This window comes from Pseudoroseicyclus aestuarii (genome assembly GCF_003217255.1).
GTDB classification, from domain to species: domain Bacteria; phylum Pseudomonadota; class Alphaproteobacteria; order Rhodobacterales; family Rhodobacteraceae; genus Pseudoroseicyclus; species Pseudoroseicyclus aestuarii.
Genome location: NZ_QJTE01000003.1, coordinates 386,545 through 495,606, shown reverse-complemented (window position 1 = coordinate 495,606; position 109,062 = coordinate 386,545). Strand labels below are relative to the sequence as shown.

The window sequence follows — 109,062 nt, the reverse complement described above, 5'->3', positions numbered from 1 at the left end:
TCTCGATCGCCGCGGGCACCAGCCTTGCCACCCTAGAAGAGGCCTTCGGCGCCGATACCCCCATCGTGCGGGTGATGCCGAACACCCCCGCTGCCATCGGCCAGGGCATCAGCGCGATGATCGGCAATGCCGCCGCCGGCGAGGCGCATCTGGACCGGACCGAGGCGCTGATGCGCGTGACCGGCCCCGCCCTGCGGCTGCAGGACGAGGCGCAGATGGATGCCGTCACCGGCGTCTCCGGCTCCGGTCCCGCCTATGTCTTTCACATGATCGAATGCCTCGCCGCCGCCGGCGAGGCCGAGGGGCTGCCGCCCGAGATGGCGATGCAGCTCGCGACGCAGACCGTCGCCGGGGCCGGCGCCCTTGCCGCCCAGGCGCAGGAGGCACCGGACCAGCTGCGCCGCAACGTGACCTCGCCCAATGGCACGACGCAGGCCGGCCTCGAGGTGCTGATGGACGAGGAGGCGGGCCTGCCGCCGCTGGTCCGCCGCACCGTCGCCGCCGCCGCAGGGCGCAGCCGGGAGCTGTCGCGTGGCTGACCCGGCGCCGCAGATCGGCATCGAGGATTTCCTCAGGCTCGACATCCGCGCCGGCCGCGTCACGCGGGCCGAGGCCCTTGCCCAGGCGCGCAAGCCCGCGATCAAGCTCTGGATCGACTTCGGACCGGAGATCGGCGAGCGCCGGTCCTCGGCGCAGATCACCGATCACTACATGCCAGAGGATCTGCCGGGCCGCACGGTCCTGGCCGTGGTCAACCTGCCGCCGCGCCAGATCGGCCCCTTCCTGTCAGAGGTGCTGGTCCTGGGCCTTGCCGATGCGCAGGGCGCCATCGCCCTGATCGGCCCCGACCGCGCCATCGCCCCCGGAGAACGACTGCAATGACCCGCATCCTGCTGACGCGCCATTTCCCGGAGAAGGTCATCGAGGCCGCCCGCGAAAGCTTCGACGTGACCCTGCGCGAGGCCGCGCATTTCCTGCCCGAGGAAGAGGCCGCGCAGGCGCTGCGGGACTATGATGCCGTGCTCTGCACGCTGGGCGACCGCTTCAACGCCGAGGCGCTGGCGCAGGTGGACAGCCCGCGCACCCGCGTGCTGGCGAACTTCGGCGTGGGCTACAACCACATCGACGTCGCCGCCGCGCGGGCCAAGGGCATCGCGGTGTCGAACACGCCGGACGTGGTCACCGAGTCCACCGCCGATATCGGCATGGCGCTGATCCTCGCCACCTGCCGCCGCATCGGCGAGGGGGAGCGGATCGTGCGCGCCGGCAAATGGCCGGGCTGGAACCCGACGCAGATGCTGGGCACCCATGTCAGCGGCAAGACCGTCGGCATCGTCGGCATGGGCCGCATCGGTCAGGCCGTCGCCCAGCGCTGCCACTACGGCTTCGGCATGCCGGTGCTGTTCTACAACCGCTCGCTCAAGGGGACCGCCCTGCCCGCCCTGCAGGTCGACAGCCTGACCGAGCTGATGGCGGAATCGGACATCGTCGTCGTCACCGTACCCGCCACGCCCGAGACGCGCGGCCTGATCGGCGCCGAGGAGCTGGCCGCGATGCGCCCCACGGGCTTCCTGATCAACATCGCCCGCGGCGACATCGTCGACGAGGCGGCGCTGATCGACGCGCTGCAGCGCCGCGCCATCGCCGGCGCCGGCCTCGACGTCTTTGCCCGCGAGCCCGAGGTGCCAGAGGCGCTGATGGCGCTGGAGAACGCGGTGCTGACGCCGCACCTCGGCACCGCCGCGCTCGAGACGCGCGAGGCGATGGGGCTCATGGCGCTCGAGAACATCCGCGCCTGGAGCCGGGGCGAGGCGCTGCCGCAGGCCCTCGAAGGCTGAGGCGCAGGAACAGGACCCCCGCCCGGGCGTTCGATGCAAAACGGGGCCGGGGACATGACGTGACAGATCAGACAGATGCCGGGCGCGGAACGCGCGCCGAAGGCCCGACACAGATCCCGGCGCGGGGCTGGAAGGACATCCTGCTGCGCGTGAAGGATGAGGTGACGCGCGACCACGTCTCCGTCGTCTCGGCCGGCGTCGCCTTCTTCGGCCTGCTCGCGATCTTCCCGGCCGTCACCGCGGTGATCTCCATCGCCGGTTGGGTCCTCGACCCGCAGGAGGTGGCCAGCCAGATCGATTCCATCGCCGCGCTGCTGCCCCAGAACGCCGCCTCGATCATCCAGGACCAGATCGTGCAGGTCACCGGCGGGTCGGACACCGCGACCGGCTTTGCCGCCATCCTCGGCCTCGTGCTGGCGCTCTACGGTGCGATGAAGGGCATGATGACCCTGATGGAAGGCATGAACATCGCCTACGACGAGCAGGAGCAGCGCGGCTTCTTTCGGCTCTACCTGACCGGCTTCGTGCTGACCGTCGTGATGATCCTCGGCGTGCTTCTGGCCTTCGGCGCGATGCTGGTGCTTCCGGCCGTCACCACCTTCCTGCCGCTCCCGGCCGCCACCGAGTCGCTGGTAAGCTGGCTGAAATGGCCGCTCCTGACGGTTCTGACGATGCTGGGCCTGTCGCTGATCTACCGCTTCGGCCCCTGCCGCGAGGATGCGCAGTGGCGCTGGATCACCCCCGGCGCGGTCATCGCCACGATCCTGTGGCTGGTCGGTACCGTCGCCTTCTCGATCTACGCGCAGAACTTCGGCAGCTACAACGAGACCTATGGCACGCTCGGCGGCGTCATCATCCTGCTGACCTGGCTCTGGCTGTCCTCCTTCATCGTGCTCGCGGGCGCCGAGCTGAACTCCGAGATGGAGCATCAGACCCGCCGCGACACCACCACCGGTGCGCCGGTGCCGATGGGCGCGCGCGGCGCGATCAAGGCCGACACCACGCCCGAGGGGCTGTCTGGCCCCGATGCGCCGAAGCGGTCGATGGGGGCAGAGGGCGATGACACCGAGACCGCGCAGGAGGGCCCGCGCCGCCCCCGCGGGCCGCGCCCGACCTTTGCCGAGATGGTCGGCGCCACCGTCGGCCTTGCCGCCGCCGGGGCGCTGGAAAAGGCGGTGCGCCGCAAGGGGCGCCGCCGCTAGACCCGCCCCGCGGCCTCGCGCTCCAGCGCGATCAGCCGCTGCTTGCGCCAGAGGCCGCCGCCATAGCCCGTCAGGCTGCCGTCCGCGCCAATGACACGGTGGCAGGGCACGACGAGGGCGATGGGGTTGGCCCCGTTCGCCCGCGCCACCGCCCGGCTCGCTCCCGGGCGCTGAATCGCCTTGGCCACCTCGCCATAGCTGCGCGTCTCTCCCGCCGGGATCGCCCGCAGGGCGGCCCAGACCTGCCTCTGGAAGGCCGTGCCCAGCGGCGCGAGGGGCGTGGCGAAGCCGCCTTCCTCGCCTTCGAAGTAGCGCGCCAGTTCCGCCGCGATCCTGTCATGCGCGGCGCGGCGGCCCAGCGCCATGCGCCCGCCGGCGCTGGCGGCCAGGTCCCTCAGCTCGGTCGGCAGGGCCTTGCGATCGGTGAACTCCAGCAGGTGCAGCGCATGATCGCTCGCCACCGCGATCATCGGGCCAAGCGGCGTGTCGATCCAGTCCGCCGCCATCAGCGCGCCCTTGTCGAAGCTGCCGGGCGCCCGCCCCAGCAGCCGCGCCATGGCATCCCGAAAAGCGCTGGCGCTGTCGAAGCCGGCGCCCATCTGCGCGTCGATGACCCGCCCGCCGGTGGCCAGCACCCGCATCCCCTGCCCCAGCCGCCGCTGCCGCGCCATCTCGAGGAAGGTCATACCGAACTGCCGCTTGAAGACGCGGCGCGCGGTCGAAGGATCGATCCCCGCCGAAGCCACGTCGCCCTCGGTCCAGCGGTGGTCCGGCGCCTCGTCCAGCGCGGAGAGCAGCCGGGCGATCACCGGGTCCGAGGCCGCCATCGGCGCCAGCGGCCGGCAGCGCTTGCAGGGCCGGAACCCCGCCCCGACGCAATCGCCCGCCGTCTCGAAGAAACGGCAGTTCTCGGGGCGCGGCTTGCGGGCGGGACAGGTCAGGCGGCAGAAGATGCCGGTGGTGGTCACGCCGACATAGGCGCGACCGTCATAGCCCTCGTCCCGCGCGATCAGCGCGGCATAAAGGGTCTCGTCGGGGGGCAATCGGAACAGCATGCCCCCGTCCTAGCGCACGCCGCCCGCCGCTGCGCACGGAAATCGGGCGTCTATTTCGCGCGGCGGGGTCCTCAGGCGAAAAGCCCCACAGGCCCGTCCTCGACCGAGCGGCGCAGCAGCCCTTCGACGTAGTCCGCGACAGAGCGGAAGCAGATCAGCCGCGCGCGCCCCTCTGCCTCGATCCAGAAGGCGGCGGGCACCTGCGCCAGCCGCGTGCGCCGCACCTCGAGCAGGGGCAAAGCCTCGGGGTGCAGATCGGCGGGCGAGAGCTTGGCCAGCACCTCGCGCAGCCAAGGCCCCTCGATCTCGAAGACGGCGCGGGCGTCCGAGAGGTCGAGGGCCAGGTGATGCACCCCCTCCAGCCGCTGCGACAGCGCGCGCGCGGCCTCTGCGGCGCGGCCCTCCGGCAGCAGGATCAGCGCCTCGTCCGGCGACATCCAGAGGATGCCCGTGTCGCCGGAGAGAGAGGCCTGCCGCCGCTCGGGCATCGGCGCGCCCGCCACGGCGCTGGCCGCCTCGCGCAGCGCGTCAGAGGACAGATCGCCGCGCAGCAGGACCATGCCGGGCGTGCGGCGCGTCACCGTGATCTCAGCCATTGAGGCGGTCTCCTTTCGCGTCATAGAGCACCGGGTCCACCAGAACCGCCTTCTGCCGGCCGCCGCCGATGCGCGTGACCTCGACGGTCTCGCCCAGCCGCTCGGGGCCGCGCCGGATCAGCGCCATGGCGATGCCGTGCCCGAAGGTGGGCGAATGGTAGCTCGATGTGACGCGCCCCTCTGTCGCGTTCTGCCCGGTCGGCGTCACGCCCGGCCCCACGACCTGCGCGCCCGCCTCGATCACCGTGCCGTCGAGGCTACGCAGACCCACCAGCCTCGGCCTTTCGGGATCGGCGAGGTGGCTGCGCGTCAGCCCGCGCTTGCCGATGAAATCGGCCTTCTTCTTCGACACCGCCCAGCCAAGGTTCAGATCCTGCGGGGTGATCGTGCCATCGGATTCCTCGCCGATCATCACGTAGCCCTTCTCGGCCCGCAGGATGTGCATCGCCTCGGTGCCGTAGGGGGTGACGCCCAGATCCTCGCCCTCTTCCAGCAGCGCCTGCCAAAGCTCGGCCCCCTCGCTCGCGCGGACCGACACCTCGTAGGAGACCTCGCCCGAGAAGGAGATGCGGAAGACCCGCGCATCGAAGCCGTGCAGGCTGCCCTCGGCCCAGGACATGAAGGGCATCGCCTCGCGGCTGACATCCATGCCGCCCAGCCGGTCCAGAAGCTTGCGCGCCTGCGGGCCGGCCACGACGACCTGCGCGAATTGCTCGGTCAGGTTGGCGGTATAGACCTGCCAGTCCCACCATTCTGTCTGCAGCCATTCCTCCATATGCGCATGGATATGCTCGGCCCCGCCGGTGGTGGTGTGGCACAGCCAGGTATCCTCCGACAGGCGCGCGACCACGCCGTCGTCCATCAGGAACCCGCTGTCGTTGCAGATCAGGCCATAGCGGCAGCGGCCGACGGCGAGGTTGCTCATCATGTTGGTGTAGATCATGTCCATGAAGCGCCCGGCATCGGGGCCCTTCACCACGATCTTGCCCAGCGTGCTTGCGTCCAGCAGCCCCACCGCCTCGCGCACGGCGCGCGTCTCGCGCTGCGCGGCGGCCTCGCGATCCTCGCCCTCGCGCGGGTAGCTGTAGGGGCGGCGCCACTGGCCGACGGGTTCATAGTCCGCGCCGTTCGCGTCATGCCAGTCCTGCATCGGCGTGCGCCGCACCGGCTGGAACTGCGCGCCCGTGGCGCTTCCGGCGATGGAGCCGAGGATGATCGGCGTCCAGGGCGGGCGGAAGGTGGTGGTGCCGACCTGCGGGATCGCCTCGCCCAGCGCATGGCCCAGCGTCGCAAGGCCGCCGATATTGCTGAGCTTGCCCTGGTCGGTCGCCATGCCAAGCGTGGTGTAGCGCTTGGCATGTTCGACGCTGCGATATCCCTCGCGGGCCGCAAGCTCCACGTCGGAAACCTTCACGTCGTTCTGGAAATCGAGCCACATCTTCTCGCGCAGCGCGAGGCCGGCGTCCCGCGGCATGACCCAGACCTGCGGCATCGGCGCGGCCTGCGGCGGCGCGAGATCCGCCGGCACGCCGCCTTCGGCGGCGAGGCGCCCGGCCTCGGCCCCGCTGCGCAACGCGTCTTCGGTCGAGGCCGCGCCGTCGCTGCCGCCCGCGGGCAGGACGAAGCCGCTGCCATCGGCGCCGGTCGGCGGGCGGGCGTGATCGGGCCGGAACATCGCCGCGCCCTCGTCCCAGGTCAGCTTGCCACCCGCCTGGCTCCAGAGGTGGACGGCAGGCGACCAGCCGCCCGACATGGCGACGGCGTCGCAGGCGATCTCCTCGATCACTTCGCCGGGGCCGTCCTGCGCACAGATCGACACACCCGTGACGGACTGGCCGCCGCTGACATGGGCAATGCCGCGCCCCTCTTCGATGCGGATGCCAAGGGCCTGGGCGCGCTCCACCAGCGGGCCGGTCGCGCCGCGCCGGACGTCGAGCAGGGCGGGCACGGCAAGGCCAGCCTCGACGAGCGCGATCGCGGTGCGGTAGCCGTCGTCGCCCGCCGTCACCACGACCACGCGCTCACCCACCGCGACGCCGTAGCCCACAGCATAGTCACGCACCGCCCCGGCCAGCATCACCCCCGGCACGTCGTTGCCGGCAAAGGCCAGCGGACGCTCGATCGCGCCCTGCGCCGTGACGATGCGCCGCGCGCGGATGCGCCAGAGGCGTGCCCGCACCGGCGCGGGGCCGGCGTCGGCGCAGCGCTCTTCGGCCAGGGCGAAGCCGTGATCGAAGACGCCGCTGACCTGCGTGTGCAGCCGCATCGTCACGTTCGGCATGGTCTCGAGCGTATCGACGGCCATCTCGATCCAGTCTGCGGCGGGCTGGCCGTCGATGGTCTCTCCGGTCAGGGGGGCGTCGATCAGGGCGCGGCCGCCCCAGCGGGGCCCCTGCTCCATCAGGATCACCCGGGCACCGTTCCGCCCGGCCTCCATCGCGGCAGCAAGCCCGGCGACCCCGCCCCCGGCGATCAGCACATCGGCGGCGGTGTTCACCTGCTCGTAGCGATCCGCATCGGGCTGCGAGGGCGGCTTGCCCAGGCCCGCGCTGCGGCGGATCGCCGGCTCGTAGACATGCTTCCAGAACGCGCGCGGCCAGAGAAAGGTCTTGTAATAGAAGCCGGCGGGCAGGAATTTCGACAGCTTCGCGTTCACCGCGCCGATATCGAAGGCGAGGCTGGGCCAGCGGTTCTGGCTGATCGCGCGCAGCCCCTCGGTCAGCGGGGTGATGGTGGCGCGGGCATTGGGCTCGAACAGCCCGCCCTCGCCAAGGCCAACAAGGGCATTGGGCTCTTCGGCCCCGCAGCTGACGGGGCCGCGCTGGCGGTGATACTTGAACGACCGGCCCATCACGAGCTGCCCGCAGGCCAGAAGGGCCGAGGCCAGCGTGTCGCCGCCAAAGCCGCCGCGGTCCTTGCCGTCGAAGGTGAAGCCCATCGGCGCGTTGCGGTCGATGAACAGACCCCCGGTTTCGAGACGGCGGCTCATTGCGGGCGCTCCCAGCCGGGACGGCGCTGCGCGATGGCTTCGAGGATGTTCTGGGGCGTCTCGGTGACCTGCGCGGGATAGGTGCCGAAGACGTCGTTGGTCGCGGTGTCGCGCGCGGAGTGGAACCACTTTCCGCAGCCATAGGCATGCCGCCAACGCTCGAAGTGGACGCCCTTGGGGTTGCTGCGATGGTAAAGATAGGCCTCGACCGAGGCATCCTCCGAGCCGGGGCCGGCGCGGTGAAGATGCGCCTCGCCGCCGGGGGAGAGTTCCGTCTCGTCCGCGGCCACGCCGCAGTAGGGACAGGTCAGTATCAGCATGATGCGCCCCCCCGCGCGAGCGGGAGAGCGCGCGCAAGCCAGTTACGGATTGGTTTCGGTGTCGGTCTCTTCGTCGACTTCCCGAACGGCGCCTTCGACGGCGTTCTCGGTCGCGTCGCCGGCTTCTTCCAGCTCGTCGCCGGCTTCGTCGATGGCATCGCCGGTGGTGTCGACGGCGCTTTCAGCGGCGTTCTCGGTCGCGTCGCCAGCGTCTTCCAGGGCGTTGCCCGTGGCGGCGGCGGCGTCCTCGGCAGCGTTCTCGGTCGCGTCGCCAGCATTCTCCAGCGCATCGCCAGTCTCGTCGAGCGCTTCGCCGGTCTCGACAGCAGCCTCGTCGGCGGCGTCATCGACGGAGTCGGCGGCAGCATCGACGTTGTTCTCGATCGTGACACCCGTCTCGTCGACGGCCACGGGCTCTTCGACCTCGTTGGTGCCGGCGAAGATGAAGTACAGGACGATGACCACCACCACGACGATGGCAGCGACGATGGCCGTCGTGGCGCCGCCGCTGCGGCGGGGCGGAGTGGTGTTGGGATCGGACATATGCAGAGCTTCCTATTTGTGGTTCGCTCTACAACGGAATTTGATGTGCCCAAGTTCCGGGCGGTAGGCGGAAGCATGCTCAATGCGCCACCCCCGCCGCCACGCTTTCGTCGATCATCCGCCCTTCGCGGAACCGCTCCAGCCCGAATGGGCCGGCGATCGGGCCCGGCGCGCCGCGCGCCAGCAGGTCGGCCATCGCCCAGCCAGAGCCCGGAATTGCCTTGAAACCGCCGGTTCCCCAGCCGCAATTCACGAAAATCCCGCCCACCGGCGTGGTCGAGAGGATGGGCGAGCGGTCGCCCGTCATGTCGACGATGCCGCCCCATTGGCGCAGCATCTTCAGGCGGCTGATGATCGGAAAGGTCTCGACGAGGGCGCGCACCGTCTCCTCGATATGGTGAAACGATCCGCGCTGGGTATAGGCATTGTATCCGTCCGTGCCGCCGCCGATCACCATCTCGCCCTTGTCGGACTGGCTCATGTAGCCGTGCACCGTGTTGGCCATGACGACGACATCCATGCAGGGCTTGATCGGCTCGCTCACCAGCGCCTGCAGCGGCAGGCTCTCGATCGGCAGGCGGAAGCCGGCCATCTCGGCCAGGACCGAGGAATGGCCCGCCGTCACCAGCGCCAGCTTGCGCGTGGCGATGGAGCCGCGCGTCGTCTCGACGCCGGTGACATGGCCGTTCTCGCTGCTGATGCCGGTCACCTCGCAGCGCTGGATGATGTCCATGCCCATGTCGGAACAGGCGCGGGCATAGCCCCAGGCGACGGCGTCGTGCCGCGCAGTGCCGCCGCGCGGCTGCCACAGCGCGCCCAGCACCGGGTAGCGCGGGCCCTTGGTCTCGATGATCGGGCAGAGCTGCTTCACCCGCTCGGGGCCGATGAATTCGGTCGCGACGCCCTGCAGGCTGTTGGCATGGGCGGTGCGGCGGTAGCCGCGCACCTCTCCTTCGGTCTGCGCCAGCATCATCACGCCGCGCGGCGAATACATGACGTTGTAGTTCAGCTCCTGGCTTAGCGTCTCGTAGAGGCTGCGCGATTTTTCATACAGCGCGGCGGACGCGTCCTGCAGGTAGTTGCTGCGGATGATCGTCGTGTTCCGGCCGGTGTTGCCGCCGCCGAGCCAGCCCTTCTCGAGGATCGCGACATTGGTGATGCCGTGATTCTTGCCAAGGTAATAGGCCGTCGCCAACCCGTGTCCGCCGGCACCGACGATCACGACATCGTAGGCGCGTTTCGGCTGGGCGTCGCGCCAGGCGCGCTGCCAGCCCAGGTGATGCCGGCGGGCCTGGCGCGCCAGGGCAAAGACCGAATATCGCTGCAAACCTGGCCCCTTTCCGATCCGGCGCCCGGGCGGGCGCTGTCTCGCACCCTGCACCCGGCCCGCCCCTCCGGGACGCTTGACTGCGGCAGGCCGCGGCGTGATTGCGACACCGGCCGGCTGCGGGCTTTCGCCCTGCCGGGGGCGAGGATAGAAGCGCCCCGCACCGCCCATGCCGCCGTGCGAAAGGATCCCATGCTGTTCTGGATTACCGCCATCCTGCTTGCCCTGCTCGTCGGCGCGGCGCTGGCCGCGGCGCTGCTGCGCCGCCAGGCCGGGCCCGCCGCACCCGAGGCGCCCGGCGCGAGCGATGACGCGGCCTTCTACCGTGCGCAGATGGCCGAGATCGACCGCGACCTCGACCGCGGGCTGATCGCCCCCGAGGAGGCAGAGCAGGCCCGCACCGAGATCGCGCGCCGGCTGCTGGCCGCAAGCCGCGGCGGCGCAGCGGGGCCCGCCCCGGCGGGCCGCCGCGCCAGCCTTGTCGCGGCAGCCGCCATCGGCCTGCTGCTGCTGGTCGGCGTGCCGCTGCTCTATGCCGCGCTCGGCCAGCCCGGCGCCGCCGACCGTCCCCGCGCCGCCCGCCTGGCCGAGGCCGAGGCCCTGCGGGACAGCCGCCCGAGCCAGGCCGAGGCCGAGGCGGCGGCCCCTGCCCGGCCGATGCCCGAGGCCGATCCCGCTTACCTCGAGAGCGTCGCGCGCCTGCGCGAGGTCGTGCCGACCCGCCCCGAGGATCTGACCGGCTGGCAGCTTCTGTCGCAGCACGAGGCCAACCTCGGGCAATATGCCGCCGCCGCCCGCGCGCAGGAGCAGGTGATCGCCCTACTGGGCGAGTCCGCGGGCCCCGAGGATCGCATCGCGCTGGCCGACCGGCTGGTCGCCGCCGCGAACGGCGTCGTCACGCGGCAGACGGAGGCCCTGCTCCAGCAGGTGCTGGAGGTGAGGCCGCAGGATTCGGCGGCGCTGTACTACATGGGGCTGCTTTACGCGCAGACCGGGCGGCCCGACCTCGCCTTCCGCGCCTGGCGCGAGGCGGTCGAGACCGGCGCGCCCGGATCGCCGCATGTCGCCCTCGCACGCGCGCAGGTCGAGGATGCGGCCGATGCCGCCGGGGTGCCCTATACGCCGCCCGCCATGCCGGCGCCAAGCGCACCGCCGGTGCTGACGGATCCCGATCAGCCCGGCCCCACGGCTGAAGATCTTCAGGCGGCGCAGGATCTGACGCCCGAGCAGCAGCAGGAGATGGCGCGCGGCATGGTCGAGCGGCTTGCCGCGCGGCTGGCCGAGCAGGGCGGCCCCGCAACCGACTGGGCGCGGCTGATCCGCACCCTTGGCGTGCTGGGCGAGACGGAGCGCGCCGCGGCGATCTGGGCCGAGGCCGAGACCGTCTTCGCCGGCACCGAGGGGCTGGAGGCGATCCGCGAGGCCGCGCGCGCGGCCGGCATCGACACCGAGGCCGAGATCGACCTCACCCCGGGCGCGGAGGGCGCGGAATGATCCACGAGGATGCCGAAGCCTTCGCCGCCGTACTGCCGCGCGGCGCGCTGGCGGCGCTGGATCTGGGCACCAAGACCATCGGCCTCGCCGTCTCGGACGGGATGCGCCATGTCGCGACGCCGCTGACGACCATCAGGCGCAAGAAGTTCGGGGTGGATGCGCAGGCCCTGCTGGCGGCGCTGGAAAGCCGGGCGCCGGTGGGGCTGGTTCTGGGACTGCCGCGCAACATGGACGGCAGCGAGGGTCCGCGCGCGCAATCGACCCGCGCCTTCGCCCGCAACCTCTCGGCCCTGACGCCGCTGCCGATGATGCTCTGGGACGAGCGGCTCTCCACCGTGGCGGCCGAGCGCGCGCTGATCGAGGCGGATGCCTCGCGCCGGCGGCGCGGTGAGGTTATCGATCACGTCGCGGCGGGCTACATCCTTCAGGGCCTGCTCGACCGGCTGGCCCATATGGAGGGACGCTGATGCCCGATGCCCTGCCCCCAGAGGACGCCCAGGACCCCTGCGTCAAGATCTGCCGGATCGATCCGGCCAGCGGATTGTGCACCGGCTGCCGCCGCACGACGCGTGAGATCGCGACATGGCGCGCGATGAGCACCGAGGAGCGGCGCGAAGTCCTAGCCGAGCTGCCCACCCGCCGGGCCAGCCCGGCGCGCCGCCGCGGCCGCGCCACCCGCAGGAGCGAGGGCTGAGCGCAGCCTTGTCGCCACCCCGAGGGGGAGGCGACCTTCGGGGGCATCGAGCCCCCTCGCCCGCCCGGCCGCCTGCGCGGCCGCCCCCAAGGCCTGAACCGAGACCTACACCATCCCCGCCCCTTCGAGGCGCGAATCGACCAGCGCGGCGAGTTCGGACATCCGCGCCCGCGCGGCCTCGGAGCTGCGCGCCTCGGCGAAGGCGCTGACGGCGGACCAGAGCGGGGCATCCCCGGCGCTGCGCGCGACGCCGCCCAGGAACTGCGTGATGTAATCGAGCTGCGCCCCTTCGGCGTCGCCTTCGTGCAGGATTCGCGAGACCAGCGACAGATCGTCCCGGAAGGCCACGGGATCGGGATAGACGGCCTCATCCTCGACGGCGCGGGGCCCGTTGGGCCGGACCTCGGACGGCAGGTGCGACAGGATCGCGGCCTGGAACTCTGCCAGGCTGGAGAGGGGCTTTTCCAGAAATCCGTCGGCCCCGGCGGACAGCGCGGCGGACTGCGCGCCGGGATCGCCGCTGGTGCCCAAAAGCACGTCGACGCGGGGGGCGGCGACGGCCAGCTCGGCGATCAGCTCGGCGCCGGAGCCGTCGGGCAGGCCCAGATCGACGACCACCACCGTCGGGCGGTAGACGCAGAGATGGCGCCGCGCGCTTTGCAGGCTGTCGGCGCGGCGGATGCGCGCGCCCGAGCGCAGGCAGAGCAGACGCATCGCCTCGGAGGCGAAGCGGCTGTCCTCGACCAGCAGGACGGTCGTGCCCAGCAGGGGCCGGGCAGCGGTGGCGGGACGTGTCTTCAGGAAGTCGTCGAGCGATGGCATGGCAGCGACCCTTGCGAATGGGAGACGCCCCGAGCCTGCCGCGTCTTGGTGAAGGAAGACTTAAGCCGCGCCCGGCCTTGCGCGCTGCGGCGCCCGCGCGATATGGCGGCGGCAGCCGAGATCGAGGAGACGCGAGATGTCCATCACCGCCGCCGCCGTCCTCTTTGCCGTGTGCTGGTTCATGGTCTTCTTCATCGTGCTGCCGCTGAACCTGACGACGCAGGGCGATGCCGGCACGCGGGTGCCGGGCACGCATGTCTCCTCGCCCGAGGATCTGCGGCTGGGGCGCAAGATGATCGTCACCACGCTGATCGCCCTGCTGGTCTGGGCCGGGCTGGCCTTCGTCATCACCTCGGGCTGGATCGAGATCCGCGACTTCGACTGGTTCGGCGTGCTGGACCGCCACCTGGAGACCACCGGGCAGAGCAGCATCGCGCAGTGAGCCGGGGCGGATGCGGGCAGCGCGGCTGCGGTCGGCCAGGGGCCGATTGTGGTTGTAGGCGGGCGCGAGGACCGCGATATGTCTGACATGAGCGAGGACGCCTCCCACGATCTGCGCCGCGCGCTGGACGGCGCGCGCTTCGGCTGCGTCATGGCCGATCCGCCCTGGCGCTTTGCCAACAGGACCGGGAAGGTCGCGCCGGAGCACCGGCGGCTGTCGCGCTATCCCACCATGAACCTGGACGAGATCTGCGCCCTGCCGGTGGCCGAGCACCTTCAGGACAAGGCGCATTGCTACGTCTGGGTGCCCAATGCGCTGCTGCCCGAGGGGCTGGCCGTGCTGTCCGCCTGGGGGTTCGAGTACAAGTCGAACATCGTCTGGCACAAGGTGCGCAAGGACGGCGGCTCAGACGGGCGGGGCGTCGGCTTCTACTTTCGCAACGTGACGGAGCTGCTGCTCTTCGGCACCCGCGGAAAGGGCGCCCGCACGCTGGGGCCGGGCCGCAGCCAGGTCAACATGATGCAGACCCGCAAGCGCGAGCATTCGCGCAAGCCCGACGAGCAGTACGAGCTGATCGAGAGCTGCTCCTGGGGGCCCTACCTCGAGCTTTTCGGGCGCGGCGTCAGGCCGGGCTGGACCGTCTGGGGCAACCAGGCGGACGAGAGCTACAAGCCGGACTGGAAGACCTACGGCTACAACTCCGGCAGCGACCTGGCCGCCGAGTAGCATCGAGTAGCGCCGGGCCGCGCGCGGGCCGAGGCCGGGGCCTCCGGCGGGGATATTTTCAAAGAGAAGACAGGGGGCGCGCGCTCAGAGCGGCAGGCGCGGGGCGTCGCCGGGAAGCGGGTCATCGGTGAAGATCGCCGCCGGCAGGCCGATGAGCAGCAGCGGGCAGGGATTGCCGACGCCGCGGTCGACGCGGGCGCGCAGCTTGTCCCAATGGGTCGAGGCCTGGCCGTACTTGCTGGTGACGAAATTGCGGGTAAAGGCCTCGGCGAAGGGGATGCCGCGGGCGACCATCCGCGCCACGGCGCGGCGCTGGGCCTGCGTGCGCTCGTCGATGCCGTAGCGCGCGAGGCCGGCCTCGTCCGCGACACCGTCGGCCTCGAGCCGGCCCTTGATGCGGCGCGAGAAGGCCTCCTGCATGGAGGCGCCGCGGGTGACGACGATGCCGGCGCTGAGGGCGGACTGCATGTGCAGGCGCTGGAAGTTCTCGAGGTCGCGGTCGTAGAAGGCGTCCTTGTTGTTCCACTCGATCTCGAGGGCCAGCCGCCCGGCGGGCGCGCTGCGGACATGGTCGACCTCGTGGCCGATCGCCTCGCGCTCGATCCCGTCGACGATGGTCTGCACGGTGAAGACATGCTTGGGCCAGCCGCGCCGGGTCAGGTCGCGGCGCAGGCGCTGGGTGAAGGCGGCCTCTCCGCCGCCCGAGGAGATCAGCTCGGCCACGCCGATGCGGAAGTCCAGAAGCACCGCGGCCAGCTCGTCGAGCTGGCCGGGAAAGTCGTGCAGCAGGATGGCCTCGGCATGGTTCTTGGTCAGAACGTCGAAGCCGGCCTCGCGCAGGCGGGAGAGCATCAGCTTTCCGGCGGCAGCACCCGCAGCCGCAGCTCGCGCAGCTGGGCGGGCGTCGGGTCGGACGGCGCGTCCATCATCAGGTCCTCGGCGCGCTGGTTCATCGGGAAGAGGATCACCTCGCGGATGTTCTCTTCCTCGGCCAGCAGCATGACGATGCGGTCGATGCCGGCGGCGCATCCCCCGTGCGGCGGGGCGCCGTACTGGAAGGCATTGACCATGCCGCCGAAGCGCTTGCGCACCTCCTCCTCGCCGTAGCCGGCAAGCTCGAAGGCCTTGAACATGATCTCGGGCTTGTGGTTCCGGATCGCGCCCGAGATCAGCTCGTAGCCGTTGCAGGCGAGGTCGTACTGGAAGCCCAGCACCTTCAGCGGATCGCCATCCAGCGCCGCGCGGCCGCCCTGCGGCATCGAGAAGGGGTTGTGGCTGAAGTCGATGCCGCCCTCGTCGTCCTTCTCGTACATCGGGAAATCGACGATCCAGGCAAAGGCGTAGCGGTCCTGCTCGGTCAGGCCGAGCTCGTCGCCGATCACCGTGCGGGCGCGGCCCGCGACACGCTCGAAGGCCTCGGGCTTGCCGCCGAGGAAGAACGCCGCATCGCCGATGCCGAGGCCCAGCTGCTGGCGGATCGCCTCGGTCCGCTCGGGGCCGATGTTCTTGGCCAGCGGGCCGGCGGCCTCGATGCCCTCTCCCTGGTCGCGCCAGAAGATGTAGCCCATCCCGGGCAGACCTTCCTTCTGGGCAAAGGCGTTCATCCGGTCGCAGAACTTGCGCGAGCCGCCCGTGGGCGCCGGGATCGCGCGGACCTCCGTCCCCTCCTGCTCGAGCAGCTTGGCGAAGATGGCGAAGCCGGAGCCGCGGAAATGCTCCGACGCGTCCTGCATCTTGATGGGGTTCCTGAGGTCGGGCTTGTCGGTGCCGTACCACAGGGCAGAATCGGCGTAGGAGATCTGCTCCCAGGTCGCATCGACGCGCTTGCCGCCGCCGAATTCCTCGAAGACGCCCTGGATCACCGGCTGGATGGTGTCGAAGACGTCCTGCTGCTCGACGAAGGACATCTCCATGTCGAGCTGGTAGAAGTCGGTCGGGCTGCGGTCGGCGCGCGGATCCTCATCGCGGAAGCAGGGCGCGATCTGGAAGTAGCGGTCGAAGCCCGAGACCATGAGCAGCTGCTTAAACTGCTGCGGCGCCTGCGGCAGCGCGTAGAACTTGCCCGGATGCAGGCGCGAGGGCACGAGGAAGTCGCGCGCGCCCTCGGGGCTGCTCGCGGTGATGATCGGCGTCTGGTACTCGCGGAAGCCCTGGTCCCACATCCGCTGCCGGATGGAGCGGACGACGTCCGAACGCAGGGTCATGTTGCGCTGCATCTGCTCGCGCCGCAGGTCGAGGTAGCGATAGCGCAGGCGCGTCTCCTCGGGGTATTCCTGATCGCCGAAGACCTGCAGCGGCAGCTCCTTCGCGGCGCCCAGCACCTCCATGCCGGTGGCGAAGACCTCGATCTCTCCGGTCGGCAGCTTGGGGTTCACGAGGGCCGCGTCGCGCGCCTTCACGGTGCCGTCGATGCGCACGCACCATTCGGCGCGCAGCTTTTCAACGTCCTTGAAGACCGGGCTGTCGGGATCGCAGAGCACCTGCGTGACGCCGTAGTGGTCGCGCAGGTCGATGAAGAGGATGCCGCCGTGGTCACGGATGCGGTGCACCCAGCCGGACAGGCGGACCGTCTCTCCGACGTCCGAGGCGCGCAGATCGGCGCAGGTTTTCGTGCGATAGGCGTGCATGTCGGCTCCCGGTGCTGGCTGCCGCGCCGATACAGCCCCCGAGGGGGCGGATGTCAAGCGAGGCGCGCCGGAATGAGGCCGCGCAGCGCGTTTCCCATCCAGATCCGCCGCGCCGAAGCGAGGTCATCCGGCCGCAGAACCGCCTCGCGCCAGCCCTGCCCCAGCAGCGCCTCGCGCAGCACCCCCGGCAGAAGGCCCGCGCCCAGCGCCGGGGTCAGGAACGCGCCCGCCGCCGTTTCGACAAACAGGGTCGAGATCGCGCCCTCGCACAGCTCGCCGCGGGTATTCAGGAACAGGGCCTCGTCCACCCCCTCGGGCAGCGCCGCCCGCGCCGCGTCGTAAAGCGCGCGCCGCGTCGTCTTGATGCGCAGCCAGGGGTCGCCCGGGTCCAGCCGCTCCTCAGCCAGCCGCAGCCGCCACGCCGCCACCGGCGCCGGCATCGCGAAGCGCTCGAGGCGCAGCCCACCAACCACATCCAGCGTCAGCCGCAGCCGCAGAGGATGCGGGCCCTCGACCTGTGCAAGCAGGCCCTCCGCCACGCCAGAGGCCAGCGGATAGCCCAGCTGCCGGGCAGTGCGCTCCAGCCGCGCCAGATGCAGCGGCGCGTGGCGCACGCCCTCGCCGGGGCGCCAACCCATGGTCTCGAGGATGCGCGGGGCCTGCCCCGCCTCGGCGCCCGTCACAGGACAGGCCCGCCGCCGGCAGGCGGCCCGGCCATGGGGGGCTCAATGCCCCCCTTGGCCGGTCCCCCCGGACCTTCGGCGAAGCGGGTCTTCCACAGCACCTCCTGCCATTCCTCTTCGGCCCGACTGTCCCAGACAATGCCGCCCCCGGCGTTCAGCACCGCCCTCCCCTCCTCGACGAGCAGCGTGCGGATCGCCACGTTGAAGGCGGCGCGCAGCCCGCCGCCGGCCTCTGTCGGCGCGGCCCAGCCGAGGCTGCCGCAATAGGCCTCGCGCGGGCTGCTCTCCAATTCGGCGATGATCTCCATCGCCCGCAGCTTCGGCGCCCCGGTGATCGAGCCGCAGGGGAAGAGCGCCCGCAGCACCGCGCCAAGACCGGTGCCGGGCGCCAGCCGTCCGGTGATCCGGCTGACCATCTGGTGCACGGTCGCAAAGCTCTGCACCTCGAAAAGGCGTGGCACGCGGACCGTGCCGGGCTGGCAGATCCGGCTCAGGTCGTTGCGCAGCAGATCGACGATCATCAGGTTCTCGGCCCGCATCTTGGGATCCTCCGCCAGGTGCCGGCGCAGAAGCGCATCTTCAGCCGCATCCGCGCCGCGCGGCTGGGTGCCCTTCATCGGCCATGTCTCGATCGCGCCGCCGCTGGCCCGGAAGAACAGCTCGGGCGAGCGGCTGAGCACGGCCGGCAGCCCTGCGACATCGAGGCGCGCGCCCTGCGGCGCCGGCTGCCGCGCCTCGAGCCAGGCCCAGAGCTGATCGGGGGTGCCCCGCGCCTCGGCGGTGAAGGGCAGCGTCAGGTTGGCCTGGTAGATGTCGCCCGCCTCGATGTAGCGGCGGATACGCGCCACGGCCTGCGCGTGGCGCGCCGCATCCCAAGCCGGGCGCAGCGGCCTCAGTCCCGTGCCTGCGCGCAGGGCTGGCAGCGGCGGCGCCGGTGCCCAGCCTTCGTAAAGGCCGAAGAGCAGGAGCGGCATGCGCCGGGCGCGCGGCATCAGCCGCGCCAGCCGCGGCTCGAGCGCGTAGCCCAGCTCGTAGCCGGCGAGGCCCGCGGTCCAGAGGCCTTGCCCCAGGCCCTCGTCCAGCGCCTCAAGCGCCAGCGCCACCTCCTCGGGGTGATCGGCGCGGATCAGCCGTAGCGGCCGGTCGAAGACCGCGCGCCCGCCCTCCGGTCCCTCGTTGACCTCGACCCGCACCAGTTCCGTCCTCCTGCCCGCCTGAACGCCCTCGGCGCAGCCATAGCGCGCGGCGCCGGCGCGGCAAAGCGGGCGCGGACCGCAAGGCTTGCGCCCGGCGGCGCCGTCACTATAACGCCGGACGATTTGCCGCCTGCTAGCCGATGATCTGGCCCCTCCGGGCCGAAGGGGATCCCATGCCGAAAAGAACCGACATCCACTCGATCATGATCATCGGGGCGGGTCCGATCATCATCGGCCAGGCCTGCGAGTTCGATTACTCCGGCGCCCAGGCCTGCAAGGCGCTGCGCGAAGAGGGCTACCGGGTGATCCTGGTGAACTCCAACCCCGCGACGATCATGACCGATCCGGGCCTTGCGGACGCCACCTACATCGAGCCGATCACCCCCGAGATGGTCGCCAAGATCATCGAGAAGGAGCGGCCCGACGCGCTTCTGCCCACCATGGGCGGGCAGACCGGCCTGAACACGGCGCTGGCGCTCGCTGACATGGGCGTGCTCGAGAAATTCAACGTCGAGCTAATCGGCGCCAACCGCGAGGCCATCGAGATGGCCGAGGACCGCGCCCTCTTCCGCGAGGCGATGGACCGCATCGGCCTCGAGAACCCCGCTGCCACGATCATCACCGCGCCCAAGCGCGAGAACGGCAAGCGCGACCTTGCCGCCGGGGTGCAGCTGGCGATCGACGCGCTCGAGGTGGTGGGCCTGCCCGCGATCATCCGCCCCGCCTTCACCATGGGCGGCACCGGCGGCGGCGTCGCCTACAACCGCGACGACTACGAGCGGATCTGCCGCTCGGGCATGGATGCCTCGCCGGTGGGGCAGATCCTCGTCGACGAGTCGTTGCTGGGCTGGAAGGAATACGAGATGGAGGTGGTCCGCGACCGCGCGGACAACGCCATCATCGTCTGCTCGATCGAGAACGTCGATCCGATGGGCGTGCATACCGGCGATTCCATCACCGTCGCCCCGGCGCTGACGCTGACGGACAAGGAATACCAGCAGATGCGCGCGGCCAGCATCGCCGTGCTGCGCGAGATCGGCGTCGAAACCGGCGGATCGAACGTGCAATGGGCGGTGAATCCCGAGAACGGCCGCATGGTCGTGATCGAGATGAACCCGCGCGTCTCGCGCTCCTCGGCACTGGCCTCCAAGGCGACGGGCTTTCCCATCGCCAAGATCGCGGCCAAGCTGGCTGTCGGCTACACGCTGGACGAGCTGGACAACGACATCACCAAGGTGACGCCCGCCAGCTTCGAGCCGACGATCGACTACGTCGTGACCAAGATCCCGCGCTTCGCCTTCGAGAAGTTCCCGGGCGCCAAGGACGACCTGACCACCGCGATGAAGTCGGTGGGCGAGGTCATGGCCGTGGGCCGCACCTTCCACGAGAGCATGCAAAAGGCCCTCGCCGGCCTCGAGACCGGGCTGACCGGTTTTGACGAGATCGCCATCCCCGGCGCGGGCGAGGACAAGGACGGCCATGCTGCCATCGTGAAGGCGCTCAGCCAGGCGACGCCGGACCGGCTGCGGCGGATCGCCCAGGCGATGCGGCACGGGTTGTCGGACCTCGACATCCAGGCCGTGACCCATTTCGACCCCTGGTTCCTCGCCCGCATCCGCGAGATCGTCGAGGCCGAGGCCGAGGTCCGCACCTCCGGCCTGCCGAGCGAGGAAGGCGCGCTGCGCCACCTCAAGATGATGGGCTTCACCGATGCCCGCCTCGCCGCGCTGAGCGATCAGGACGAGGCCGCCGTCCGCGCCGCCCGGATCAAGGCCGGCGTGACGGCCGTCTTCAAGCGCATCGACACCTGCGCCGCCGAGTTCGAGGCGCAGACGCCCTACATGTATTCCACCTACGAGACCCCCGTGATGGGCGAGGTCGAGGACGAGGCGCGTCCCTCTGACCGCAAGAAGGTGGTGATCCTCGGCGGCGGCCCGAACCGGATCGGCCAGGGGATCGAGTTCGACTACTGCTGCTGTCATGCCTGTTTCGCCCTGACCGATCAGGGCTACGAGACGATCATGATCAACTGCAACCCCGAGACGGTCTCGACCGACTACGACACCTCGGACCGCCTCTATTTCGAGCCGCTGACCTTCGAACACGTGATGGAGGTCCTGCGCGTCGAGCAGGAGGCCGGCACGCTGCACGGCGTCATCGTCCAGTTCGGCGGGCAGACCCCGCTGAAGCTGGCGCAGGCGCTCGAGGATGCGGGGATCCCGATCCTCGGCACCACGCCCGACGCCATCGACCTCGCCGAGGACCGCGAGCGGTTCCAGCAGATGGTCCAGAAGCTGGGCCTGCGCCAGCCGGTCAACGGCATCGCCCATACCGACGAGCAGGCCTTCGAGATCGCCTCCGACATTGGCTTCCCGCTCGTGATCCGCCCCTCCTACGTGCTGGGCGGCCGCGCGATGGAGATCGTGCGCGACATGGAGGGGCTCAAGCGCTACATCCGCGACGCCGTCGTCGTCTCGCCGGGCAGCCCGGTGCTTCTGGACAGCTACCTCTCGGGCGCGACCGAGGTTGATGTCGACGCGCTGTGCGACGGCAAGGACGTGCATATCGCCGGCATCATGCAGCACATCGAGGAAGCGGGCGTCCATTCGGGCGATTCCGCCTGCTGCCTGCCGCCGCACAGCCTGCCCGCCGACATGATCGCCGAGATCCGGCGCCAGACGGCGGCCCTCGCGCTCGAGCTGGGCGTGGTCGGCCTGATGAACGTGCAGTTCGCGGTCAAGCCGAACGAGGCCGGCGAGAACGAGGTCTACCTGATCGAGGTGAACCCCCGCGCCAGCCGCACCGTGCCCTTCGTCGCCAAGGCCACCGACAGCGCCATCGCCTCCATCGCCGCACGGCTGATGGCGGGCGAGACGCTGGCCTCCTTCCCGCAGCGGCCGCCCTACGAGAACGTCGATTACGACACCACCCTGCCCTACGCCGATCCGATGACGCTGGCCGATCCGGCCATGCCCTGGTTCAGCGTGAAGGAGGCCGTGCTGCCCTTCGCCCGCTTCCCCGGCGTGGACCCGATCCTCGGGCCGGAGATGCGCTCCACCGGCGAGGTCATGGGCTGGGACCGCAGCTTCCCTCTCGCCTTCCTCAAGGCGCAGATGGGCGCCGGCGTTGACCTGCCGCGCGAGGGGCGTGTCTTCGTCTCGATCCGCGACGCCGACAAGGGCGCGGCCATGGCCGAGGCGGTGCGCATCCTGACGGATCTCGGCTTCGACATCTGCGCCACCCGCGGCACCGCCGCCTGGCTGGCGGAACAGGGCCTGAAGGCCGAGGTGGTGAACAAGGTCTACGAGGGCGGGCTGACCATCGTCGATCGCCTCAAGGACGGCCATGTCGCGCTGCTCTTCAACACCACCGAGGGCGCGCAGGCGGTCGAGGACAGCCGCGAGATGCGCGCCGTCGCCCTGATGGACAAGGTGCCCTACTTCACCACCGCCGCGGGGGCCAATGCCGCGGCGCAGGCGATGAAGGCGCGCGTCGAGGGGGATGTGGGGGTGCGGAGCTTGCAGGCCTAGTCAAGCCTAGGCGTCTTTGGAATTTTTAGGCGAATCAACCACGAAAAATTCTTTGGAGATAAGACCAATCGAAGCGCCGAAGATCAGTTCGATTGCTGCGAAATAGCGCTGAGCCATTTCGACTGGAAAACTCAAACCCCTTATTGATGTCGCGGTCACTATAGCGAATGCAGCGGCGACCAGGACAATCTGTAAAAAATACAATGTTCCGGCGGCTTGGGATGATATAGTTGGCCCATCTTTACTACCTGTATCCCTCATAAGCCAGACTAAGGCGGTCGAAGAGTAGGCGGCAGTAAGTGGCGCAGCTATAGTTAGCAGGTCTAGCGTAGAGCTCCGACTGAAAAAGGCAGCCAGCAGACTTATATAGACCAGCAAGACCACATGAGACACCACCACAAGCGCAGCAATGTTCCGCGTAAAGACAATCCGGAGGCTTGCATTCGCCATGATTACTCCAGTCACGATAAACAAAATTGCTGAAATATGGTATTTAATGAAATAAATTGCTTCACACGTTCATCAAGGTCACCCACAAAACAGGTATCGCTAACATTGGTGATGTCACTTTCTTCAAGCCTACGCATAAACTCCCGGCCAATTTGACTTCCTTCTGATTGAAGATATGCAACCGCCTCAGCAGGTTTATCAAGTGATATCCCAGCCTCAGCAAAAGCCATCTGTTGTGCGCATCCTACCATTGCTCGCAACTGTGTTAGAAAGCGCTGTGGATCGTCGGAGATAGCGTCAGTCGTAGTTGCGTTTTCAAAGCTGCTTAGAACGACTTGAGATATAACTAAACATTGACGAATAAGCTCGTACTTACGACTATGATCCGAGTTTTTTGCACGCTCAATTTGCCCAAGGTACGTGTCCAGAATGATGAAGGTCTGATTGAGGGTAGAGCTGTCTATTTCGCTGAGAGTAAGTGATATCTGACCTACAGCACGGTCAAGTATTGATTCATCGTTGCCGAATTGTTCGCCCCCCCTATCAATTGATATTTTTGTTAAGAACTCTACCTGACCCCGACGGATTTCTTCGAGCAGCTCATCCTGCATCCTCGGCGAAGGGTGGTCCAGCGCTTCGACTGCAAAGATTAAGTCTCTTAATTCATCATCATCCGTCATGTATTCGGCGCTCGTTGCTAAGCCCCTTATAATGCCGCGCAGCCGGACTCTGCTACGTTCGTCGAAGTTGAATCCCGACGCGAGTATAGCTTTCAAAACCTGCAATCGCCAGATGAGGCTTTCGTCAGGCAGAATAAAACTCCAATCAGTCCTGAAAAGATCGAATTGCCCCAAGGAGATTTGCCTCTCATCTGAGGGCGCTAGCCCTACAATTATGGCGCCTTCCCCGCAATCTGATCTATCATACTCAACACTCTTTAGGGGGATGCCGCGCGCACCTTCGGTGGTCGACACCGTCCCAAAAACTAGCAATGGTGGATGGCTATCCGCATCGTCCTCGACAACTACAATGACGGGGTTCAAAATTGATCCCGTTCCAACTGTCCTCATCTGAATCAATCCATTGTCCGTCACCAGCATTTTGAGATCAACTGTTTCGCCGACCCGTATCGATGTTGGAACGACAAATCTGATTGCGAGTTCACATGCGCTCGACGGCCAAGCACCGAAGCATCCCAAGAGTACGATAATTGCAAATCGTACGATTCTGCTGCTATAATTAATGAACATAGCAATCTAACCATTCCGCCAATTACAACTTACGATTGTTAGTCAAATATTTTGTTTATACTATAGGTTGTGATTCTGCAACCTTTCCATCTGTCGTGAAGACACTTCTACTACCTGAGTGGGAGAACCACGGCCCTCTCCATGCGTTCTTCTCTTGTCACAAGACGGGAGAACACCCATGGACACCCCCCTCGAGATCGCCTTCCACAACATGGATCGCTCCGAGCAGCTGGAGGATCGCATCCGCGCCCGCGCGGCGAAGATGGAGCGGTACTACAAGCACATCACCTCGGCGCATGTGGTGATCGAGCCGGCGCAGAAGGCGAAGGCGGCGAACAGGCAGTATCACGTCCGGATCGAAGCGCGGGTGCCGGGCACGGAGCTGGTGGTGAATCAGGACCCCGGCCAGCGGGACCATCACAACCCCTACCAGACCGTCAATGATGCCTTCGACGCGATGGACCGGCAGCTCGAACAATTCAGCCAGACCAAGCGCGGCGAGGTGAAGCGGCTGGACGGGCCGCCCACGGGCCGGGTGCGGCAGCTGTTCAGCGAGTACGGCTTCATCGACACCACCGACGGGCAGGACATCTGGTTCCATCGCGCCAGCGTCGAAGGCGGCGGCTTCGACGATCTGAAGGTCGGCGACCCGGTCGAGCTCTCGATCAGTCAGTCCGGGAACGAGGGGATGGGGCCGCAGGCTTCCTCCGTCAGGCCCACCAGCGCGATGCGCGTCGCGGGCTGACTTGCGAAGCCGGGGGGCGGGGGCTACTCCCCCGCCTCATGGCCAAGCTGCACTTTCACTACTCCACCATGAACGCCGGCAAGTCGACGCTGCTGCTGCAGGCGTCCTACAACTACGTCGAGCGGGGGATGCAGACCTACCTGCTGACCGCGCGGGTGGACGACCGCGCCGGGCCGCAGACCATCGGCAGCCGCATCGGCATCACCGCCCCGGCCGAGACCTTCGGGCCGGAGGACGACCTGTCCGCCCGGATCGCCGCGCGGCTGCAGTCGGGCCCCTGCGCCTGCATCTTCATCGACGAGGCGCAGTTCCTGACGCCCGAGCAGGTCTGGCAGCTGGCCCGCGTGGTCGACGACCTCGACGTGCCGGTGATGTGCTACGGGCTGCGGGTGGATTTCCTCGGGCAGCTCTTCCCGGGCTCTGCCGCGCTTCTGGCGCTGGCCGACGAGATGCGCGAGGTGCGCACCATCTGCCACTGCGGCCGCAAGGCAACCATGGTGGTGCGCAAGGACGCCGCGGGCCAGGTGGTGACCAGCGGCGACCAGATCGAGATCGGCGGCAACGACCGTTACGTCAGCCTTTGCCGCCGTCATTACCGCGAGGCGGTGGGCGACCCCGCTCTCTAGCGCTTGCTGCGGATCGCCAGCACGATGGCCAGGACGACGGCGACGAAGACCGCCGCGGCGATCAGCAGCGCGACCAGCCCGGCGCCGATCACCGCCGTGATCCCCAGCAGCGCCAGCACGAAGGGCGCGGCGATGGCGGCGATCGCGCCGATGATCATGTAGGCGGCCTTGTTGCCGCCGGTAACCAGCCCGGCGACCCAGCCCGCCACGAGGCCGACCAGCGCCAGCAGCACCACCGCGATCCAGCCCAGTGTCTGCAGTACCTCTTCCATCCGTTCACTCCTGTTTTTCCGTTCGCCCCAGCCCCTACCGCGCCGCCGGGGCTGCGCCAAGCGCGGCAGCGCGCTCTTTATCAGGGCTGCGTCGCACGCGGGGGCGCGCTAAGCCCGCAGGCATGACCATCGCCCTCATCCTCGGGGCCGCCGTCTGGGCGGATGGCCCCTCGCCCACGCTGCGGCGCCGCACGGCGCAGGGGGCGGCCCTGTGGCACGCGGGGCGCGTGCGGCACATCGTGCCCTGCGGCGGCCTTGGCCGGCACCCCCCGGCCGAGGCCGAGGTGATGCGCCTCCTGCTGATCGAAGCCGGCGTGCCGGAGAGCGCAATCACGCCAGAGGCCGCGTCGCATACAACGCAGGAGAACATCGCCTTCGCCCTGCCGATCCTTGCCCGCCTCGGCGCCAATCGCGTGATCCTCGTGACGGATGCGCCGCATCTGCCGCGCGCGCTTCTGACGGCGCGGCGCCTGGGCCTTGCCGCCAGGGGCAGCGCCCCGCCTTGGCGCGGCGCCAGCCTGCGCGCGCAGAGCCGCCTCGCCCTGCGCGAGGTGCCCGCCTATGCCGCCTACTGGTGGCGCCTGCCGCGCCGCTAGGCCCCGCTTTCCCCTGCGCCAGCCGCCCGCTCTTGCGCTTGACAGGGGCGGGCCTTCCAGACAAATAGGGCGCCACGGGGCCGTAGCTCAGTTGGGAGAGCGCGTCGTTCGCAATGACGAGGTCAGGGGTTCGATCCCCCTCGGCTCCACCAGACATCCCATCAGGTCACATTCGATACTCTGCCCTCGGGCGGAGCGATCAGGCCGACTCCTCCACTCTCGACCGCTGGTCCTGCCGGCCTCTGCTGATGCCTTTCCTTCGGCAACGGCTGTCTCTGTGACCGAGACCCGCGCGCGGCCCTGACTGGGCCCGCAGCTGCGCCCAGATCTCACAACTGCGCGCGTTGCCACTTTTTCGCCATTATTCGACGCGCCGACGTGTCGCGATGCCCTCGGGCGCGCTACACTGTTCCCGGTGACGAGGATAATGGTGGTACGATCATGACATCTTTGACGATACGGACCTTCACCGCGGCCTGCCTCTCCGGGCTCGTGCTGCTGGCCGCACCGGTGGGCGCGCAGACCGGACCCGAGGATGCCTCGGCCCAGGCCCCGGACGATAGCCTGGCCATCTTCTTCCGCACCGGCAGTGCCCGTGTCGATGCAGACCAGCAGCAGACGCTGGACCAGGCCGCGCGGCTGTTCCGCGAGGGCAGCCCGATCGTGATGATCGTCTCGGGCGGCGCCGATACCGTCGGTGATGCGACCCGCAACCTCGACCTGTCGATCCGCCGCGCGCAGCAGGTTGCCGATGGCCTCGTGGCGCGCGGCATCCCGGCGGAACGGCTGCAGGTTCTGGGACGCGGCAACAGCGAGCTGCCGGTCGAGACCGCCGATGGCGTCGATCAGCGCCTGAACCGGCAGGTGGAGATCACCTGGCGCTGACATGGTTGCGGGCCCGATCAGATGCCTGCTTGTCGCGCTCTTGCTGGCGCCGATCCCGGCCGCCTCGACGGCGCAGCGCGCGCAGCCGACCGGGCAAGAGGCCTTCGACCGGCAGGACTATGCTCTGGCCGCCGAACGCTGGCGCCACGAGGCGGCAGAGGGCGCGCCAGAGGCGGCGCTGGGCCTGGGGCTGATCCATGACCTCGGGATGGGGGTGCCGCGCGATTCCGCCACCGCCCTGCGCTGGTACCTCGAGGCGGCGGGCGCCGGGCTGAGCGAGGCGCAGTTCAACGTCGCCGTGATGCTCGACGCGGGCACCGGCGCCCCGCGCGATGCGGCGGCGGCGGCAACCTGGTATGCCCGCGCCGCCGCGAACGGCAATGAGCGCGCCGGCTACAACATGGGCCTGCTCTACGAGGCCGGCAGCGGCGTGCCGCAAAACCCGGCCATGGCGCGCAGCTGGTACGCCGCGGCGGCGCCGGCCATGTCGGCCGCCGCCGAGCGCCTCTCGGCCCTGCCCGCCCCGGAAGTCGCGGCCCCCCTGCCCGCGCCCCGACCGCTCGTCGGCGCCGTGACCCGCGGCAGCGACCCCCCGCGCGCCGACCTCGTCTGGAGCGTGGCGGCGGGCGCCGGCCCCTTCACCCTGCAAATCGCGCGCGCCCCCTCCGGCGGGACAGAGCCGGGCGCCCCGCTGGTGGTCCGGGGCGAGACGGACCTCAGCGCCCTGTCCCTGCCGCTGCCGCCTGAGGCCGCCGGGCGCGCCCTCGCCTGGCGGGTTGGGCGCGGCACCGAGGAGATCCGCTGGAGCGATTGGGTGGCGCTGACGCCAGGCGCCGCCACCTCGCCCGCGGACAGCGTGCTGATCCTCGTGAACCCGGGCGACGATCCGGGCGCGCTTTACGCGCAGGAGCTGGCAGCGGCGATGCGCGGTGCGGGCGTCGAGGCCGAGGTGCGATCGGCCCCCGCACCGGCCTCGGAGACGCGGGTGGACTACACCGCCGCGGAGAACCGGCCGCTGGCCGAGGCCGTCGCAGCCTCGCTTCCCGTCGTCACGGCGCCCGCGCAGGTTCAGGAGGCGCCGGGCGGCATCGTGCTGCACCTCGTCGGCGGCGGCGCGGTCCTGCCGGCGGGCAAGCCGGACGCCGGCCCGCAGGCTCAGCCGCTGCCGGCCAGCCAGATCTCGACCACGCCGCGCTCCGGCGCCGGGCGATAGGACGAAAAATCGCGCGCCACGGCGCCCAGCGCCTGTGCCAGCCCCTCGGCCCGGGCGGCGTCGCCGGAATGGAAATAGCGCACCTCGCTGCGCTGGGGCCCGAAGGGCGCGGCGGCGCCCTCCTGCGGCGGCTCGGTCTGCACCGGCACGCCCGCCTCCGCCAGGATCGCCCGCGCCGCAGCGAGCGTCGCCCCGGGAAGATCGGCGGCCAGCTTCAGCCGCGCGCCCTGCAGCCGCGGCACGGCAGTCTCGCCCGCGCCCGCCGCGAGCGGCGCCTCGGTCGCCTCGGGCGCCACGAGGGCCGCGCCGGTCCCCGCGCGGGGCGAAAGGGCGCTGGCGGCGGGGCTTTGCGGCAGCTCCGCCGCGCCGGGCGCCTCAAGGCGGGCCGCCAGGGCGGAGGGGACCTGCAGCAGCGCCGGGCGCGGCAGGGGGCGGGTGACGGTGGTCAGGCTGTCCGCCGCCCCGGCCTCGATGCCGCCGGCCCGGATCGGCCCCGTGCCGCCATCCGCCTCTGACCGCTCCTGAAGGGCCGGGGCCTGGGGGCTGCCCTCGCCCTCCTGCGGGGGGGCAAGCTGCGGGCCGCGCGCCAGCGCCTCGGGCGCCGGGGCATCGGGCTGTAGGGCCGCCAGGGGCAGGCGCGCCAGCACATCCTGCAGCGGCAGGCGCAGGGCCAGCACCGTCAGCGCGACCCCGGCCAGAAGACCGACCAGCAGGATGAAGAGGCCGCGCGGCCAGGTCCGGCCTCCCTGCCCCTTGGCCCGCCTTTCGCCCCGCCGCTCGGCTACCAGCGCCGCGGGGGCGGCGGGCGCGGCAGCGCTCCGGCCCGCGGGGCGGGCGGGGCGCACCGGCACGACCCGCTCAGGCGGGGGCGCGGCGGCCTCCTGCGTCTCGGTCGGCGCTTTACGAGGCGAACGGCCCGCGGCAGCGGGGGCCCTCTCCTCGGGCGCCACCTGGCCGGGTTCCTCTGGCGGAACTTGCCGCTCCGCCTCCTCGGCCCCCTCCAGGGATGAAGCACGGGCGGCCAGCACCTTCTCGCGGCGCGCCCGCGCCGCCTCGAGGCGGCGCTGCATCTCGGGGCCGTTCATCATGTCCATGACCCGCTCGTGATCCGCCTTGCGGGCGGCCTCGCGTTGCGGGTCCGGCGGCTCGTCGCTCATCGCGGCCTCGTTCGGGGTCTGACTGCGCCCCCAGTATAGAAATTTGGCCGGGATGGGACAGGGCCATCGCGCCGCGCGGTCTTTCGGCAGCGCCCGGAACACAGTATCGTTCCCGCAAACAAACAAATCCCTACGAGGCAGAGCAGATGATCAGATATTTCGGGGCCGCCCTCATCGCGGCCGGCACCGCCACCGGCGCGGCGCAGGCGCAGGGCTTTTCCGGCGGCGAGCTGTCCGCGCAGACGCAGCTGATGCTGGACGATTTCGAGCTGGGGCGCAGCACCTACTCCGGCTCGCTCGAAGGCGAGGCTTACGGCTTCGGCTTCGCGGGCGACCTGTCGCGCTACAGCTTCGGCATCTTCGACGACAACGCCGGCAACGTCACGCTGCACGGCTTCTACCGGCTGGGCTACGTCGGCACCGCGGGACTGTTCTTCGCGCGCGACTGGCTCGATGGCGATGACGCGAGCCTCTACGGCCTCGAGGGCGCGATGGACCTGCGCGCCGTCTCGCTCGAGGGGTACCTCGGCCAGCGCAAGGGCGATGCCGTGGATGGCACGATGGTCGGCGTCTCGGCCGATGTCGCCTTCGGGCTGGCCTATAGCGCGGGCGCCGATTTCGACTACATCGACGGCGACGACGGCGACAGCCTGCGCCGCATCGCGCTGGGCGGCGAATATGCCCTCGCCGGGGGGCCGCGCCTCTGGGCCGAGATCGGCCAGCAGCAGGCCGAGCGGGACGGCGACAGCGACAGCAGCGCCTTCATCGGCCTCGGCGCGCGGATCGAGTTCGGCCCCGCCAGCGGCACCACCTTCGACCCGCGCAGCCTCTTCGCGCTGGGCGGCGAGATCAGCCGCTAGAGGCCGCCAACCTCTTCGAGCAGGCGCACCACCTCCTCAAGGCCGTCACCGGCCTTGAGGCTGGCGAAGACCACCGGCAGGCCGGGCCGCATCCGCGCCGCATCGCGCGCCATGACTTCAAGGTCGGCGCCGACATGCGGCGCGAGATCGGTCTTGTTGATCACGAGGATATCGCTGCGGGTGATCGCCGGTCCGCCCTTGCGCGGGATCTCCTCTCCGGCGGCGACGTCGATGACGTAAAGCGTCACATCCGCCAGCTCCGGGCTGAAGGTGGCGGACAGATTGTCGCCGCCGCTTTCGATCAGCACGAGGTCGAGGTCCGGGTGCCTTTCCCGCATCTCGGCCACGGCGGCGAGGTTGATGCTCGCATCCTCCCGGATGGCGGTATGCGGGCAGCCCCCCGTCTCGACCCCCATGACCCGGTCCGAGGGCAGGATCTGCATCCGCATCAGCGCCTCGGCATCCTCCTGCGTGTAGATGTCGTTGGTGATCACGGCGAGGCTCAGCCGCTCCTTCAGCGCGCGCGCCAGTTGCGCGGTCAGCGTCGTCTTGCCGGCGCCGACGGGGCCACCGATGCCGACCCGCAGCGGGCCGTTGGGGGAGGTCATTGTTGCACCTCGGCTAGTTTGGATGGGTCAAAGTTGACGATGAAATGCTCGTGGTCCCAGGCCGCTCCGAGAAGGCGATAAACGCCGATCCACTGGCCGGTGCCACCGGAGGCGGCTCCGTTCGCGTTGTAGTACCGCAGGGCGACAGTCGGTGCGGTGCGGAGTGTTTGCCGCCACCTCTCCTGCCTACTCTTCATCCACCAAACGCGGTCCTCGTCCTTAAGCGCACTCAAATCAGGCAGACCCTTGAAGACCCCCTCACTCTCATTCAGATCCGGCCCGCCATGCGGCCTAAGGATAGGGATGAGATCGGCCCCGAGAACGTCTCGGGCCTCTTCGGACTTCGGCGCAGCAAGCCACGAAAATGGACTGCTATGGCCGATCAAGATCTTAGGTGTCTTCTGGATCATGAGCGGAAAATCCTCGATCCCAGTGTTTCGTGCCGCATCATGGCGATGTCGGCGGCAAGGGTGCAGCTTCCAAGGTCCTCGGTATCGGCGCCCTCGGCCTCCTGCGCAAGCGCGAGGCAGTCGGGCGCCAGCGCCGCCAGCACACGCGCACCTGCGGTCTGCCCCAGAGGCATCAGCCGCAGCGCCGCCTGCACCTGCGAGGAGGTGCCGGCCTGCAGGTAAAGCTGAAGGACCGGCCCCGTCGGCAGGCCGGCAAGACCGCTCGCGCGGCCCACGGCGACGGGATAGGGCGCGTCCGGCAGGTCCAACTCCCAGACGGCGCGGGTCGTGGCGGCGAAGGCGGCGCCCAGCGCCCGCGCCTCGGCCCGCCGCTCGGCGGCGGGGGTCAGGGCCGTCGCAAGCTCCGAAAGCGCGGCGAGATCGGCCTCGGGCCGGGCGGCGCAGGCCAGCAGGATCGCGTCGTTGCGCAGGCTGCCCATCGCCAGGGAATCGCGCAGCCATGCCTCCAGCGTCGCGGCATCGCAGACCAGCCCGTCCGCGACCGCCCGCTCCAGCCCCTGCGAGAAGACAAAGCTGCCGACGGGATAGGCGGGCGAGAGCCATTGCGACAGCGTCAGGAAATCGGCGCCGCGCATTGCCTAGTCGTGGTCGTGGGAGTGGGAATGATCGTGGCTATGCCCGTGGTCGTGGCTGTGCCCATGACCATGGCTGTGGCTGTGGCCGTTACCATGGCTGTGGTCGTGGCCATGCTCGTGCCCGCCCTCGGGGCCATGCGAATGGCCCATGGTGCGGCCCTGCCCGTAGGCGCCGCCCTCGGGGGTGAAGGGCTCCACCACCTCGCGGGTCTCGGCGCCAAGCTGGGCCAGCATCCGGGCCATGACGGCGTCGCGCTGGATCAGCAGGCGATCCGCCTCGATCCGGCAGGGGGCGTGGCGGTTGCCGATGTGCCAGGCGAGGCGCGGCAGATCGCCCCGCACCTCGAGCAGTGGCTCGGCGGCGGCGGCGATATCGACCTGCCGGCCGTCGTCCAGCACCAGCGCGTCGCCGGCGTCGAGGCTGACGGTCTCGGCGAGGTCGACCAGCACGGCGGTGCCGTCGTCGCAGGTCACGCGCCGCCGCCGCAGCAACCGTTGCCCGTAATCGAGCGTCAGCTGCAGCGCGCCGGTGGACCCGGCGGCGCGCAGCACCTCATGCGCCCGTGGCGATGCGCCGGTCATCGGCGCACCTGCCCGCCGCGCGGCGCGGGCGTCAGTACCAGGAGCCGTTGAGGATGCGGCGCAGTTCCTGCTGCCGGCTCTTGCCTTGGGCGGCAAGATCGGCGTCGCTGCGCTCGCCAAGCTGGCGCAGCTGCCCCATCCGGGGATCGCGTTCCATCAGGGCGTTCAGGCCGCGCATCGCGGCGCCGAAAACGGCGCGCAGGCTGACATGCGGGGCTTGGGTGGTGTTCGTCGCTGTATGAGCCATCTGGACCCTCTCTCGTGATCGAGTTTCGGTCCCTCCCTGCCAGCGAAGATGCCTGTCCGGGCCCGCCCGGACAACAGACGTTACCGAAGCCCCGCCCTGCACCACGCGCAAGTCCCGTCATCATTCCGCCCCTTTCCGGGCCGCCGCCCGCTTTGCTCCGTTCCATGCCCCGCCCCTCAGAACAGGAAGTAGCGCTGCGCCATCGGCAGGCTTTCCGCCGGCTCGCAGGTCAGAAGCTGACCGTCGGCGCGGACTTCGTAGGTCTCGGGGTTCACCTCGATCTTCGGCAGCGCATCGTTCAGCTTCAGGTCGCGCTTGCCGATGCCGCGGGTGCCTTTCACCGGCACCAGCGTCTTGGCCAGGCCCAGATCGGCGCCGAGGCCCGCCTCTGCCGCCGCCTGGCTGACGAAGGTCACGGCGCCAGAGGTGCGCGCGCCGCCGAAGCTGCCGAACATCGGGCGGGTATAGACAGGCTGCGGCGTCGGGATCGAGGCATTGGGATCGCCCATCTGCGCCACGGCAATCGTCCCGCCGACCAGCACCATCTGCGGCTTCACCCCGAAGAAGGCCGGATCCCACAGGACGAGGTCGGCGCGCTTGCCCTCCTCCACGCTACCGGTCTCATGCGCGATGCCATGGGCAATGGCGGGGTTCACGGTGTATTTCGCGACGTAGCGGCGGGCGCGCAGGTTGTCGTTCTGCCCCGTCTCGCCATCGAGGCGCCCGCGCTGGACGCGCATCTTGTGCGCCGTCTGCCAGGTGCGGATGATCACCTCGCCAACGCGGCCCATGGCCTGGCTGTCGCTGGCGATGATCGAAAAGGCGCCCATGTCGTGCAGGATATCCTCCGCCGCGATGGTCTCGCGCCGGATGCGGCTTTCGGCGAAGGCGACATCCTCGGGGATCGACTTGTCGAGGTGGTGGCAGACCATCAGCATGTCGAGATGCTCGTCCACCGTATTGGCGGTAAAGGGCCGCGTCGGGTTGGTCGAGGAGGGGATCACGAACTCCTCGCCGCAGATGCGGATGATGTCGGGCGCATGGCCGCCCCCTGCCCCCTCGGTATGGAAGGCGTGGATCGTCCGGCCCTTCATCGCGGCGACGGTATTCTCGACGAAGCCGCTCTCGTTCAGCGTGTCGGTGTGGATCATCACCTGCACGTCCATCCGGTCCGCGACCGACAGGCAGCAGTCGATGGCCGCAGGCGTGGTGCCCCAGTCCTCGTGCAGCTTCAGCGCGGCGGCGCCGCCGCGCACCTGCTCTTCCAGCGGGGCGGGCAGGCTGGCGTTGCCCTTGCCCGAGAACATCAGGTTCACGGCAAAGGCATCCGCGGCCTGCAGCATCCGCCCCAGGTGCCAGGGCCCCGGCGTGCAGGTGGTGGCCAGCGTGCCATGCGCGGGGCCGGTGCCGCCGCCGATCATCGTGGTGACGCCACTGGCCAGCGCGTCGTCGATCTGCTGCGGCGCGATGAAGTGGATGTGGCTGTCGATGCCCCCCGCCGTGACGATATGCCCCTCGGCGGCGATGGCCTCGGTGCCGGGGCCGACGATGATGTCGACGCCGGGCTGGGTGTCGGGATTGCCGGCCTTGCCGATCTTGTGGATGCGCCCGTCCCGCAGCCCGATGTCCGCCTTGTAGATGCCGGACCAGTCGAGGATCAGCGCATTGGTGATGACGGTATCGACGGCGCCCTCGGCCCGGCTGTGCTGCGACTGGCCCATGCCGTCACGGATCACCTTGCCGCCGCCGAACTTCACCTCTTCGCCGTAGGTGGTCAGATCCCGCTCGACCTCGATCACCAGCTCGGTGTCGGCAAGGCGCACCCGGTCGCCGGTGGTCGGGCCGAACATGGCGGCGTAATCGGCGCGGGTGATCGTGGCGGGCATCGGCAGGCTCCTGGCGGTCGTGCGCCCCGACTGTCGCAAGCGCGGCGCCGCTTGACCAGTGGCGGAGGCCGCCGCCCTCGGGCGCGTCTGCGGCGGCGTTAATACTCTGCGCTGAAAATGTGCAGATCCTCGTTGCGGCTGCGCGTCAGGCGGGCAATACAGGTGTAAAGAACCTGGCTCTGCATGGTCCCGCCGCGCCGCGTGGTGCTTTCGGCGGCGCAGGCGGCATCGCGGAACGCGATCCAGGCGCGCTGCGCCTTCCGCAGCATCTCCTCCGAGGTCACCTCTCCCTCCGCCAGCGCGGCATCGCGTGCCCGCGCGCGGTCCAGGGCCTCGGCATAGGCCGCGTTCAGGGCCGCATCCGCATCCTCGCTGTCGAGAAAGGCGCAATCGGTCATCTCGGCCTGGCTCACCGGATCGCTGCAGTCGCGCTCGCCCTCCTCCTGCCCCGGGTCCTGCGCCAGCGCCAGCGCGGGCCAGCCCAGCAGGACAAGGGTCATCGCAAGGCGCCTCACAGCGCACCCATCACATGACCGTTGAAGCCGAAGACCTTCCGCGCCCCGCCAATCTCGATCAGCACGACCTCGCGCCTCTGCCCCGGCTCGAAGCGCACGGCGGTCCCGGCGGCGATGTCGAGGCGCCGGCCCCGCGCGGCCTCACGGTCGAAATCGAGCGCCGGGTTCGCCTCGGCGAAGTGGTAGTGGCTGCCGATCTGCACCGGGCGGTCGCCGGTATTGGCAACCATCAGCACGGTGACCTCGCGCCCCTCGTTCAGGGTGATCTCGCCCTCGGCGGGCAAAATCTCTCCGGGGATCGCTACGGGCGCGACTTTCGGCGGCAGCAAACGATCGCGGATATCCTGCCGCTCATGCGCGGCTAGCGCCTGCTCTATCTGCTCGATTGCCCCGGCGTAGCTGAACCGTCCACTGGGGTGGTTCACGATTGCGATAATTGCATCTCCGTGCCCATAGGAGATGCCGTTTCCCGGGACCGGAAGCTGCTGCAACTCGGGAATGTCCCTCAGAAACCAGTTCATTTTAGATTTTCCCGTCGCGATCACGAGATCTGGCGACAGTTCTTGGATTTTCTTAAGAAACAGCGGACGCGAGTGCTTGACCAGGTCGTAGCTGGGCCAGTTACGGTGAGCTGGCAAAATCCCGTCAATGAAGTTGAAGAACGAAATCTTGTCGAAGACGTTCTGTTCATCATTTTTGACGAAGGGTGCGAAATGGCTCAGCAGCCCGGCAACCTTCGAAAAGTATGGAATTTTCCATTCCCCCGACAGCCACTTCTCGACTGCGGACACGGTTCCGCCTTCGCCGCCCGGCATCGTGACCCGCTCTCCTTCTGGGCCAATCTCGTCGTAGTGAGACTCTCCCAGTACGAGAACCTTTATTCCGCATTGCCCGTAGGATTTTCCAACCCAAGGGGTCAGGCGGGACGCGTCTTCGATTTCAAGCGCCATAGCGCCGTGCTCCTCGCAGCCAATGTTTCATGGTGCACTCGGGAATCATGTTCGTCCTCCTCTCGCCGGATGCCCTCACCGGATCGGCTCGTGAACCGTCACCAGCTTGGTCCCGTCGGGGAAGGTCGCCTCGACCTGCACGTCGTGGATCATCTCGGCCACGCCCTCCATGCACTGGTCGCGGCGCACGACCTGCGCGCCGGCCTGCATCATGTCCGCGACCGAGCGGCCGTCGCGCGCGCCCTCGACCACCGCCTCGGTGATCAGGGCGATCGCCTCTGGGTGGTTCAGCTTCACGCCGCGCTCCAGCCGCTTGCGGGCGACCTCGGCGGCCATGGCCACGAGGAGCTTGTCCTTCTCGCGCGGGGTCAGCTGCATCGTCAGAGCCTCCAGACTTTGGGCAGCGGTGCGCCTGACAGGCGCTCCAGCAGGGGAATCAATGCCGCGCGCAGGGCGAAGCCGTCAATGGCAAGAAGGCGGATCAGCAGAAGGTCGGGGTCCGGCGCGCTGGCGCCTGCCGCATCCGGCAGCATGGCGCGGATTTCGGCGGCGCGGGCCCCGGCGCCGGGCGCCGCCAGCGCGACCTGCGCCAGCGCCCGCGCCCCGCCGCCCACCGCGGCGCGGTCGAATGTGGCGGCGACATCGCCCGTCAGCCGCAGAACATCGTGGTAAAGCAGCCGCCCCTCGCGCCTGAGGGTCCAGCGATCCGAAAGGGCAGCCTGCCGCACGACCTCGCCCATGGCGGTCCGGCCAAGGATCAGCGGCTCGCACAGCAGCGCGCTCGCGCCCGCCGCCAGATCGACCTCGAGCCGCCGGTCGAGGGACGCGCCGTCGTAAAGCAGCGTCTCCTGCGGCAGCCAGTGCAAGCGGGCGCCCTCACTGGCCGTCAGATGCGCCCGCACCCGCGCCGGGGGTCCGGGGCGGGCACGGTAGGCACGCTCGGCGGCCTGGGTGGTCAGGACAAGCTGCGCCTCCGCCTCGGCCAGGGCCGCGACCTCCATCGCATCGCCGCCCGTCAGCCCGCCGGCGGTATAGAGAAGCACCGCCTCTACCGCCGCGCCGGAGCGGCGCGGCAGCAGCAGCTTGAGCGAGCCCTCCTGCCGCAGATCGGCGAGGCGGCTGATGCCGCCCGCCTGCCGCACCGCGATGCGGGCGGCGCCCACGGCGCGGGGCTGCGCCGGGCCGGGCGCGGGGGTCTGGACCTCGGGGATCGTCATCGCGGGCAGGATGCCGCTCCCTTGCGGGAAAGACCAGCGCCCCGCCTGTCAGTCCGGGCGATCCATCCGCACCCGCGCGCGGATCGTGCCCCTGGCGGCGCTGCCGAAGACCACGCGGAACAGCCTGCCGTCGCCGAACTCGGGGTCGATCCAGGGCGCCTCGTAGATCTCGCCGTTCGCGGCATTGCGGATCGGCCCGATGGGGATCACCGATTCCACCGCCCGCGCCCGCCCGCCGAAGGGCAGCTTGGGCGCCGGGTTGACGACCCAGGCCCGCGTCGCGCTGCCCTGCGCATGGACCACCGTCACCGGATTGGCGATCTCGGCCTCGACGCCGTGAAAGACGTTGCCGGTGATCTCGACATCGAGGCTGCGGGCAAGGTTCAGGCTGGCAAGGCTGGTATCCACCGCCTCGACCCGCTCGATCGTGCCGTTGATGGTGCGGAAGACGTTCCCCGTCATCGTGAAGCCGTTGAGGAAGTGCCCCGGCCCGTAGGGCTTGATCACCACCCAGTTGAAGCCGCGGGAGACGGCGCTGGCGAAGAAGATGTTCCCCTCGATCGTCAGGCCGCCGTAGGAATAGCCGGCAGTGAACTCGGGCGTGGAATCATGCTCGTTGGTCCATTCGATGAAGTTGTTGTCGATGTAGTTGTTGGCCACCAGCATCGTCGGATTGACCTGCGTGATGATGAGGCCCGCCACCCGCACGCCGGTGTCGTCGCCCTGGAACCAGTGGTTGCCGGCGACGATGTTGGTGCTGCCGGCCATGACGGCAAAGTGCCGGAACAGGGCGGCGCGGTTTTCGCGCACCTTCACGTCGTTGGCGTTGGTGTTGAACCCGATGGAGCGGCGCTGCGCGACGGGCAGCTGCGCCTCGGCGGACTGGAAGATGCAGCGGTCGATCAGCATGCCCTGGCAGCCCTCGCCGTGCGAGGTGATGCCCCGGTCCTTCGGCCGGTTGATGAAGCAGTCGCGGACGTGGAAGATCAGCCCGTCGGGCGCCAGCAGGATGCCGCTGGCCCGGCCCCGGCACTGGAAGTCGATGTCGTCCAGCACGAACTGCGCCAGCGAGGTATAGCCCGAGAAATCCAGCATGTAGCGGAAGCGGCGGAAGGTGTAGCTCTGCACCCCCTCGGCATCATGGAGGGGCTGCGACAGGACGACCCGCCCCTGCCCCGGGAAGACGGCGCGGACGTAGACCTCGCGCCCGACCCCGTTGCCGGTGACAAGGCTGCCGACCGCGATCGCGCCGGCATTGGGCACGTTGCTCAGCGTCAGCGGCACCTCCGGATCGTAGCGCGCCTGCGCCGTCACCACCGCATCGTCCCAGGCCGGGCTGTCCAGCGCCTGGAACTGGCCGTTGCGGATCACCCGCCGCGTGGCGAAGCTGGTCCGCCCCGGATCGCAGGCCTGCATGTCGAGCGGGCCGGTCAGGTTGATGCGCCGCCCGCCAAGGTCCAGCGATTCGTGGTCCGAGAAGTTGAGTAGCGCCTGGAAGGCCTTGCGGAAGGCCAGCTCCTCCTCGCGGAAGGCCGCGAGGTAGCTGTCGAAGTCGTAGTTCCGCTGCAGGATCAGCTTGCGCGCGGCGGGCATCGTCACCCGCCCCTCGAAGCGTACCGGGCTTTGAAATGTCACATCGCCATCGAGGAAGAAGACGCCGTCCGGCACCAGCACGAGGCGCCCCGCCGCGGCGGCATCGGCGGCCTCGAAGGCGGCGCTGTCGTCGGTGCTGCCATCGCCCACGGCGCCGTAGTCGCGCACGTCCACGACGCCGAGCGATTCCGACAGGAAGAGCGCGGTGATATCCTCGATCTCGATATCGTCGACGCGGACGACGCCGCCGTTCGAGCCGGTCAGGTCGATGCCGAAATGGCCGTAGGTCGCGCCGGGCCAGGCCAGGTCCACCCCCTCGCGCCGGCCGGGGCCGACGATCGCGCTGATCTCGACCACCTCGCCGTAGCGCGTCAGCTGCGTGGCGGGACCGGTCTCGTCCAGCCCGTCCACATGGGCGCGCGCGGCATTGCCGGCCCAGCCGGCGATGCGCACCGCCGGAAAGGCGCCGGCGACGGCCTTCACCCGCGCGGTCACGCGGAAATAGAGGCCCGGCCGCACCGGCGTGCGCCCCATGAAGCGCAAGCGCGTGACGGACTGCGTCTTGAGGATCTCCAGCGCTCCGCCGAAGTCCTGGTCGGCCGGCACGAAGACCCCCGTGCCGCTTTCGGCATAGGTGTCCGATCCGGGCGTTCCATTCCCGCTGGACCAGACGTCCAGACCGTCTTCGAAGGGTGTCGGCGTCAGGTTGTCGGTGATGGGCATCGCGGCTCTCCTGTCCCTGGGGCAGAAGGCGGCCGCGGCGCCCCCGCCGTCGCCGCAAACCCGCCTTCCGCCCGGCATCGCGCCGCGGACCTGCGTCCGGGCTGGGCCGGATCTACCGGGTCAGGGGTTCAGAAGGTCCGACAGCGCCGCGCGGCCGCGCGGCAGGGCGCGCAACGGCTAGACGGCAAGGTCGGGCGCCGGCAGCAGCGCGACGCCGTCGATGCGCCAGCCCTCGGGCGTCTCGATCATGCGGTATTCCAGCAGGTGGAGCCGGCCCTGCGCATCCTCGACCAGAACCCGCTGATACAGCGCGCCCTCCGCCTCGCGCGTGCCGGCGAAGCGCGCGCCTTCGTTGTTCCAGACCATGGGATAGCCGCGCTGCACCATGGTGCCGAAGTTGCGCTGCGTGCCGAAAAGGCCTCGGATCCCCTCGCTGGCAAAGCCCCAGGCGCGGGCGATATCGCCATCGTTGAAGGCCTGAAGTTGGCCGGAGATCACGCCGCGCGGCCCGTCCTCCTGCGCGCGCGCGGCGCCAAGGGGCAGAAGCAGGATCGTCAGGGCTATGAGGATGCGGCGCATGGCTGGGCTCCTTTCCGCTGCGTCATGGGGTAGCTACGCATCCCGGCCCGATCCGGTTTCGTTTTCGCGCGATCCGGCGGCGGCATTGATCTTTCCGCCGCCGTGGCGCATCCCTTTGCCGATCAGCAAGGAGCGGGCATGACACGGATCGACGATACCTTCGCACGGCTGAAATCCGAAGGCCGAAAGGCTTTCGTTGCCTATGTCATGGCGGGCGATCCCGACCTCGAGACCTCGACCGAGATCGTGAAGGGGCTGCCCGGCGCCGGCGTCGACATCATCGAGCTGGGCCAGCCCTTCACCGATCCCATGGCCGACGGATCGACGATCCAGAAGGCGGGCCAGCGCGCGCTGGCCGGCGGGCAGACGCTGGACAAGACGCTGGGCATCGCCCGCGCCCTGCGCGAGACCGACCAGACGACGCCGATCGTGATGATGGGCTACTACAACCCGATCTTCAGCCGCGGCGTCGACCGCTTCCTCGCAGAGGCGGCGGAGGCCGGGATCGACGGGCTGATCGTCGTCGACTTGCCGCCCGAAGAGGACGCCGAGCTCTGCCTGCCCGCGCAGGCCGCCGGCATCGACTTCATCCGCCTCGCGACGCCGACGACCGACGACCGCCGCCTGCCCCGCGTGCTGCAGAACACCTCCGGCTTCGTGTACTACGTCTCGATCAACGGCATCACCGGCTCGGCCGAGGCGCAGGCCGATACCGTCGGGCCCGAGGTCGCGCGGATCAAGCGCGCGACGGACCTGCCGATCATCGTCGGCTTCGGCATCCGCAGCCCCGGCACCGCCAAGGCCATCGCCGAGGTCGCCGACGGCGCCGTCGTCGGATCGGCCATCGTGAGCCAGATCGCGGACGGCAAGCCGGTCTCCGAGGTGCTCGATTTCGTCAGGACCCTGGCCGAGGGCGCGCATAGCGCCTGAGGCCCGTGCGGAGGGGAGGCCGCAGCGATCATGCCCGTCATCACAACCATCGACGATCTGAAGCGCCTGCACCGCCGCCGGGTGCCGAAGATGTTCTTCGACTACTGCGAAAGCGGATCCTGGAGCGAGCAGACCTTCCGCGACAACGTCTCGGACTTTCAGCGCATTCGCTTTCGCCAGCGCGTCGCGGTGGACATGTCGAACCGCTCCCTTCGGTCGACCATGCTAGGGCAGGAGGTGGCGATGCCCCTCGCCCTCTCGCCCGTCGGATCGACGGGCATGCAAAACGCGGATGGCGAGATCAAGGCCGCCCGCGCCGCCGAACGCTTCGGCGTGCCTTTCACCCTCTCGACCATGTCGGTCTGCTCGATCGAGGACGTGGCGGAGCATACCTCCGCCCCCTTCTGGTTCCAGCTTTACGTGATGCGGGACGAGGATTTCGTCGACCGCATCATCGAGCGGGCGAAGCGGGCCGGATGCTCGGCCCTGGTGCTGACGCTGGACCTGCAGCTGCTGGGCCAGCGGCACAAGGACCTCAAGAACGGCCTCTCGACCCCGCCGAAGCTGACGCCGGCGACCATGCTCGACATGTCGCGGCGCTGGCGCTGGGCCTATGGCATGGCCCGCACGACGCGGCGCAGCTTCGCCAATGTCGTCGGCCATACCAGCGAGGTCGGCAATATCGCCGATCTGTCGAACTGGACCAACCGCCAGTTCGACCCGCAGCTCGACTGGGAGAAGGTCCGCAAGCTGAAGGAAAAATGGGGCGGCAAGTTCATCCTCAAGGGCATTCTCGACCCCGAGGACGCGCGGCGGGCCGCCGAGGTGGGCGCCGATGCGATCATCGTGTCGAACCACGGCGGGCGGCAGCTTGACGGCGCGCTCTCGACGATCCGGGCGCTGCCGGCGATCCGCCGCGCCGTGGGGCCGGACATGCCGCTCTGGCTCGATGGGGGCATCCGCTCGGGGCAGGACATGCTGCGCGCGCTGGCGCTGGGGGCCGATGCGACGATGATCGGCCGCGCCTGGCTCTACGGCCTCGGCGCCATGGGCGAGGCCGGGGTCACACAGGCGCTCGAGATCATCGCCAAGGAGGCCGATTTCACCATGGCCTTCTGCGGCCGCCGCGACATCCGCGACTTCGACGCCAGCAACGTGCTGATCCCCAAGGATTTCGAGGGCGACTGGCTGGGCGATCCCTACGGGGTGCCGGATCAGGCGCCCTCGGGCAGCGGGAAGATGCGGTCGTAGGCCCAGTTGAAGACGAAGGCATAGACCAGGTAAAAAAGCACCAGCGCCAGATCGAGCAGCAGCGCCTGCCATAGCCCGACGCCAAGGGTCAGGGCGATCAGCGGCAGCGTGACAACCAGCAGCCCGCCCTCGAAAAGTACGGCATGCAGCACCCGGATCGGCACCGTCTTCTGGACCGTGCCGCGCCAGCGCCGCATCGCGCGGTCGAACAGCAGGTTGTAAAGGTAGTTCCAGCCCGTCGCGACGAGAGAGGCGGTGATCGCGATCACCCCCAGATCCGCGGCGTGAAACCCAAGGCCAAGGGCCCCGAGCGGCACGACGATCAGAAGGCCGATGATCTCGAAGCTGACGGCATGCCTGATGCGGTCGCGGGCGGTGCGCATGATCGTCCCCATCCGTTGGGCCGGGCCGTCCCGGCATGATGCCCCGATGGGGGGAGGTCGTCCTCGCGGCGCGAAGCATAGGCGGCGCGGGCGCGGCTGTCCAGAAAACCACCGCCCCGAGGCGCCCCTTACCCCTTCACAATCAGCCCCGAACTCGCTACAGGCAGCGCTTCACCGGGCCATACACCCTTGGAGGATGGCCCTCGTTTATAAGGATTGTGAACATGGCCAAAGAGATTCCGGATCTCGTCGCCAGCGCACGCGCGGGGACAGGCAAGGGGGCCGCCCGCCAAGCTCGCCGTGACGGCGCCGTGCCTGGTATCGTTTATGGTGGCGGCGTCGATCCGCTGCCCATCAACATCCCCTTCAACGTCCTGATGAAGCGCCTGAAGGCCGGCCGCTTCATGTCGACGCTGTTCAACCTGAAGGTCGAAGGCCAGGACGACGTGCGCGTCATCTGCCGCGGCATCCAGCGCGACATCGTGAAGGACCTGCCGACCCACCTCGACCTGATGCGCCTGCGCCGCACCAGCCGGATCAACCTCTTCATCCACGTCGAGTTCGAGAACCACGATGCGGCCCCCGGCCTCAAGCGTGGCGGCGTGCTGACCGTGGTCCGCCCCGAGGTCGAGCTGAACGTCGTCGCCGGCGACATCCCCGAGCAGATCGTCGTCGATCTGACCGGCAAGGAAATCGGCGACACGATCCACATCTCGGACGTGACCCTGCCGTCGGGCGCGAAGGCCACGATCGAGCGTGACTTCGTCATCGCCAACATCCAGGCGCCGTCGAGCCTGCAGTCCGCCGAGGCGGAAGCCGAGGACGAGGCCGAGGCCGAGACCCCGGAAGCCGAGACCGAGGGCGACGAGGCCTGATCCCAGGCCCCATCGCCGGTTGACATGAGCGGGGCCTTCGGGCCCCGTTCGCATATCAGGCCCCCTTCCCCATCGCCGGCCCTTCCGCGCCGGCCCCAGTTCAGGGTGACATCATGCGACTGATCGTCGGTCTGGGAAATCCCGGCGCGCAATATGCGCGCAACCGCCACAACATCGGCTTCATGGCCGTCGACCGCATCGCCGCCGACCACGGCTTCTCGCCCTGGCGGGCGAAGTTCCAGGGCGAGATCGCGGAAGGCCGGCTGGGCCCGGAAAAGGTTCTGCTGCTGAAGCCCGGCACCTTCATGAACCTCTCGGGCCAGTCCGTCGGCGCGGCGATGCGGTTTCACAAGATGAACCCGCCGCAGGTCATCGTCCTGCACGACGAGATCGACCTCGCGCCCGGCAAGCTCAAGCTCAAGACCGGCGGCGGGCACGCCGGGCACAACGGCCTGCGCTCCCTGCACCAGCACATCGGCGAAGAGTATCACCGCGTCCGCCTGGGCGTCGGCCATCCGGGCAACAAGGACGCCGTGCCGGGCTACGTGCTGCACGACTTCCCGCGCGCCGATGAGGAGTGGCTGGACGACATGATGCGCGGCATCTCTGACGGCGCCGAGGAGTTGGCCTCTGGCGACGGGCCGGGTTTCCTCAACGCCGTGGCGCGGCGGCTGACGCCGGCCCGCTCCGGCGGCGGCACCCGCGGCGGGAAGGAGGCGCCGGCCGCAGCCCCTGCCCCTGCCCCCGCCGCCGCCAAGGCGCCCTCCGCGGCAGAGCCGGATCGCCGCACCCCGCTGCAGAAGCTGGCCGACCGCTTCAAGTAGGACCGCCCCCAAACGACAAGCGCCCCCGCGGGTCTCTCCCGCGGGGGCGCCTTCGGCCTTATCGCCATGAGGGGCGATGATCCGGTGTCACTCGGCCATGTCGAAGGGCACCATCAGCGGCGCGCCGTCCACGACGACCGGCGTGTCGACATCCGTCGATCCTTCGCCGAAGTCGTAGGTGCCGTTGCCGTTCGTCTCGGCATGCAGCATCACGATGTAACGCGCGCCGGGCACCAGTTCCTCATCCGTGGTGATGGTGACGTCCTCGTTCATCCCGGCGGCCACAGGCTCGCTGCCCAGCGACTGCGGCACGACCGGCGCGCCCTCTGCATCCGTCGCATGCAGGACGATGTAGCCGTCCTGCGCAGCGACCACGGTCGGCACGGTCACCGTCTGGGCCGAGGCGCTCATCCCGGCGAGATCGAGCAGCGGCGTGTCGAGAGCGGCGTCGGTGCTGTCGCCCTCCATGTCGGAGGTGGCGTCGGGGGCGTCCGTCTCCATGCCCTCGTCCATGTCGCCGCCGGCGCTCATGTCCTCATCGGCCATGTCGTCGGCATCCTCTGCCATGGCGGTCTCATCGCCCATTGCCTCACCCGCCATCGGCGCGGTGAAAGGGACGGTGACGGGCGCGCCATTGGCGAGCACCGGCGTATCCACATCGACCGACCCGACGCCAAAGTCGTAGGTGTCGTTGCCGTTGGTCTCCTCGTGGAGCATGGCGATATACTCGGCGCCCGGCGTCAGCGGGACGTCCGTCATCACCGAGACATCGGCATTGGCGCCGGCGCTGACCGGCGCATGGCCGATCGACTGCGGCACGACAAGCTCGCCGTTCTCAGTCTCGTGAATCACGATGTAGCCGCTAGAAGAGGCAGTCACGGAAGGAAAGACCACGGTCGAGCCGGTGGTCATGCTCATCCCTTCGGTTTCCATCGTCTCCGTCTCCTGCGCGGCAGCGGCGCCGGTCAGCAGGGCGGTGGCACAAGCGGTCGTCGTCAGAATCTTGAACATAAGGTATCCTCCTGGGTCCTTTGCTCATACAACGCTCTCCCCCCTCCCCCGCGATCACGCCCCGGAGGACACGTCCGCGTGAGGCGGGGGTGAGGCGCCCGCAGAACCCCGGGGGACAGGCAGCGCTCAGGCGATATCGACGCCCAGGTGCTGCGCAACGGCGAAGATGTCCTTGTCGCCCCGGCCGCACATGTTCATCACCAGCAGATGGTCCTGCGGCAGCGAGGGCGCGATCTTCATGACGTGGGCGAGCGCATGGCTCGGCTCCAGCGCGGGGATGATGCCCTCGGTCGCGCAGGACAGCTGGAACGCCTCCAGCGCCTCGGCATCGGTGATCGAGACGTATTGCGCCCGCCCCGTATCGTGCAGCCAGGCGTGTTCCGGCCCGATGCCGGGATAATCGAGGCCCGCCGAGATGCTGAACCCTTCGAGGATCTGCCCGTCGTCGTCCTGCAGCAGGTAGGTCTTGTTGCCGTGCAGCACGCCCGGCCGCCCCCCGGTAAGCGAGGCGCAATGCTCCATCTTCTCGCTCACGCCCTTGCCGCCGGCCTCGACCCCGATGATCGAGACCTCGGGATCGTCGAGGAAGGGGTGGAACAGGCCCATGGCGTTCGACCCGCCGCCGATCGCCGCGACCAGCGTGTCGGGCAGACGGCCCTCGGCCTCCTGCATCTGCTCGCGCACCTCCTTGCCGATGATCGACTGGAAGTCGCGGACCATGGCCGGGTAGGGGTGCGGGCCGGCGACGGTGCCGATGCAGTAGAAGGTATCGGCGATATTGGTCACCCAGTCCCGCATCGCGTCGTTCATCGCGTCCTTGAGCGTGCCACGCCCGGACGTCACGGCCACGACCTCGGCGCCCAGAAGACGCATGCGGAAGACGTTGGGCTTCTGCCGCTCGACGTCATGGGCGCCCATGTAGACGACGCATTTCAGGCCGAACTTGGCGCAGACCGTCGCGGTGGCGACGCCGTGCTGGCCGGCGCCGGTCTCGGCGATGATGCGGGTCTTGCCCATGCGGCGGGCCAGCAGGATCTGCCCCAGCACGTTGTTGATCTTGTGCGCGCCGGTGTGGTTCAGCTCGTCGCGCTTCATGTAGATCTTCGCGCCACCCAACCGCTCGGTCAGACGCTCGGCGTGATACAGCGGGCTGGGACGGCCGACGTAATGCTTCCAGAGGAAGTCCATCTCGGCCCAGAAATCGGCGTCGGTCTTCGCGCGCTCATATTCCGCCTCGAGCTCGAGGATCAGCGGCATCAGCGTCTCGGAGACGAAGCGGCCACCGTAATCGCCGAAACGCCCGCTCTCGTCGGGGCCGGCGCTGTAGGTATTCGGGCGATCTTCGGGCATGGCGGCCTCCCTCACTGTCTCGGCACAGCCTTAGCCCTCGGGCCGCAAGGCGTAAAGCGATGGCTAGCCGAGCGGCTTCTTGAAACCGTAGTGCGAGCGCTCGTAGCCCAGCCGGTCGTAGAAGCGATGCGCCCGCTCGCGCCGCATGTCGGTCGTCAGCTCGATCAGACCGCAGCCCGCCGCGCGGGCCCGGCCCTCGGCCTCGGCGATCAGCGCCGCGCCGATGCGCTGGCCGCGCAGCGCGGGCAGCACGCGCACCGCCTCGATCCGGGCGCGGCGCATGCCCTGACGCGACAGCCCGTCAAGCACCGAAAGCTGGCAGGTCGCGACGATCCGCCCCCCCTGCTCGCCGACCAGCAGGGTCTCGCGCGGATCGGCGGCCAGCCGGGCGAAGGCGGCGAGGTAGGGCGCCATTTCCGTGCCCTCGCGGCCCGCCGCAACGGAATCCTCGGCCAGCATCGCCACGATCGCGGGAACATCGCCCGCGCGCGCCTCGCGGAAGACCAGGCCCTCGGGCTGCTCCGGCATCAGGCGGTAGCGGCGGCGACGAAGGCGCGGATGAGATCCGCGTCCTTCACCCCGCGCGCGACCTCGACCCCGGAAGAGACGTCGACCTGCCGGGCGCCGGTCAGGCGCACCGCCTCGGCCACCGTCTCGGGCTTCAGGCCGCCAGCCAGCATCCATGGCTTGCGCCACTTGCGCCCGGCCAGCAGCGACCAGTCGAAGGGCATGCCGGTGCCGCCCGGGAGCGGCGCGCCCGGCGGCGCCTTGGTATCCACCAGAAGCTGGTCCGCCACGGCCTCATGCGCGTCGAGCAGTGCCAGGTCCTCGGGGCCGGCAAGGCCGATGGCCTTCATCACCGGCAGCCCGTAGCGCGCCCGCACCTCGGAGACCCGCTCGGGCGATTCGTGGCCGTGCAGCTGGATCATGTCGATGGGCACGACGTCGAGGACGACGTCCAGCGCGGCATCGTCCGGATCGACCAGCAGCGCGACCTTCGCCAGCCCCAACGGCGCATGCGCGGCCAGCACGGCGGCCCGCTCGGGCGCGGCATACCGCGGCGAGGGCGGAAAAAAGTTCAGGCCGATATAGCGTGCGCCGGCCTCGGCAGCGGCATCGATGCCGGCCTCGTCGGTGATGCCGCAGATCTTCACGGCAACCGATCCCGCCGAGACCGGTGGGCGCGTCACTTGCAGACGGGCCGGCATCTAGCGGGTCGCGACGGCGGTCGATCCGCCCGGTGCCAGGGCGACGACCTCGTCCCGCTCCACCCGGTCGGCGCGCAGGCGGTCGATCTCGCGTTCGAGACGCTCGATCTCGCGCTGGCGCATGCGGGCATCGGCGCGGAAGCGGTACTCGCGCAGCCATTCCCAGACAAAGCCGATAAGCAGCCCCAGCGCCACGCCCAGCAGGATCACGAGGTACAGCGGCAGAGAGGTCTCGCCGGTGAAGCCGAAGAGACGGGCCAGCGGCTCGGGCAGGAGGCGCAGGGTGACGAACCCGCGGTTCGCCAGCCCCAGCACGATCAGGCAAAGGGCCACGAGGCCCCAGAAGATGTATCGGATGCTTTTCATTCGCCGGCCTCATTCCCGTTCAGACGTTCGCGCAGCAGCTTGCCGGCCTTGAAGAAGGGGACGTGCTTCTCCTCGACTTCAACGGCCTCTCCAGTGCGCGGGTTGCGCCCGATCCGGCCGTCGCGCTTCTTGACGGAAAACGCGCCGAAGCCGCGAAGTTCCACCCGGTGCCCCTGCGCCATGGCCTCCGTCACCTGATCGAAGATCGTGTTCACGATGCGCTCCACGTCGCGCTGCGACAGGCGCGGATTCTCGTCGGCGATCTTCTGGACCAGCTCAGATCGGATCATCCCGCCCCCCGGCGCCCTGTGGCAGACAGCTATGCCACCCGTCGGGGTGACGATGGACATTATAGCGCGGGGCAGACGGCAGCCCAGTCCCGACGTCAGTCAGTTTGGGTCAAAACCGCCCGGAAGGCCAACGGTTTTCGACACTTGCAGCGGGGCGGCGCGGCGCCAGCCGCCGCCGCGGCACGAAAAAGGGGCGCCCCGCGGCTGCGGGACGCCCCTCTTGCCGGTGCCCCGCGGGGCACCCTTAGCGGATCGATCAGTCGTCGTCGCGCTTGAGCGCGGCGCCGAGGATGTCGCCCAGCGAAGCACCCGAATCGGAGGAGCCGTACTGCTCGACCGCTTCCTTCTCTTCGGCGATCTCGCGCGCCTTGATCGACAGGCCCAGGCGGCGGGTCTTGGGATCGACGTTGGTGACGCGGACGTCCACCTTGTCGCCCGTGCCGAAGCGCTCGGGGCGCTGCTCGGCGCGGTCACGCGACAGGTCGGAGCGGCGGATGAAGGACTTCATGCCCTCGTAGTCCACCTCGATGCCGCCATCCTCGATCTTCGTCACCTCGACGGTGATGATCTGGCCGCGCTTCACGCCGCCAACGGCTTCCTGGAAGGGATCGTTTTCCAGAGCCTTGATCGAGAGCGAGATGCGCTCCTTGTCGGTGTCGACCTCGGTGACCTTCGCCTTGACGATGTCGCCCTTGCGGAAGTCGTTGATGACATCCTCGCCGCGACCTTCCCAGGTCAGGTCGCTGAGGTGGACCATGCCGTCGATGTCGCCGTCGAGACCAACGAACAGACCGAACTCGGTGATGTTCTTGACCTCGCCCTCGACCTCGGTGCCGGCGGGATGCGTCTCGGCGAAGACTTCCCAGGGGTTGCGCTGGGTCTGCTTGAGGCCAAGCGAGACACGGCGCTTCTGGGTGTCGATCTCCAGGACCATCACTTCGACCTCTTGCGAGGTGGAGACGATCTTGCCCGGATGGACGTTCTTCTTGGTCCAGCTCATTTCCGAGACGTGGACCAGACCCTCGACGCCCGGCTCCAGCTCCACGAAGGCGCCGTAGTCGGTGATGTTGGTCACGCGGCCGGTATGCACGCTCTCGATCGGGAACTTGACCTCGACCGAATCCCACGGATCGTCCTGCAGCTGCTTCATGCCGAGGCTGATGCGGTGGGTTTCCTTGTTGATCTTGATGACCTGGACCTTGACGGTCTCGCCGATCGCCAGGATCTCCGAGGGGTGGTTCACGCGGCGCCAGGCCATGTCGGTGACGTGCAGCAGGCCGTCCACACCGCCGAGATCGACGAAGGCGCCGTATTCGGTGATGTTCTTGACCACGCCGTCGACGACCTGACCTTCATGCAGGTTGGCGATGACCTCGGCACGCTGCTCGGCACGGCTTTCCTCGAGGATCGCGCGGCGCGAGACGACGATGTTGCCGCGGCGGCGGTCCATCTTGAGGATCTGGAACGGCTGCTTGAGGCCCATGAGCGGGCCGGCATCGCGCACCGGGCGCACATCCACCTGAGAGCCGGGCAGGAAGGCCACGGCGCCGCCGAGGTCGACCGTGAAGCCGCCCTTGACGCGGCCGAAGATCGCGCCGTCGACGCGCTGCTCGTCGGCGTAGGCCTTCTCCAGGCGATCCCAGGCCTCTTCGCGGCGCGCCATCTCACGGCTGATGACGGCTTCGCCGCGCGCGTTCTCGGCGGAGCGAAGGTAGACTTCGACTTCGTCGCCGGGCTTGAGGTCGGGGGTTTCGCCGGGCGAGGCGAATTCCTTCAGATCGACGCGGCCTTCCATCTTGTAGCCGACATCGATGATGGCCTGGCCTGCCTCGACGGCGAGCACACGGCCCTTGACGACGCTTCCCTCGGTGGGGGTGTCGATCTCGAAGCTCTCGTTCAGGAGGGCTTCGAAGTCCTCCATGGATGCGTTAGCGGGCATGAATGTCCTTTTCAGGGTTTGTATGCGGGCCGGGCGGTTGGGTCCGCCGGTCTTTAGCTGATGAGCGCGAAGCATCGTGACAAGCCGGAAAACGAACGCACAGGGCCGGTAGAATTCCGACCCTGCTCACTCCTCTGGTCCGCGACCGTCACCGCCGCTTCGACAGGCGCCATATAGACGCCGCGTCCCCCTCGATCAAGCATCTTGCGCCGCCGCATCTTCACCCATCGTCAACCAATCGGCTCCTAGCCTGCCCCGGAGGGCAAGCGAAAGGCGCGGCGATGGCGGTGCGGGCAGATCTGCGCAGGGCAGAGCAGGCGATGAAGGACAGCCCGGTGCAGGGCGTCCTCGCCTGCATGGCGATCCTGGGGCGCCATCCCGCCAATGGACCGGCGCGCGCCATGCTGCGCGCCATGGACGGCGCCCAGCGCCGGCAGGTCCTCTCCAGTGCCGCCGCCCTCGGACAGGCGGGGCACTGGCAGCAGGCGCTGGCCCTCCTGCAACCGCTTTCCGCCCACCACCCCGCCGATCCCGCCCTCGCCCTCGCAGAGGCGCAGGCCTTGGGCCACCTCGGCCTCGACGCGCAGGTGCCGGCGCGGCTGGCGGCGCCGCGCCGCGCGCATCCGGACGATCCGGACCTGATGGCGCAGGAGGCGCTGGCCCGCTTCCGCGCCGGCGAGACCGCGCAGGCGGAGGCGCTGCTGGCACGGGCCGCGCCGCTGCGCCCCGGGGACGGGCGCATCGCCAACAACCTCGGGCTGATGCGGCAGGTCCTGGGCGATCTCGCGGGGGCGGAGCAGGCCTTTCGCGCCGCCGTTTCAGGCAAGGACCGCTTCGCCGGTGCTTGGCTGAACCTCGCCGCGCTGACCGATCTCAACCAGGAGCCGGCGCTGCGGGCCGCGCTCGAAGGCGACGGCCGCGATGCGCAGCGCCCCGACATGGACCGCGAGATGCTCGCCTTCGCGCTGGCCGATACCGCCCTTCACCGCGGCGACCTGCCGGAGGCCTTCGCCCGGCTCGAGACCGGGAACGCCCTGCACCGGCAAAGCCACCCGCACGACGAGGCCGCGCTCGCGGCGCGGGTGCGGGCCATGGCGGATCGCCTGCCCCCAGGCTTCGCGACGCAGGCGCAGCCCTGCCGCGTCGTGCTGATCGTCGGGATGCCCCGCTCCGGCACGACCCTGCTCGAACGCATCCTCGACGCCCATCCGATGATCGAGGGCTTGGGCGAACAGGATACCCTCACAGCCCAGGTGCCGGCGCTGGACAGCCGCCTCGCGGCCTGGACGCCGGAGGCCCTGAACCACCTCGGTCGGACCTACATGGCCGCGCTGACCGCCGCCGCCCGTGGCGATGCGCCCGTGCTGGTCGACAAGATGCCCGGCAATGCCCTCGTCGCGGGCTTCGCGCTGGCCGCGCTGCCGGAGGCGCGGGTGATCCACATCCGGCGCGATCCCATCGCCTGCGCCGCCTCGATCTGGCGGATGCGCTTCAGCCAGGGCAATGACTTCGCCTATGCGATGGAGGATATCGCCACCCGCAGCCAGCTGACCGAGGCGATGATGCAGCACTGGAAGGCGGTCTTCCCGGACCGCATCCAGACCACCCTCTACGAGGTGCTGACCGCCCGCCCCGAGGCCGAGACCCGCCGCATCCTGACCGGCCTCGGCCTGCCCGCCGATCCCGCCTGCCTGTCCTACAGCGGCGCGACAGGAGAGGTGCGCACCGCCAGCGCGCACCAGGTGCGCCAGCCGATCTGGCGCAGCGCTCCAGGCAGCTGGCGCAGCCTCGGCCCGCATGTCGCCCCCCTCGCCGACCTCCTGCAAGAGGCCGCCACAGCACACGAGCGGGCCTGCGCCGAGGCTCTCGCCGGTTAAGCGCGCGCCCCTTCTTTTCTTTGAAAATATCCCGGGGGTGCGGGGGCTGGCCCCCGCTGCAACCGCCACCGCAGCGCTGCCGCCAGCGGGAAAGGCGCCCTCAGCCCCGGCCGAGCTTCCCTTCGACCAGCGCCACGGCCCGCGCCACGGCCTCCTCCGCCCCGATGTCCGAGGTATCCAGCGTCACGCCGTCGGCCGCGGGCACCAGCGGCGCCACGTCGCGCGCGCTGTCGCGGGCGTCGCGGGCGCGCACCTCGGCCAGCACCTCCGCCGGATCGCTCTCGAAGCCGCGGCCCAGCAGCTCCGCATGCCGCCGCTCGGCGCGCCGCTCGGCGCTGGCGGTCACGAAAAGCTTCACCTCGGCCTCGGGGCAGATCACCGTGCCGATGTCCCGCCCGTCCAGCACCGCCCCGCCCTCGGAGCGGGCGAAGGCCCGCTGGAACTCGAGCAGCGCCGCGCGCACCTCGGGGATCACGGCGACCTCGCTCGCCGCCTGGCCGACGGCAGAGGTCCGCAGGCTCGGCTTCTCCAGCGCCTCGGGCTTCAACGCCTGCGCCGCGGCGATGGGCTCCGCCCCCTCCAGCACCAGCGCGCCCACGGCGCGGTAGAGAAGACCAGTGTCGAGGTGGCGAAAGCCGAAGCGTTGGGCCACGGCCCGGCCGATCGTGCCCTTGCCCGCCGCCGCGGGCCCGTCGATGGCCACGGTGAAGATCATCTGCGCCTCCCCTCTCGTCCCGGGCCCGTCGGCCCGGGCGTTCTAGAACTGCGGCGGCGTGCCGGCATAGGCCTCGAAGAGGCGCACCGCCGCCAGAAAGCCCAGCACGGTGGCCACGGTGATCTGCCGCCGCCGCTTGCGGCGCTGCTCTGCGGTCACCACGCCGTCAGCCATTGCTGCGCGCGATCGCGGCGCCGAGGCCGGTCATCAGCGGCTCGAAGATCGGGAAGGAGGTCGCGATCGGCTGCCCGTCATCGACCGTCACCGCCCGCTGGCTGGCGAGGCCCAGCACCAGAAAGGCCATGGCGATCCGGTGATCGAGCCGGCTTTCGACCCGCGCCCCGCCCGGCACGCCGCCGGCGCCGAGGCCATGGACGATCCACCAGTCCTCGCCCTCCTCGACCTCGACGCCGCAGGCGCGCAGCCCCTGCGCCATGGCGTCGATCCGGTCGCTTTCCTTGACCCGCAGCTCGCCCACGCCGCGCATCACCGTCGGCCCCTCGGCGCAGGCGGCGACGACCGAAAGCACGGGGTATTCGTCGATCATGCTGGCCGCGCGCTCGGGCGGGACCTCGATCCCGCGCATGGCGCCGGAGAAGCGGGCGCGCAGGTCGGCCACCGGCTCTCCACCCTCGTCGCGGGGGTTCTCGTAGGTCAGGTCGGCGCCCATCTCACGCAGCGTCTCGTAAAGGCCGGCGCGGGTCGGGTTCAGCCCGATCCCCGGCACCAGCACGTCGGAGCCTTCGGCGATCAGCGCCGCGCAGACCGGGAAGGCCGCGGACGAGGGATCGCGCGGCACGGCGATGCTCTGCGGGCGCAGCTCCGGCTGGCCGGTCAGGGTGATGACGCGCCCCTCGGGCCCCTCTTCGACCGTGATCTCGGCGCCGAAGCCGGCCAGCATCCGCTCCGTGTGATCGCGCGTCGCCTCGCGCTCGATCACCTGCGTCTGCCCCGGCGCGCCGAGGCCGGCGAGGAGGACGGCGGATTTCACCTGCGCGCTCGGCACCGGGACGGTGTAGCGCACCGGCTGCGGATCGCGCGCGCCGATTAGCGTCAGCGGCAGCCGCCCGCCCTCGCGCCCCACAGCCGCGGCGCCAAACAGCGCCAGCGGATCGGTCACACGCCCCATCGGGCGCGAGCGCAGCGAGGCATCGCCGGTGAAGGTCGCGGTGATGGGCGAGGTCGCGGCGGCGCCCATGATCAGCCGCACCCCGGTGCCGGAATTGCCGCAGTCGATGACGTCCTCGGGCTCGGCGAAGCCGCCGGTGCCGACGCCGTGGATCGACCAGGCGCCCTCGCCCGTCCGCTCCACCTGCGCGCCGAAGGCCCGCATCGCGGCGGCGGTGTCCAGCACGTCCTGCCCTTCGAGCAGGCCGGTCACGCGGGTCTCGCCCACGGCGAGCGCGCCAAGGATCAGCGCGCGATGCGAGACCGACTTGTCGCCCGGAACCTCGGCCCGGCCCTTCAGCCCCGTGCCGCGGCGCGACACCATCGGCATCGGCTCACCATGTGCTGCCATCGATCGTCCCCTGTTCCTGCCACGCTTGTAACGCGGCGCCCGCGCCGGTGAAAGTCCCCCGCCCCTTAGCGCAGGAAGCTCATGTAATGCGGGCGCCGCCCCTCGCGCAGGGCCTTCTGCTCGTAGCGGGTCGAGGGCCAGTCCTCCCAGGCCGTGCCGATATCGTGCTCCACCCGGGTGAAGCCGGCCTGCGGCACCTCTTCCAACGTCTGGCGCACGTAATCCTCGATATCCGTCGCCACCCGCAGCATGGCGCCCGGCGCCATCGCGCGGCGCAGGGGCAGGAGATGCTCTTCGGTGACGAAGCGGCGACGGTGGTGCCGCGCCTTGGGCCAGGGATCGGGGTAGTTCAGAAAGGCGCGCTCGATGCTGCCCTCGGGCAGCACGTCGAAGAGGTTGCGCGCATCGCCCGGATGCAGCCGCACGTTCTGCTGCCCGCCCTCCCGCAGCTTGCCCAGCAGCATCGCGATGCCGTTAACGAAGGGCTCGCAGCCGATGAAGCCGATATCGGGATAGCGCCGCGCCATCGCGGCCAGATGCTCTCCGCCGCCGAACCCGATCTCGAGCCAGACGGGCCGGCCCTCGAAGATGGTCTTCAGGTCCAGCGGCGCGCGATCCGGGTTCTCCTCCCATTCGACGCCGTGCACGGTCAGCCGCGGCAGGTCCTCGTCGAGGTAGCGCCGCTGCGCCGGGCGCAGCTGCTTGCCATGGGTGCGGCCGTAGAAATTGCGCCTCGGGGCGCCGGGAAACTGGTTCGCGCTGCTCATGGCGCGGCGCAGTAGCGCGCCGGGCGCACGGCGGCAAGCGCCGCCCTGCGCATCGGCGCGCGCCTGCCTTGCCGAGGGCCGCCCTAGACCGCGGCCTTCAGCGCCTCGGCCAGATCCGTCCGCTCCCAGGAGAAGCCGCCGTCGGCCTCGGGGGCGCGGCCGAAATGGCCGTAGGCGGCGGTGCGCTGGTAGATCGGCCGGTTCAGCCCAAGATGCTCGCGGATGCCGCGCGGCGTCAGGTCCATCGCCCGCGCCACGGCGCGTTCGATCGCCTCGGCCTCGACCGCGCCGGTGCCATGGGTATCGGCCCAGATCGACAGCGGGCGCGAGACGCCGATGGCATAGGAGAGCTGCAGGGTGCAGCGCTCGGCCAGGCCGGCGGCGACGACGTTCTTGGCGAGGTAGCGCGCGGCATAGGCGGCAGAGCGGTCGACCTTGGTCGGGTCCTTGCCGGAGAAGGCACCGCCGCCATGCGGAGCCGCGCCGCCGTAGGTATCGACGATGATCTTGCGGCCCGTCAGACCCGCGTCGCCGTCCGGCCCGCCGATCACGAAGGTGCCGGTCGGGTTGATCCACCACTCGGTCGCCTCGGTGATCCAGCCCTCGGGCAGAACCTCGCGGATATAGGGCTCGACGATGGCGCGGATATCGGCGCTGCTCTGGCTTTCGTCGGCATGCTGGGTCGAGAGCACGATCTGCGCCGCCTCGACCGGCATGCCGTTCTCGTAGCGCAGGCTGATCTGGCTTTTCGCATCGGGCCGCAGCAGCGGCTCGGCGCCGGACTTGCGCACCTCGGCGAGGCGGCGGAGGATCCGGTGGGCATAGTGGATCGGCGCGGGCATCAGCTCGGGCGTCTCGCGGCAGGCATAGCCGAACATGATGCCCTGGTCGCCGGCGCCCTCTTCCTTGCCCTCGGCGGCATCGACCCCTTGGGCGATATGCGCCGACTGCCGGTGCAGCAGGTTGCTGATCTCGACCGTCTGGTGGTGGAACTCGTCCTGCTCGTAGCCGATGTCGCGGATGCACTCGCGCACGATGCCCTCGACGCGGCCGAGGTGCCGCGTCAGCGCCTCGGGGTCGGACAGGCCGACCTCGCCGCCGACGACCACGCGGCCGGTGGTGGCAAAAGCCTCGGCCGCGACGCGGGCCTCAGGCTCTTCGGCGAGGAAGGCGTCGAGGATGGCGTCCGAGATCCGGTCGCAGACCTTGTCCGGGTGCCCCTCGGAGACGGACTCCGAGGTAAAGATGTAATTCTTGCGCGACATACGGGAATTGCTCCATTGTGCTAGCCCGCCACGCCAGGAAGCCGTTGTGACGGGAACATCCTTCCTGCCTAGGCCCGCAGGGCAGCCGGGTCAATCGCTGCCCGCCGGACTGGCAAAGCAGCGATGAAGGCCGCGCAGAGCAGCAGCGCCATCGGCCAGCTGCCGAAGCGGGCAAAGGGCGTGACGCCCAGCGCCGGCGGCAGCGCGGCATCCAGCGCCCCTTCGTGCCCCAGATCCAGCCGCGCCAGCACCCGCCCGCGCCCGTCGATCATCGCCGAGATGCCGGTATTGCCGACGCGCACCATCGGCAGCCCCATCTCGATCGCCCGCAGCCGCGCCTGCGCGAAGTGCTGATAGGGCCCCGAGAGGGTGCCGAACCAGGCGTCGTTGGTCACCAGCATCAGCATCCGGGGCCGCACCGCGCCGCGCGCGGCGCCTGCCGAGACCTCGCCGGCAAAGATTCCCTCGTAGCAGATCAGCGGCAGCGCGGTGCCGATGCCCGGCACGGCCACGGGCCGCAGCCCCTGCCCCGCGCTGTAGCCGCCCCCCTCGGAGGCGGCGAGGCCGTAGATCCCGAAGCGCGCCATGATGTCGCCGAAGGGAACGAACTCGCCGAAGGGCACGAGGTGGCTCTTGTCGTAGATATCCGCCGGGCGTCCGCGCGCATCGAGCACGGCGAGGCTGTTGTACCAGCGCGCCCCCTCGCGCCGCTGCAGGCCCAGCGCCACCGGCACGCCGCCGACGGCCTGCGCGGTCTCTTCCAGCAGCCCGCCGGCCACGTCGAGCGGCCAGGGGATCGCGACCTCGGGCCAGACGATCAGGTCGGGGCGCGGATCGCCCGGCGCCCCAGCGCTGAGCGCGAGCAGCCCATCGAAGAAGATCTGCGCCATGGCGGGATCGGATTTCAGCGCCTGCGCCTGGTTCGGCTGCACCAGACGCACCAGCGGCGCCTCGGGCCGCGGCGCGGGCGCCGGGCCGGGGTCCAGCACGATCCAACCGCCCGCCATGGCGAGGGCCGGCAGCGCGAGCCATGGGCGCGGCCCGACCCGCGCGATGACAGCGGCAAGGCCCAGCGTCAGGGCGGTCAGCAGAAACGGCCCGCCCAGCGCCGAAAGCTGCGCGAGGGGCGTGTCGATCCAGATGTGTCCCGGCAGCGACCAGGGAAACCCCGAGAACAGCCAGGACCGCAGCATCTCCGCCAGGCACCAGGCGGCGACCAGCGCCCAGATCCGCCGCCTCCAGCCCAGCGCGAGGGCCGCGCCCCAGTACAGCGCCATGCCGCCGGGCAGCAGCACCAGCGCGAAGGGCGCCATCCAGCCGTCGCGGGCGATGTCGACGAAGAAGGGCTCCACGATCCAGGACAGCGACAGGCCGAACCAGCCGAAGCCCAGCGCCCAGCCGTGAAGAAAGGCGGCGCGGCGGCTTTGCGCCGCGGGCAGCCGCAGCGCCAGCGCGAGCGCGGGCAGCGTGATCCACCACCATCCCAGCGGCGCGAGGCCCAGCGCCGCCAGCGCGCCCAGCGCGGCGGCAGCAGCCGGGCGCGCGCCGCGCCGCGCAAGGAGGCGCGCGAGGGCAAGGTCGTCGTGGGAACGGGGGATCGGCGTCATGTCTCGGACCGGATCAGCACGCCGCCAGCCGGCGCGGCGCCGCTGCACCACGAGCGGGGTGCAGGGTCAAGCGCGGGCGGCGGCGCACCGCCGCCCGGCCATGCGGCCTCAGGCCGCCTCGGGATGGGTGACGCGCACCCGCAGGCGCTTGATCCGGCGCGGATCGGCGTCGATGATCTCGAACTCCGGCCCGTCAGGATGCGGGATCACTTCACCGCGCGCGGGCACCCGGCCGGCGATCAGCGAGACGAGGCCGCCCAGCGTATCGACCTCTTCGTCGATATCCTCGTGCGCGCGCAGGTCGCGGCCGATCTCGGCCTGGAACTGGTCGACGGGGGTCTTGGCCAGCGCCAGCCAGACGCCCGGCCCCTCGCGGACGAAGTTCTTCGCCTCGTCGACGTCGTGCTCGTCCTCGATGGCGCCGACGACGGTCTCGATCAGGTCCTCGATGGTGACGAGGCCGTCGGTGCCGCCGTATTCGTCGATCACCAGTGCCATGTGGATGCGCTGCGTCTGCATCTTGGCCAGCAGCACCCCCAGCGGCATCGAGGGCGGCACGTAGAGCAGCTTGCGCAGCAGGCGCGACAGGTCGAAAGCCGGCGTGTCGGGCGCGAAGGCGTGGCGCAGGGCGAAGTCCTTCAGGTTCACCAGCCCCACGGGCGTGTCGAGCGTGCCGTCGAAGACCGGCAGCCGGGTCAGCCCGCTTTCGCGGAAAACCTCGACCAGCTCCTCTTCGGATATGGTGATCGGCACCGCGACGATGTCGGCCTTGGGGACCGAGACCTCCTCGACGCGCATCCGGCGCAGGTTCAGCAGACCCGGCACCTGCAGCGTCGGCGTGTAGGACACCGCCTCTACCGCGGCGGCCTCCTGCGGGCTCAGCGCATCGAATATGCGGTGGAAGAAGCCGCGATTGGCCCCGTCACCGCCGCTCTCCGCGCCGTTGCGGGCCCGATCGGTGCTAGATCGGTCCTGCGGCGCGTCTTCGTCCCGTCCGGCCGTGTCGGCCGGGGACGATTCTCTGTCTTCGCCCATCGTCTCCTTCCCATGCGGCCCCGTGATGATTCGAGGCGCTTCGGTCATTGCGCTCCGCTATATGGGTCCGCGACCCCCAGCTTGCCAAGTATTTCCGTCTCCAATCCCTCCATCAGGCCGGCATCCGCCTCGGTCTCGTGGTCGAACCCGAGCAGATGGAGCACGGCATGCACCAGAAGATGCAGCACATGCGCCTCCGCGCGCAGGGCGCCTGCCTCGGCCTCGGCCATGCAGGTCTCGTAGGCGATGGCGATATCGCCCAGTTCCTGCGCCATCGGTCCCGTGGCCTCGGGCAGCTGCGGCATCGCGCCCGCCCGCTCCGCGCCGCGCTCTTCCGAGGGCCAGCTCAGCACGTTGGTCGCCTTCGGCTTGCCGCGGAAATCGGCATTGAGCTCGGCGATGCGGCTGTCCGAGCATCCCAGCAGGCTGATCTCGAAGCGCGCCGGCTTCAGCCCCAGCCGCGTCAGCACCGCCGCGGCCGCCTTCTCGGCCAGCGGCTCGAGGCCGATGCGCCCCCAGCGGCTGTCTTCGATCATCGTCTCGACGGTCATGCCGGCCCTCCCGCTCCCCCGACGGCGGGGGTTGCCTGACTGCCCCATGCTTTGACAGCATCGCCGGGTCAACAAGGAGCACCCGGTGACGCAAGCAATTCGCCTCTTCCTCCTCGCCTGCCTGACGCTTTGCGCCGCCCTGCCCGCCGCCGCGCAGCAGGATCGGCCCGGCGCCGCCGCCGGTCTTTTCGACCCGGGCCAGGCGCAGGCCCTGCCCGAGGGGCCGCTGCGGGTCGGGGTGCAGCCGATGCCGCCCTTCGCCTCGCGGACCAAGGATGGCGCCCACCTGGGGCTGGCGGTCGACCTCTGGCGGCTGATCGCCGAGAGCGAGGGGCTGACCTTCGATCTGGTCGCGCTGGAGCCGGGCGGGGCCGAGGCCGCGCTGCGCGAGGGGCGCGTCGATCTGGCCCTGCCGGTGATCGCCACCGAGGCGCGCGAAGAGGCCTTCGACCTGACGCAGCCGATCTACACCGCGACCATGGGCGTGGCGGGGCATTCCGACAGCCGCCTGTGGACCGTGGTGACGGGCTTTGCCTCGCTGGCCTTCCTGCGGATCATCCTCGGGCTGTCGCTGCTGCTGCTGATCGTCGGCGCGCTGATCTGGCTGCTCGAGCGGCGGCGCAACGGCGAGCAGTTCCATCATGGCGCGGCCAAGGGGCTGGGCGACGGCTTCTGGTGGGCGGGCGTCACGCTGACCACCATCGGCTACGGCGACAAGGCGCCGGTGACCACGGCTGGCCGCGCGGTGGCGATGCTGTGGATGCTGGTCGGCCTTGCCGTCAGCTCGATCCTGACGGCCACGGTAGTTAATCTGACCGGCATCGACGCCGACCTGCAGCTGCCCGAGGCGCTGGCGGACCAGACCGTCGGCGTGGTCGAGGGCAGCTCCACCCAGGTCTACCTGCAGGGCGCGGCGGCAGAGCTGGCGCCCTTCCCGGACCTGCCCGCGGCGCTCGCCGCGCTCGAGGCGGACAGCGTCGACAGCGTCGCCGCCGCGACGCCCGCGCTGCGCAGCGCGATCGCCGATCGCGGCGCCTACGACTGGACGGTGACCACCAGCACGCTCGACCCGGCGCTCGTCGCCTTCGCCCTGCCGCAGGGCTCTCCCCTGCGCGAGGGGCTGGACCGGGCGCTGCTGCGCCTTCTGTCCAGCGAAAGCGGCTGGACCCTGACCGAGCGCTACATGCCTGAGGGCTGATGGCCCGCCGTCAGGGCGTGTCGGCCTCGTAGGCGTCGATGATCGCGGCGACCAGCGGGTGCCGGACCACGTCCTTCGAGGTGAAGTAGTTGAAGGCGATCTTCGGGATGCCCTTCAGCAGCCGCTCGGCGTCATGCAGCCCCGAGGCGACGCCGCGCGGCAGGTCGACCTGGCTGCGGTCGCCCGTAACCACCATGCGGCTGCCCTCGCCCAGGCGGGTCAGGAACATCTTCATCTGCATGGTCGTGGCGTTCTGCGCCTCGTCCAGCACGACGAAGGCGCGGGCCAGGGTGCGGCCGCGCATGAAGGCCAGCGGCGCGATCTCGATCATCTTCTGCTCGCGCAGCTTGGCCACGTCGCGCGCGCCGAGGAAATCGTTCAGCGCGTCGTAGAGCGGCTGCATGTAGGGATCGACCTTCTCCTCCTGCGTGCCGGGCAGGAAGCCCAGGCGCTCGCCCGCCTCGACGGCGGGGCGGCAGAGGATGATCCGGTCGACATGACCTTGCATGAACATGTTCACGCCGGCGGCGACGGCGAGGTAGGTCTTGCCGGTGCCGGCGGGGCCGATGCCGAAGGCCAGCTCGCTTTTGTAGAGGGATTGCACATAGGCCTTCTGCGCGGCGGTGCGCGGCTCGACCATCTTGCGGCGGGTCTTGATCTCGATCCGCTCGGCCTCGCCGCCCTTGAAGAGGGCGATCTGGTCGCCGCCCTGCGCCTCGGGCGCGGTGGCGGCGACGGCGGGCATGCGCAGTTCGCGGTCGACATCCGCCGGCTCGACCGTGCGGCCGCTTTCCAGCCGCTCGTAGAGCGCGCGCAGCACGCCCTCGGCCAGCCGCACGGACTCGTCCTCGCCGATGATGCCGAGCCGATTGCCGCGGCGCAGGATCTGCACGTCCAGACGCTCTTCTATGGTCGCCAGGTGGCGGTCGTGCTCTCCGCAGAGGTCAATCAGCAGAAAGTTGTCGGAAAATTCGAGAACCGTTTCGGGTTGAGTGGCGATGGTCGTCAAGCAGCGCTCCTTCAGGCCTGATGCGCCCTGCCTCACCGGGCCACCTTTATGGTGGCGATTGCGGAGCGGCGGCGCAAGGCATCAGCTGCCCTGCACGGCACCAAAGGCAGCGGCCCCCTGCCCCAAGGCCGCCAGAAAGCGCTGGCGAGGCCGCGGCTAGAGCAGGTCCGGCAGGGGCGAGCCCTCCTTGAAGGGGCCGACCGCGGTACCCGGCTCTCCCACGCCGGAGCAGACGGGGCGCCCGTCGGGCTGCAGCCGCTCGGAGAGATAGCCCTCCAGCCCGTCGTCGATGATCCAGTGATCGCAGCCCTCGGGGTCGATCCAGATCCCGGCGACCAGATCCGCGGGGCCGTGCCGGTTTATGAACCCGTCCGAGGATTTGTCTCCCGAAGCCGGCCCGCAAGCCGCGGCACCGGCCAGCAGCAGCAGGGCGCCGCCCCGCCGCAGGGCGAGGCCAGCGCGCCGTCCCACCGTCCCGGAGCGGCCCGCCTCTTGCGGGACGAGGCCCGATTCGTCTTGTGCAGGACCCATCTCGCCCCTCCTTCAGCGCAGGCAGTAAAGCTCGACACGGCGGTTCTGCCGCATCCCCTCAGCCGTGGCGTTCGAGGCGCGCGGCTGCCGTTCGCCGTAACCGGTCACGTCGACGACGCGGGTTCCGGCGGCGCGGGCGACATCGGCCACGGCCTCGGCCCGCCGGGTCGAAAGCGCCATGTTCGCCGCGTCGGAGCCGCTGCTGTCGGTATGGCCGTGCACCAGCACGCCGTAGGCCTGCGCCTCGGCGAAGAAGCGCTGCAGGCTTTGCCGCTGGGCGGGACCGAGGTCAGCGCGGCCGGCGGCGAACATGGTATCGGTGGGGACGATGCCGCAGATCGCGCTGCGGCGGCAGACCGGGCGCCCGTCCCGCGTTCGCCGCGGCGACATGTAGCCCTCGGCCCCGTCGTCCATCACCCAATGCTCGCAGCCGTCCGGGTCGATCCAGATGCCGGGGGTATAGACCTCGGCCCGCGCGGGACTGCCGAAGGCGAAGACCAGCGCCAGAAGACCCAGAAGGATCGAGACGAACAGATATGCCGTAGATCGCGCGCCCAAGACGAAGCCTCCGCCACAAGTGCCGCGCGGCCCCTTGGGCGCGCGAGCGTCATGGCAAAGCCTTAGGCCCCAATCCTTAGCACAAGGTGAACGGCGGCGCGGTCAGGCGACGAGCGCGCCGGCGAGGGAATTGGGCGCAGAGGCGGTGATCCGCACGGGCCGGATCTGCCCCGCCAGCTCCTGCGGGGCCTCGGCATGGACGGCGAAGAGGTGATCGGACTTGCCGATCATCTGCCCCGGCATCCGGCCCGGTTTCTCGAAGAGGACATGCGTGACCTTGCCGACCATCGCCTCCTGCGCCGCGCGCTGGCCTTCGGTCAGCAGGGCCTGCAGCCGCGACAGCCGCTCGTCCATGACCTCGGGCGCGACCTGACCCTTGCGCTCGGCCGCGGGGGTGCCGGGGCGCGGCGAATACTTGAAGGAAAACGCGCTGCCGTAACCGACCTCGCGCACCAGCGAGAGCGTCTCCTCGAACTCGGCATCGGTCTCGCCGGGGAAGCCGACGATGAAGTCCGAGGTCAGCAGGATGTCGGGCCGGGCGGTGCGGATACGCTCCACCAGTCGCAGGTAGTCTTCGGCGGTATGCTTGCGGTTCATCGCTTTCAGCACTCGGTCAGAACCGGACTGCACCGGCAGGTGCAGGTAGGGCATCAGCTTGGCCTCGTCGCCATGGGCGGCGATCAGCGCCTCGTCCATGTCGTTGGGATGGCTGGTGGTATAGCGGATCCGCTCCAGCCCGTCGATCGCGGCCAGCCGCCGCACCAGCGCCGCCAGCCCGCCGGCCTCGCCGTGCCAGGCGTTGACGTTCTGGCCCAGCAGCGTGACCTCGCGCACCCCGGCTTCGACAAGGCCGCGGGCCTCGGCCTCGATCCGCTCGGCGGGGCGGCTGACCTCGGCGCCGCGGGTATAGGGCACGACGCAGAAGGCGCAGAACTTGTCGCAACCCTCCTGCACGGTCAGGAAGGCGGTCGGCCCGCGCTTTGCCTTGGGGCGGGCGGCCAGCTTCTCGAACTTGTCCTCTTCGGGAAACTCGGTGTCGACGGCGCGGGCACCGGTCTGCACCGCCCGCTCCATCGCCGGCAGGCGGTGGTAGCTTTGCGGGCCGACGACGAGGTCGACCAGCGGCATCCGCGTCAGGATCTCCTCGCCCTCGGCCTGCGCCACGCAACCGGCCACGCCGATCTTCAGGTCCGGCTTCGCATCCTTCAGGGGGCGCAGACGCCCGAGGTCGGAATAGACCTTCTCGGCGGCCTTCTCGCGGATATGGCAGGTGTTCAGCAGCACCATGTCCGCCTCTGCCGCATCCTCCGTCCGCTCGTAGCCGGGCAGCGCCTCGGCCATGCGCTCGCTGTCGTAGACGTTCATCTGACAGCCATAGGTCTTGATGTAGAGCTTCTTCGGGGCCATCGGCGGGCTCCTGGAACGGGAATGCAGGGGATCGGCGTCTGCCGATACCAGAGGAGAGGGCGCCCTTGCAATGCGGGCGCGGCGGAGGGGCGATTGCGCTACGACAGCCTGAAGCAGTTCCTGCGCCGGGGGCGCGACCATCTGGCGCGCGGACCCATCGCGCTGATCCTGGCCGAGGATGCCGCGCTGATCGAGGAGAGCCTGCAGCACCATGCCGCTTGCGGCTTCACCCCGATCCTTTTCGCCCCGCCGCAGATCGAGGCGCCGGAGGGGGTGATCCGCGTCACCGCCGACACGCTGGCCCCCGACGCGCTGCGCGCCATCGCCAACCCGGTAATCGCCGCCGCCCGCCCCGGCACATGGCTGCACATCGGCTACAACGCGGAGTTCCTGATGTTCCCCTTCCGCGAGACCCGGCATGTCGCCGATCTCTGCGCCTTCGCCGAGGAAGAGCGGCGCGCTGTCATCCCCGCCCCGGCGATCGACCTCTATGCCGGCGACCTCGAGAATGACCCCGAGGGGCTCAGCCTGCAGAACGCCTGGCTCGATGCGGGCAGCTACTACGCGCTGGCACGGCAGGGGCCGGAGGGCGCGCCCCTCGACCGGCAGGCCGCGCTCTTCGGCGGCCTGCGCTGGCGCCTCGAGGACCATGTGCCCCCCGCCAGCCGCGACCTGCACCGCCCCGGGCTGATCAAGGTGGCGCGGGGGCTGCGGATCGGCCCGGACCTGCGGCTGAACCGGGCAGAGATGAACACCCTCTCCTGCCCATGGCATCGCAGCCCGACGGCGGCGCTGTGCTCCTTCCGCACGGCGAAGGCGCTGCGGCGCAACCCCGCCTCGCGCGGAGCGATCCGCAACTTTCGCTGGCCGGGATCGCGGCGCTTCGACTGGGACAGCCGCCAGCTGATGACGCTGGGGCTGATGGAGCCGGGGCAGTGGGTCTGAGGCGGCCTCAGGCCCGGCCGTAGGCCTCGGCGATGGCGACCTGCACGGCCTCTGCGGGGCTGCGGCCGGCCCAGTTCACCAGCTGGAAAGCGGGGTAGAAGCGTTCGCAGGCGGCCACGGCGCTTTCGATCATCGTGCCGATCTGCTCGGGGCCGGCGATCTGCTCTCCGGCAAGGACAAGGCCGTAGCGCCAGACCATCATCTTCTGCTCGGCCCAGTAGCTGAAGCTGCCGGCCCAGCACATGTCGTTGATCCGGTTGAGAAGCTCGTAAAGCGCCGGCAAGCGGTCCTCCGGCGGCTCCATCTCGAAGGTGGCGATCAGGCGCAGCGTCTCGTCGCCCGCCGACCAGGCGAGGGTCAGCGAATAGCCGCGCCACTGGCCCTCGACGGCCATGGCGATCTGGTCGCTGCCGATGCGGTCGAATTCCCAGTCGTGATGCTCGGCCAGGTGCTCCACCAGGTCGATCGGGTGGATCTCGCCGGTGTCGATGTACTGCTCAAGGACTGCCATGGCTGCGGCCTCATCTGCTGCTGCGCGTCGGGGCAATGCCACCAACGGCTGGGTGCCTGCTCTAGCGGCGGTGGGTCTTGGCGCCGCCCCTACGAGATATGGAACGGTCCAGGCCCCGATCTGTAAAGTGAATATTTGGGGACAACTCGAGCTAAGCCGCAAAATCTTGTGGATGGATCGAGATGCACCCCGATTGTGCAGCCTCTGCACGATGACCGCGCGGCGCCCGGCCTTGCCCTTGCCCCGCCCCTGCGCCAGCTTGCGCGCAAGCCAAGGAGAGACCTGATGAGTGATATCAACATCGACCTGCTGCGCCGCCTGACCCATACCCCCGGCGTTCCGGGCGCCGAGCACCGGGTGCGCGACCTGATCGCCGCCGAGGTCGAAGGGCTCTTCGACGAGGTCACGACCGACCCGATGGGCAGCCTGCTGTGCAAGCGCAACGCCGCCTCGCCGGACGCGCCGAAGGTCATGCTGCTGTGCCACATGGACGAGATCGGCTTCCTCGTCAGCCATATTGACGAGAAGGGCTACATCTACCTGCTGCCGGTCGGCGGCTTCGACCCGCGCAACCTCTTCTCGCGCCGCGTTCTGGTCTGCACCGAGGATGGCGATATCCCGGGCGTGATGAACCCCGGCGGCAAGCCGATCCACATCTCCACCCCCGAAGAGCGCAAGAAGGTGCCCGAGCTGGGCGAGTTCTACGTCGACACCGGCCTCGGCAAGGCGGCGGCCGACAAGGTGCGCGTGGGCGACATGGTCGTCATGGACGGCCCGCTGATCGAGATGGGCGACAAGATCATGTCCAAGGCGCTCGACAACCGCGTCGCCTGCTGGCTGGGGATCGAGGCGATGCGCGCGCTTGGCGATGCCGGCCGCGGCGCCGAGATCCACGTGGCCTTCACCGTGCAGGAAGAGGTCGGCCTGCGCGGCGCCCGCACCGCGGCGCACCGCATCCAGCCCGACATCGGCATCGGCGTCGACACCACGCTCTCCTGCGACACCCCCGGCGTGCCGGAAAAGGACCGCACCACGAAGCAGGGCGAGGGCTTCGGCCTGCACCTGCGCGACAGCAGCTTCATCGCCGACCGCGACCTCGTCGCCCAGGTCGAGGCGCTGGCCAAGGAGAAGGGCATCCCCTTCCAGCGCACCATGCTGCAGGCTGGCGGCCAGGACGGCGCGGCGGCGCAGCAGGCGGCCTCGGGCGCGAGAGCAGTCGGCATCGTCGTCGGCACGCGCTACATCCACACCACGACCGAGATGGTGGACCGCACCGACCTCGGCGCCGCGCGCGATATCCTCGCCGCCTACCTCGCCACCTTCGAGGGGTGACGCAGGCCCGCTGCCTGATGCTCGATGTCGACGGGGTGGTCGTTCTCGGCCGCCCCGACGGCCGGCACTGGCGCGAGGGGCTCGAGGCGGTTCTCGGGCTGGCGCCGCAGCGCCTGGCCGAAGCCTTCTTCGATCCCTACTGGCCCGAGATCGTGACCGGCCGCCGCCCGCTGCGCCCCGCGCTGCGCGCGGCCCTGGCCGATTGCGCGCCGCAGGTCTCGGCCGAAACCCTGATAGACTACTGGTTCGCCGCCGATGCGCAGCTGAACCGCCCGCTCCTCGAGGCGCTGGTCCACCTGCGCGCCGCCGGCCTGCAGGTGCACCTGGCGACCAACCAAGAGCACGAGCGCATGGCCCACCTGCTGCAGGAGATGGGCCTCGCGGATCACGTCGATGCCGCCCATCACTCCGCCGCGCTGGGCGTGTGCAAACCGGACGAGGCTTTCTTCCACCGCATCGCCGCGCGCACGCAGCTTCCGGCCAGCGCGCATCTGCTGATCGACGACGCGCCCCGCAACGTCGAGGCCGCGCGCCGCGCCGGCTGGCTGGCCGAACCTTGGCAGGGCGAGGGGCTCGTCCCCCTCCTCGCGCGCCACGGCTGGGCCTAGGCACGAAAAAGGGGCCGACCTACCGGCCCGCCCCTTCTTCTCTTTTCAAATATCCTCCGGGGGTGCGGGGGTGGAAAACCCCCGCTCCTGCCGCGTCAGACGCGCCGCGGCCTTACTGAGCGTGCTTGGCTTCCAGCGCCGCGACCCGCGCCTTCAGCGCCTCGTTCTCCTCGCGGGCCTTCTGCGCCATGGTGCGCACGGCGTCGAATTCCTCGCGCGTGACAAGATCGCGATCGGCGAGCCAGCGGTCGATCATGCCGTTCATCGCCGTCTGCGCCTCGTCCCGCGCGCCCTGTGCCACGCCCATGGCATTGGTCATCAGCTGCGACAGGTCGTCGAACATCTTGTTCCGGGTCTGCATGGCTCTCTCCGCGTTTGGGCTTTGCCGCAATATGGGCGGCGCCCCGCCGCCAGACAAGCGGCCCGCTGGCCCGCGGTCGATTGACACCCGCCCAACCGCGCCGCAGACAGCGCCCATGGCTGGCCCGATCCCCTATCCGAACATCTCGCCCGAGGTCTTCTCGGTGACCCTCTTCGGCACCGAGTTCGCCCTGCGCTGGTATGCCCTCGCCTATATCGTGGGCATCCTGATCGGCTGGCAACTCGTCGCCGCCGCACTGCGCCGCCCGAGGCTCTGGCGCAACGAGACGGCGCCGATGACCGCCGCGCAACTCGAAAGCCTGCTCAGCTGGATCGTCGTCGGCGTGATCGCCGGCGGTCGGCTGGGCTACGTGCTGTTCTACCGCCCCGGCTACTATATTCAGAACCCGGCCGAGATCCTGATCCTCTGGGAAGGCGGCATGGCCTTTCACGGTGGGCTGATCGGCGTCGTGCTGGCGATCGCCCTCTTCGCGCGGGCCAACCGCCTGCCGCTTTCGGGCGTGGCAGATGCCGTCGCCTTGGCGACGCCGCCGGCGCTGCTGCTGGGCCGGATCGCCAATTTCATCAACGCAGAGCTCTGGGGCCGCCCAACCGACCTGCCCTGGGCCGTGGCCTTCCCCGGCCAAGCGGCGCAGGACTGCCCCGGGGTCGAGGGGCTTTGCGGGCGCCACCCCTCGCAGCTTTACGAGGCCGGGCTCGAGGGGCTGCTGCTGGGTACGCTGCTGATCGCCATGGCCTTCGGCCTCGGCGCGCTGAAGCGGCCCTGGCGGATCGGCGGCACCTTCCTTCTGGGCTACGGCGTCGCCCGTTTCCTGGTCGAGCTGGTGCGCCAGCCCGATGCGCAGTTCGTTTCGCCCGGCAATCCCACCGGCCTCGCCGTGCAATTCGGCGGCTGGGGCCTGACACAGGGGCAGATCCTGTCGCTGCCGATGATCGTGATCGGCCTGGCGCTGATCCTCTGGTCGCGGCGCACCCGCCCCGCCCCGGCATGACGGCGCTCGGCGATCTGCTGGCGGCGCGGATCAGCCGCGAGGGGCCGATCACCCTGGCCGATTACATGGGCCAGTGCCTGCTGCACCCGCAGCACGGCTACTACAGCACCCGCGATCCGCTGGGCGCGGCGGGCGATTTCACCACCGCCCCCGAGATCAGCCAGATGTTCGGAGAGCTGATCGGCCTGTCGCTGGCGCAGGCCTGGCTGCAGGACGGACGCCCCGAGAGCATCGTTCTCGCGGAACTCGGCCCCGGACGCGGCACGCTGATGGCCGATGCCCTGCGCGCCACGGCGCGCGTGCCCGGTTTTCACGCCGCCCTGCAGCTGCACCTCGTCGAGGCCTCGCCCGCCCTGCGCGCCGAGCAGGCCAGCCGCCTGCCGCAGGCACAGTGGCACGACCGGATAGAGACCCTGCCCGAGGTCCCGCTCTACCTGGTCGCGAACGAATTCTTCGACGCCCTGCCGATCCGCCAGTTCCAGCGGGCCGGTTCTGGCTGGCGCGAGCGCATGGTGACGCAGGCCGAAGGTCAGCTCTCCTTCGCGCTCGCCCCGCCCGCGCCGCAGCCGCTGCTGCACCACCGGCTGGAGGACACCGAGGACGGCGATCTGGTCGAGCTTGCCCCCGCCCTGCCCGGCATCGCCTCCGAGATCGGGCGGCGGATCGCGGCGCATGGCGGCGCCGCGCTGATCTTCGATTACGGCGGCTGGCGCAGCCGCGGCGATACGCTGCAGGCCCTGGCCCGGCACGAGACCGCTGATCCGCTCGCCGCGCCGGGCGAGGCCGACCTGACCGCCCATGTCGACTTCGAGGCGCTGGCCCGCGCCGCCGACCCGGCCCGCGCCAGCGAGATGTGCGGCCAGGGCGTCTTCCTTGAACGGCTGGGCATCACGCCGCGCGCGCAGGCGCTGGCGCAGGGGCTGACGGGCGCGGCGCACACCGCCCATGTCGCCGCGCATCGCCGCTTGACCCACCCGGGCGAAATGGGCGACCTTTTCAAGGTGCTGGGTCTTTACCAGCAGGGCGCGACACCGCCACCCGGCCTGGGCGAAGGAGGGCAGGCTTGACCCTCGACATCATCACCTCGGGCCACCTCGGCGGCCTGCGCCACGGCTTCTTCGGCCGCTCGGGCGGGGCGTCCTCGGGCGTCTTCGCCGGGCTGAACTGCGGGCCCGGCAGCTCTGACCAGCACGAGGCAGTGCGGATCAACCGCGGCCGCGCGGCCGAGGCCCTTGGCCTGCCGCCCGAGCATCTGGCCGGCCTCGCGCAGGTCCATTCCGCCGATGTCGTCACGATCGAGGCGGTGCCCGCGCAGCCGCCGCGCGCCGATGGGCTGGTCACCCGCGTGCCGGGCCTCGCGATCTCGGTGCTTTCGGCGGATTGCCAGCCGGTGCTGATGGCCGATGCCGAGGCCGGGGTGATCGGCGCCGCCCATGCCGGCTGGAAAGGCGCGCTTGCAGGCGTGCTCGAGGCGACGATCGCCGCGATGGAGGCGCAGGGCGCGCGCCGCGACCGCATCGCCGCGGTGATCGGCCCGACTATCAGCCGCGCCGCCTACGAGGTCGGCCCCGAAATGCAGGCCGCCGTGACCGCCGATGCCCCCGAGGCCGCGCGGTTTTTCGCCCCCGGCAAGGGCGACAGGCTGCATTTCGACCTGCCCGGCTACGGGCTCTGGCGGCTGCGGCGCGCCGGGATCGGCGCCGCGGACTGGACCGGGCATTGCACCTATGCCGACCCCGCCCGTTTCTTCAGCTACCGCCGCAGCACCCATGCGCGCGAGGCCGATTACGGCCGCCTGATCGCCGCCATCCGCCTCTAGGCGCGGGTACGGCGCGGACCGCCGTCTTTCCCCCTTCTCCCTGCCGCATTCCTGCCCCGCCCAGAGGGCAGGGTCGCCCGCAGCCGCGGCGCCGCCAGCGGCAGGAAGGGAAGGCAGATGTCAGATCCAGACCAGGGCCCCCGCGGCGCGGGCGCGACGCGGCCGATGCCGCTTCGTGCTGTGCCCGCACGCGCGCGCCCCGCGGCCACGCTGATGCGCCGCGTCGACATCCTCTATGCGCCGCCTGGCAGGCCGAACGAGGTCGAGGAGGTGACGCGCGCCGTGCCGGCGATCCCGGTCTTCGAGGATGCCGTCGCCGCCCTTGCCCGGGGCACGCTGCTGCCCACCGACCGCGGCACCGTCGCGGTCGAGGACCTGCTGCCCGGCGATGGCATCAAGACCGTCGAGGGCCGGTTCGAGCGCCTGCTCTGGCGCGGCAGCACGCCGATCGTTCCGGGCGTCGCCGGCCAGGCCCCCGGCATGGGGCGGCTGATCCGCGTCTCTGCCGATGCGCTGGGCATTGCCCGGCCGATGCCGGACCTGCTGCTGGGCCCCTGCGCCCGGCTGGTCCAGCGCGGCGCCCAAGGCGCCACCGGAACGCTGCCGGTCAGCGAGATGATCGACGGCGAGGGGGTGATCGAGGTCACGCCGCAATCGGCGGTGCAGGTCTACAACCTTGCCTTCGCCCGGCCGCAGGTCGTCGCCGCCAATGGCGTCGAGATCGAGAGCCACCATCCCGGCACCCTCGCCCGCTTCCCCCTGACTGGAGAGACGCTGGCCCTTTACCTGTCCTGCTTTCCGCACCTCGGCGGCCTAGCCGATTTCGGCCCCTCGGGCCTGCCGCGCCTGCGGCCCGCATCGGATGGCGCCTACGGCACAGCTTAGGCCTGGCTGGCCAGCCGCGCCTCAAGCACCTCGAAGGGCACGCCCGGCTCGGCCTTGGCGTTGCGGATCACCAAGCTCGTCTTGACGCTGGCGACATTGGGCGCCGCCGTCAGCTCTTCGGTCAGAAAGCGCTGGAAGCTGCGCAGGTCGGGCGCCACGCATTTGAGGATGAAGTCCACCTCGCCGTTGAGCATGTGGCACTCCCGCACGAGCGGCCAGTCGCGGCAGCGCCCCTCGAAGCCCGAAAGCTCGGCCTCGGACTGGCTGACGAGGCGCACCTGGGCGAAGACGGCGACATCGAAGCCCATCTCGCGCGGGTCGACCTCGGCGTGGTAGCCGCGGATATAGCCCTGCTCTTCGAGGGTGCGCACCCGGCGCAGGCAGGGCGGCGCCGAGATGCCGACACGGCGCGCCAACTCCACGTTGGTCATCCTGCCGTCGCCCTGAAGCTCGGCAAGGATCTTGCGATCGATCTCGTCCAGACGCGGTCCCGGCATGGTTCTCGTAATCCTCTTAAGACAGCGCGTCCCTACGCCCAGCCCTCGCCCGGCGCAACGATGTTTCAAGATCGGGTAACAATGCAAAGGGACAGCTTGCATTCGGGGATGCCGCCCCCTGTCCGGGCCGCCCCGGGGGCGGGGTTACATCGCCCAGCCGGCGGGGCTATATGCAGCGGGCTATCGAAGGCAAGCACAGGCCGCGAAGGGACCGCATCATGGCGCAAGACCGCAAGATGAAACTGCTGATCGTGGGCTCCGGCCCGGCCGGCTATACCGCCGCCGTCTATGCCGCCCGCGCCATGCTCGAGCCGGTCCTCGTGCAGGGGCTCGAGCCCGGCGGCCAGCTGACCACCACGACCGAGGTGGAGAACTGGCCGGGCGAGACCAGCACGCAAGGCCCCGACCTGATGGTCCGGATGGAGGCCCATGCCCGCGAGATGGGCGCCGAGATCGTCAGCGACATCATCACCGACCTCGACCTTTCGCAGCGGCCCTTTGTCGCGACGGGCGACAGCGGCACGACCTATACCGCCGATGCCGTGGTGCTGGCGACGGGCGCGCGCGCCAAGTGGATCGGTCTCGAGAGCGAGGAGGCCTTCAAGGGCTTCGGCGTCTCGGCCTGCGCCACCTGCGACGGCTTCTTCTACCGCGGCCAGGAGATCGTCGTGATGGGCGGCGGCAATACCGCCGTGGAAGAGGCCCTGTTCCTGACCAACTTCGCCAGCAAGGTCACGCTGGTGCACCGCCGCGACAGCCTGCGCGCCGAGATGGTCCTGCAAAAGCGCCTGCTCGAGCATCCCAAGGTCGAGGTCCTCTGGGACCACGAGCTTGACGAGGTGCTGGGCGAGGACAGCCCCAAAGGCGTCACCGGCGTCATGCTGAAGCATGCCAAGACCGGCGCCCCGAAGGAGCTGCCGGCCAAGGGCGTCTTCATCGCCATCGGCCATGCCCCGGCCTCCGAGCTGGTCAAGGACCAGCTCGAGACGCACCACGGCGGCTACGTCAAGGTCGAGCCGGGCAGCACCCGCACCAGCGTGCCCGGCGTCTTCGCCGCGGGCGACCTGACCGACCACGTCTACCGCCAGGCCGTCACCAGCGCCGGCATGGGCTGCATGGCGGCCCTCGACGCCGAGAAGTTCCTGGCCGAACACGAGGCCGCCGCCAGCGTGCATGGGCACGAGCGCGACGAGAGCCTGCCGCATGGCTACGGCGCCCCGGTCGAAGAGCAGGCGGGATAAAAGCGCCAAACGGGGCGGCTTGGCGACGGATTGCCGTCGCGGCGCCCTGGCCGGCGGTTTTGCCTTGAACCCCGACCGAGGGGCGGTCTAGGCGCAGGCGCAACGCCTTGCCGCACGGAGACCGCCCCATCATGGCCCAGAACCTCGCCCCCGTTCCCGAGCTGTACGTCTCGTACGACTCGGCGCAGAAGCTGAAGGTGGAGGCGGGCGACCTGCTCTCGCACGACCTGACGCCGCGCCAGATCTGCGACCTTGAGTTGCTGATGAACGGCGGCTTCAACCCGCTCAAGGGCTTCCTCGGCGAGGAAGATTACGACAGCGTCGTCGAGACGATGCGGCTGGCCGACGGCAGCCTGTGGCCGATGCCGATCACCCTCGACGTGGGCCAGACCTTCGCCGACCAGGTCGAGCCGGGCCAGGACATCGCCCTGCGCGACCAGGAGGGCGTGATCCTCGCCACCATGACCGTCACCGACAAGTGGGTGCCGAACAAGGCGCGCGAGGCCGAGAAGGTCTTCGGCGCCGACGACAGCGCGCATCCGGCGGTCAACTACCTGCACAACACCGCCGGGCCGGTCTACCTCGGCGGCCCCGTCACCGGCATCCAGCAGCCGGTGCACTACGACTTCAAGGCCCGCCGCGACACCCCGAACGAGCTGCGCGCGACCTTCCGCAAGCTGGGCTGGCGCAAGGTCGTCGCCTTCCAGACGCGCAACCCGCTGCACCGCGCGCACCAGGAGCTGACCTTCCGCGCCGCGCGCGAGAGCCAGGCCAACCTGCTGATCCACCCCATCGTCGGCATGACCAAGCCGGGCGACGTCGATCACTTCACCCGCGTGCGCTGCTACGAGGCGGTTCTGGACAAGTATCCGGGCAGCACCACCACCATGAGCCTGCTGAACCTCGCGATGCGCATGGCCGGCCCGCGCGAGGCGGTCTGGCACGGGCTGATCCGCAAGAACCACGGCGTGACGCACTTCATCGTCGGCCGCGACCATGCCGGCCCGGGCAAGAACTCCCAGGGTGAGGATTTCTACGGCCCCTACGACGCGCAGGAGCTGTTCAAGCAGCACGAGGCCGAAATGGGCATCGAGATGGTGCCCTTCAAACACATGGTCTACGTGCAGGAACGCGCCCAGTACGAGCCCATGGACGAGATCGAGGACAAGGACGAGGTCACGATCCTCAACATCTCGGGGACCGAGCTGCGCCGCCGCCTGCAGGAAGGGCTGGAGATCCCGGAGTGGTTCTCCTTCCCCGAGGTCGTGACCGAGCTGCGCAAGACCCGTCCGCCGCGCGCGAACCAGGGCTTCACCGTCTTCTTCACCGGCTTCTCGGGCTCGGGCAAATCGACCATCGCCAACGCCCTCATGGTCAAGCTGATGGAGGCCGGTGGTCGTCCCGTCACGCTTCTGGACGGTGACGTGGTGCGCAAGAACCTGTCGTCGGAGCTGGGCTTCTCCAAGGAGCACCGGGATCTCAACATCCGCCGCATCGGCTTCGTGGCGAGCGAGATCACCAAGAACGGCGGCATCGCGATCTGCGCGCCCATCGCGCCCTATGCCACCACCCGCCGCGCCGTGCGCGAGGACATCGAAAGCCACGGCGCCTTCGTCGAGGTGCATATCGCCACGAGCCTCGAGGAATGCGAACGCCGCGACCGCAAGGGCCTCTACAAGATGGCGCGCGAGGGCAAGATCAAGGAATTCACCGGTATCTCCGATCCCTACGACGTGCCGGAGAACCCCGAGCTGCGGATCGAGACCGAATCCTCGGACGTCGATCACTGCGCGCATCAGGTGATCCTCAAGCTCGAGCAGATGGGCCTCCTCGCCGGGAGCTGAGGTTGCCGCCTCCTTCGCCCTCTTCGGGGGCGGGGGAGGTCCCCTGCCCTTGCGGCGCGCGCCCCCGCGGGCCAGAAAGGTCCCCAGACAAGGGGATCCTTTCATGCGCCGCCTTCTGCCCTACCTGACATTGCTGCTGACGCTGACCTTCGCCGCCTCGGCCTGGGTCACGCCCTTTCCGGGCTTTCGCAACGACGCGCTGCCGATCCCGCAGCCTGATCCGCTGATCCAGCCCGCCGACTGGGCTTTCGCGGTCTGGGGCGTGATCTTCGCCTGGCTCATCGGCTCCGCCGTCTTCGGCGTGATCGCCCGCCGCGACGATGCCGCATGGGACGAGGCGCGGGTGCCGCTGTGCCTCTCGCTGCTCTTCGGCACGCCATGGCTGCTACTGGCCAAGCACAGCGCGGTTCTGGCCACCATCGACATCGTCATCATGCTGGTCTTCGCGCTGGCCGCGATGCTGCGGGCGCCGCGCCGGGACATCTGGTGGCTGGCCCTGCCCGTCGGCCTCTATGCCGGCTGGCTGACCGCCGCCAGCTTTGTCGCCCTCGCGATCACCAGCGCCGGCTTCGGCCTGATCTTCGGCAGCCTCGGCTGGGCCTGGGCCGGGCTGATCCTGGCGCTGACGGTGGCGCTTCTGGTGCTCGAGGCGCGGCCCTGGATCGTCACCTATGCCGTGACCGTCGCCTGGGCGCTGATCGGCATCCTCGCCAAGGACGCCTTCGCCCACCCGCTCTACAGCGCCGTGGCCCTGCTCGGCATCCTCGCGCTGGCCCTCGTAGCCTTCCGCGGCCAGAGCCCTCGCCGGGCCTGAGGGCCGCGCACCGGCCCCGCATCAAGGGGCGGCGCAGCCGCCCCTTGATGCGGGGCCGGGGCGCCAGACACTCGGACAGGCAGCTTGAGGACGCATCTCGCGCCCTCAAGCGCCTCCCCAGCACAAGAGTCCGCGCTCGGCAGGCGCACCCGCCCGAGGCGGGGCGTCGCCTCCCAGCGCTCCCGGAATCGCATGCGCGGCAGCCCGCCGCTTAGCTGTCCTTGAGGTGCTTGCGCAGGCGCGAGGGCTGCGAGGACTTGCGCCCCTTGTAGGGGTTTTTGTCGCCCTGCCCGCGCAGGTGCAGCCGGATCGGCGTGCCCGGCATGTCGAAGGCCTCGCGCAGCCCGTTCACGAGGTAGCGCGAGTAGCTTTCCGGCACCGCCTCGGGATGCGAGGTCATGACGACGAAGCCCGGCGGGCGGGTCTTGGCCTGCGTGGCATAGCGCATGCGGATGCGGCGGCCGCCCGGCGCGGGTGGCGGGTGCTGCTCCAGCATCCCGGCCAGCCAGCGGTTCAGCTGCGCCGTGGTCACGCGGCGGTTCCATGTCTCGTGCGCCTTCACGATCGCCGCCTGCAGCCGGTCGAGGCCGCGTCCCGTCTGGGCGCTGACGGTGACCAGCGGCGCGCCGCGCAGCTGCGGCAGAAGCCGCTCGAAGGAGGATTTGAGCGTCTGCAGCTTGGCCGACTTGTCCTCTTCCAGGTCCCACTTGTTGACGGCGACGACCACGGCCCGCCCCTCGCGCTCGGCGAGGTCGGCGATGCGCAGGTCCTGCTGCTCGAAGGGGATCGCGGCATCCAGCAGCACAACCACCACCTCGGCGAACTTCACTGCCCGCAGCCCGTCGGAAACCGACAGCTTCTCGAGCTTTTCCTGCACCTTGGCGCGTTTGCGCATGCCGGCGGTGTCGAAGATGCGCACCGGCACGCCGCCCCAGTCCGTAGGGATCGAGATGGCGTCGCGGGTGATCCCGGCCTCGGGGCCGGTCAGCAGGCGGTCGTCACCGATGATCTTGTTGATCAGCGTCGACTTGCCGGCATTGGGGCGGCCGACGACGGCGATCTGCAGCGGGCGGGCCTTGGTCGGCGCATGGGGCGCGTCCTCGTCGATCTCGCCCTCTTCGTCGACGGCGATGTCGGTCTCGGCCTCCAGCGGATCGGCCTGCTCGGCCTTGGCCCGCTCCTTCATCTCGTCCGCGATGGGATGCAGCGCGGTCAGAAGCTCGCTCATCCCCTCGCCATGCTCGGCGGAGAGGCGCAGCGGCTCACCAAGGCCCAGGGAATAAGCCTCGACCAGCCCGGCCTCGCCGGCCCGGCCCTCGGCCTTGTTGGCGGCCAGGATCACGTGGCGCGAACTGCGGCGCAGGATCTCGGCAAAGACCTCGTCGGCGGGCAGGACGCCGGCGCGGGCGTCGATGACGAACAGGCAGACATCGGCCATCTGCACCGCCCGCTCGGTCAGCTTGCGCATCCGGCCCTGCAGGCTTTCGTCCGTCGCCTCCTCGAGGCCGGCGGTGTCGATCACGGTGAACCGCAGGTCGGCCAGCCGCGCCTCGCCCTCGCGCAGGTCGCGGGTCACGCCGGGCTGGTCGTCGACCAGCGCAAGGCGCTTGCCCACGAGGCGGTTGAAAAGCGTGGACTTGCCCACGTTGGGCCGCCCGACGATGGCGAGAGTGAAACTCATGATTAGGCCGTCCCGGCTTTGGCGAGCCTCGCCCTTACACCCTTCCGCGCCTAGCGGAAAGCGGCGAGCTGCCCGTCCCCGGTCATCAGGTAGAGGACACCGCCCGCGACGACGGGATTGGAGGCCGCGCCGCCCGGCAGCGGCATCTCGGCCAGCAGCGCGCCCGAGACCGGGTCGAACTGGCGCAGCGTCCCGTCCGAGGAGGGCACGATCAGCCGCCCGCCCGCGAGAACGGGGCCGTAATTGGCAAAGCGCAGATCGCCCAGGGGCCAGCGCCGTTCCTTGAGGACCGGCAGGTCCACGCGCCAGAGCGGGCGCCCGCTGGCGGCGTCCAGCCGCACGAGCTGGCCGATGTCGCTGACGAAAAAGAGCGAGCCGCCCGCCGGAATGATCGGCCCGACGGCGCCATCGGTGGCGGTCCAGAGCGTCAGCCCGGTCTCCAGATCCAGCGCGGCCAGCCGGCCCGAGGCATTGCCGGCATAGACCCGGCCCCCGTCGATCACCGGATCGCCCGAGATATCGGTCGCCGCCACCGCCGCGGCGCGCCCCGGCCTGTCGCCGGCGACGGAGGCCGCCCAGCGTTCGAGGCCGAAGCCGGTCGCGGCCGCAATCACCTGCCCCGAGGGATAGGGGAAGACCACGGTCCCGCCAGAGACGGCCGCCCCGCTGCCGCCGCCGAAATTGGCGCCGTAGGGCACGGAATCGAGCGTCCAGGCAACCCGGCCCGTCACGGCCTCGATCGCCCAGCCGCGGCTGTCGCGCCCGACGATATAGAGCATGCCGTTGTCGATGGTCGGCGCGGCACTGCCGGCGGCGCCCAGCTCCTGCGTCCAGATGACCTGCCCCGTCGCCGCGTCCAGCGCCGACAGCTCTCCGTAGCCGGTCGTGACGTAGACGCGGGCGCCATCGGTGGCGACGCCGCCGCCCGAGGTCTCGCCCCGGCTGTCGCTGGCGGGCGTAAGGTCGGTTGCCCAGAGCCGCGCCCCGGCGGTGGAGGTCGCCACCGCGAGGCCCTGCGAATCGAGCGTAAAGATGCGCCCGCCCGCGACGACCGGATCGGCGGTGATGCGGAAGCGGCGGCTGTCACCCGCCCCGATGGGCGCGGTGAAGAGCGGCGCGAGCGAGGCGCCGAGCGCCGGATGCGGAATCTGGTGGTCCGGTCCGCCGGCCCGCTGGGTCCAGGCGGCGTTACTGCGCTGCGCCGGCAGCGCCAGCGCGGCGGCGAGGTTCGCACTCGGGGTCTCGGCGCCGGGCATCCCGGCGCGGATATCGAGCCGCTCGCCCGGAAGCCGCTCCCCCTCGGGGGCGGAGCATCCGGCCAGCAGCACGGCTGCACCGATCAGCGCAGGACCGAAACGGCGCATCAGGATCACTCCCCGTCCGTCTCGGCGGCGGTTTCGGCCTCGGCCTCCGCCTCTTCTGCGGCGGGCGCGGCCGAAGGGCCTTGCAGCGCGACGAGCAGGCCCTGCGCGCGCTCGCGCTGGCTGCTGCCGGTGCCCGCATCCTCGGTGATCTGCGTCAGCACCTCGGTCGCGGCGGTGGTCTCGCCCTGCGCGAGGTACTGCGTCGCCATCTGCTCCAGCGCCAGCATGCGGAAGGGGGCGCCGGGCTGGGCCAGCGCCTCGAGCGCCTGGATGTCGCCCTCGCCCTGCGCGACCAGCACCATCTGCGCCTTGAGGGCGGCGAGATCGCGGTAGAGGGCGGGGGCCGCGCCATCGGCGGCGGCGGTGTTCAGCCGCTCGGCCGCGGCCTGCGGCTCTCCGGCGCCCTGCAGCTCGGCGGCGGCGAGCATGGCGGCCACGGCCTCGGCCCCGGCGGGGGCCTCGATCGCGCCGAGGGCATCGGCCCGCGCCTGCGCGTCATCGTCTTGCAGCGCGGTCAGCATGTCGTCGCCCAGCGCCTGGGCGGCGGCCTCGCGGCGCGCGTCGCGCCATTCGGCCCAGGCCGCGGCGGCGACGATCACCACCACGATCAGGACGGCAAGCCAGCCCCACCGCCGGATGTTCCGGAACAGACGGTCGCGGCGGACCTCTTCCGTGACTTCGTCTATGAAGCTGTCTGGATTGCTCAAAACGCCTGGCTCCCGATCTTCGCCCCTCTTAGACCGAAGGGCGGTCGGGCGACAAGACCCGCCCCTTCGCGGCAAGCGGCCGCAAGCCGAAAGGGGCGGGTCCGGCGGATCACTCCGCCGGCATCTGCGCGGGCCCGGAGGCCCGGTCCACACGCGGCAGCACCCAGAGCGCGATCAGCATCGCCATGGTGGCGCAGACCGCGATGGCCGCCAGCATCGGCGGCGCGGTATTGTCGAAAAAGGGGCTGGCGGCGACGATCATCAGCCCGCCGGTCAGCATCTGGATCGTCCCGCCGAGCGAGGCGCCGAGGCCCGCCCGCTCGCCATGCGGGTCGAGCGCCATGACCATGGTCGCCGGCATCACGAGGCCAAGGCAGGCATTGCCGCAGAACAGCAGCACCATCAGCAGCGGCAGGCTGCTCGCCCCGGCGCCGGCGATCATCGCGTTCAGCACCGCGAAGCCCGCAAAGCCCAGCACCGCCCGCCGCATCACCCGCACCGCGCCGAAGCGCGCCTGAAGCGGGCCGGCGACCTGGCTGGCGCCGAAGAAGCCCAGTGCGTTGACTGCGAAGGCGAGGCTGAACTGCATCTCGCTCATGCCGAACTGCTCCATGTAGACGAAGCTGGCGCTGGCGATGAAGACGAAGAAGCTGGCCATGCCGAATCCGCCGACCAGCGTCAGCCCGGTGAAGACCGGATCGCGCAGCAGGATCCCGGCGTTCTGCCGCAGCCAGCCGAGGTTTAGCCGCCGCCGCCGCGCGGGGGGCAGCGTCTCGGGCAGCAGGACCAGCGTGACCGCGACGCAGAGGGCCGCGACGAGGGCCAGCGCCCAGAAGATCACGCGCCATCCGGCGAAGGCGAGGATGCCTGTCCCGGCCAGCGGCGCCAGCATCGGCGAGACCGCGATCACCAACATGATCGTGGCCATCATCCGCGTCGCCTCGGGGCCGGTATGCATGTCGCGGATCACCGCCCGCGGCAGCACCATCATCGCCGCAGCCCCCGCCCCTTGGGCAAAGCGCATGACGATCAGCCAGCCGATCGAGGGCGCGAGCGCGCAGCCCGCGCTGGCGAGGATATAAAGGCCGAGGCCGAAGAGCATCGGCTCGCGCCGCCCGCGCGCATCGGCCCAGGGGCCATAGACCAGCTGCGCCAATCCAAAGGCCAGGAAATAGGCCGTCAGCGTCGCCTGCGCCGCCGTCACGTCGCTGCCAAGGGCCTCGGCGATGGCGGGCAGCGCCGGCAGGTAGGTGTCGATCGTGAAGGGTCCCAGGGCCGATAGCAGGCCCAGCACGAGCGCCGTGCGGAACATCGAGGGAGGCATGGATTTTCCTTTGGGATTGCCCCGCGCGCGGGGTCTCGCGCCCGAGCCTATGCCTCTTGCCGCGGCGCAGCAACCGCCGGCGGCTCAGTCCGCGTCCGGGGCCTCGGCCTCTTCCTCGGCCGCCTGGCGCTGCCAGAGCTGGGCATAGCGCCCCTCGCGCGCCAGCAGCGCCTCGTGATGACCGCGCTCGACGACGCGGCCCTGCTCGAGCACCACGATCTCGTCGGCATCGGCGACGGTGGACAGCCGGTGCGCGATCACGATGGCCGAGCGGCCCTGCGCCATGGCGCGAAGCTCGGACTGGATCTCGCGCTCGGTCTCGGTGTCGAGCGCGCTCGTCGCCTCGTCCAGCAGCAGGATCGGCGGGTTCTTCAGCAGCGTGCGGGCGATGCCGACGCGCTGCTTCTCGCCGCCCGACAGCTTCAGCCCCCGCTCGCCGACCTGCGTGTCGTAGCCGTCGGGCAGCGAGGCGATGAAGTCATGGACCCGCGCCGCCTTTGCCGCCGCCTCGACATCGGCGCGGCTGGCGCCGTCGCGGCCATAGGCAATGTTGTAGCCGATGGTGTCGTTGAAGAGGACCGTGTCCTGCGGCACCACGCCGATGGCGTCATGCAGGCTGCCCTGCCCGACCTCGCGGAGATCCTGCCCGTCGATGCGGATCGCCCCGCCCGTCACGTCGTAGAAGCGGAACAGCAGCCGGCCGATGGTGGATTTCCCCGAGCCGGTAGAGCCGACGAGGGCGAGCGTGCCGCCCGGCGCCACGGTGAAGCTGACGCCATGCAGGATCTCGCGCTCGGGCTGGTAGGCGAAATGCACGGCGTCGAAGGTGATCTCGCCGCGCGGCACGCTCAGCGCCGGCGCGTCGGGGCGATCCGTGACCTCGGGCGTATCGCCCAGCAGGGTGAACATCTCGTCCATGTCGATCAGCGCCTGCCGGATGTCGCGGTAGGTCGAGCCGAGGAAGCCCAGCGGCGCGATAAGCTGGATCATGTAGGCGTTGACCATGACGAAATCGCCGACGGTCAGCGTGCCGTCCTGCACGCCCAGCGCCGCCATGGACATGACCGCGACCAGACCGCCGGTCATGATCAGCACCTGGCCGAAGTTCAGGAAGCCCAGCGTATAGGCCGTCTTCACCGCCGCCCGCTGGTAGCCCTGCAGCGCCAGATCGTAGCGCGCGGCCTCGCGCCCCTCCGCGCCGAAGTACTTGACCGTCTCGAAGTTCAGCAGGCTGTCGACGGCCTTCTGGCTGGCGTCCTGGTCCTGGTCGTTCATCTCGCGCCGGATGCGCACGCGCCATTCGGTGACGGCGAAGGTGAAGGCGACGTAAAGGACCACGGTGCCGAGAACGACGGCGAGGTAGCGCAGGTCGAACAGCCAGGCGAGGATGCCGGCGGTCAGCAGCAGCTCCAGCAGCAGGGGGCCGATGGACAGCAGCACGAAGCGCAGGAGGAAGTCGACGGCCTTCACGCCGCGCTCCATCACCCGGCTCAGGCTGCCGGTCTTGCGCCCGAGGTGGTAGCGCAGCGACAGCTGGTGGATGTGGCGGAAGGTCCGCAGCGCCAGCATCCGCAGGCTGCGCTGGCCGACAGGCGCGAAGGCGACGTCGCGCAGCTGCTGGAAGCCGGTGTTCAGCACCCGCGCGCCGCCATAGGCCACCGTCGCCCCGATGGCACCCAGCGCCAGCAGGACAGCCGGCCCCTCGCTCTCTCCGGCAAGGGAATCGACCGCGGCGCGGTAGAGAAGCGGCGTGCCGATGGCGATGAGCTTGGCGGCCAGCAGCAGCAGGATCGCCAGAACCACGCGCCGCTTGATCCAGCCGTGCCCCTCCGGCCAGACATAGGGCATCACCTGCCGCAGGATACCGGCAGGAGCGACCTTGCGGCCCGACATGTTGTCCGCGGTCTTGGTCAGGCGTCTGGGCATCGGCTCTTTCGCTGGCGGGTCCGGGCTGACGGAGCGGGGTCAGTCCTATGCGCCATGACGCCGGATGAAAAGCGGCGCGGGCCTAGCGCCCGCCCGGCGCGATCCGCGGCAGGCGGAAGACCTGTCCGGGATAGATCAGGTCGGGATCGCGGATGCGGTCCCGGTTCGCCTCGAAGATCTGGGCATAGAGAAAGCCGTCGCCGTAGCGCTCCACCGCAAAGCCCCAGAGCGTGGCGCCCGGCTGCACCACGCGCGTGGCGATGCCGCCGGCGTCCTGCGCCATATCCTCGGCCAGGGCCGCGGCAAGGGCCTGCCGCGTCTCGCGGCGGAAGGGCGTCTCGCTGCGGGAGGTCACGGTGCCGGCGGCGTCGATCTGGTCGGCCCGCAGGCGGTAGTCGCCCGGTGCGATCGCGGCTTCGCCTGCACCGCCAAGCCGTCCGGACCAGCGCCCATCCGCATCCACCGGCACCTCGAGCACGGGGGCGTCATCGAGGTAGAGGCGCACAGCCCCGCCGCCCGGGGCGCGCCCCTGCAGCCGCACCGCGCCGCCGGGATCATAGGTGATCGCGTCGATGGCCACCGCCTCCAGCACCTCGGGGGGCGCGCCGGGGGCCAGCGCCGGCGCCATGACCTGAAGCCCCTCGGGCCCAGCCGCCAGCACCGCCGGGCGCGCCGGGGTGGCAGCCTCTGGTGCCGGGCTGCCCTGCGCTGCGGCCTCCGCCGGCACGGCACCGCCCTGCGGTGCGGCGCCGAGGGTCTGGACGGATTGCGCGAGGGCAGGCCCCGCTTCTGCCAGCAGGTCAGGCGCCTGATCCGAGGAGGCCGTCGCCGCGGAGTCCGGGGTGGCCTGCCTGCCGCCCGCCGGTGCGGCGGCGGTCCCGGCAGCCGCGTCCGAAGGCTCCGCCGACGGCCTGTCGGTGTCGGGTGGGAGCGCCCCTTCCGCCCGCGCGCCGGGCGCGTCGGTAGGCTCCTCCCCCGCAAGACGAGGCACAGCTGCGGCGGCCACCGGAGGCTGCGTGGCCGCAGGATTGGGTCCCTCGGCCTCCGCGCCGCCTTCGTCACCGGAACCCGGGCCGGCATCTGCGAAAGGCGCTGTAGCCTCGGCATCCTCCGCCAAGGCCAAGGCGACGGGGCTCGAGGTGCCCTGCCCCGGTGGCGTCGCCTTGGCTCCGCGCGCTGACGGATCGATCTCGCTGTCTTGCAAGGACGGCTCCGCCGCGACCTGCGCCCCGCGATCCGGCAGGGCCGAGGGCGGCGTGGCCCCCGCCAGCCCTGCGGGGGCCTCTTGCTGGTCCGGTGCAGTGCCTTCCATCGGCGGCACAGTGTCGGCGGCGATGAGGATGGAGTGCCGCGCCGGCGCATCGAGCCCGTCCGCATCGCGGGCAATCTCGAGCCGGCGGGGACGGTCTGAGGGCGGCAGGGTCACGAAGGCGACAAAACTGCCGTCACCGCCCGCTTGGGCGCTAGTCAGCACCTCACCCGACAGGCTCAGCGACAGCTGGTCCCCCGGCTCTGCGCGTCCGGCGATGATCGCGCTGCCACCGGGATCGATGCGCACGAGGTCGATCTCGACCTCTCCGAAGGCGTCCTCCTCGGGCGCGACAGGGTCTGGGGCCGGGGCGGCCAGCGCCAGACCCGCCTCGGGAGCCTCACCCGCCACGGTCGGCGCCGTATTCGCGCCCTCAAGGACCCACCATGCAGCGAACCCGGCCAGCAGCAGCACCAGCGCCAAGATCAGCGCCGCGCCTTCCCCGCGCGACTGCAATGCTTGCCCGCTCACCGCGTCCCCTTCGCTACCGGGCCAGACACCCGTTTCATGGTCGAGCGAGGATAGCGGCAGCCCTACGTAGGGTCAAAGACTGCCGCGGGGACTTTCGGATGCGTGAAACAATGAGGCGCCGGGTCCGCGACTCAGGCGCAGGTGCCGGATGGTATTCGCCCCGGAGGGTCGTGGAAGGCCCTCCGGCGCACTCCCCGCAGGGACTTCTCAGCCCAGCTCGGCCTTCAACGCGCCCTCGATCTCGATCACCGGGTGGTTGGTCAGCGTCTTGTCGATCTCCGCGATCACCAGAGCCGCCACCTCCTTGTGCAGATGCGGACGCAGAGCGCCCAGCACCTTCGGCGGGGCGACGATGACCAGCCGCTCGATCTTGCCGCGATGGGCCTGGCGATACAAAATATCCGCCAGATCCTCGGCAAAGCGCTCCTTGGCGAGCTGGTGGAAATCCGTCTGTTCGAGGGACGAGCGCTGCATCGGGCCGCCATCGGCCATGCTGCCGGGCGCGTCGGTGACCTGATCGCGGTTCGGCGGATCCTCTTGCTCGGTCTTGCGCACGACCTCGAGGTTGGGATCCTGCGCGTCGCCCATGTTGCGCAGGAACAGCGCCTTCTCGCCATCGGCGACGAGAACCCATGTGCCGGTCTCGAGCGCGGCCATCAGGCGCCCTCCTCGTCGGACTTGCGCACGCGCGTCGCGCCGGGATCGTCCTGTTCGGCGCGCTTTTCCTCGTCGCGGCTGGCGACCTGCCGCGCGGGGGCGCCGCCGCTGCGCCCTTCCTGGACCTGCGCCGCACCCTCGCCGGCGGGATCGAGATAGGCCTCCGTCTCGCGGACGCCGTCTTCGGACTTCTTGCGCTCGGCCATGGCAGATCTCCTTCGCTTGCGGGTTCGGGACAAAACCATCGGCAGGGGGGCGGGGTTCCTCGGGCCGGAGCCGGCGCGCGGAGCGCCCAAGAAAAAAGGCCCGCGGCTTGCGCCGCGGGCCTTTTTCGAAGTGTGCCGTCGGTCGCGCTCAAAGGCGCGAGGCGACCTCCTCCCAGTTCACGAGGTTGTCGAGGAAGTTCGACACATAGGCCGGCCGCTTGTTGCGGAAGTCGATGTAGTAGGAATGCTCCCACACATCGAGGCCGAGCAGCGCGGTCTCATTGAAGCACAGGGGGTTCACGCCGTTCTCGGTCTTGGTGACCTTCAGGCTGCCGTCGGCGGCCTTGACCAGCCAGGCCCAGCCAGAGCCGAACTGACCGGCGGCGGCGGCCGAGAACTCGTCCTTGAACTTGTCGACAGTGCCGAAGTTCTCGGTGATCGCGCTCTCCAGCTCGGAGGGCATCGCCTTGGTGTCGGGCGTCATCATCGTCCAGAACTGGTTGTGGTTCCAGAACTGCGAGGCGTTGTTGAAGATGCCGCTCTGAGCGACGGCGCCGGGCTGGTAGGTGCCCTTGATGATCTCCTCGACCGTCTTGCCCTCCCACTCGGTGCCCGCGATGGCCTTGTTGCCGTTGTCGACATAGGCCTTGTGGTGGATGTCGTGGTGGTACTCGAGGGTTTCCTTCGACATGCCCTTCGAGGCCAGGGCGTCGTGGGAATAGGGAAGATCGGGAAGTTCGAAGGCCATGACGCGCCCTCCTTCGTCTTGGTTTCTATTGGCCCTTAACCTGTCCTTTCATCCTCGCGCGTCAAGCCCATCCGGCACGGCAGCCCGCCGTGACGGGGGTCAGGATGACGCGCGGAACCGGACGGCTGATCGCCTTTCGCAACGACCGCCTCGGCGCGCGGATCATCTGCCTGCTCAACGCGATGCGCCTCGCACACAGCCTCGATCTGCCCTGGGCCATGCAGTGGCACGAGACACATGACATCGGCCGCAGCTTCAACGACCCGCTGACGCTGTTCGACGCCGGGCTGGTAGCGCGGCATTTCATCGACCGCGAGGCGCTGCTGGCGGTGCAGAAGACGGCGCTGCGGCTGGGCGGCATGGCGCAGGAGGCCGGGATCGGGCCGCCCCCGGCCGAGGGGCTGGATGCCGCGGCGCTGCGCGCGCATCTGGCGGAGGGCGGCAATGCGCTGATCGACATGCCCTTCGGCCTGATCGTCCTGCGCGGCGAGGCGCCCGAGGATGTCGCCACCGAGGTGGCCCGGCTTTGGGCCGAGCTGCCCGTGGCGCCCGCCCTCAAGCCGCACCTTGCCGCCATCGCCGAGGCCGTCGCCGGCGGGACGGCCTACCACCTCCGGCGCGGCGACCTGACCGGCGAGACGCGGGCGATGAACCGCGCCTGGCCGGCGAAATACGTGCCCGACGCCTTCTACGAGGTGCATGTGGAGCGCACGCTGCGGCAGGGACGCGTGCCGATCCTCTTCAGTGACAGCCCTTCGGTCCTCGCGCGGTTCGCGGCGCGCTATCCCGGCCTTCTCGACGCCGAGACGCTGGGACGCCCCGACGGCCTGAGCGAGGGGCAGCGCGATTTCGCGCAGCTCTGGGCGATGGCGCAGGCGGCGCGGATCATCGCGCCGGCGGGCAGCGCCTTCTCCTCGGCGGCGGCGCTGCTGGGCGGGGCCCCGAAACGCAGCGTTACCGAGGACCTGGCCCCGGCCGAGGCGCAGCGCGCGCAGCGGCGTCTGGCCCGGCGCCTGCGGGCGGGCAACCGCCCCCCGCGGCCCGGCGAGGAGGGCGATCTGGGCCAGTCGCTGCACCATCTCGCGCGGATCCGCCGGGCCGAGGGGCAGCCCGCCGAGGCGGCCGATGTCATCGAGGCGCATCTGTCGCGCGGGCTGACCCTGTCCTACCTCTTTCCGCTGCTGATCGCCCTGCGGCTCGAGGCGCGGGACTGGCCCGGGGCAGAGCGCGCCGGCAGCCTGATGGAGGGGCGCACGCTCTACCACCGGCTCGACCAGGGGCAGGCGCTGATGCTGCGGGCCCTCGCGCGGATCGGCACCGGCGACCTCCGCGGCGCCGCCTCCTGCGCGGCGCAGGCCTGGTGGCACGAACCCTCGACGCATCTCGTGCGGATCGGGCTGGGCGCCATGCTCGAGGCGCGGCTTCTGGGGCCGGCGAATTTCCTGCCCGTGACGCCCGCCGTGCACCAGCTTCGGCCGCGCCTCGCCCCGAGGCTGCCGAAGGACCCGCTCTTCGTGCCCCTGACGCAGGGCATGCGGATGCCCGCTGCGCCCCGCCTGCCCCGCCCCGAGCATCTGGGCTGGGACTGGGCCGCCCTGGGCCGCAGCACGCGCCTCGATCCGCCGATGCCGCCGGAGGCGGAGGCGGCGGCGCTGGACCGCCTCGAGGGACAGGTGCCGCCGCGCGACCTGGCCGGGCTACGGCTTCTGGCGGCGATCCACCGCGACCCGCAGGAGGCCACGCTGGCCGCCCTCGCCGCCCTCGCCGCGCAGGCCTCGGGGGATGCGATGCTGCAGCACCGCCTGTCGGTCGCAGGCTGGCTGCTGCGCGACCACGACACGGCCCGCCGCGCCGCCCGCGCGGCCGCCGAGGCGGCCCCGCACGTCCCGGCCCATGCTGCCTGGATGGGGCTGATGCTGGCCCGCACGGACCCTGCAGAGGCAGCCGCGGCGCTGGAGGCGGCGATCGCCGCCGGCCTCGCCCTGCCGCGCCTCTACCACGAGGCCTCGCGGGCGCGGCTGAAGCTGAAGGAGGCCGAGGCCGCGTTGGCCCTTCTGGACAGCGCGCGGGCCCTCTCGCCGGCCGATACGGAGACCCTCTACCGGCGGGCGGAGCTGCTGCTGCGGGAGCGGGGCGTGGAGGCCGCGCTGCCCGACCTCGAGGCGATGGCCCGCCTCGATTGCTACTGGCCCAAGGCGGTGGCCCTTCACGCCGAATGCCTGGCCGCCGCCGGTCGCCCCGAGGCGGCGTTGGCGCGGCTGCAGGAGGGGCTGGTCCGCCAGCCGCAGGACGCCCGGCTGCGCGCCGCGGCGGAGCGCGTCGCGCTGGCCGCGGCACCGGCCCCGCAGGGCGGCGCGGTGGCGGTCGATGGCGCCGCCGGCTCAGACGCCCGCCCCGATCCTGCTCTGGCCGATGGCCACCCTTCGCGGCCCGCACCGCGCGACAGCACGGGATAGGCGGTGCCGCCTTCGCGCTGACCGAAGGCTAGTCTTGGGCATTTGCAACTTCAGCAGGCAGAGCCGTGGCGCCCCGGGGCCTTGTCGGGGCTCAGCCGATGAAGACGCTTCCCCTGCGTCATCTCCCTGCCCTAGGCTGGCGTCATGCGCCCGATCGTCGCTTGCCTGATGCTTTGCCTGACCGCTTCCTGTGCCCCCGCGCAGGAGTCCGCGGCGCCGCGCGAGACGGCGCTCGAACTGGTTCTGCTGGCCGATGCCTCGGGCTCCATCGACGCGGGCGAGCTCGCCTTCCAGCGCCAGGGCTATGCCGAGGCGCTGCGCGACCCGGCGGTTCTGGCCGCGATCGAGGGGACGCTCTACGGCTCCATCGCCGTGACTTACGTGGAATGGGCGACGAACCAGTCGGTGGTCGCGGGCTGGACGCTGATCGACGGGCCCGAGGCGGCGGAGGCCTTCGGCGCGGCTATCCTCGCCGGGCCGCGCGGCGCCTATGGCAGCAACGCGATCGGCGCTGCGCTCCTAGAGGGCGCGCGGCTGATCGAGCAGAACGACATCGCCGCGCCGCGGCGGGTCATCGACTTTTCCGGCGATTCGATGGGCAACAGCTCCGGCCCGCCGATCGCCACGGCGCGCGAGGCGGTCGTAGCGCGCGGCATCACCATCAACGCGCTGCCCATCGGCTGCGAGAGCTGCCCCGGCCGCGCCGGCCGCGACCTCGAGCGGCTTTACGCGGAGGCGATCATCGGCGGGCCCGGGGCCTTTCTCGTGACCGCCGAGACCCGCGCCCGCTTCGGCGAGGCGCTGCGGCGCAAGCTGATCCTCGAGATCGCGGGCCCTTTGGGCAGCGGCGAGACCCGTCGCCTGGCCGAAGCCCTGAGGTGACGGCGGGCATGGGGGCGCTGCCCCCGCCCGCGCTGGCGCGCGGTCTCCCCCGGGATATTTAGCATGAGAAGATGAGGGGGGGCCGCGCGGCGCCGCGGTGGCGGCCGAGCGGGGGCTCGATGCCCCCCGAGGCCGCCTCCCCCCCCATCCTGTCAGGCGTCAGGCGCGCTCGGAGTATTCCATCGTCTCGGTGTTGACGACGATGCTCTCGTCCTGCGCCACGAAGGGCGGCACGGTGATGCGCACGCCGTTGTCCAGAACCGCCGGCTTGAAGCTGTTGGCCGCCGTCTGGCCCTTCACCACCGGCTCGGTCTCGACGACCTTGCAGGTGACCTTCTGCGGCAGCGTCACGTTCAGGGCCTCTTCGCCGTAGTATTCGATATGGACCGTCATCCCGTCCTGCAGGAACGGACGCCGCTCGCCCAGCAGCTCGGCCGGGAGGGCGATCTGGTCGAAGGTCTCGCTATCCATGAAGGTCAGCATGCCGTCGGTTTCGAACAGGAACTGCTGGTCCTTCTGGTCGAGACGCACCCGCTCGACCTTGTCGGCGCTGCGAAAGCGTTCGTTCAGCTTGGAGCCGTTGCGCAGGTTGCGCAGCTCGACCTGGGCGAAGGCGCCGCCCTTGCCGGGCTTAACGTGATCGACCTTCACCGCGGCCCAGAGGCCGCCGTCGTGTTCCAGGATGTTGCCGGGACGGATCTCGTTTCCGTTGATCTTGGGCATGGGGTCACTCTGTCTGAGGTGATCGGCGACCGGAGTTGATCGCCCTTTGGCCGCGCCTATATCGAGCAGGTGCCGCTCCGGCAAGCTGCCGAACAGACCAGAGGGTCAGCGGCCATGCGTCCAGCGCATAGCGGCTATGACATAACTGGGGGACCGAATCACGGCCGGTTCGCGATAGTGAAGCAAACCTGCCGATCGGCAAGATCAAAAAGAAAAAGCGCCCGACAGACGCTATAAAAAACACAAGGAAGCATCATGAAGGATCTCGTTGACGGCACTGCCTACAACAACGAACAGGGCAACCGCGCGCGCAAGCTCTTCGCCGCCGTCGTCCTGGCCGCCCTGGACGATGCGATCGCCGACGACAAGAAGTATGGCAACGGCCCCGAGCAGATCGCCCGCTGGGCCCGCTCCCGCGATGGGCGCGAGGTTCTGTCCTGCGCCGGCATCGACCCGAACGAGCGCGTCGTCTCGGGCCTGATGGAATTCGTGGGCAAGGGCGTGCGCACCTCCGTCGCGCTGTCGCGCGAGGAGAGCGAGCGGCGCCATGCCGCCGAGGCCGAAGTGCGGGCGGCCTGACAGCCTCTATGGCTGCCGCCCCCGGGCGGCCCATTGAAAAAGAACGCGGCCCCAGCAGGGCCGCGTTCTTTTCGTTCAGGCCCTGCAGTTCAGTTCAGGGGGATGCGGATGGCGCCGCCGGCAAGTCGCGGCTTCTGCAGCTGGTGGAGAGCTTGGCGCGGCTATCGGCAGGACTAGCCTTGGTGCTGGTGGAGGGTGCCGGCAATTCGGCGGGCGCAGGGCCTCGTGCCGTGCGTCCGGACCAGGGGCTCGACACCCACGCCGCGCCTTGGGGCTCAGCTGGATATCGTGGCGCTGCTGGCCCTGGCCCGCTATCCGCTCGCGCTCAATAGGCGCGGGTCAGTCGAAGTCCTGCGCCGAGAGCACGCGGTAGACCTCGCGCCGCACGAGCTTGCGGACATTGCGGGTGATCCGCTCGCCCAGCGCGCCGCGCAGCTCTTCGCGCACCACGTCAGCAACGATGCGGCGCATCAGGTCCTCGTCGATCAGCGAAAGCGGAGCGGTGGCTGGAGACTGATCGGAGGCGAGGGCTGGAACCTCGGCCGCGGCCACAGGCGCGGCGGGGCCGGCGGGCTGGGACTGCGTGTCGCGGCGGGCGTGGCGGCCGATGAAGCTCGGCTCCTCGTGCTGCCAGTCCATGACAGGCGCGGCCTCGCTGCCGTCGGGCTCCCATTCGTCATCGCCCTCGGTCACGGCCGCCTCGAGCTCCGCGATGGTGCTGGCGAGGCGCGAGCGGATCTCGGCGGCGACGGCTTCGCCAAGGGCCTCGGCGGCGGCGCGCTGCGGCTGCTCAGGCTTTGCCTCGGCTGCGTCCACACGTTGCGCCGGCGTCAGGACCAGCCGGTCGGCGGCGGCGGGCCGCGGGGCCTCGGCGCGGTCGGGCCGACTGTCGCCGGCCACAGGCCCCTGCTCGGGGCTGGCGGCGGCCAGGGGCCGCATCACCGGCCCGACGCTATTGGCGGCCCGGCCCGGCCCCCCGGTAAAGTCCTGGCGGTAGGTCTCTTCGAGGTAGAGGCGGCGTGATCCGGGCTGTGCGCCCTGCCCCATGGGGGGCCTGGCCGCGCCGCTCTCGTCCTGCGCAAGAAGCCGGCGCACGGAGGACAGCATGTCCTCGGTTTCGCTCTGTGTGACCGGATCGGGCATGGGATATCCTGCGTCGCCTCTAGATGCAGTGTAGCCCGAAGGCCGCTGCACAACAACAAGGTTGCACAGCGGCGGTGATCAGTGGCCGATCGACTGCAGCACCCGGTCCAGGGCCTGCCCCTGCGGCGACATCCCGGCGGGCGCGTCGCTGACGAGGTTGTAGTAGGCGGAGGGGTCGTAGATCTGCACCGGCAGTTCCAGGTGCTCGGCCGTCAGCAGGCCGATGGCGGCAAGGATCGAGTAGGTGGCGAGCGTCTCGTCCACCTCGGCCGAGACCAGGCTGGTGCGCGCGTCAAGCAGGTCCTGCTCGGCGTCCAGCACGTCGAGCGTGGTGCGCGCGCCCAGCGTCGCCTCTTCGCGCACGCCGTCGAAGGCGACGTTGCTGGCCCGCACCTGCGCGGCCGAGGCCGTGCGGGTCGCGCGCGCGACGGCCAGCAGGGAATAGGCGTTGGCCACGGATTGGTCGATCTGCCGCGCGGTGTAGATCAGCGCGTTGCGGGCCGCGTCGCGCTGGTTCTGGATCTGCCGCACCGCGCTGGAGAGCGCGCCGCCCTGGTAGATCGGCGACTGCACGCTGAGCGACAGCTGCTCCGAATCCTCGAAGTCGTTGTTTGGGTCGAGGCCGAGGGTGCCCTGCAACGCGACATTCGGGCGGCGCGCGGCGGCGGCGCGGCGGATGTTCAACTCGGCGATGGTGACCTGACGCTGCGCCTGCAGCAGGTCGGGCGCGTTGCGCCGCGCGATCTGCTGCGCCTGCTCGAGCGAATCGGGGATCGGCGCCAGCGGCACGGCGGCCAGGTTGTCGGGGGCGCGGCCCACGGCGGCGCGGAATTCCTCGATCGCCTGGGTCAGCCCGCCCTGCTCGGAGGCGAGAAGACCGCGGGCCGCTGCCAGCTGCGCCTCGGCGAGGCTGACGTCGGTGCGGGTAACCTCGCCGACCTCGAAGCGGTCCTGCGCGGCCTGAAGCTCCTGCCCGATGAGGCGGATGTTGTTCTGGCGCAGGTCGACGCTGCTGCTGGCGCGCTGCACCTCGAGATAGGCCTGCACGATGCGCAGCAGGACGTCGGATTCGACGCCCCGCAGGCTTTCGCGGGTGGCCAGGACCGTTTCCTTCTGCGCCTCGACCGCCAGCTGGTTGAGGCCGCCGTCGTAGATCGTCAGCTGCGCGGTCAGGCCGAGCGAGGTCTGCAGGTAGTCCTGCCCGGTCCGGTCGAGATTCTCGCGCGGCCAGGAGGTCGAGGCACTCGCGCTCCAGCTCAGGACGGGGCGCAGCGCGGCGACGGCCTGGGCGACATCCTCGTCCGCGGCGCGCAACAGCGCGCGGTTCTGCTCGAGCAGGCCGCTGTTCTCGTAGCCAGCGGAGAGGGCGTCGGACAGCGTCTCGGCCTGCAGGCTTGCCGCCGGGATGGCCGCCGCCCCGCACCAGACCGCGAATCCCAGAAGTCGCGCCTTGATGGATCGTGTCATGCCTGTCCCGCCTGTTCTTGATCGGACCGCGCCCCGGCGCGGTAGCCTCTTACAACGTGAATGCCTTTGCGGCATCGAAGCCCGGCAGCGCCGGCGCGCCGGCATTGAAGGCGTAGCGCCAGGAGATCGAGCCGTGGTGCTTGTAGCCGATGCGCACGATGCCCAGCGCGCCTTCGATGAAAATCGCCGCGACCCGGCCGCCGTCGCGCAGCTGCGCGTCCAGCCCCTCGGGGAATCGCTCGATCGCGCCCTCGATGATGATCGCGTCGTAGGGTCCGCTCTCGGCGGCGCCCTGCGCCAGCGGGCCGGTCATCACGGCGACATTGTCGATGCCGAGCTCCGAAAGCGTCTCCTGCGACTGCGCCGCAAGGTCGGCGTCATCCTCGACGGCAGCGACGAAACCGGCCAGCCGCGCCAGCACGGCAGAGCCGTAGCCGAGCCCGCTCGCGATCTCGAGGACCGCGCTGTCGGGCCTGAGCTCGAGCTCGCCCAGCATCTTCGCGAAGGTCCGCGGCGCAAGGATCGCCCGACCGGGCGCCAGCGGCAGATCCTCTTCGGCATAGGCCGCATCGCGCAGGCCGGCCGGAACGAACCGCTCGCGCGGCACGTTCAGCATCGCGTCGATGATCGGAAAACTTGTGACGTCGGACGGCCGCACTTGCGTATCGACCATCATGCGCCGGCGGGCCGCATTAAGGGGCACGAGCCTTCCCTCTTCTTGTGTTCGCCTCGTGCCGGTGATGGCACAAGCGCCGCGCAGCGGCAACGCCCGATCGCATCCCCGCTCCCCTCCCCTTGCCGCGCGACCCCGGCGCCACGGGATGACTGCCGGCCATCGGTCCCCGGCCATGCGCCCTAAAGCGCCGTGCCAGCCTGACCGCCGCGCTCCAAAGAGGTCGGGCCGCAAGTCGTCCCTACTCTGCCGCGAGCAGGTCGGGGACCGGGGCCTGCCCGCGCTTGGGAAATGCGAAGCGAAGGATCGCGACGCCGTCGACCCCCTCCTTCGCCAGCGTCGAGGGAAGCTCGGAAAGGGTGCAGGTCAGGAGGCGCTGCCTGGCGGTCGAGACCTCGGCGCAGATGTCGACCCGCGTGCCCGGGCAGGCCCCGGCGGTGCGCAGGGCGGCGGCGATGCGGGGGGCGGATCGCACGCCCATATACAGGCAGAAGCTTGCCCCCGGGCGGACATGGGCGGCCCAGTCCGGATCGCCGTCGCCGTCGCGGCAGGCGCCGGTGGTGAAGACCAGCGTGTCGGTCTCGCCGCGCCTCGTCAGGCTTTCGCCCATGGCCGCGGCGGCTGCGAAGGCGGCGGTGACGCCGGGGACGATCTCGACGGGGATGCCGGCGGCGCGGGCGGCCTCGATCTCCTCCGTGGCGCGGCCGAAGATCGACGGATCGCCGGACTTCAGGCGCACGACGCGGCGGCCGCGGCGGGCCTCGGCGACGATCAGGGCGGTGATCTGCTCCTGCGGCCAGGTGGAGGCGCCGACCGTCTTTCCGACGCAGACCCGCTCCGCGTCGCGGCGGGCAAGCTCGAGCGCCTCGGTCCCCGCGAGGCGGTCGTAGAAGATGACATCGGCCTCCTGCAGCCGCTCGACGGCGCGGAGGGTCAACAGATCACGCGCCCCTGGGCCCGCGCCGACAAGAGAGATCATGCCCCGGCCAGCGCCTTCGGGCACCCGCCCCTCGGCGAGAGCATCCTTGACGAGACGGCTCGCCTCGCGCTCGGCGCCGCGGGCATGCAGTCGGGCCGGCTCCTCGCGGAAGACCCAGCGCCAGAAGGCGCGGCGGGTCGCGGCGGGGAGGCGCTGGGCGACGGCGCCGCGCAGCGTGCCGGCGAACGCGGCGAGGCCGCCGAGGTTGAGCGGCAGGCTTTCCTCCAGCCTCGTCTTGATCGCGCGGGCAAGGACCGGCGCGGTCCCCTCGGTGCCGATGGCGACGACGACGGGATCGCGGTCGACGATGGCCGGCGTGGTGATGTCGCACAGCTCGGGCCGGTCGACCACGTTGACCGTGGCGCCCGCGGCCTTGGCCAGCGCGTGGAGGGCCGCATCGGCGCCGGCGCAGCCGGTGGCGACGAAGACCATGGCGGTGCCGGCGAAGGTGGCGGCGGTCAGGGGACCGGCCTCCTGCGTGGCGCGGCGCGAGGCGACGAGATGGGCGAGCTCGGGGTCGAGGTCCGGCGCGGCGAGCAGGATCTCGGCGTCGGTCTTCTGGATCAGGCGCGCCTTCTGCGCGGCCTGCTCCGCGCCGCCGGCGATGACGACCCTGCGGCCGGTGGTACGGATGAACATCGGGAAGGACTTCATCGAGCGGTCTCCTGCCTGCGCGAGAGGGGGGCGTCCGGGATCGGACGGGGGGCTAGGTCCATGCGGAGGGGCGAGGCTCCGGCGGCATCCGCGCCGAGGCCGAGCGTGTCGAAGGCGAGGGCCGCGGTGCCCTCGATCACCGCCCGCGCGAAGGGGCCGGGATCGGGCGCGGCGAGCTGCGCGAGGTCCGGCTCGGCATCGGCAAGGCGCCGGGTCTCGGCGAGCAGCGCGGGCGCCGTGGCCTGCCAGGGGTGGCCGCCGCGCAGGCCGATCAGCTCGACCTCCTTGACCGGCGTGCGCTCAAACTCGCCGCCGCCGCCCTTGATCGCGGTCAGCGACGGCTGGCCGAGCCGCTGCGCGGCCTCGGCCTGCAGCATCCGGTAGGAGGGGTGGAAGACGCCCTGCACCATGGCGGGCGCGGCCCCGGGGTTCAGCATCCGAAGGCAGGTGTTCACGCAGGAGCGGAGGCCGAAGACCTCCCGAAGCTGCAGGAGCCGCAGGAGCGCCGGCGACAGCGCCTCGAGCGGCAGGAAGGCGATGCGGTGACGGGCGAGCGCATCCGCGGCACCGCCGGGCGTGACGACGGGGATGCGGGCGGCCTTCAGCCCCGCCTCGAGAGGGGCGGGGTTGACCGTCCAGCCGTGCAGCAGCACCGGATGGCCCGCCTCCGCGACGCGCCGTGCGGCGAAAAGGAACCAGGGCAGCCCCCGCGTGCGGCCCGCGGCATAGACCGGCCAGTCGAGCGCGGGGGTCGGCAGATCCGGGAGGGCGGCGCGCATCGCGCGGGTGAAGCCCGCGACCTCGTCCGCCGTCTCGCCTTTCATGCGAAGCAGCATGAGGAGCGCGCCCAGCGCCTCGGGCGCGGCCTCGCCCGAGAGGACCTCGGCCATGGCGGCTTCGGCCTCGGCCATGTCGAGGCTGCGGGAGCGGCCGGGGCCCCGGCCCAGCGTGGCGACGGCGTGGCGAAGGGTCATTCTGCCGCCTCCGGCCTAGCGACGGCGGCGAGAAGCGCGGCGATCTCGGGCCGGCAGGAGCCGCAGGTGACGCCCGCGCCGGTCGCCTGCCCGACCGCGGCGACATCCACCGCACCCGCCATGCAGGCCGAGAGGATCGCGGTCCGTCCGACGTTCATGCAGGAGCAGACCGTGGGGCCCGGATCGCCGCGCCCGGCGCCGGGACGGGCGGCGAGGACCTGCGACGCCTCCTGTCCCAGCAGCCCCGCGACATGCCCGCGAGAGACCGCCACCGGGCGCGGCGCGACGAAAAGCGCGGCTTCGAGCCGGTCGTTCCGCGCGAAGGCGATCCGCAGGTCGCCGCGTGCCGGGTCGGCGAAGACGGACGGCACGGCGGTGGTGCCGAAAAGGTCCGCGGCGAAGCGCGGCCAGTCGGTCACCGGGACGAGGCCGGCCAGTTCGGCGCGGACCCCGGCCTCGTCCTGTGCCAGCGCCCAGTAGTCGGCGCTTGGCCGGACGGGACGGGAGGAGACGGCAAAGGCGTACCACGCCGCCTCGAAGCGCTCGATCGCGACGACGGAGGCCTTGCTCTCGGGCTGGCCCGAGACCGGGTCTGTCGCGGCCTCGACGAGGGCGTCGATGCGGCCCGCCGAGGCCGTCTCGTCCGTCCAGTGCATCGGCGCGAAGGGGTGGCCGGGCTGCACCGCCTCCGAGACGAGCACCCTCAGGACCGCCTCGCCATGCGGGCTGCGGACCCGCGCGAGGCCCGCCGGGACGAGGCCGAGGCGCGCCGCGTCGCCGGGATGGATCTGGAGGAAGGGTTCCGCCATGTGCCGCGAGAGGCGCGCCGAACGGCCCGTCCGAGTCATCGTGTGCCAGTGATCGCGCACCCGCCCGGTGTTGAGGCGGAAGGGGTAGCGCGGCGAGGTGCGGGCCGCCGGCTCCTCCTGCCGCACGGGGTGGATGCGGGCGCGGCCCGTGGGGGTGAAGAAGCCCCCTGCCCCGAAGAAGCGGCCTCCGCTGCGGCCAGTGGCGACGGGCCAGCGGATCGGGGCCAGCGCGTCGTAGTCGGCATCCGAGAGGCCGGCGAGGCCCGAGATGTCGAAGTCGCGGCCAAGCCCGGCGGCGAGGCCCGAGAGGGCTGCGTGCTCGCGGAAGATCTCGGCCGGGCGGGCGTAGTCGAAGGCGCGGGGCCAGCCCATCCGGCGGCCGACCTCGGCGAAGGCGGCCCAGTCGGGGCGCGCCTCTCCGGGCAGGCCGAGTGCGGCGCGCTGGCGGCTGATCGTGCGGTCGGAATTGGTGACGGTGCCGTCCTTCTCGCCCCAGCCGGCGGCGGGCAGGACGACATCGGCGAGGCGCGCGGTGTCGGTGGTGGCGAAGAGGTCGGAGACGACGACGAAGTCGCAGGCGCGGATCGCCTCGCGCACCATATCCGCCTCGGGCATCGTCGCGGCGGGGTTGGTGCAGGCGATCCAGAGCGCCTTCACCCGGCCTTGGGCCGCGGCGCGGAACATTTCGACGGCCTTGAGGCCCTGCCGGTCGGCGAGGCGGGGGCCGTCCCAGAAACCGGCGACGGCGGCGCGGTGGGTCGGATCCTCGAGGTCGAGGTGGGCGGCGAGCGTGTTGGCGAGGCCGCCGACCTCGCGCCCGCCCATGGCGTTGGGCTGGCCGGTGACGCTGAAGGGGCCCGAGCCGGGGCGCCCGATGCGGCCCGTGGCGAGGTGGCAGTTCAGGATCGCGCTGACCTTGTCGGTGCCGCGCGAGGACTGGTTCACGCCCTGGCTGAAAAGGGTCACGACGCGCTCGGTCCGGGTCCAGAGGCGGTAGAAGGCCTCGATGGCGTCGGGGTCGAGGCCGGTCGCACCGGGGCGGGCGGTGGCGGCGGCGTCGAGCGTGGCGTCGAAGCCCTCGGTGTGGTCGAGGACGAAGGTCCCGTCTATCGCCCCCGCCTCGTGGAGGTGGGCGAAAAGGCCGGCGAACAGCGCGACGTCGGTACCGGGCCGCAGCGCGAGGTGCATGTCGGCGATATCGGCCGTCGCGGTGCGGCGGGGGTCGATGACGACGACCCGGGTGCCGCGCCGCTCCCGCGCCTCGGCGAGGCGGCGGTAGAGGACCGGGTGGCACCAGGCGAGGTTCGAGCCGACGATGACGACGAGGTCGGCCTCCTCAAGGTCGTCGTAGGTGCCGGGCACGGTGTCGGTGCCGAAGGCGCGGCGGTGGCCGGCGACAGTCGAGGCCATGCAGAGGCGCGAGTTTGTGTCGATATTGGCCGAGCCGATGAAGCCCTTCATCAGCTTGTTGGCGACGTAGTAATCCTCGGTCAGGAACTGACCCGAGACGTAGAAGGCAATGCTGCCCGGGCCGTGCATCGCGACAGCCTCGGAAAAGCGGCTTGCGACGCGGTCGAGGGCATCGTCCCAGGTGGCGCGGCGCCCCTCCACCAGCGGGTGGAGGAGCCGGCCACGGGTGCCGAGGGTGTCGCCAAGGGCCGTGCCCTTGGAGCAGAGCCGGCCGCGGTTTGCCGGGTGCTCGGGGTCGCCCGCCACCGACAGCCCCCCCGCCCCGTCCGGGCGGAGTAGCACGCCGCAGCCCACCCCGCAGTAGGGGCAGGTAGAGCGGATCGGGGCGGCCCCGGTCACCGGATCACCAGGTGCGGTAGGGCAGGAACTTGCCCGACAACTCGACCTTCACGCGGTCGCCCTTGGGGTCGGGCTGGCGGGTCACCTCCATCTCGAAGTCGATGGCCGACATGATGCCGTCGCCGAACTCCTCGTGGACAAGGGCCTTGAAGGTGGGCCCGTAGACGCCGGCGATCTCGTAGAGGCGGTAGATGCAGGGGTCGGTCGGGATGTCGCGGATCCAGTCCTTCGACGGCGGCTCGGCGAGGGTCTCGGCGGCCTCGGCGGGAAGGTCGAGGAACTGGACGAGGGCCGCGGCCTTCTCGGGCGGCATGGCGTTCATGCCGACGCAGGCGGAATGGGTCCAGACGGGCGACATGCCGATGCCCTCGGCAATGGCGGTCCAGGTCAGGTCCTTGCGCTTCTTGGCGGCGAGGATCAGGGCGGCGAGGTCGTCCTTGGTCAGGACCTCGGGGATCAGGGTATCTTTCATGCGCTTTGGCTCCGGTTGAGGGCATCGAGGGAGGCCGCCCGTTGGGGCGGCCCCGGAAAGGATCACTCGGCGGGCACGGGGACGACGGCGGCATCCTGGCCGGCGGGCGCCGTGACGGCGGAGTCCTTCTGATAGTGCGTGGCGTAGATCATGCCGCCCACGAAGGTCAGGCCGCCGACGAGGTTGCCGATGACGGTCGGGATCTCGTTGAAAAGAAGGTAGTCGGCCCAGGTGAACTGGCCGCCGAGCATGATGCCGGAGGGGAAGAGGAACATGTTCACGATGGAATGCTCGAAGCCGAGGTAGAAGAAGACGAGGATCGGCATCCACATCGCCACGACCTTGCCCGGAACCGAGGTCGACATCATCGCCGCGACCACGCCGGTCGAGACCATCCAGTTGCACATCACCGCGCGGACGAAGAGCGTGAGCATGCCCCCTGCCCCTGCCTCGGCATAGCCGAGCGTCCGGCCCTCGCCGATCACGCCGATCTTCTGGCCGACGGCGTCGGGTTCCGCGGTGAAGCCCATGGTGAAGATGGTCGCCATGAAGACCGCCGTCGTCATCGCGCCGGCGAAGTTGCCGCAGAAGACGAGGCCCCAGTTGCGGAAGACGCCGGGCCATGTGCAGCCCGGGCGCTTGGCGATCATGGCCAGCGGGCAGAGCGTGAAGACCCCGGTCAGAAGGTCGAAGCCCATGAGGTAGAGCATGCAGAAGCCCACCGGGAACAGAAGCGCGCCGATAAGCGGGTTGCCGGTGTTGACGGTGATGGTGATCGCGAAAGCCGCGGCGAGCGCGAGAATGGCGCCCGCCATGTAGGAGCGGATCAGGATGTCCTTGGTCGACATCTTGATCTTGGCCTCTCCGGCCTCGACCATCTTGGTCGCGAAGTCCTTCGGTACGACGTAGCTCATCTGTCAGTGTCCCCTGTTGATGGTGGCGAAGATGTCCCGCGTCGCCGCGGGGGATGCGCCGGACCCGGCGCGGTGGAGGCCTGCGGGCGCGGCGGTCATGCGGCGTCCGCCTTGGCGATCGCCGCCGCCTCGAGGAGGAGGCGGCCGTTCTCGATGCGGATCGGATAGGTCGCGATCCGGCCGCTGTCGGCGCCCTGCACCTCGCCCGTCTCGAGCGAGTAGACGTGATTGTGGAGCGGGCAGGTGACCTTGCGGTCGTGGACGATGCCCTCGGACAGCGGCCCGCCCCGGTGCAGGCAGGTGTTCGAGGTGGCGAAGACCTCGTTCTCGCCGGTGCGGAACACCGCGATGCAGCCCGCGCGCGACTTCACCAGCCGCGCGCCGCGAAGCGGCACGTCGTCGAGGGCGCCGATGTCGATCCAGCCCATGTCCCGGGTCATTCCGCGGCCTCCAACGTGAGATCGGCGAGCGGCAGGTAGCGGCGCTTCTGCTGCTCCTCGGTGCGCTCGGCCCAGGGGTCACGCTGGTAGACCGACTGGCTGATCGCGAAGCGGTGGTTGAGGTCGGCGCGCGTCGCGGCATCGGCGAGCGTCTCGCGGACCCAGTCCATGCCGACCTTGGCCGTCCACTTGTAGGGCCGGTCGAGGTATTTCGCGTGCTCGCGGTAAAGCTGGACGAAGGCCACGACCCATTCGACCACCTCGTCCTCGGTCGCGACCTTGGCGAGGCGCTCGACCTCCTTGACGTCCATGCCGGCGGCGCCCGAGACGCCGATCTCGAACCCTGAGTCGACGCAGATGATGCCCACGTCCTTGCAGGTCGCCTCGGCGCAGTTCCGGGGGCAGCCCGAGACGCCGAGCTTGACCTTGTGCGGCGTCCACGAACCCCAGAGCATCTTTTCCAGGCGGATGCCGAGGCCGGTGGAATCCTGCGTCCCGAAGCGGCACCAGTCGGTCCCGACGCAGGTCTTCACCGTGCGCAGACCCTTGGTATAGCCATGGCCCGAGACCATGCCGGCGGCGTTGAGGTCGCCCCAGATCGCCGGCAGATCCTCCTTCTTCACGCCGAGAAGGTCGATCCGCTGGCCGCCCGTCACCTTCACCGTCGGCACGCCGTACCTGTCGGCGGCATCCGCGATGGCGCGAAGCTCGTCCGGCGTGGTGATCCCGCCCCACATCCGCGGCATGACGGAATAGCTGCCGTCCTTCTGGATGTTGGCGTGGTTGCGCTCGTTCACGAAGCGCGACTGCGGGTCGTCGGTGTAGTCCAGCGGCCAGTCGGCAAGGAGGTAGTAGTTCACCGCCGGGCGGCAGACGTGGCAGCCGTTCGGCGTCCGCCAGCCAAGCTCCTGCCAGACGGCGGGCTGGGACTTCAGCTCCTGCGCCTTGATCAGGCGGCGAAGGTCCTCGTGGGTGATATCGGTGCAGCCGCAGACCGGCTGGGCCTTGGGCGCGGCATAGTCGCCCCCCATCGTGACGGCGAGGATCTGCTCCACGAGGCCGGTGCAGGTGCCGCAGGAGGCCGAGGCCTTGGTCTTGGCCCGAACCGCGCCAAGGTCGGTCGCGCCGGCCCCGATCGCCTCGACGATGGAGCCCTTGCAGACGCCGTTGCAGCCGCAGATCTCCGCCTCAGGCTGTAAGGCTGCAACGGCCGCCGTAGGGTCCAGCGGCTCGCCCCCCTGAAAGGCGGGGCCGAAGATCAGCGTCTCGCGCATCTCCGAGACGTCGGCGCGGTCCTTGATCAGGCCGTGGAACCAGCCGCCGTCGGCGGTATCGCCGTACATCACCGCGCCGATCAGGCGGTCGCCCTCGATCACGAGGCGCTTGTAGACGCCGCGGGCCGGGTCTCGGAACACGACGTCCTCGCGGCCCTCGCCCTCCGCGAAATCGCCGGCCGAAAAAAGGTCGCAGCCGGTGACCTTGAGCTTGGTCGAAAGCTCTCGCAGGACGAAGGTGTCGTCCTCTCCCAGAAGCGTCTTCGCCAGCACCTTGGCCTGGTCGTAAAGCGGCGCGACGAGGCCGAAGACCGCGCCCTCGAACTCGACGCATTCGCCCAGCGCGAAGACCTCCGGATCGGTCGCGCTGCGCATCTGGGCATCGACGAGGATGCCGCGCCCGACCTCGAGGGTCGCGGCGGCGGCGAGCGCGGTCGAGGGGCGGATGCCGACGGCCATCACGACGAGGTCGGCGGGGATCTCGGTGTCGTCGATCAGCCGCACGCCCTCGACGCGCCCCTCCCCGAGGATCTCGGCGGTCGAGGCCTTGAGGCGGACGTCGATGCCGCGGCGCTCGAGGTCCTGCTTCAGCAGATAGCCGGCAGAGGCGTCGATCTGCCGCTCCATCAGGTGGCCCGAAAGGTGGAGGACGGTGACCTCCATGCCCCGCAGGCGCAGGCCGGCAGCGGCCTCGAGCCCGAGAAGGCCGCCGCCGATGACCACGGCGCGGGCGCCTGGCTTGCAGGCCTCGATCATCGCGTTGGTATCGTCGAGATCGCGGTAGCTGACGACGCCGGGCAGGTCCCTGCCCGGGACGGGGATGATGAAGGGCGACGATCCGGTGGCGATCACCAGGCGGTCGTAGGGAACCTCGCCGCGCTCGCCCGAGACGGTCTTGCGGGCGCGGTCGATGGCGACGACCTTCTCGCCGAAGCGGCAGGTCACGCCCTTCGCGGCGTACCATGCGTCGTCGTGGGTGACGATCTCGGACCAGCTCTTCTCGCCCGACAGGACGGGCGAGAGCATGATGCGGTTGTAGCAGCCGCGGGGTTCGGCGTTGAAGACGGTGACCTCGAAGCGGTCGGGCTCGGCCTCGAAGAGGTGCTCGAGCAGTCGTCCCGACGCCATCCCGGCGCCGACGATGACCAGTTTTTCCTTGGGCATCAGGGCCTCCTCAGCAATACCAGGCGACGACATGCGAAAGCTCGCCGCCCTGATGGATGGGCAGCGCCACGACGCTGGAATAGCCGTGGGCGGCCTGTTCGTTGGTCTCGACGGCGGGCACGCCAGAGCCGAGGACGCGGCCGACGACCCCCTTCCAGGCGGTGGTGCGGCGCTCGTCCTCGTCGTCCCAGAGCGCGCCTTCACGGGCGCAGATGCCGTCGATCAGGATCGCCTCCCTCGCGGCGCCGACTCGGGCGGCGCGGGCGTCCCAGATCTCGAACCGCCGCGCGATGGGCGTGCCGAGGGCGGAGAGAAGCGTCAGCACGTAGGTCTTGCCGCCCGGCGCCGGGACCGGCAGGCCGAGGCCCGTGGTCAGCCCCGCCTTTCCGGCGCTCTCGGCGCGGACGAAGCGGTAGCCCGAGCCGAGGTCGCGCATCAGGATCGGGGTGCGGGCGGCCCAGACACCCCCGACGAGGCCCTGCCCCTTCGGGAACTGCGTGTGCTGGCTGACCCATTCGAAGTGCCTTGCGGCGCCGTAGTAGCCGTCGTCGAGGTGCAGGACGCCGTCCCGTTCCTCCCAGACCTCGATGGCGCCGATCCGCTCGGGCCCGTCGCCGCAAAGGACGACGAGGACCGCCTTGAACGCGCTGCCGGCGAAGACCGGGACCGCGACGGCGCTGGTCAGCCCGGCGGCCTTCGCCGCCTCGGTCCGGCGGAAATAGGAGCCGTCGAAGCCCTTCAGGACCACGGGGCGCGCCTCGGCCCATGCCTTGCCCGGCAGCCCCTCGCCCCGGCCGAAGGAGGTCCCGCGCGAGGTTTCGGCAAAGGCGTCGAGGGCGCCGTAGCTGCCCCCGGCGAGGACGAGGCGGCCCTCTTCCGGCACCCAGACCTCCGCGACCTCGACAAAGGTCGGATCGGTTTGCGCGATCACCCCGGCCATCAGGCGGCCTCCTCTTCGGACTTGGCGTCAGCGGGGGATGCCGGGGCGGGATGCGCGCCGCCCTCGTAGTCCTCGAGAAAGCCGAGGACCTGTTCGCGGTAGGCGTAGTAATCGGGGTGCTCGAGCAGCGCCTTGCGGCTGCGCGGGCGCGGCAGATCGACATCCATGATCCGACCGATGGTGGCGCGGGGGCCGTTCGTCATCATCACCACGCGGTCGGCGAGCATGATCGCCTCGTCCACGTCGTGGGTGACGCAGATCGCGGTCACCTTGGTGCGGGACCAGACCTCCATCAGGACTTCCTGAAGCTCCCAGCGGGTCAGGCTGTCGAGCATCCCGAAGGGCTCGTCGAGCAGCAGCAGCTTGGGCGAGAGGGCGAAGGCGCGGGCGATGCCGACCCGCTGGCGCATCCCGTTCGAGAGATCGGCGGCGCGCTTGTCCATCGCATCGGCGAGGCCCACGCGCTCGAGGTAGTATTCGACCACCTCCTGCCGCTCGGCCTGGCTGGCCTTGGGATAGACGCGGTCGACGCCGACGGAGACGTTTTCCTTCGCGGTCAGCCAGGGGAAGAGCGAGGGGGACTGGAAGACCACCGCGCGCTCGGGGTCGGCGCCCACAACCTCCGTCCCGTCGAGGATGATGCCGCCCTTCGAGATGGCGTTGAGGCCCGCGGTCATCGTCAGCACCGTGGACTTACCGCAGCCCGAGTGGCCGATCAGGCTGACGAACTCGCCCTTGCGCAGCTTGAGGTCGAAGTCCTCGACCACCGTCAGCGGCCCCTTGGGCGTGGGATAGACCTTGTGGAGGTGCGAGAACTCCAGATAGCGCTCCGCGGTCGCGGTGGCCCCGACCTTGGCGACGGCCGAGGGGACGCCGTGGATCGGCGTGACCTCGGGCAGCTTGCGGCTGCCCTCGACCCGGCTCTCGATGCCGGTGTCCATGAGGTACTTCGTGACCCTCGCGCGAAGGCGCTTGAAGCCCTCGTGGTGGTTCATCTCGCCGCGGTTGCGGGGGCGGGGGATCTCGACGCGGAAGGCCTCGCCCAGCGTGCCGTCGGGGTTGAGCGGCACGATCCGGTCGGCGAGCAGGATCGCCTCGTCCACGTCGTTGGTCACCAGCACGCAGGTCTTGCGGCCACCGCCGTCGGTGCCCGCCTCCCAGATCTTCAGGATCTCGTCGGCGAGGTTCGCGCGCGTCAGCGCGTCGAGCGCGGAGAGCGGCTCGTCAAGCAGCAGCACCTCGGGGGTCATGGCGAGGGCGCGCGCCACGGCGACGCGCTGGCGCATGCCGCCCGAAAGCTCCGCCGGGCGGCGGGCGGCGGCATGGGCGAGGCCCACCATCGCGATGTAGTGCTCGGCCCGGGCGGCGCGCTCGGCCTTCGCGAGGTCGGGCGAGACCGCGTCGACCGCCAGCATGACGTTGCCTGTGACGGTCAGCCAAGGCATCAAGCTGTAGCTCTGGAAGACGAGGCCGCGCTCGGGGCCGGGGCCCTCCACGGGCTTGCCGCGGAACAGCACCTCGCCGCGATCGGGCGTCTCGAGCCCCGCCATCAGGTTGATCAGCGTCGTCTTTCCGGTGCCCGAGAAGCCGAGGATCGCGACGAACTCGCCGTCCTCGACATCGAGGTCGATCCCCTTCAGCACCTCGTGGCGGTGGATGCCGTCGCCGAAGCCCTTGGAGACGCCGTTGAAGGTCAGGATGCCCATGCGCCCCCTCCTCAGCGAGTGTTCGTGAAGGTGAAGGCGGCCTGGATCGCAAACATCAGCCGATCGAGCAGGAAGCCGATGATGCCGATGGTCAGGACCGCGACCATGATCCGCGCCAGCGAGGAGGAGGAGCCGTTCTGGAACTCGTCCCAGACGAACTTCCCCAGGCCCGGGTTCTGGGCCAGCATCTCGGCCGCGATCAGGACCATCCAGCCGACGCCGAGCGAGAGGCGCAGGCCGGTGAAGATCAGCGGCAGGGCCGAGGGCAGCACCAGCTTGGTGATCTTCGCCCGGGTCGACATCTTCAGGACCTTCGAGACGTTGACGAGGTCCTTGTCGATCGAGGCGACGCCGAGGGCGGTGTTGATAAGCGTCGGCCAGAGCGAGCAGAGCGTGACGGTGATCGCCGAGACGAGGAACGACTTGGCGAAAAGCCCGTCCTGCGTGGTGTAGACCGCCGAGACGACCATCGTGACGATGGGCAGCCAAGCGAGCGGCGAGACCGGCTTGAAGATCTGGATCAGCGGGTTGAGCGCGGCATTCGCCGTCGCCGAGAGGCCGGCGGCGATGCCGAGCGGCACGGCCACGACGGTGGCGATCAGGAAGCCGAAGAAGACCGTGCCGATCGAGGTGGCGATCTGGTCGTAGTAGCTGGGCGCGCCGGTATAGGCGCGCTGGACCGGCTCCTGCCCCGCCGCGACGCGGCGCTCGTTCAGCGTGGCGACCTGCTCCTGAAAGCGGGCGCGGCTTTCCGCCTTGCGGGCGGCGTCCTCGTTCAGGGTCACCGCCTCTTCCCAGACCTGCGCCGGCCCGGGGATCGCCCCGAGCGAGGTCTGCACCGTGGGCGCGAGGACGGCCCAGAGCGTCAGGAAGCCGGCGATGGCGGCAAGGGGGATGCCGAGCAGCCGCCAGATCTCGCCGATCTGTCCGCGGGGGTTGTCCCCGGCGGCAGCGCGGAGGAGCGGGGTGACCCAGGCGAGGCCGAGGACCGAAAACCAGCGGTCGACGCGGTTGATGCGGGTGAACCAGAGGGCGCGGCGCGCCTCCTTGTGGTCGGCTTCGAGGACGTTCGGATCGACGGCGGTCATGGCTGTCTCCAGAGCGTGGATCGGATTGCGGTGCGCCTCGGCGGTCCAGACCGGCCCTGAGCGGGCCGGACTTCGTCTCGTCAGGGGAGGTGCGCGGTCGCGGCCTCAGCCCTCGACCGCGCGGCCCACGACCCGCTGGTCGGCCTTCAGGCCGATCGGCAGGCTCTCGAGGTAGGCGTTGGGGGCGCGGCCGTCGTAGGGGATGCCGTCGATGATATCGGCGGCGGGCGTCGGCGCCTTGTAGCCGTCGCTGTCCCAGGGGAAATCGGCCTCCGACGCGAGCCCCTCGTCCACGAGCATCCGCGCCGCCTCGAGGTAGATGTCGGGGCGATAGACGCGTTCGGCGGTATCGAAATACCACTGGTCGTCCTGCGCCTCGGCTATCTGGCCCCAGCGGCGCATCTGCGTCAGGTACCAGATCGCGTCCGAGTAGAAGGGATAGGTCGCGTTGTAGCGGAAGAAGACGTTGAAGTCGGGGACCTCGCGGACGTCGCCCTGCTCGTACTCGAATGTGCCCGTCATCGAGGCGGCGATCACCGCCTCGTCGGCGCCGACGTATTCGGGGCGCGACAGGATCTCGACCGCCGCCTCGCGGTTCGCGTTGTCGTTCTCGTCGAGCCAGATCGCCGCCCGGATCAGCGCCTTCGTCACCGCGATCGCGGTATTGGGGTTCTCCTCCGCGAAGGCGGCGGTCATGCCGAAGACCTTCTCGGGGTTGTTCCTCCAGATCTCGTAGTCGGTGACGACCGGCACGCCGATGCCCATCGCGACGGCCTGCTGGTTCCAGGGCTCGCCCACGCAGTAGCCGTAGATCGTGCCCGCCTCGAGGGTGGCGGGCATCTGCGGCGGCGGCGTGACCGACAGGAAGACCTCGGCGGCGATCTGGCCGCTGGTATCCTCGGGGCTGTAATAGCCGGGTTCGATCCCGCCCGCGGCGAGCCAGTAGCGCAGCTCGTAATTGTGGGTCGAAACCGGGAAGACCATGCCCATGTCGAAGCGCCGCCCCGAGGCATTGTAATCCTCGACGACCGGCGCCAGCGCCGCGGCCGAGATCGGGTGCTGCGGCAGTCCGTCCGCGTTCGCCGGGATGTTCGGCGCCATCGCC

Annotated in this window: 109 protein-coding genes, 1 tRNA gene and 1 riboswitch (2 of these 111 cut by a window edge); of the genes, 36 read left to right on the top strand and 74 right to left on the bottom strand. The window is 70.3% G+C overall.

All coding sequences use genetic code 11. The features are described from left to right. The 4 genes in view from proC to DFP88_RS11690 are tightly spaced (at most 59 nt apart) and all read left to right on the top strand, a layout consistent with a single transcriptional unit that may run on beyond the window. Window positions 1-539 carry the 3' portion of a pyrroline-5-carboxylate reductase gene (gene proC, locus DFP88_RS11705; RefSeq protein WP_110814695.1) on the top strand. The gene continues 271 nt to the left of window position 1, outside the view, so the window shows 539 of its 810 coding nt (coding positions 272-810); its start codon lies off the left edge, out of view; it ends in the stop codon at window positions 537-539. Further along, on the top strand, window positions 532-882 hold the full coding sequence (locus tag DFP88_RS11700; protein ID WP_110814694.1) for a tRNA-binding protein: 351 nt from the start codon (window positions 532-534) through the stop codon (window positions 880-882). The genes proC and DFP88_RS11700 overlap by 8 nt, the downstream gene beginning before the upstream one ends. Then, the gene (locus DFP88_RS11695; protein WP_110814692.1) at window positions 879-1,838 is read left to right on the top strand and encodes a 2-hydroxyacid dehydrogenase; all 960 of its coding nucleotides are present in this window, start codon (window positions 879-881) and stop codon (window positions 1,836-1,838) included. The genes DFP88_RS11700 and DFP88_RS11695 overlap by 4 nt, the downstream gene beginning before the upstream one ends. Window positions 1,839-1,897: 59 nt before the next feature. Further along, a complete protein-coding gene (locus tag DFP88_RS11690; RefSeq protein ID WP_110814690.1) occupies window positions 1,898-3,040 on the top strand; it encodes a YihY/virulence factor BrkB family protein in 1,143 nt (380 codons plus the stop codon). Here DFP88_RS11690 and DFP88_RS11685 read toward each other — a convergent pair. From DFP88_RS11685 to DFP88_RS11660, 6 genes are all read right to left on the bottom strand, one after another. Further along, window positions 3,037-4,095, bottom strand: a complete 1,059-nt coding sequence (locus DFP88_RS11685) for a bifunctional transcriptional activator/DNA repair enzyme AdaA (protein WP_110814688.1) — start codon at window positions 4,093-4,095, stop codon at window positions 3,037-3,039. The genes DFP88_RS11690 and DFP88_RS11685 overlap by 4 nt on opposite strands. 71 nt (window positions 4,096-4,166) lie before the next feature. Beyond that, complete coding sequence (locus DFP88_RS11680; protein ID WP_245904788.1) at window positions 4,167-4,691, bottom strand: sarcosine oxidase subunit gamma; 525 nt, start codon at window positions 4,689-4,691, stop codon at window positions 4,167-4,169. After that, window positions 4,684-7,680, bottom strand: coding sequence for a sarcosine oxidase subunit alpha family protein (locus tag DFP88_RS11675; RefSeq protein ID WP_110814684.1), 2,997 nt, complete (start codon window positions 7,678-7,680; stop codon window positions 4,684-4,686). Before DFP88_RS11675 ends, DFP88_RS11680 begins: the two co-directional genes overlap by 8 nt. Further along, on the bottom strand, window positions 7,677-8,000 hold the full coding sequence (locus DFP88_RS11670; protein ID WP_110814682.1) for a sarcosine oxidase subunit delta: 324 nt from the start codon (window positions 7,998-8,000) through the stop codon (window positions 7,677-7,679). The genes DFP88_RS11675 and DFP88_RS11670 overlap by 4 nt, the downstream gene beginning before the upstream one ends. 42 nt (window positions 8,001-8,042) lie before the next feature. Continuing rightward, window positions 8,043-8,543, bottom strand: a complete 501-nt coding sequence (locus DFP88_RS11665; protein WP_110814680.1) for a hypothetical protein — start codon at window positions 8,541-8,543, stop codon at window positions 8,043-8,045. A gap of 79 nt (window positions 8,544-8,622) precedes the next feature. After that, window positions 8,623-9,870, bottom strand: coding sequence for a sarcosine oxidase subunit beta family protein (locus tag DFP88_RS11660; protein ID WP_110814678.1), 1,248 nt, complete (start codon window positions 9,868-9,870; stop codon window positions 8,623-8,625). 192 nt (window positions 9,871-10,062) lie between these two features. On the opposite strand from DFP88_RS11660, the gene ccmI reads away from it, so the two are divergent. From ccmI to DFP88_RS11645, 3 genes are read left to right on the top strand one after another with little or no spacing between them, the layout of a single operon-like run. Then, window positions 10,063-11,364, top strand: a complete 1,302-nt coding sequence (gene ccmI / locus DFP88_RS11655; RefSeq protein WP_110814676.1) for a c-type cytochrome biogenesis protein CcmI — start codon at window positions 10,063-10,065, stop codon at window positions 11,362-11,364. Continuing rightward, entirely contained in the window at window positions 11,361-11,831 is a 471-nt protein-coding gene (ruvX, locus tag DFP88_RS11650) for a Holliday junction resolvase RuvX (RefSeq protein ID WP_110814674.1), read from the top strand. Before ccmI ends, ruvX begins: the two co-directional genes overlap by 4 nt. Next, entirely contained in the window at window positions 11,831-12,058 is a 228-nt protein-coding gene (locus DFP88_RS11645; RefSeq protein WP_110814672.1) for a DUF1289 domain-containing protein, read from the top strand. Before ruvX ends, DFP88_RS11645 begins: the two co-directional genes overlap by 1 nt. A gap of 105 nt (window positions 12,059-12,163) precedes the next feature. On the opposite strand, the gene DFP88_RS11640 is transcribed toward DFP88_RS11645, so the two are convergent. After that, the gene (locus DFP88_RS11640; protein ID WP_110814670.1) at window positions 12,164-12,880 is read right to left on the bottom strand and encodes a response regulator; all 717 of its coding nucleotides are present in this window, start codon (window positions 12,878-12,880) and stop codon (window positions 12,164-12,166) included. Window positions 12,881-13,016: 136 nt separating this feature from the next. Here DFP88_RS11640 and DFP88_RS11635 point away from each other — a divergent pair, with 136 nt between their 5' ends. Further along, on the top strand, window positions 13,017-13,322 hold the full coding sequence (locus DFP88_RS11635; protein ID WP_110814668.1) for a DUF1467 family protein: 306 nt from the start codon (window positions 13,017-13,019) through the stop codon (window positions 13,320-13,322). Window positions 13,323-13,409: 87 nt separating this feature from the next. Beyond that, window positions 13,410-14,048, top strand: coding sequence for an MT-A70 family methyltransferase (locus DFP88_RS11630; protein WP_110814848.1), 639 nt, complete (start codon window positions 13,410-13,412; stop codon window positions 14,046-14,048). A gap of 84 nt (window positions 14,049-14,132) precedes the next feature. Here the strand turns inward: DFP88_RS11630 and DFP88_RS11625 are convergent, their stop codons facing one another. Genes DFP88_RS11625 through DFP88_RS11610 form a run of 4 tightly spaced genes read right to left on the bottom strand, consistent with a single transcriptional unit; the run spans window position 14,133 to window position 18,551 of the window. Continuing rightward, window positions 14,133-14,900, bottom strand: coding sequence for a BglII/BstYI family type II restriction endonuclease (locus DFP88_RS11625; RefSeq protein ID WP_110814667.1), 768 nt, complete (start codon window positions 14,898-14,900; stop codon window positions 14,133-14,135). After that, window positions 14,900-16,675 (bottom strand): aspartate--tRNA ligase, encoded by a 1,776-nt coding sequence (gene aspS / locus DFP88_RS11620; RefSeq protein WP_110814665.1) that lies wholly within the window; start codon window positions 16,673-16,675, stop codon window positions 14,900-14,902. The genes DFP88_RS11625 and aspS overlap by 1 nt, the downstream gene beginning before the upstream one ends. A 53-nt stretch (window positions 16,676-16,728) precedes the next feature. Further along, on the bottom strand, window positions 16,729-17,358 hold the full coding sequence (locus DFP88_RS11615) for an aminotransferase class IV (protein ID WP_245904787.1): 630 nt from the start codon (window positions 17,356-17,358) through the stop codon (window positions 16,729-16,731). Then, window positions 17,355-18,551, bottom strand: coding sequence for an aminodeoxychorismate synthase component I (locus tag DFP88_RS11610; RefSeq protein WP_110814663.1), 1,197 nt, complete (start codon window positions 18,549-18,551; stop codon window positions 17,355-17,357). The genes DFP88_RS11615 and DFP88_RS11610 overlap by 4 nt, the downstream gene beginning before the upstream one ends. Before the next feature lie 176 nt (window positions 18,552-18,727). On the opposite strand from DFP88_RS11610, the gene carB reads away from it, so the two are divergent. Beyond that, window positions 18,728-22,084: a carbamoyl-phosphate synthase large subunit gene (gene carB, locus DFP88_RS11605; protein WP_110814661.1), complete on the top strand. Its 3,357-nt coding sequence runs from the start codon at window positions 18,728-18,730 to the stop codon at window positions 22,082-22,084. A gap of 6 nt (window positions 22,085-22,090) precedes the next feature. Here the strand turns inward: carB and DFP88_RS16870 are convergent, their stop codons facing one another. Both DFP88_RS16870 and DFP88_RS16865 read right to left on the bottom strand, forming a co-directional pair. Next, a complete protein-coding gene (locus tag DFP88_RS16870; protein WP_146227480.1) occupies window positions 22,091-22,534 on the bottom strand; it encodes a hypothetical protein in 444 nt (147 codons plus the stop codon). 11 nt (window positions 22,535-22,545) lie between these two features. Next, entirely contained in the window at window positions 22,546-23,634 is a 1,089-nt protein-coding gene (locus DFP88_RS16865; RefSeq protein ID WP_146227478.1) for a hypothetical protein, read from the bottom strand. 328 nt (window positions 23,635-23,962) lie between these two features. Here DFP88_RS16865 and DFP88_RS11600 point away from each other — a divergent pair, with 328 nt between their 5' ends. After that, the gene (locus tag DFP88_RS11600) at window positions 23,963-24,529 is read left to right on the top strand and encodes an HPF/RaiA family ribosome-associated protein (RefSeq protein WP_110814659.1); all 567 of its coding nucleotides are present in this window, start codon (window positions 23,963-23,965) and stop codon (window positions 24,527-24,529) included. A gap of 38 nt (window positions 24,530-24,567) precedes the next feature. Next, entirely contained in the window at window positions 24,568-25,155 is a 588-nt protein-coding gene (locus DFP88_RS11595; RefSeq protein WP_110814657.1) for a thymidine kinase, read from the top strand. Here DFP88_RS11595 and DFP88_RS11590 read toward each other — a convergent pair. Further along, the gene (locus DFP88_RS11590; RefSeq protein ID WP_110814654.1) at window positions 25,152-25,427 is read right to left on the bottom strand and encodes a GlsB/YeaQ/YmgE family stress response membrane protein; all 276 of its coding nucleotides are present in this window, start codon (window positions 25,425-25,427) and stop codon (window positions 25,152-25,154) included. The genes DFP88_RS11595 and DFP88_RS11590 overlap by 4 nt on opposite strands. Window positions 25,428-25,549: 122 nt before the next feature. Between DFP88_RS11590 and DFP88_RS11585 the strand changes: the two genes are divergently transcribed. The 4 genes from DFP88_RS11585 to DFP88_RS11570 all read left to right on the top strand — a co-directional run bounded on the left by DFP88_RS11585 (window position 25,550) and on the right by DFP88_RS11570 (window position 28,121). Next, a complete protein-coding gene (locus DFP88_RS11585; RefSeq protein WP_110814653.1) occupies window positions 25,550-26,023 on the top strand; it encodes a YdcF family protein in 474 nt (157 codons plus the stop codon). A 76-nt stretch (window positions 26,024-26,099) separates the two neighbouring features. Beyond that, window positions 26,100-26,175 (top strand) — tRNA-Ala (locus DFP88_RS11580). Between the two features lie 289 nt (window positions 26,176-26,464). Continuing rightward, entirely contained in the window at window positions 26,465-26,908 is a 444-nt protein-coding gene (locus DFP88_RS11575; RefSeq protein WP_110814651.1) for an OmpA family protein, read from the top strand. Window position 26,909: 1 nt separating this feature from the next. Then, window positions 26,910-28,121, top strand: coding sequence for a tetratricopeptide repeat protein (locus DFP88_RS11570; protein ID WP_110814649.1), 1,212 nt, complete (start codon window positions 26,910-26,912; stop codon window positions 28,119-28,121). Here the strand turns inward: DFP88_RS11570 and DFP88_RS11565 are convergent. Continuing rightward, entirely contained in the window at window positions 28,064-29,278 is a 1,215-nt protein-coding gene (locus DFP88_RS11565; protein WP_110814647.1) for a hypothetical protein, read from the bottom strand. The genes DFP88_RS11570 and DFP88_RS11565 overlap by 58 nt on opposite strands. Window positions 29,279-29,424: 146 nt before the next feature. On the opposite strand from DFP88_RS11565, the gene DFP88_RS11560 reads away from it, so the two are divergent. Continuing rightward, window positions 29,425-30,138, top strand: a complete 714-nt coding sequence (locus tag DFP88_RS11560) for a hypothetical protein (RefSeq protein ID WP_110814645.1) — start codon at window positions 29,425-29,427, stop codon at window positions 30,136-30,138. Here DFP88_RS11560 and ureG read toward each other — a convergent pair. The 12 genes from ureG to DFP88_RS11500 all read right to left on the bottom strand — a co-directional run bounded on the left by ureG (window position 30,135) and on the right by DFP88_RS11500 (window position 40,083). Beyond that, window positions 30,135-30,746, bottom strand: coding sequence for an urease accessory protein UreG (gene ureG, locus DFP88_RS11555; protein WP_110814643.1), 612 nt, complete (start codon window positions 30,744-30,746; stop codon window positions 30,135-30,137). The two genes, DFP88_RS11560 and ureG, sit on opposite strands and share 4 nt — an antisense overlap. After that, complete coding sequence (locus DFP88_RS11550; protein WP_110814641.1) at window positions 30,743-31,156, bottom strand: hypothetical protein; 414 nt, start codon at window positions 31,154-31,156, stop codon at window positions 30,743-30,745. Before DFP88_RS11550 ends, ureG begins: the two co-directional genes overlap by 4 nt. Then, on the bottom strand, window positions 31,153-31,791 hold the full coding sequence (locus tag DFP88_RS11545) for an urease accessory protein UreF (RefSeq protein ID WP_110814640.1): 639 nt from the start codon (window positions 31,789-31,791) through the stop codon (window positions 31,153-31,155). Before DFP88_RS11545 ends, DFP88_RS11550 begins: the two co-directional genes overlap by 4 nt. 3 nt (window positions 31,792-31,794) lie before the next feature. After that, window positions 31,795-32,373 carry an urease accessory protein UreE gene (locus DFP88_RS11540; protein ID WP_110814638.1) on the bottom strand — a complete coding sequence of 193 codons (579 nt, stop codon included), beginning with the start codon at window positions 32,371-32,373 and terminating at the stop codon, window positions 31,795-31,797. 31 nt (window positions 32,374-32,404) lie between these two features. Further along, window positions 32,405-32,620 carry a hypothetical protein gene (locus DFP88_RS11535; RefSeq protein ID WP_110814636.1) on the bottom strand — a complete coding sequence of 72 codons (216 nt, stop codon included), beginning with the start codon at window positions 32,618-32,620 and terminating at the stop codon, window positions 32,405-32,407. A gap of 176 nt (window positions 32,621-32,796) precedes the next feature. After that, entirely contained in the window at window positions 32,797-34,506 is a 1,710-nt protein-coding gene (ureC, locus tag DFP88_RS11530) for an urease subunit alpha (protein ID WP_110814633.1), read from the bottom strand. A 98-nt stretch (window positions 34,507-34,604) separates the two neighbouring features. Continuing rightward, window positions 34,605-35,006: a lysozyme inhibitor LprI family protein gene (locus tag DFP88_RS11525; protein WP_110814632.1), complete on the bottom strand. Its 402-nt coding sequence runs from the start codon at window positions 35,004-35,006 to the stop codon at window positions 34,605-34,607. A gap of 11 nt (window positions 35,007-35,017) precedes the next feature. Next, window positions 35,018-35,320, bottom strand: coding sequence for an urease subunit beta (locus tag DFP88_RS11520; protein WP_110814844.1), 303 nt, complete (start codon window positions 35,318-35,320; stop codon window positions 35,018-35,020). A gap of 726 nt (window positions 35,321-36,046) precedes the next feature. Further along, the gene (locus tag DFP88_RS11515) at window positions 36,047-36,349 is read right to left on the bottom strand and encodes an urease subunit gamma (protein WP_110814630.1); all 303 of its coding nucleotides are present in this window, start codon (window positions 36,347-36,349) and stop codon (window positions 36,047-36,049) included. Window positions 36,350-36,351: 2 nt separating this feature from the next. Continuing rightward, entirely contained in the window at window positions 36,352-37,188 is an 837-nt protein-coding gene (locus DFP88_RS11510) for an urease accessory protein UreD (RefSeq protein WP_110814628.1), read from the bottom strand. A 48-nt stretch (window positions 37,189-37,236) separates the two neighbouring features. Next, entirely contained in the window at window positions 37,237-39,504 is a 2,268-nt protein-coding gene (locus tag DFP88_RS11505) for a glycosyl hydrolase family 28-related protein (protein WP_110814626.1), read from the bottom strand. 177 nt (window positions 39,505-39,681) lie between these two features. After that, window positions 39,682-40,083 (bottom strand): DUF4864 domain-containing protein, encoded by a 402-nt coding sequence (locus DFP88_RS11500; RefSeq protein WP_110814624.1) that lies wholly within the window; start codon window positions 40,081-40,083, stop codon window positions 39,682-39,684. Between the two features lie 138 nt (window positions 40,084-40,221). Here DFP88_RS11500 and trpA point away from each other — a divergent pair, with 138 nt between their 5' ends. Beyond that, complete coding sequence (gene trpA, locus DFP88_RS11495; RefSeq protein WP_110814622.1) at window positions 40,222-41,013, top strand: tryptophan synthase subunit alpha; 792 nt, start codon at window positions 40,222-40,224, stop codon at window positions 41,011-41,013. 30 nt (window positions 41,014-41,043) lie between these two features. Then, entirely contained in the window at window positions 41,044-42,264 is a 1,221-nt protein-coding gene (locus tag DFP88_RS11490; RefSeq protein ID WP_110814620.1) for an alpha-hydroxy acid oxidase, read from the top strand. Here the strand turns inward: DFP88_RS11490 and DFP88_RS11485 are convergent. Continuing rightward, window positions 42,228-42,647 (bottom strand): PACE efflux transporter, encoded by a 420-nt coding sequence (locus tag DFP88_RS11485; RefSeq protein ID WP_110814842.1) that lies wholly within the window; start codon window positions 42,645-42,647, stop codon window positions 42,228-42,230. The genes DFP88_RS11490 and DFP88_RS11485 overlap by 37 nt on opposite strands. A 224-nt stretch (window positions 42,648-42,871) precedes the next feature. On the opposite strand from DFP88_RS11485, the gene DFP88_RS11480 reads away from it, so the two are divergent. Both DFP88_RS11480 and pth read left to right on the top strand, forming a co-directional pair. Further along, entirely contained in the window at window positions 42,872-43,522 is a 651-nt protein-coding gene (locus DFP88_RS11480; protein ID WP_110814618.1) for a 50S ribosomal protein L25/general stress protein Ctc, read from the top strand. Window positions 43,523-43,635: 113 nt separating this feature from the next. Continuing rightward, window positions 43,636-44,346: an aminoacyl-tRNA hydrolase gene (gene pth, locus DFP88_RS11475; RefSeq protein WP_110814616.1), complete on the top strand. Its 711-nt coding sequence runs from the start codon at window positions 43,636-43,638 to the stop codon at window positions 44,344-44,346. Window positions 44,347-44,433: 87 nt separating this feature from the next. On the opposite strand, the gene DFP88_RS11470 is transcribed toward pth, so the two are convergent. The 7 genes from DFP88_RS11470 to rpsA all read right to left on the bottom strand — a co-directional run bounded on the left by DFP88_RS11470 (window position 44,434) and on the right by rpsA (window position 50,585). After that, window positions 44,434-45,357 carry a DUF7282 domain-containing protein gene (locus tag DFP88_RS11470; protein WP_110814614.1) on the bottom strand — a complete coding sequence of 308 codons (924 nt, stop codon included), beginning with the start codon at window positions 45,355-45,357 and terminating at the stop codon, window positions 44,434-44,436. A 126-nt stretch (window positions 45,358-45,483) separates the two neighbouring features. Then, window positions 45,484-46,707, bottom strand: a complete 1,224-nt coding sequence (trpB, locus tag DFP88_RS11465) for a tryptophan synthase subunit beta (protein WP_110814612.1) — start codon at window positions 46,705-46,707, stop codon at window positions 45,484-45,486. 63 nt (window positions 46,708-46,770) lie between these two features. Next, a complete protein-coding gene (locus DFP88_RS11460; protein ID WP_110814611.1) occupies window positions 46,771-47,235 on the bottom strand; it encodes a GNAT family N-acetyltransferase in 465 nt (154 codons plus the stop codon). After that, window positions 47,235-47,897 (bottom strand): phosphoribosylanthranilate isomerase, encoded by a 663-nt coding sequence (locus DFP88_RS11455; RefSeq protein WP_245904786.1) that lies wholly within the window; start codon window positions 47,895-47,897, stop codon window positions 47,235-47,237. The genes DFP88_RS11460 and DFP88_RS11455 overlap by 1 nt, the downstream gene beginning before the upstream one ends. Window positions 47,898-47,915: 18 nt before the next feature. Next, window positions 47,916-48,281, bottom strand: coding sequence for a lipopolysaccharide assembly protein LapA domain-containing protein (locus DFP88_RS11450; RefSeq protein WP_110814609.1), 366 nt, complete (start codon window positions 48,279-48,281; stop codon window positions 47,916-47,918). Further along, complete coding sequence (ihfB, locus tag DFP88_RS11445) at window positions 48,278-48,571, bottom strand: integration host factor subunit beta (RefSeq protein WP_110814608.1); 294 nt, start codon at window positions 48,569-48,571, stop codon at window positions 48,278-48,280. The genes DFP88_RS11450 and ihfB overlap by 4 nt, the downstream gene beginning before the upstream one ends. A gap of 256 nt (window positions 48,572-48,827) precedes the next feature. Further along, complete coding sequence (gene rpsA, locus DFP88_RS11440) at window positions 48,828-50,585, bottom strand: 30S ribosomal protein S1 (RefSeq protein ID WP_281268177.1); 1,758 nt, start codon at window positions 50,583-50,585, stop codon at window positions 48,828-48,830. Window positions 50,586-50,791: 206 nt separating this feature from the next. Here rpsA and DFP88_RS11435 point away from each other — a divergent pair, with 206 nt between their 5' ends. Beyond that, window positions 50,792-52,387: a tetratricopeptide repeat-containing sulfotransferase family protein gene (locus tag DFP88_RS11435; RefSeq protein WP_110814606.1), complete on the top strand. Its 1,596-nt coding sequence runs from the start codon at window positions 50,792-50,794 to the stop codon at window positions 52,385-52,387. Between the two features lie 100 nt (window positions 52,388-52,487). Here the strand turns inward: DFP88_RS11435 and DFP88_RS11430 are convergent, their stop codons facing one another. The 8 genes from DFP88_RS11430 to ybeY all read right to left on the bottom strand — a co-directional run bounded on the left by DFP88_RS11430 (window position 52,488) and on the right by ybeY (window position 59,846). Then, window positions 52,488-53,102, bottom strand: a complete 615-nt coding sequence (locus DFP88_RS11430) for a (d)CMP kinase (RefSeq protein ID WP_110814605.1) — start codon at window positions 53,100-53,102, stop codon at window positions 52,488-52,490. A gap of 42 nt (window positions 53,103-53,144) precedes the next feature. Then, window positions 53,145-53,276: a hypothetical protein gene (locus DFP88_RS17475; protein ID WP_281268175.1), complete on the bottom strand. Its 132-nt coding sequence runs from the start codon at window positions 53,274-53,276 to the stop codon at window positions 53,145-53,147. Continuing rightward, on the bottom strand, window positions 53,269-54,621 hold the full coding sequence (aroA, locus tag DFP88_RS11425; RefSeq protein WP_110814604.1) for a 3-phosphoshikimate 1-carboxyvinyltransferase: 1,353 nt from the start codon (window positions 54,619-54,621) through the stop codon (window positions 53,269-53,271). The genes DFP88_RS17475 and aroA overlap by 8 nt, the downstream gene beginning before the upstream one ends. Before the next feature lie 65 nt (window positions 54,622-54,686). Next, window positions 54,687-55,388 carry a tRNA (guanine(46)-N(7))-methyltransferase TrmB gene (trmB, locus tag DFP88_RS11420; protein WP_110814603.1) on the bottom strand — a complete coding sequence of 234 codons (702 nt, stop codon included), beginning with the start codon at window positions 55,386-55,388 and terminating at the stop codon, window positions 54,687-54,689. Between the two features lie 83 nt (window positions 55,389-55,471). Further along, window positions 55,472-56,653 carry a methionine adenosyltransferase gene (gene metK / locus DFP88_RS11415; protein ID WP_110814602.1) on the bottom strand — a complete coding sequence of 394 codons (1,182 nt, stop codon included), beginning with the start codon at window positions 56,651-56,653 and terminating at the stop codon, window positions 55,472-55,474. Between the two features lie 8 nt (window positions 56,654-56,661). Then, window positions 56,662-56,709, bottom strand: a riboswitch (SAM-SAH riboswitch). Window positions 56,710-56,721: 12 nt separating this feature from the next. Further along, a complete protein-coding gene (lnt, locus tag DFP88_RS11410) occupies window positions 56,722-58,260 on the bottom strand; it encodes an apolipoprotein N-acyltransferase (protein WP_110814601.1) in 1,539 nt (512 codons plus the stop codon). A gap of 108 nt (window positions 58,261-58,368) precedes the next feature. After that, window positions 58,369-59,295 (bottom strand): hemolysin family protein, encoded by a 927-nt coding sequence (locus tag DFP88_RS11405; RefSeq protein WP_110814600.1) that lies wholly within the window; start codon window positions 59,293-59,295, stop codon window positions 58,369-58,371. Window positions 59,296-59,339: 44 nt separating this feature from the next. Next, window positions 59,340-59,846 (bottom strand): rRNA maturation RNase YbeY, encoded by a 507-nt coding sequence (gene ybeY / locus DFP88_RS11400; RefSeq protein ID WP_110814599.1) that lies wholly within the window; start codon window positions 59,844-59,846, stop codon window positions 59,340-59,342. 85 nt (window positions 59,847-59,931) lie between these two features. Between ybeY and DFP88_RS11395 the strand changes: the two genes are divergently transcribed. Beyond that, window positions 59,932-61,044: a transporter substrate-binding domain-containing protein gene (locus DFP88_RS11395; protein WP_110814598.1), complete on the top strand. Its 1,113-nt coding sequence runs from the start codon at window positions 59,932-59,934 to the stop codon at window positions 61,042-61,044. Window positions 61,045-61,054: 10 nt separating this feature from the next. On the opposite strand, the gene DFP88_RS11390 is transcribed toward DFP88_RS11395, so the two are convergent. From DFP88_RS11390 to miaB, 4 genes are all read right to left on the bottom strand, one after another. Beyond that, entirely contained in the window at window positions 61,055-62,068 is a 1,014-nt protein-coding gene (locus DFP88_RS11390; protein ID WP_110814841.1) for a PhoH family protein, read from the bottom strand. A gap of 141 nt (window positions 62,069-62,209) precedes the next feature. Beyond that, window positions 62,210-62,584 carry a hypothetical protein gene (locus DFP88_RS11385; protein WP_425450834.1) on the bottom strand — a complete coding sequence of 125 codons (375 nt, stop codon included), beginning with the start codon at window positions 62,582-62,584 and terminating at the stop codon, window positions 62,210-62,212. A 12-nt stretch (window positions 62,585-62,596) separates the two neighbouring features. Beyond that, window positions 62,597-63,142 (bottom strand): OmpA family protein, encoded by a 546-nt coding sequence (locus tag DFP88_RS17470; RefSeq protein WP_281268172.1) that lies wholly within the window; start codon window positions 63,140-63,142, stop codon window positions 62,597-62,599. 102 nt (window positions 63,143-63,244) lie between these two features. Beyond that, on the bottom strand, window positions 63,245-64,549 hold the full coding sequence (miaB, locus tag DFP88_RS11375; protein ID WP_110814597.1) for a tRNA (N6-isopentenyl adenosine(37)-C2)-methylthiotransferase MiaB: 1,305 nt from the start codon (window positions 64,547-64,549) through the stop codon (window positions 63,245-63,247). A 93-nt stretch (window positions 64,550-64,642) separates the two neighbouring features. Between miaB and DFP88_RS11370 the strand changes: the two genes are divergently transcribed. Next, entirely contained in the window at window positions 64,643-65,494 is an 852-nt protein-coding gene (locus tag DFP88_RS11370) for a hypothetical protein (protein ID WP_110814596.1), read from the top strand. A gap of 7 nt (window positions 65,495-65,501) precedes the next feature. Here the strand turns inward: DFP88_RS11370 and DFP88_RS11365 are convergent, their stop codons facing one another. Further along, on the bottom strand, window positions 65,502-66,005 hold the full coding sequence (locus DFP88_RS11365) for a type III secretion system chaperone family protein (protein WP_110814595.1): 504 nt from the start codon (window positions 66,003-66,005) through the stop codon (window positions 65,502-65,504). A 294-nt stretch (window positions 66,006-66,299) separates the two neighbouring features. Here DFP88_RS11365 and DFP88_RS11360 point away from each other — a divergent pair, with 294 nt between their 5' ends. Next, window positions 66,300-67,337, top strand: a complete 1,038-nt coding sequence (locus DFP88_RS11360) for a M42 family metallopeptidase (RefSeq protein WP_181418631.1) — start codon at window positions 66,300-66,302, stop codon at window positions 67,335-67,337. Window positions 67,338-67,354: 17 nt separating this feature from the next. Continuing rightward, entirely contained in the window at window positions 67,355-67,945 is a 591-nt protein-coding gene (locus DFP88_RS11355; RefSeq protein WP_110814593.1) for an HAD family hydrolase, read from the top strand. Window positions 67,946-68,057: 112 nt separating this feature from the next. Here the strand turns inward: DFP88_RS11355 and DFP88_RS11350 are convergent, their stop codons facing one another. Beyond that, window positions 68,058-68,306 (bottom strand): accessory factor UbiK family protein, encoded by a 249-nt coding sequence (locus DFP88_RS11350; protein WP_110814592.1) that lies wholly within the window; start codon window positions 68,304-68,306, stop codon window positions 68,058-68,060. A gap of 115 nt (window positions 68,307-68,421) precedes the next feature. On the opposite strand from DFP88_RS11350, the gene lgt reads away from it, so the two are divergent. From lgt to DFP88_RS11330, 4 genes are all read left to right on the top strand, one after another. Further along, window positions 68,422-69,318 carry a prolipoprotein diacylglyceryl transferase gene (gene lgt / locus DFP88_RS11345; RefSeq protein ID WP_110814591.1) on the top strand — a complete coding sequence of 299 codons (897 nt, stop codon included), beginning with the start codon at window positions 68,422-68,424 and terminating at the stop codon, window positions 69,316-69,318. Further along, the gene (locus tag DFP88_RS11340) at window positions 69,315-70,385 is read left to right on the top strand and encodes a class I SAM-dependent methyltransferase (protein WP_110814590.1); all 1,071 of its coding nucleotides are present in this window, start codon (window positions 69,315-69,317) and stop codon (window positions 70,383-70,385) included. The genes lgt and DFP88_RS11340 overlap by 4 nt, the downstream gene beginning before the upstream one ends. Beyond that, window positions 70,382-71,137: a peptidoglycan editing factor PgeF gene (pgeF, locus tag DFP88_RS11335; protein WP_110814589.1), complete on the top strand. Its 756-nt coding sequence runs from the start codon at window positions 70,382-70,384 to the stop codon at window positions 71,135-71,137. The genes DFP88_RS11340 and pgeF overlap by 4 nt, the downstream gene beginning before the upstream one ends. Window positions 71,138-71,254: 117 nt before the next feature. After that, the gene (locus DFP88_RS11330; protein WP_245904784.1) at window positions 71,255-72,022 is read left to right on the top strand and encodes a Hint domain-containing protein; all 768 of its coding nucleotides are present in this window, start codon (window positions 71,255-71,257) and stop codon (window positions 72,020-72,022) included. Here DFP88_RS11330 and DFP88_RS11325 read toward each other — a convergent pair. Continuing rightward, complete coding sequence (locus tag DFP88_RS11325) at window positions 72,019-72,519, bottom strand: Lrp/AsnC family transcriptional regulator (protein ID WP_110814588.1); 501 nt, start codon at window positions 72,517-72,519, stop codon at window positions 72,019-72,021. The two genes, DFP88_RS11330 and DFP88_RS11325, sit on opposite strands and share 4 nt — an antisense overlap. Window positions 72,520-72,737: 218 nt before the next feature. Here DFP88_RS11325 and trxB point away from each other — a divergent pair, with 218 nt between their 5' ends. From trxB to DFP88_RS11310, 3 genes are all read left to right on the top strand, one after another. After that, window positions 72,738-73,760 carry a thioredoxin-disulfide reductase gene (gene trxB, locus DFP88_RS11320; RefSeq protein WP_110814587.1) on the top strand — a complete coding sequence of 341 codons (1,023 nt, stop codon included), beginning with the start codon at window positions 72,738-72,740 and terminating at the stop codon, window positions 73,758-73,760. A 131-nt stretch (window positions 73,761-73,891) separates the two neighbouring features. Beyond that, on the top strand, window positions 73,892-75,604 hold the full coding sequence (locus DFP88_RS11315) for a bifunctional sulfate adenylyltransferase/adenylylsulfate kinase (protein ID WP_245904783.1): 1,713 nt from the start codon (window positions 73,892-73,894) through the stop codon (window positions 75,602-75,604). A 103-nt stretch (window positions 75,605-75,707) separates the two neighbouring features. Beyond that, entirely contained in the window at window positions 75,708-76,418 is a 711-nt protein-coding gene (locus tag DFP88_RS11310; RefSeq protein ID WP_110814586.1) for a hypothetical protein, read from the top strand. 211 nt (window positions 76,419-76,629) lie between these two features. Here the strand turns inward: DFP88_RS11310 and der are convergent, their stop codons facing one another. The 9 genes from der to DFP88_RS11265 form a co-directional block, all read right to left on the bottom strand. Beyond that, a complete protein-coding gene (gene der, locus DFP88_RS11305; protein WP_110814585.1) occupies window positions 76,630-78,099 on the bottom strand; it encodes a ribosome biogenesis GTPase Der in 1,470 nt (489 codons plus the stop codon). 50 nt (window positions 78,100-78,149) lie between these two features. Then, window positions 78,150-79,463 (bottom strand): PQQ-like beta-propeller repeat protein, encoded by a 1,314-nt coding sequence (locus DFP88_RS11300; RefSeq protein WP_110814833.1) that lies wholly within the window; start codon window positions 79,461-79,463, stop codon window positions 78,150-78,152. A 5-nt stretch (window positions 79,464-79,468) separates the two neighbouring features. Then, complete coding sequence (locus DFP88_RS11295) at window positions 79,469-80,170, bottom strand: tetratricopeptide repeat protein (RefSeq protein ID WP_110814584.1); 702 nt, start codon at window positions 80,168-80,170, stop codon at window positions 79,469-79,471. A gap of 109 nt (window positions 80,171-80,279) precedes the next feature. Beyond that, the gene (locus DFP88_RS11290) at window positions 80,280-81,494 is read right to left on the bottom strand and encodes a multidrug effflux MFS transporter (RefSeq protein ID WP_220032321.1); all 1,215 of its coding nucleotides are present in this window, start codon (window positions 81,492-81,494) and stop codon (window positions 80,280-80,282) included. An 84-nt stretch (window positions 81,495-81,578) separates the two neighbouring features. Continuing rightward, complete coding sequence (locus tag DFP88_RS11285) at window positions 81,579-83,420, bottom strand: ABCB family ABC transporter ATP-binding protein/permease (RefSeq protein ID WP_110814582.1); 1,842 nt, start codon at window positions 83,418-83,420, stop codon at window positions 81,579-81,581. 82 nt (window positions 83,421-83,502) lie between these two features. After that, the gene (locus DFP88_RS11280; protein ID WP_146227477.1) at window positions 83,503-85,200 is read right to left on the bottom strand and encodes a LysM peptidoglycan-binding domain-containing protein; all 1,698 of its coding nucleotides are present in this window, start codon (window positions 85,198-85,200) and stop codon (window positions 83,503-83,505) included. Window positions 85,201-85,407: 207 nt separating this feature from the next. Continuing rightward, on the bottom strand, window positions 85,408-85,857 hold the full coding sequence (locus DFP88_RS11275) for a host attachment family protein (protein WP_110814580.1): 450 nt from the start codon (window positions 85,855-85,857) through the stop codon (window positions 85,408-85,410). Then, window positions 85,857-86,063, bottom strand: a complete 207-nt coding sequence (locus DFP88_RS11270; RefSeq protein ID WP_110814579.1) for a hypothetical protein — start codon at window positions 86,061-86,063, stop codon at window positions 85,857-85,859. The genes DFP88_RS11275 and DFP88_RS11270 overlap by 1 nt, the downstream gene beginning before the upstream one ends. Before the next feature lie 148 nt (window positions 86,064-86,211). After that, window positions 86,212-86,811, bottom strand: coding sequence for a superoxide dismutase (locus DFP88_RS11265; protein WP_110814578.1), 600 nt, complete (start codon window positions 86,809-86,811; stop codon window positions 86,212-86,214). 104 nt (window positions 86,812-86,915) lie between these two features. Between DFP88_RS11265 and DFP88_RS16860 the strand changes: the two genes are divergently transcribed. Together DFP88_RS16860 and DFP88_RS11255 are read left to right on the top strand one after the other, a co-directional pair. Next, window positions 86,916-89,267 carry a hypothetical protein gene (locus tag DFP88_RS16860; RefSeq protein WP_146227476.1) on the top strand — a complete coding sequence of 784 codons (2,352 nt, stop codon included), beginning with the start codon at window positions 86,916-86,918 and terminating at the stop codon, window positions 89,265-89,267. Between the two features lie 144 nt (window positions 89,268-89,411). Further along, on the top strand, window positions 89,412-90,149 hold the full coding sequence (locus tag DFP88_RS11255; RefSeq protein WP_110814577.1) for a DUF1194 domain-containing protein: 738 nt from the start codon (window positions 89,412-89,414) through the stop codon (window positions 90,147-90,149). 159 nt (window positions 90,150-90,308) lie between these two features. Here the strand turns inward: DFP88_RS11255 and efp are convergent, their stop codons facing one another. Beyond that, the gene (gene efp / locus DFP88_RS11250) at window positions 90,309-90,872 is read right to left on the bottom strand and encodes an elongation factor P (protein ID WP_110814576.1); all 564 of its coding nucleotides are present in this window, start codon (window positions 90,870-90,872) and stop codon (window positions 90,309-90,311) included. 255 nt (window positions 90,873-91,127) lie between these two features. Here efp and DFP88_RS11245 point away from each other — a divergent pair, with 255 nt between their 5' ends. Further along, window positions 91,128-91,451 carry a DUF6280 family protein gene (locus tag DFP88_RS11245; protein ID WP_110814575.1) on the top strand — a complete coding sequence of 108 codons (324 nt, stop codon included), beginning with the start codon at window positions 91,128-91,130 and terminating at the stop codon, window positions 91,449-91,451. A gap of 339 nt (window positions 91,452-91,790) precedes the next feature. Here DFP88_RS11245 and DFP88_RS11240 read toward each other — a convergent pair whose 3' ends face one another. From DFP88_RS11240 to DFP88_RS11175, 14 genes are all read right to left on the bottom strand, one after another. Next, complete coding sequence (locus tag DFP88_RS11240; protein WP_110814574.1) at window positions 91,791-92,594, bottom strand: hypothetical protein; 804 nt, start codon at window positions 92,592-92,594, stop codon at window positions 91,791-91,793. Window positions 92,595-92,672: 78 nt separating this feature from the next. Further along, window positions 92,673-94,061 (bottom strand): TolC family outer membrane protein, encoded by a 1,389-nt coding sequence (locus DFP88_RS11235; protein WP_110814573.1) that lies wholly within the window; start codon window positions 94,059-94,061, stop codon window positions 92,673-92,675. Window positions 94,062-94,110: 49 nt separating this feature from the next. Further along, window positions 94,111-94,737, bottom strand: coding sequence for a protein-L-isoaspartate O-methyltransferase family protein (locus tag DFP88_RS11230; RefSeq protein WP_425450833.1), 627 nt, complete (start codon window positions 94,735-94,737; stop codon window positions 94,111-94,113). Between the two features lie 238 nt (window positions 94,738-94,975). Further along, window positions 94,976-96,367, bottom strand: coding sequence for a siroheme synthase CysG (gene cysG / locus DFP88_RS11225; RefSeq protein ID WP_110814571.1), 1,392 nt, complete (start codon window positions 96,365-96,367; stop codon window positions 94,976-94,978). After that, window positions 96,364-97,341 carry a glycosyl transferase family protein gene (locus tag DFP88_RS11220; protein WP_110814570.1) on the bottom strand — a complete coding sequence of 326 codons (978 nt, stop codon included), beginning with the start codon at window positions 97,339-97,341 and terminating at the stop codon, window positions 96,364-96,366. The genes cysG and DFP88_RS11220 overlap by 4 nt, the downstream gene beginning before the upstream one ends. Then, window positions 97,338-99,959: a nitrate reductase gene (locus DFP88_RS11215; protein ID WP_110814569.1), complete on the bottom strand. Its 2,622-nt coding sequence runs from the start codon at window positions 99,957-99,959 to the stop codon at window positions 97,338-97,340. The genes DFP88_RS11220 and DFP88_RS11215 overlap by 4 nt, the downstream gene beginning before the upstream one ends. 4 nt (window positions 99,960-99,963) lie before the next feature. Next, on the bottom strand, window positions 99,964-100,431 hold the full coding sequence (cynS, locus tag DFP88_RS11210; RefSeq protein WP_110814568.1) for a cyanase: 468 nt from the start codon (window positions 100,429-100,431) through the stop codon (window positions 99,964-99,966). Window positions 100,432-100,493: 62 nt separating this feature from the next. Then, window positions 100,494-101,345: a formate/nitrite transporter family protein gene (locus tag DFP88_RS11205; RefSeq protein WP_110814567.1), complete on the bottom strand. Its 852-nt coding sequence runs from the start codon at window positions 101,343-101,345 to the stop codon at window positions 100,494-100,496. 95 nt (window positions 101,346-101,440) lie between these two features. Continuing rightward, window positions 101,441-101,773, bottom strand: coding sequence for a nitrite reductase small subunit NirD (gene nirD, locus DFP88_RS11200; RefSeq protein WP_110814566.1), 333 nt, complete (start codon window positions 101,771-101,773; stop codon window positions 101,441-101,443). 8 nt (window positions 101,774-101,781) lie between these two features. Further along, a complete protein-coding gene (gene nirB, locus DFP88_RS11195; protein ID WP_110814565.1) occupies window positions 101,782-104,223 on the bottom strand; it encodes a nitrite reductase large subunit NirB in 2,442 nt (813 codons plus the stop codon). Window positions 104,224-104,233: 10 nt separating this feature from the next. Next, on the bottom strand, window positions 104,234-105,163 hold the full coding sequence (locus tag DFP88_RS11190; protein WP_110814564.1) for a GAF domain-containing protein: 930 nt from the start codon (window positions 105,161-105,163) through the stop codon (window positions 104,234-104,236). Continuing rightward, window positions 105,163-106,869 carry an ABC transporter ATP-binding protein gene (locus DFP88_RS11185; RefSeq protein WP_110814563.1) on the bottom strand — a complete coding sequence of 569 codons (1,707 nt, stop codon included), beginning with the start codon at window positions 106,867-106,869 and terminating at the stop codon, window positions 105,163-105,165. Before DFP88_RS11185 ends, DFP88_RS11190 begins: the two co-directional genes overlap by 1 nt. 11 nt (window positions 106,870-106,880) lie before the next feature. Next, on the bottom strand, window positions 106,881-107,957 hold the full coding sequence (locus DFP88_RS11180) for an ABC transporter permease (RefSeq protein ID WP_110814562.1): 1,077 nt from the start codon (window positions 107,955-107,957) through the stop codon (window positions 106,881-106,883). A gap of 105 nt (window positions 107,958-108,062) precedes the next feature. After that, on the bottom strand, window positions 108,063-109,062 hold the 3' portion of the coding sequence (locus tag DFP88_RS11175) for a CmpA/NrtA family ABC transporter substrate-binding protein (RefSeq protein WP_110814561.1). It continues 368 nt past the right edge of the window; 1,000 of the gene's 1,368 nt are visible here — the last part of the coding sequence; its start codon lies off the right edge, out of view; its stop codon occupies window positions 108,063-108,065.

What these genes read in the sequence shown, in the direction of transcription:
- DFP88_RS11695 (WP_110814692.1), top strand. Translation starts at nt 879, where the DNA reads ATGACCCGCATCCTGCTGACGCGCCATTTCCCGGAGAAGGTCATCGAG.
- DFP88_RS11685 (WP_110814688.1), bottom strand. Translation starts at nt 4,095, where the DNA reads ATGCTGTTCCGATTGCCCCCCGACGAGACCCTTTATGCCGCGCTGATC.
- DFP88_RS11680 (WP_245904788.1), bottom strand. Translation starts at nt 4,691, where the DNA reads ATGGCTGAGATCACGGTGACGCGCCGCACGCCCGGCATGGTCCTGCTG.
- DFP88_RS11675 (WP_110814684.1), bottom strand. Translation starts at nt 7,680, where the DNA reads ATGAGCCGCCGTCTCGAAACCGGGGGTCTGTTCATCGACCGCAACGCG.
- DFP88_RS11670 (WP_110814682.1), bottom strand. Translation starts at nt 8,000, where the DNA reads ATGCTGATACTGACCTGTCCCTACTGCGGCGTGGCCGCGGACGAGACG.
- DFP88_RS11665 (WP_110814680.1), bottom strand. Translation starts at nt 8,543, where the DNA reads ATGTCCGATCCCAACACCACTCCGCCCCGCCGCAGCGGCGGCGCCACG.
- ccmI (WP_110814676.1), top strand. Translation starts at nt 10,063, where the DNA reads ATGCTGTTCTGGATTACCGCCATCCTGCTTGCCCTGCTCGTCGGCGCG.
- ruvX (WP_110814674.1), top strand. Translation starts at nt 11,361, where the DNA reads ATGATCCACGAGGATGCCGAAGCCTTCGCCGCCGTACTGCCGCGCGGC.
- DFP88_RS11645 (WP_110814672.1), top strand. Translation starts at nt 11,831, where the DNA reads ATGCCCGATGCCCTGCCCCCAGAGGACGCCCAGGACCCCTGCGTCAAG.
- DFP88_RS11640 (WP_110814670.1), bottom strand. Translation starts at nt 12,880, where the DNA reads ATGCCATCGCTCGACGACTTCCTGAAGACACGTCCCGCCACCGCTGCC.
- DFP88_RS11635 (WP_110814668.1), top strand. Translation starts at nt 13,017, where the DNA reads ATGTCCATCACCGCCGCCGCCGTCCTCTTTGCCGTGTGCTGGTTCATG.
- DFP88_RS11630 (WP_110814848.1), top strand. Translation starts at nt 13,410, where the DNA reads ATGAGCGAGGACGCCTCCCACGATCTGCGCCGCGCGCTGGACGGCGCG.
- DFP88_RS11625 (WP_110814667.1), bottom strand. Translation starts at nt 14,900, where the DNA reads ATGCTCTCCCGCCTGCGCGAGGCCGGCTTCGACGTTCTGACCAAGAAC.
- aspS (WP_110814665.1), bottom strand. Translation starts at nt 16,675, where the DNA reads ATGCACGCCTATCGCACGAAAACCTGCGCCGATCTGCGCGCCTCGGAC.
- carB (WP_110814661.1), top strand. Translation starts at nt 18,728, where the DNA reads ATGCCGAAAAGAACCGACATCCACTCGATCATGATCATCGGGGCGGGT.
- DFP88_RS16870 (WP_146227480.1), bottom strand. Translation starts at nt 22,534, where the DNA reads ATGGCGAATGCAAGCCTCCGGATTGTCTTTACGCGGAACATTGCTGCG.
- DFP88_RS16865 (WP_146227478.1), bottom strand. Translation starts at nt 23,634, where the DNA reads ATGCTGGTGACGGACAATGGATTGATTCAGATGAGGACAGTTGGAACG.
- DFP88_RS11600 (WP_110814659.1), top strand. Translation starts at nt 23,963, where the DNA reads ATGGACACCCCCCTCGAGATCGCCTTCCACAACATGGATCGCTCCGAG.
- DFP88_RS11595 (WP_110814657.1), top strand. Translation starts at nt 24,568, where the DNA reads ATGGCCAAGCTGCACTTTCACTACTCCACCATGAACGCCGGCAAGTCG.
- DFP88_RS11590 (WP_110814654.1), bottom strand. Translation starts at nt 25,427, where the DNA reads ATGGAAGAGGTACTGCAGACACTGGGCTGGATCGCGGTGGTGCTGCTG.
- DFP88_RS11585 (WP_110814653.1), top strand. Translation starts at nt 25,550, where the DNA reads ATGACCATCGCCCTCATCCTCGGGGCCGCCGTCTGGGCGGATGGCCCC.
- DFP88_RS11575 (WP_110814651.1), top strand. Translation starts at nt 26,465, where the DNA reads ATGACATCTTTGACGATACGGACCTTCACCGCGGCCTGCCTCTCCGGG.
- DFP88_RS11570 (WP_110814649.1), top strand. Translation starts at nt 26,910, where the DNA reads ATGGTTGCGGGCCCGATCAGATGCCTGCTTGTCGCGCTCTTGCTGGCG.
- DFP88_RS11565 (WP_110814647.1), bottom strand. Translation starts at nt 29,278, where the DNA reads ATGAGCGACGAGCCGCCGGACCCGCAACGCGAGGCCGCCCGCAAGGCG.
- DFP88_RS11560 (WP_110814645.1), top strand. Translation starts at nt 29,425, where the DNA reads ATGATCAGATATTTCGGGGCCGCCCTCATCGCGGCCGGCACCGCCACC.
- ureG (WP_110814643.1), bottom strand. Translation starts at nt 30,746, where the DNA reads ATGACCTCCCCCAACGGCCCGCTGCGGGTCGGCATCGGTGGCCCCGTC.
- DFP88_RS11550 (WP_110814641.1), bottom strand. Translation starts at nt 31,156, where the DNA reads ATGATCCAGAAGACACCTAAGATCTTGATCGGCCATAGCAGTCCATTT.
- DFP88_RS11545 (WP_110814640.1), bottom strand. Translation starts at nt 31,791, where the DNA reads ATGCGCGGCGCCGATTTCCTGACGCTGTCGCAATGGCTCTCGCCCGCC.
- DFP88_RS11540 (WP_110814638.1), bottom strand. Translation starts at nt 32,373, where the DNA reads ATGACCGGCGCATCGCCACGGGCGCATGAGGTGCTGCGCGCCGCCGGG.
- DFP88_RS11535 (WP_110814636.1), bottom strand. Translation starts at nt 32,620, where the DNA reads ATGGCTCATACAGCGACGAACACCACCCAAGCCCCGCATGTCAGCCTG.
- ureC (WP_110814633.1), bottom strand. Translation starts at nt 34,506, where the DNA reads ATGCCCGCCACGATCACCCGCGCCGATTACGCCGCCATGTTCGGCCCG.
- DFP88_RS11525 (WP_110814632.1), bottom strand. Translation starts at nt 35,006, where the DNA reads ATGACCCTTGTCCTGCTGGGCTGGCCCGCGCTGGCGCTGGCGCAGGAC.
- DFP88_RS11515 (WP_110814630.1), bottom strand. Translation starts at nt 36,349, where the DNA reads ATGCAGCTGACCCCGCGCGAGAAGGACAAGCTCCTCGTGGCCATGGCC.
- DFP88_RS11510 (WP_110814628.1), bottom strand. Translation starts at nt 37,188, where the DNA reads ATGACGATCCCCGAGGTCCAGACCCCCGCGCCCGGCCCGGCGCAGCCC.
- DFP88_RS11505 (WP_110814626.1), bottom strand. Translation starts at nt 39,504, where the DNA reads ATGCCCATCACCGACAACCTGACGCCGACACCCTTCGAAGACGGTCTG.
- DFP88_RS11500 (WP_110814624.1), bottom strand. Translation starts at nt 40,083, where the DNA reads ATGCGCCGCATCCTCATAGCCCTGACGATCCTGCTTCTGCCCCTTGGC.
- trpA (WP_110814622.1), top strand. Translation starts at nt 40,222, where the DNA reads ATGACACGGATCGACGATACCTTCGCACGGCTGAAATCCGAAGGCCGA.
- DFP88_RS11490 (WP_110814620.1), top strand. Translation starts at nt 41,044, where the DNA reads ATGCCCGTCATCACAACCATCGACGATCTGAAGCGCCTGCACCGCCGC.
- DFP88_RS11485 (WP_110814842.1), bottom strand. Translation starts at nt 42,647, where the DNA reads ATGCGCACCGCCCGCGACCGCATCAGGCATGCCGTCAGCTTCGAGATC.
- DFP88_RS11480 (WP_110814618.1), top strand. Translation starts at nt 42,872, where the DNA reads ATGGCCAAAGAGATTCCGGATCTCGTCGCCAGCGCACGCGCGGGGACA.
- pth (WP_110814616.1), top strand. Translation starts at nt 43,636, where the DNA reads ATGCGACTGATCGTCGGTCTGGGAAATCCCGGCGCGCAATATGCGCGC.
- DFP88_RS11470 (WP_110814614.1), bottom strand. Translation starts at nt 45,357, where the DNA reads ATGTTCAAGATTCTGACGACGACCGCTTGTGCCACCGCCCTGCTGACC.
- trpB (WP_110814612.1), bottom strand. Translation starts at nt 46,707, where the DNA reads ATGCCCGAAGATCGCCCGAATACCTACAGCGCCGGCCCCGACGAGAGC.
- DFP88_RS11460 (WP_110814611.1), bottom strand. Translation starts at nt 47,235, where the DNA reads ATGCCGGAGCAGCCCGAGGGCCTGGTCTTCCGCGAGGCGCGCGCGGGC.
- DFP88_RS11450 (WP_110814609.1), bottom strand. Translation starts at nt 48,281, where the DNA reads ATGAAAAGCATCCGATACATCTTCTGGGGCCTCGTGGCCCTTTGCCTG.
- ihfB (WP_110814608.1), bottom strand. Translation starts at nt 48,571, where the DNA reads ATGATCCGATCTGAGCTGGTCCAGAAGATCGCCGACGAGAATCCGCGC.
- rpsA (WP_281268177.1), bottom strand. Translation starts at nt 50,585, where the DNA reads ATGCTTCGCGCTCATCAGCTAAAGACCGGCGGACCCAACCGCCCGGCC.
- DFP88_RS11435 (WP_110814606.1), top strand. Translation starts at nt 50,792, where the DNA reads ATGGCGGTGCGGGCAGATCTGCGCAGGGCAGAGCAGGCGATGAAGGAC.
- DFP88_RS11430 (WP_110814605.1), bottom strand. Translation starts at nt 53,102, where the DNA reads ATGATCTTCACCGTGGCCATCGACGGGCCCGCGGCGGCGGGCAAGGGC.
- DFP88_RS17475 (WP_281268175.1), bottom strand. Translation starts at nt 53,276, where the DNA reads ATGGCTGACGGCGTGGTGACCGCAGAGCAGCGCCGCAAGCGGCGGCGG.
- aroA (WP_110814604.1), bottom strand. Translation starts at nt 54,621, where the DNA reads ATGGCAGCACATGGTGAGCCGATGCCGATGGTGTCGCGCCGCGGCACG.
- trmB (WP_110814603.1), bottom strand. Translation starts at nt 55,388, where the DNA reads ATGAGCAGCGCGAACCAGTTTCCCGGCGCCCCGAGGCGCAATTTCTAC.
- metK (WP_110814602.1), bottom strand. Translation starts at nt 56,653, where the DNA reads ATGTCGCGCAAGAATTACATCTTTACCTCGGAGTCCGTCTCCGAGGGG.
- lnt (WP_110814601.1), bottom strand. Translation starts at nt 58,260, where the DNA reads ATGACGCCGATCCCCCGTTCCCACGACGACCTTGCCCTCGCGCGCCTC.
- DFP88_RS11405 (WP_110814600.1), bottom strand. Translation starts at nt 59,295, where the DNA reads ATGGGCGAAGACAGAGAATCGTCCCCGGCCGACACGGCCGGACGGGAC.
- ybeY (WP_110814599.1), bottom strand. Translation starts at nt 59,846, where the DNA reads ATGACCGTCGAGACGATGATCGAAGACAGCCGCTGGGGGCGCATCGGC.
- DFP88_RS11385 (WP_425450834.1), bottom strand. Translation starts at nt 62,584, where the DNA reads ATGGGTCCTGCACAAGACGAATCGGGCCTCGTCCCGCAAGAGGCGGGC.
- miaB (WP_110814597.1), bottom strand. Translation starts at nt 64,549, where the DNA reads ATGGCCCCGAAGAAGCTCTACATCAAGACCTATGGCTGTCAGATGAAC.
- DFP88_RS11365 (WP_110814595.1), bottom strand. Translation starts at nt 66,005, where the DNA reads ATGGCAGTCCTTGAGCAGTACATCGACACCGGCGAGATCCACCCGATC.
- DFP88_RS11355 (WP_110814593.1), top strand. Translation starts at nt 67,355, where the DNA reads ATGCTCGATGTCGACGGGGTGGTCGTTCTCGGCCGCCCCGACGGCCGG.
- DFP88_RS11350 (WP_110814592.1), bottom strand. Translation starts at nt 68,306, where the DNA reads ATGCAGACCCGGAACAAGATGTTCGACGACCTGTCGCAGCTGATGACC.
- lgt (WP_110814591.1), top strand. Translation starts at nt 68,422, where the DNA reads ATGGCTGGCCCGATCCCCTATCCGAACATCTCGCCCGAGGTCTTCTCG.
- DFP88_RS11340 (WP_110814590.1), top strand. Translation starts at nt 69,315, where the DNA reads ATGACGGCGCTCGGCGATCTGCTGGCGGCGCGGATCAGCCGCGAGGGG.
- DFP88_RS11330 (WP_245904784.1), top strand. Translation starts at nt 71,255, where the DNA reads ATGTCAGATCCAGACCAGGGCCCCCGCGGCGCGGGCGCGACGCGGCCG.
- DFP88_RS11325 (WP_110814588.1), bottom strand. Translation starts at nt 72,519, where the DNA reads ATGCCGGGACCGCGTCTGGACGAGATCGATCGCAAGATCCTTGCCGAG.
- trxB (WP_110814587.1), top strand. Translation starts at nt 72,738, where the DNA reads ATGGCGCAAGACCGCAAGATGAAACTGCTGATCGTGGGCTCCGGCCCG.
- DFP88_RS11315 (WP_245904783.1), top strand. Translation starts at nt 73,892, where the DNA reads ATGGCCCAGAACCTCGCCCCCGTTCCCGAGCTGTACGTCTCGTACGAC.
- DFP88_RS11310 (WP_110814586.1), top strand. Translation starts at nt 75,708, where the DNA reads ATGCGCCGCCTTCTGCCCTACCTGACATTGCTGCTGACGCTGACCTTC.
- der (WP_110814585.1), bottom strand. Translation starts at nt 78,099, where the DNA reads ATGAGTTTCACTCTCGCCATCGTCGGGCGGCCCAACGTGGGCAAGTCC.
- DFP88_RS11300 (WP_110814833.1), bottom strand. Translation starts at nt 79,463, where the DNA reads ATGCGCCGTTTCGGTCCTGCGCTGATCGGTGCAGCCGTGCTGCTGGCC.
- DFP88_RS11290 (WP_220032321.1), bottom strand. Translation starts at nt 81,494, where the DNA reads ATGCCTCCCTCGATGTTCCGCACGGCGCTCGTGCTGGGCCTGCTATCG.
- DFP88_RS11285 (WP_110814582.1), bottom strand. Translation starts at nt 83,420, where the DNA reads ATGCCCAGACGCCTGACCAAGACCGCGGACAACATGTCGGGCCGCAAG.
- DFP88_RS11275 (WP_110814580.1), bottom strand. Translation starts at nt 85,857, where the DNA reads ATGGCCGCGCTCGAGACCGGCACATGGGTTCTCGTCGCCGATGGCGAG.
- DFP88_RS11270 (WP_110814579.1), bottom strand. Translation starts at nt 86,063, where the DNA reads ATGGCCGAGCGCAAGAAGTCCGAAGACGGCGTCCGCGAGACGGAGGCC.
- DFP88_RS11265 (WP_110814578.1), bottom strand. Translation starts at nt 86,811, where the DNA reads ATGGCCTTCGAACTTCCCGATCTTCCCTATTCCCACGACGCCCTGGCC.
- DFP88_RS16860 (WP_146227476.1), top strand. Translation starts at nt 86,916, where the DNA reads ATGACGCGCGGAACCGGACGGCTGATCGCCTTTCGCAACGACCGCCTC.
- DFP88_RS11255 (WP_110814577.1), top strand. Translation starts at nt 89,412, where the DNA reads ATGCGCCCGATCGTCGCTTGCCTGATGCTTTGCCTGACCGCTTCCTGT.
- efp (WP_110814576.1), bottom strand. Translation starts at nt 90,872, where the DNA reads ATGCCCAAGATCAACGGAAACGAGATCCGTCCCGGCAACATCCTGGAA.
- DFP88_RS11245 (WP_110814575.1), top strand. Translation starts at nt 91,128, where the DNA reads ATGAAGGATCTCGTTGACGGCACTGCCTACAACAACGAACAGGGCAAC.
- DFP88_RS11240 (WP_110814574.1), bottom strand. Translation starts at nt 92,594, where the DNA reads ATGCCCGATCCGGTCACACAGAGCGAAACCGAGGACATGCTGTCCTCC.
- DFP88_RS11235 (WP_110814573.1), bottom strand. Translation starts at nt 94,061, where the DNA reads ATGACACGATCCATCAAGGCGCGACTTCTGGGATTCGCGGTCTGGTGC.
- DFP88_RS11230 (WP_425450833.1), bottom strand. Translation starts at nt 94,737, where the DNA reads ATGATGGTCGATACGCAAGTGCGGCCGTCCGACGTCACAAGTTTTCCG.
- cysG (WP_110814571.1), bottom strand. Translation starts at nt 96,367, where the DNA reads ATGAAGTCCTTCCCGATGTTCATCCGTACCACCGGCCGCAGGGTCGTC.
- DFP88_RS11220 (WP_110814570.1), bottom strand. Translation starts at nt 97,341, where the DNA reads ATGACCCTTCGCCACGCCGTCGCCACGCTGGGCCGGGGCCCCGGCCGC.
- cynS (WP_110814568.1), bottom strand. Translation starts at nt 100,431, where the DNA reads ATGAAAGATACCCTGATCCCCGAGGTCCTGACCAAGGACGACCTCGCC.
- DFP88_RS11205 (WP_110814567.1), bottom strand. Translation starts at nt 101,345, where the DNA reads ATGAGCTACGTCGTACCGAAGGACTTCGCGACCAAGATGGTCGAGGCC.
- nirD (WP_110814566.1), bottom strand. Translation starts at nt 101,773, where the DNA reads ATGGGCTGGATCGACATCGGCGCCCTCGACGACGTGCCGCTTCGCGGC.
- nirB (WP_110814565.1), bottom strand. Translation starts at nt 104,223, where the DNA reads ATGCCCAAGGAAAAACTGGTCATCGTCGGCGCCGGGATGGCGTCGGGA.
- DFP88_RS11190 (WP_110814564.1), bottom strand. Translation starts at nt 105,163, where the DNA reads ATGGCCGGGGTGATCGCGCAAACCGATCCGACCTTTGTCGAGGTCGCG.
- DFP88_RS11185 (WP_110814563.1), bottom strand. Translation starts at nt 106,869, where the DNA reads ATGGGCATCCTGACCTTCAACGGCGTCTCCAAGGGCTTCGGCGACGGC.
- DFP88_RS11180 (WP_110814562.1), bottom strand. Translation starts at nt 107,957, where the DNA reads ATGACCGCCGTCGATCCGAACGTCCTCGAAGCCGACCACAAGGAGGCG.